This is a genomic window from Burkholderia gladioli, from assembly GCF_000959725.1.
Lineage (GTDB): Bacteria > Pseudomonadota > Gammaproteobacteria > Burkholderiales > Burkholderiaceae > Burkholderia > Burkholderia gladioli.
This window is the reverse complement of the sequence record NZ_CP009323.1, coordinates 1576506-1691848: the sequence shown is the minus strand read 5'-3', so window position 1 is coordinate 1691848 and position 115343 is coordinate 1576506. Positions and strand designations below refer to the sequence as shown.

The 115343-nt window shown below is 68.1% G+C and carries 95 protein-coding genes, 1 tRNA gene, 3 pseudogenes and 2 riboswitches (1 of these 101 only partly in view); of the genes and pseudogenes, 49 read left to right on the top strand and 50 right to left on the bottom strand.

Annotated elements, in window-relative coordinates; genetic code table 11:
* From BM43_RS24485 to BM43_RS24460, 6 genes are all read right to left on the bottom strand, one after another.
* Window positions 1-515: the 5' portion of a pilus assembly protein gene (locus tag BM43_RS24485; protein ID WP_036048627.1), read on the bottom strand. Its footprint begins 37 nt before the window's first position; 515 of the gene's 552 nt are visible here — the first part of the coding sequence; the start codon lies at window positions 513-515; its stop codon lies off the left edge, out of view.
* The gene (locus BM43_RS24480; RefSeq protein ID WP_174490193.1) at window positions 512-1378 is read right to left on the bottom strand and encodes a hypothetical protein; all 867 of its coding nucleotides are present in this window, start codon (window positions 1376-1378) and stop codon (window positions 512-514) included. The genes BM43_RS24485 and BM43_RS24480 overlap by 4 nt, the downstream gene beginning before the upstream one ends.
* Window positions 1371-3080: a GspE/PulE family protein gene (locus BM43_RS24475; protein ID WP_042285428.1), complete on the bottom strand. Its 1710-nt coding sequence runs from the start codon at window positions 3078-3080 to the stop codon at window positions 1371-1373. The genes BM43_RS24480 and BM43_RS24475 overlap by 8 nt, the downstream gene beginning before the upstream one ends.
* Window positions 3080-4267, bottom strand: a complete 1188-nt coding sequence (locus BM43_RS24470; RefSeq protein WP_036048629.1) for a type II secretion system F family protein — start codon at window positions 4265-4267, stop codon at window positions 3080-3082. Before BM43_RS24470 ends, BM43_RS24475 begins: the two co-directional genes overlap by 1 nt.
* Window positions 4268-4402: 135 nt before the next feature.
* A complete protein-coding gene (gene gspG / locus BM43_RS24465; RefSeq protein WP_013696237.1) occupies window positions 4403-4867 on the bottom strand; it encodes a type II secretion system major pseudopilin GspG in 465 nt (154 codons plus the stop codon).
* 90 nt (window positions 4868-4957) lie between these two features.
* Window positions 4958-12118: a discoidin domain-containing protein gene (locus tag BM43_RS24460; protein WP_232484004.1), complete on the bottom strand. Its 7161-nt coding sequence runs from the start codon at window positions 12116-12118 to the stop codon at window positions 4958-4960.
* A gap of 1445 nt (window positions 12119-13563) precedes the next feature.
* Between BM43_RS24460 and BM43_RS24455 the strand changes: the two genes are divergently transcribed.
* From BM43_RS24455 to BM43_RS24350, 22 genes and pseudogenes are all read left to right on the top strand, one after another.
* Window positions 13564-13959 (top strand): hypothetical protein, encoded by a 396-nt coding sequence (locus BM43_RS24455; RefSeq protein WP_036048632.1) that lies wholly within the window; start codon window positions 13564-13566, stop codon window positions 13957-13959.
* 510 nt (window positions 13960-14469) lie between these two features.
* A complete protein-coding gene (locus tag BM43_RS24450; protein ID WP_036035325.1) occupies window positions 14470-14664 on the top strand; it encodes a hypothetical protein in 195 nt (64 codons plus the stop codon).
* Complete coding sequence (locus BM43_RS24445) at window positions 14661-14867, top strand: tail protein X (RefSeq protein WP_013696233.1); 207 nt, start codon at window positions 14661-14663, stop codon at window positions 14865-14867. The genes BM43_RS24450 and BM43_RS24445 overlap by 4 nt, the downstream gene beginning before the upstream one ends.
* Before the next feature lie 15 nt (window positions 14868-14882).
* Entirely contained in the window at window positions 14883-15227 is a 345-nt protein-coding gene (locus BM43_RS24440) for a putative holin (protein ID WP_013696232.1), read from the top strand.
* 1 nt (window position 15228) lies between these two features.
* Window positions 15229-15501: a phage holin family protein gene (locus tag BM43_RS24435; protein WP_013696231.1), complete on the top strand. Its 273-nt coding sequence runs from the start codon at window positions 15229-15231 to the stop codon at window positions 15499-15501.
* Complete coding sequence (locus tag BM43_RS24430) at window positions 15498-16310, top strand: N-acetylmuramidase domain-containing protein (protein WP_013696230.1); 813 nt, start codon at window positions 15498-15500, stop codon at window positions 16308-16310. The genes BM43_RS24435 and BM43_RS24430 overlap by 4 nt, the downstream gene beginning before the upstream one ends.
* The gene (gene lysB, locus BM43_RS24425) at window positions 16307-16756 is read left to right on the top strand and encodes an Rz-like lysis system protein LysB (RefSeq protein WP_036048634.1); all 450 of its coding nucleotides are present in this window, start codon (window positions 16307-16309) and stop codon (window positions 16754-16756) included. The genes BM43_RS24430 and lysB overlap by 4 nt, the downstream gene beginning before the upstream one ends.
* Window positions 16641-16898, top strand: coding sequence for an Rz1-like lysis system protein LysC (lysC, locus tag BM43_RS42350; RefSeq protein WP_230676239.1), 258 nt, complete (start codon window positions 16641-16643; stop codon window positions 16896-16898). Before lysB ends, lysC begins: the two co-directional genes overlap by 116 nt.
* A complete protein-coding gene (locus BM43_RS24415; protein ID WP_036048637.1) occupies window positions 16891-17307 on the top strand; it encodes a phage tail protein in 417 nt (138 codons plus the stop codon). The genes lysC and BM43_RS24415 overlap by 8 nt, the downstream gene beginning before the upstream one ends.
* Window positions 17308-17540: 233 nt before the next feature.
* Window positions 17541-18236, top strand: a complete 696-nt coding sequence (locus BM43_RS24410) for a phage baseplate assembly protein V (protein WP_036052908.1) — start codon at window positions 17541-17543, stop codon at window positions 18234-18236.
* Window positions 18233-18595, top strand: coding sequence for a GPW/gp25 family protein (locus BM43_RS24405; RefSeq protein WP_025097764.1), 363 nt, complete (start codon window positions 18233-18235; stop codon window positions 18593-18595). The genes BM43_RS24410 and BM43_RS24405 overlap by 4 nt, the downstream gene beginning before the upstream one ends.
* Entirely contained in the window at window positions 18592-19497 is a 906-nt protein-coding gene (locus tag BM43_RS24400) for a baseplate J/gp47 family protein (RefSeq protein ID WP_036048639.1), read from the top strand. The genes BM43_RS24405 and BM43_RS24400 overlap by 4 nt, the downstream gene beginning before the upstream one ends.
* Window positions 19475-20032: a phage tail protein I gene (locus BM43_RS24395; protein ID WP_036035313.1), complete on the top strand. Its 558-nt coding sequence runs from the start codon at window positions 19475-19477 to the stop codon at window positions 20030-20032. The genes BM43_RS24400 and BM43_RS24395 overlap by 23 nt, the downstream gene beginning before the upstream one ends.
* 2 nt (window positions 20033-20034) lie before the next feature.
* The gene (locus BM43_RS24390) at window positions 20035-22623 is read left to right on the top strand and encodes a phage tail fiber protein (protein WP_036048640.1); all 2589 of its coding nucleotides are present in this window, start codon (window positions 20035-20037) and stop codon (window positions 22621-22623) included.
* Between the two features lie 18 nt (window positions 22624-22641).
* Window positions 22642-23271: pseudogene (locus BM43_RS24385) on the top strand (tail fiber assembly protein); the annotation flags it as partial.
* Between the two features lie 280 nt (window positions 23272-23551).
* Entirely contained in the window at window positions 23552-24724 is a 1173-nt protein-coding gene (locus BM43_RS24380) for a phage tail sheath protein (RefSeq protein ID WP_025097759.1), read from the top strand.
* A 27-nt stretch (window positions 24725-24751) separates the two neighbouring features.
* Window positions 24752-25261, top strand: a complete 510-nt coding sequence (locus BM43_RS24375) for a phage major tail tube protein (RefSeq protein WP_013696219.1) — start codon at window positions 24752-24754, stop codon at window positions 25259-25261.
* A 69-nt stretch (window positions 25262-25330) separates the two neighbouring features.
* Window positions 25331-25666, top strand: coding sequence for a phage tail assembly protein (locus BM43_RS24370; RefSeq protein WP_036048644.1), 336 nt, complete (start codon window positions 25331-25333; stop codon window positions 25664-25666).
* Between the two features lie 8 nt (window positions 25667-25674).
* Window positions 25675-25794 (top strand): GpE family phage tail protein, encoded by a 120-nt coding sequence (locus tag BM43_RS39385; RefSeq protein ID WP_036048646.1) that lies wholly within the window; start codon window positions 25675-25677, stop codon window positions 25792-25794.
* Window positions 25791-28433, top strand: coding sequence for a phage tail tape measure protein (locus tag BM43_RS41400; RefSeq protein WP_036048648.1), 2643 nt, complete (start codon window positions 25791-25793; stop codon window positions 28431-28433). Before BM43_RS39385 ends, BM43_RS41400 begins: the two co-directional genes overlap by 4 nt.
* A gap of 14 nt (window positions 28434-28447) precedes the next feature.
* The gene (locus tag BM43_RS24355) at window positions 28448-28945 is read left to right on the top strand and encodes a phage tail protein (RefSeq protein ID WP_036048649.1); all 498 of its coding nucleotides are present in this window, start codon (window positions 28448-28450) and stop codon (window positions 28943-28945) included.
* Window positions 28945-30042 carry a phage late control D family protein gene (locus tag BM43_RS24350; protein ID WP_036048652.1) on the top strand — a complete coding sequence of 366 codons (1098 nt, stop codon included), beginning with the start codon at window positions 28945-28947 and terminating at the stop codon, window positions 30040-30042. Before BM43_RS24355 ends, BM43_RS24350 begins: the two co-directional genes overlap by 1 nt.
* Before the next feature lie 195 nt (window positions 30043-30237).
* Here the strand turns inward: BM43_RS24350 and BM43_RS24345 are convergent, their stop codons facing one another.
* Together BM43_RS24345 and BM43_RS24340 are read right to left on the bottom strand one after the other, a co-directional pair.
* Window positions 30238-30525 carry a hypothetical protein gene (locus tag BM43_RS24345; RefSeq protein ID WP_036048653.1) on the bottom strand — a complete coding sequence of 96 codons (288 nt, stop codon included), beginning with the start codon at window positions 30523-30525 and terminating at the stop codon, window positions 30238-30240.
* Between the two features lie 196 nt (window positions 30526-30721).
* A complete protein-coding gene (locus BM43_RS24340; protein WP_036048654.1) occupies window positions 30722-31195 on the bottom strand; it encodes a helix-turn-helix domain-containing protein in 474 nt (157 codons plus the stop codon).
* Window positions 31196-31286: 91 nt separating this feature from the next.
* Here BM43_RS24340 and BM43_RS24335 point away from each other — a divergent pair, with 91 nt between their 5' ends.
* Window positions 31287-31490: a hypothetical protein gene (locus BM43_RS24335; RefSeq protein WP_013696212.1), complete on the top strand. Its 204-nt coding sequence runs from the start codon at window positions 31287-31289 to the stop codon at window positions 31488-31490.
* Between the two features lie 109 nt (window positions 31491-31599).
* Window positions 31600-31848: an Ogr/Delta-like zinc finger protein gene (locus BM43_RS24330; protein WP_025097752.1), complete on the top strand. Its 249-nt coding sequence runs from the start codon at window positions 31600-31602 to the stop codon at window positions 31846-31848.
* On the opposite strand, the gene BM43_RS41395 is transcribed toward BM43_RS24330, so the two are convergent.
* The gene (locus BM43_RS41395; RefSeq protein ID WP_036048656.1) at window positions 31845-32432 is read right to left on the bottom strand and encodes a hypothetical protein; all 588 of its coding nucleotides are present in this window, start codon (window positions 32430-32432) and stop codon (window positions 31845-31847) included. The two genes, BM43_RS24330 and BM43_RS41395, sit on opposite strands and share 4 nt — an antisense overlap.
* A gap of 15 nt (window positions 32433-32447) precedes the next feature.
* Here BM43_RS41395 and BM43_RS24320 point away from each other — a divergent pair, with 15 nt between their 5' ends.
* From BM43_RS24320 to BM43_RS42595, 6 genes and pseudogenes are all read left to right on the top strand, one after another.
* Window positions 32448-32651 (top strand): hypothetical protein, encoded by a 204-nt coding sequence (locus BM43_RS24320; protein WP_017920741.1) that lies wholly within the window; start codon window positions 32448-32450, stop codon window positions 32649-32651.
* A 2-nt stretch (window positions 32652-32653) separates the two neighbouring features.
* A complete protein-coding gene (locus tag BM43_RS24315; protein WP_036048658.1) occupies window positions 32654-35446 on the top strand; it encodes a toprim domain-containing protein in 2793 nt (930 codons plus the stop codon).
* Window positions 35447-35951: 505 nt separating this feature from the next.
* A pseudogene (locus BM43_RS42510) lies at window positions 35952-36173 on the top strand (helix-turn-helix domain-containing protein); the annotation flags it as partial.
* Window positions 36174-36256: 83 nt separating this feature from the next.
* A complete protein-coding gene (locus BM43_RS24310; protein ID WP_042285421.1) occupies window positions 36257-37363 on the top strand; it encodes a tyrosine-type recombinase/integrase in 1107 nt (368 codons plus the stop codon).
* A gap of 370 nt (window positions 37364-37733) precedes the next feature.
* Entirely contained in the window at window positions 37734-38888 is a 1155-nt protein-coding gene (locus BM43_RS39380) for an AAA family ATPase (protein ID WP_036048660.1), read from the top strand.
* Between the two features lie 602 nt (window positions 38889-39490).
* Window positions 39491-39693, top strand: a pseudogene (locus BM43_RS42595) (site-specific integrase); the annotation flags it as partial.
* A 162-nt stretch (window positions 39694-39855) separates the two neighbouring features.
* Here the strand turns inward: BM43_RS42595 and BM43_RS24295 are convergent.
* Window positions 39856-39931, bottom strand: a tRNA-Arg gene (locus tag BM43_RS24295).
* Between the two features lie 244 nt (window positions 39932-40175).
* Here BM43_RS24295 and BM43_RS24290 point away from each other — a divergent pair.
* Window positions 40176-41114 carry a c-type cytochrome gene (locus BM43_RS24290; RefSeq protein ID WP_036048662.1) on the top strand — a complete coding sequence of 313 codons (939 nt, stop codon included), beginning with the start codon at window positions 40176-40178 and terminating at the stop codon, window positions 41112-41114.
* Window positions 41115-41211: 97 nt separating this feature from the next.
* On the opposite strand, the gene BM43_RS24285 is transcribed toward BM43_RS24290, so the two are convergent.
* Window positions 41212-43296 (bottom strand): UvrD-helicase domain-containing protein, encoded by a 2085-nt coding sequence (locus BM43_RS24285; protein WP_036035288.1) that lies wholly within the window; start codon window positions 43294-43296, stop codon window positions 41212-41214.
* Window positions 43297-43777: 481 nt separating this feature from the next.
* Between BM43_RS24285 and BM43_RS24280 the strand changes: the two genes are divergently transcribed.
* From BM43_RS24280 to BM43_RS24240, 9 genes are all read left to right on the top strand, one after another.
* Complete coding sequence (locus tag BM43_RS24280; protein WP_036048664.1) at window positions 43778-44830, top strand: oxidoreductase; 1053 nt, start codon at window positions 43778-43780, stop codon at window positions 44828-44830.
* 203 nt (window positions 44831-45033) lie between these two features.
* Window positions 45034-45438 (top strand): hypothetical protein, encoded by a 405-nt coding sequence (locus BM43_RS24275; RefSeq protein ID WP_013696202.1) that lies wholly within the window; start codon window positions 45034-45036, stop codon window positions 45436-45438.
* A 526-nt stretch (window positions 45439-45964) separates the two neighbouring features.
* Window positions 45965-46066: riboswitch (glycine riboswitch) on the top strand.
* 34 nt (window positions 46067-46100) lie between these two features.
* A riboswitch (glycine riboswitch) is annotated at window positions 46101-46226 on the top strand.
* 95 nt (window positions 46227-46321) lie between these two features.
* A complete protein-coding gene (gene gcvT / locus BM43_RS24270; RefSeq protein ID WP_017920319.1) occupies window positions 46322-47440 on the top strand; it encodes a glycine cleavage system aminomethyltransferase GcvT in 1119 nt (372 codons plus the stop codon).
* Between the two features lie 43 nt (window positions 47441-47483).
* A complete protein-coding gene (gcvH, locus tag BM43_RS24265; RefSeq protein ID WP_036048666.1) occupies window positions 47484-47867 on the top strand; it encodes a glycine cleavage system protein GcvH in 384 nt (127 codons plus the stop codon).
* A 63-nt stretch (window positions 47868-47930) separates the two neighbouring features.
* Window positions 47931-50861, top strand: a complete 2931-nt coding sequence (gcvP, locus tag BM43_RS24260) for an aminomethyl-transferring glycine dehydrogenase (protein ID WP_036048669.1) — start codon at window positions 47931-47933, stop codon at window positions 50859-50861.
* 143 nt (window positions 50862-51004) lie between these two features.
* Complete coding sequence (locus BM43_RS24255; RefSeq protein ID WP_013696198.1) at window positions 51005-52150, top strand: alginate lyase family protein; 1146 nt, start codon at window positions 51005-51007, stop codon at window positions 52148-52150.
* 29 nt (window positions 52151-52179) lie between these two features.
* Window positions 52180-53568, top strand: coding sequence for an L-serine ammonia-lyase (locus tag BM43_RS24250; RefSeq protein WP_013696197.1), 1389 nt, complete (start codon window positions 52180-52182; stop codon window positions 53566-53568).
* Window positions 53569-53773: 205 nt separating this feature from the next.
* Window positions 53774-55495 carry a thiamine pyrophosphate-binding protein gene (locus BM43_RS24245; protein ID WP_013696196.1) on the top strand — a complete coding sequence of 574 codons (1722 nt, stop codon included), beginning with the start codon at window positions 53774-53776 and terminating at the stop codon, window positions 55493-55495.
* A gap of 45 nt (window positions 55496-55540) precedes the next feature.
* Window positions 55541-56626, top strand: coding sequence for a glycosyltransferase family 9 protein (locus BM43_RS24240; protein ID WP_036048671.1), 1086 nt, complete (start codon window positions 55541-55543; stop codon window positions 56624-56626).
* 61 nt (window positions 56627-56687) lie between these two features.
* Here the strand turns inward: BM43_RS24240 and BM43_RS24235 are convergent, their stop codons facing one another.
* Window positions 56688-57830: a helix-turn-helix domain-containing protein gene (locus BM43_RS24235; protein ID WP_036048672.1), complete on the bottom strand. Its 1143-nt coding sequence runs from the start codon at window positions 57828-57830 to the stop codon at window positions 56688-56690.
* A 337-nt stretch (window positions 57831-58167) separates the two neighbouring features.
* On the opposite strand from BM43_RS24235, the gene adh reads away from it, so the two are divergent.
* Window positions 58168-59688, top strand: coding sequence for an aldehyde dehydrogenase (gene adh / locus BM43_RS24230; RefSeq protein WP_036035280.1), 1521 nt, complete (start codon window positions 58168-58170; stop codon window positions 59686-59688).
* 89 nt (window positions 59689-59777) lie between these two features.
* Here adh and eutC read toward each other — a convergent pair whose 3' ends face one another.
* The 3 genes from eutC to eat are packed head-to-tail and all read right to left on the bottom strand — an operon-like array spanning window position 59778 to window position 63413.
* Window positions 59778-60572 carry an ethanolamine ammonia-lyase subunit EutC gene (eutC, locus tag BM43_RS24225; RefSeq protein WP_013696192.1) on the bottom strand — a complete coding sequence of 265 codons (795 nt, stop codon included), beginning with the start codon at window positions 60570-60572 and terminating at the stop codon, window positions 59778-59780.
* Window positions 60569-61966 (bottom strand): ethanolamine ammonia-lyase subunit EutB, encoded by a 1398-nt coding sequence (locus BM43_RS24220; RefSeq protein WP_036048674.1) that lies wholly within the window; start codon window positions 61964-61966, stop codon window positions 60569-60571. The genes eutC and BM43_RS24220 overlap by 4 nt, the downstream gene beginning before the upstream one ends.
* 37 nt (window positions 61967-62003) lie before the next feature.
* On the bottom strand, window positions 62004-63413 hold the full coding sequence (gene eat, locus BM43_RS24215; protein WP_025097733.1) for an ethanolamine permease: 1410 nt from the start codon (window positions 63411-63413) through the stop codon (window positions 62004-62006).
* Between the two features lie 230 nt (window positions 63414-63643).
* Between eat and BM43_RS24210 the strand changes: the two genes are divergently transcribed.
* Window positions 63644-64123: an AraC family transcriptional regulator gene (locus tag BM43_RS24210; RefSeq protein WP_036048676.1), complete on the top strand. Its 480-nt coding sequence runs from the start codon at window positions 63644-63646 to the stop codon at window positions 64121-64123.
* Between the two features lie 91 nt (window positions 64124-64214).
* Here BM43_RS24210 and BM43_RS24205 read toward each other — a convergent pair whose 3' ends face one another.
* Together BM43_RS24205 and BM43_RS24200 are read right to left on the bottom strand one after the other, a co-directional pair.
* Window positions 64215-64403, bottom strand: coding sequence for a hypothetical protein (locus tag BM43_RS24205; RefSeq protein ID WP_036048677.1), 189 nt, complete (start codon window positions 64401-64403; stop codon window positions 64215-64217).
* A gap of 34 nt (window positions 64404-64437) precedes the next feature.
* Entirely contained in the window at window positions 64438-67122 is a 2685-nt protein-coding gene (locus BM43_RS24200) for a heavy metal translocating P-type ATPase (RefSeq protein WP_036048679.1), read from the bottom strand.
* Between the two features lie 88 nt (window positions 67123-67210).
* Between BM43_RS24200 and cadR the strand changes: the two genes are divergently transcribed.
* Together cadR and BM43_RS24190 are read left to right on the top strand one after the other, a co-directional pair.
* Window positions 67211-67642 carry a Cd(II)/Pb(II)-responsive transcriptional regulator gene (cadR, locus tag BM43_RS24195; protein ID WP_017919796.1) on the top strand — a complete coding sequence of 144 codons (432 nt, stop codon included), beginning with the start codon at window positions 67211-67213 and terminating at the stop codon, window positions 67640-67642.
* Window positions 67643-67738: 96 nt separating this feature from the next.
* Complete coding sequence (locus tag BM43_RS24190) at window positions 67739-68350, top strand: PadR family transcriptional regulator (RefSeq protein WP_025097728.1); 612 nt, start codon at window positions 67739-67741, stop codon at window positions 68348-68350.
* A 57-nt stretch (window positions 68351-68407) separates the two neighbouring features.
* Here BM43_RS24190 and BM43_RS24185 read toward each other — a convergent pair whose 3' ends face one another.
* The 6 genes from BM43_RS24185 to hemE all read right to left on the bottom strand — a co-directional run bounded on the left by BM43_RS24185 (window position 68408) and on the right by hemE (window position 80197).
* Window positions 68408-69217: an ABC transporter substrate-binding protein gene (locus BM43_RS24185; protein ID WP_036035265.1), complete on the bottom strand. Its 810-nt coding sequence runs from the start codon at window positions 69215-69217 to the stop codon at window positions 68408-68410.
* 31 nt (window positions 69218-69248) lie between these two features.
* The gene (locus BM43_RS24180) at window positions 69249-70403 is read right to left on the bottom strand and encodes a pyridoxal phosphate-dependent aminotransferase (RefSeq protein WP_036048681.1); all 1155 of its coding nucleotides are present in this window, start codon (window positions 70401-70403) and stop codon (window positions 69249-69251) included.
* A gap of 277 nt (window positions 70404-70680) precedes the next feature.
* A complete protein-coding gene (locus BM43_RS24175) occupies window positions 70681-71820 on the bottom strand; it encodes a branched-chain amino acid ABC transporter substrate-binding protein (protein WP_013696183.1) in 1140 nt (379 codons plus the stop codon).
* A gap of 86 nt (window positions 71821-71906) precedes the next feature.
* Window positions 71907-75830, bottom strand: coding sequence for a trifunctional transcriptional regulator/proline dehydrogenase/L-glutamate gamma-semialdehyde dehydrogenase (gene putA / locus BM43_RS24170; RefSeq protein ID WP_036048683.1), 3924 nt, complete (start codon window positions 75828-75830; stop codon window positions 71907-71909).
* A 491-nt stretch (window positions 75831-76321) separates the two neighbouring features.
* Window positions 76322-78574 carry a primosomal protein N' gene (locus tag BM43_RS24165; protein ID WP_036048685.1) on the bottom strand — a complete coding sequence of 751 codons (2253 nt, stop codon included), beginning with the start codon at window positions 78572-78574 and terminating at the stop codon, window positions 76322-76324.
* 528 nt (window positions 78575-79102) lie between these two features.
* Window positions 79103-80197 carry a uroporphyrinogen decarboxylase gene (hemE, locus tag BM43_RS24160; RefSeq protein WP_036048687.1) on the bottom strand — a complete coding sequence of 365 codons (1095 nt, stop codon included), beginning with the start codon at window positions 80195-80197 and terminating at the stop codon, window positions 79103-79105.
* A gap of 183 nt (window positions 80198-80380) precedes the next feature.
* Between hemE and BM43_RS24155 the strand changes: the two genes are divergently transcribed.
* The gene (locus BM43_RS24155; protein WP_036048688.1) at window positions 80381-81241 is read left to right on the top strand and encodes a transporter substrate-binding domain-containing protein; all 861 of its coding nucleotides are present in this window, start codon (window positions 80381-80383) and stop codon (window positions 81239-81241) included.
* A gap of 674 nt (window positions 81242-81915) precedes the next feature.
* On the opposite strand, the gene BM43_RS24150 is transcribed toward BM43_RS24155, so the two are convergent.
* The 26 genes from BM43_RS24150 to BM43_RS24025 all read right to left on the bottom strand — a co-directional run bounded on the left by BM43_RS24150 (window position 81916) and on the right by BM43_RS24025 (window position 111391).
* A complete protein-coding gene (locus BM43_RS24150) occupies window positions 81916-83682 on the bottom strand; it encodes an AMP-binding protein (RefSeq protein ID WP_042285785.1) in 1767 nt (588 codons plus the stop codon).
* A gap of 184 nt (window positions 83683-83866) precedes the next feature.
* Window positions 83867-84292, bottom strand: coding sequence for a F0F1 ATP synthase subunit epsilon (locus tag BM43_RS24145; RefSeq protein WP_013696176.1), 426 nt, complete (start codon window positions 84290-84292; stop codon window positions 83867-83869).
* A gap of 159 nt (window positions 84293-84451) precedes the next feature.
* Window positions 84452-85846, bottom strand: coding sequence for a F0F1 ATP synthase subunit beta (gene atpD / locus BM43_RS24140; RefSeq protein ID WP_017917924.1), 1395 nt, complete (start codon window positions 85844-85846; stop codon window positions 84452-84454).
* A 72-nt stretch (window positions 85847-85918) separates the two neighbouring features.
* Window positions 85919-86797, bottom strand: coding sequence for a F0F1 ATP synthase subunit gamma (gene atpG, locus BM43_RS24135; protein WP_013696174.1), 879 nt, complete (start codon window positions 86795-86797; stop codon window positions 85919-85921).
* A gap of 72 nt (window positions 86798-86869) precedes the next feature.
* Window positions 86870-88411, bottom strand: a complete 1542-nt coding sequence (gene atpA, locus BM43_RS24130; RefSeq protein WP_036048690.1) for a F0F1 ATP synthase subunit alpha — start codon at window positions 88409-88411, stop codon at window positions 86870-86872.
* 44 nt (window positions 88412-88455) lie between these two features.
* Entirely contained in the window at window positions 88456-88995 is a 540-nt protein-coding gene (locus BM43_RS24125; protein WP_017917925.1) for a F0F1 ATP synthase subunit delta, read from the bottom strand.
* Window positions 88996-88997: 2 nt separating this feature from the next.
* A complete protein-coding gene (locus tag BM43_RS24120; RefSeq protein ID WP_013696171.1) occupies window positions 88998-89468 on the bottom strand; it encodes a F0F1 ATP synthase subunit B in 471 nt (156 codons plus the stop codon).
* Window positions 89469-89594: 126 nt separating this feature from the next.
* Window positions 89595-89864 (bottom strand): F0F1 ATP synthase subunit C, encoded by a 270-nt coding sequence (atpE, locus tag BM43_RS24115; protein ID WP_013696170.1) that lies wholly within the window; start codon window positions 89862-89864, stop codon window positions 89595-89597.
* Window positions 89865-89940: 76 nt separating this feature from the next.
* Window positions 89941-90792 carry a F0F1 ATP synthase subunit A gene (gene atpB / locus BM43_RS24110; RefSeq protein WP_025097717.1) on the bottom strand — a complete coding sequence of 284 codons (852 nt, stop codon included), beginning with the start codon at window positions 90790-90792 and terminating at the stop codon, window positions 89941-89943.
* 161 nt (window positions 90793-90953) lie between these two features.
* A complete protein-coding gene (locus BM43_RS24105; protein WP_013696168.1) occupies window positions 90954-91484 on the bottom strand; it encodes an ATP synthase subunit I in 531 nt (176 codons plus the stop codon).
* Window positions 91485-91748: 264 nt separating this feature from the next.
* On the bottom strand, window positions 91749-92882 hold the full coding sequence (locus tag BM43_RS24100) for an SLC13 family permease (protein WP_036048692.1): 1134 nt from the start codon (window positions 92880-92882) through the stop codon (window positions 91749-91751).
* Window positions 92883-92889: 7 nt separating this feature from the next.
* Window positions 92890-93777, bottom strand: a complete 888-nt coding sequence (locus BM43_RS24095) for a ParB/RepB/Spo0J family partition protein (protein ID WP_013696166.1) — start codon at window positions 93775-93777, stop codon at window positions 92890-92892.
* A 38-nt stretch (window positions 93778-93815) separates the two neighbouring features.
* The gene (locus BM43_RS24090) at window positions 93816-94586 is read right to left on the bottom strand and encodes a ParA family protein (RefSeq protein WP_013696165.1); all 771 of its coding nucleotides are present in this window, start codon (window positions 94584-94586) and stop codon (window positions 93816-93818) included.
* 56 nt (window positions 94587-94642) lie between these two features.
* Entirely contained in the window at window positions 94643-95332 is a 690-nt protein-coding gene (gene rsmG, locus BM43_RS24085; RefSeq protein WP_036048693.1) for a 16S rRNA (guanine(527)-N(7))-methyltransferase RsmG, read from the bottom strand.
* Window positions 95329-97299 (bottom strand): tRNA uridine-5-carboxymethylaminomethyl(34) synthesis enzyme MnmG, encoded by a 1971-nt coding sequence (gene mnmG / locus BM43_RS24080; protein WP_036048694.1) that lies wholly within the window; start codon window positions 97297-97299, stop codon window positions 95329-95331. The genes rsmG and mnmG overlap by 4 nt, the downstream gene beginning before the upstream one ends.
* Window positions 97300-97481: 182 nt before the next feature.
* Window positions 97482-98246 (bottom strand): ABC transporter ATP-binding protein, encoded by a 765-nt coding sequence (locus tag BM43_RS24075; protein WP_232484002.1) that lies wholly within the window; start codon window positions 98244-98246, stop codon window positions 97482-97484.
* Window positions 98247-98257: 11 nt separating this feature from the next.
* The gene (locus tag BM43_RS24070; protein WP_042285790.1) at window positions 98258-100042 is read right to left on the bottom strand and encodes a branched-chain amino acid ABC transporter ATP-binding protein/permease; all 1785 of its coding nucleotides are present in this window, start codon (window positions 100040-100042) and stop codon (window positions 98258-98260) included.
* A gap of 4 nt (window positions 100043-100046) precedes the next feature.
* Window positions 100047-101102, bottom strand: coding sequence for a branched-chain amino acid ABC transporter permease (locus BM43_RS24065; protein ID WP_017917930.1), 1056 nt, complete (start codon window positions 101100-101102; stop codon window positions 100047-100049).
* A 191-nt stretch (window positions 101103-101293) separates the two neighbouring features.
* On the bottom strand, window positions 101294-102451 hold the full coding sequence (locus tag BM43_RS24060) for an ABC transporter substrate-binding protein (RefSeq protein WP_036048696.1): 1158 nt from the start codon (window positions 102449-102451) through the stop codon (window positions 101294-101296).
* A gap of 186 nt (window positions 102452-102637) precedes the next feature.
* Window positions 102638-103810: an ABC transporter substrate-binding protein gene (locus BM43_RS24055; protein ID WP_036048697.1), complete on the bottom strand. Its 1173-nt coding sequence runs from the start codon at window positions 103808-103810 to the stop codon at window positions 102638-102640.
* A 546-nt stretch (window positions 103811-104356) separates the two neighbouring features.
* On the bottom strand, window positions 104357-105331 hold the full coding sequence (locus tag BM43_RS24050; protein ID WP_036048699.1) for a branched-chain amino acid ABC transporter permease: 975 nt from the start codon (window positions 105329-105331) through the stop codon (window positions 104357-104359).
* Complete coding sequence (locus tag BM43_RS24045) at window positions 105331-106215, bottom strand: branched-chain amino acid ABC transporter permease (protein WP_013696156.1); 885 nt, start codon at window positions 106213-106215, stop codon at window positions 105331-105333. Before BM43_RS24045 ends, BM43_RS24050 begins: the two co-directional genes overlap by 1 nt.
* A gap of 90 nt (window positions 106216-106305) precedes the next feature.
* Window positions 106306-107511 (bottom strand): ABC transporter substrate-binding protein, encoded by a 1206-nt coding sequence (locus tag BM43_RS24040; RefSeq protein ID WP_013696155.1) that lies wholly within the window; start codon window positions 107509-107511, stop codon window positions 106306-106308.
* Window positions 107512-107636: 125 nt separating this feature from the next.
* Window positions 107637-108431: an ABC transporter ATP-binding protein gene (locus tag BM43_RS24035; protein ID WP_036048700.1), complete on the bottom strand. Its 795-nt coding sequence runs from the start codon at window positions 108429-108431 to the stop codon at window positions 107637-107639.
* Entirely contained in the window at window positions 108428-109207 is a 780-nt protein-coding gene (locus BM43_RS24030) for an ABC transporter ATP-binding protein (RefSeq protein ID WP_036048701.1), read from the bottom strand. Before BM43_RS24030 ends, BM43_RS24035 begins: the two co-directional genes overlap by 4 nt.
* A gap of 486 nt (window positions 109208-109693) precedes the next feature.
* A complete protein-coding gene (locus BM43_RS24025; protein ID WP_036048703.1) occupies window positions 109694-111391 on the bottom strand; it encodes a GMC family oxidoreductase in 1698 nt (565 codons plus the stop codon).
* A 135-nt stretch (window positions 111392-111526) separates the two neighbouring features.
* Between BM43_RS24025 and BM43_RS24020 the strand changes: the two genes are divergently transcribed.
* Both BM43_RS24020 and BM43_RS24015 read left to right on the top strand, forming a co-directional pair.
* On the top strand, window positions 111527-112423 hold the full coding sequence (locus tag BM43_RS24020) for a LysR family transcriptional regulator (RefSeq protein WP_036048705.1): 897 nt from the start codon (window positions 111527-111529) through the stop codon (window positions 112421-112423).
* Window positions 112424-112646: 223 nt separating this feature from the next.
* Window positions 112647-113177, top strand: a complete 531-nt coding sequence (locus BM43_RS24015) for a class IV adenylate cyclase (RefSeq protein WP_013696150.1) — start codon at window positions 112647-112649, stop codon at window positions 113175-113177.
* Between the two features lie 76 nt (window positions 113178-113253).
* Here BM43_RS24015 and BM43_RS24010 read toward each other — a convergent pair whose 3' ends face one another.
* Window positions 113254-113745, bottom strand: coding sequence for an Lrp/AsnC family transcriptional regulator (locus BM43_RS24010; RefSeq protein WP_013696149.1), 492 nt, complete (start codon window positions 113743-113745; stop codon window positions 113254-113256).
* A gap of 138 nt (window positions 113746-113883) precedes the next feature.
* Here BM43_RS24010 and phhA point away from each other — a divergent pair, with 138 nt between their 5' ends.
* Complete coding sequence (gene phhA / locus BM43_RS24005; RefSeq protein WP_036048707.1) at window positions 113884-114783, top strand: phenylalanine 4-monooxygenase; 900 nt, start codon at window positions 113884-113886, stop codon at window positions 114781-114783.
* Window positions 114784-114887: 104 nt separating this feature from the next.
* The gene (locus tag BM43_RS24000; RefSeq protein WP_255222506.1) at window positions 114888-115199 is read left to right on the top strand and encodes a 4a-hydroxytetrahydrobiopterin dehydratase; all 312 of its coding nucleotides are present in this window, start codon (window positions 114888-114890) and stop codon (window positions 115197-115199) included.
* The last annotated feature ends 144 nt before the right edge of the window (window positions 115200-115343 follow it).

Genomic DNA, 115343 nt, shown 5'->3' with positions numbered 1-115343 from the left:
AACCGCAGCACCGGGTCCATGCCGTCCTTCACGAGCTCGTGCCGGGTCAGCGTCACGCGGCCCAGCAGCGGCTGCCTGCCGAGCGCGGCCAGGTAGTCGAGCAGGTCCTGGCTGCCCGCGCATTCGGCCTCGATGCGGATCAGCGCGCGCGCCGGCTCGGGGGTGATGCTCATCAGCGCGATCTGCGCCGGGGTGGCCGCCTCGATCGAGTCGAGCAGCGCGTCCCAGGGCAGGTTCAGGCGCGCCACCGCCAGGTTGACGGCCGCCGCCTGCTTGATGTCGACCGGCTCGCGGTGCACGCGCTGCGCCGCGCGCAGGATCCGCTCGTTGCGCTCGACGATGCGCGCGGTCTGCGCGTCGAGCGCCTGCAGCCTGACGATCAGCGTCTGCGCGCGCCACGCGGCCACGCCGCACAGCAGCAGGCCGACCAGCGCGAGCACGCGCGCGGACGGACGAATCCGGTGCCACTCGCGCCGCAGGCTGAAGGGCGCGAGATCGATGGGCAGGCTTCTCATTGCGCGGTGCCGCTCCATGCCAGCGGCGCGGCGGGCTCGGCCAGCGGGCCGCCGCCGACGCTCGCGCGCTCGGCCGATTCGGCCCAGCGCACCGTGAGCCCGGGCTCGGTGAAGTCGGTGGCGCCCGGCAGCCAGGGCTCGCAGCGCGGGCCATGCAGCAGCAGCGCGGCCGGCGCGGGCAGGTTGTCGAGCAGGGCCATGCGCGCGACCTGCTGGCGCAGCCAGCCCAGCGAGGGCGCGGGCTCCGGCAGCGCCAGCGTGCGCACCGCCGCCAGCCGCGCGCGCGGCGCGGCGCCGATCAGGCCCAGGGTCAGCGCGCGCTCGCCGCGCGTGGCCAGCCAGGTGCCGGCGTCGAGCTCTCGGCGCGAGCGGTTCCAGGCCGCGACGAACTCCGGCATCGCCGACACCAGGCAACCGCGCGCGGCCGGCACGCCCGCCTGCAGCGCGCCCGCCCAGGCGCGCGACACGGCGCAGGCGAGGAACGGCTCGGCGGCCTGCCAGTCGGCCAGGATCTGCCAGCGGGCCGGATCGTCGCCGTACAGCATCTGCAGGCGCACCTCGGCCGCCGCGCGCAGGTCCTGCAGGCGGCGGCTGTTGTCGGCCGGGGTGACGATGAAATAGCGCGCCAGCTCGTCGGCGAAGCTCGCGTGCACGGGCAGGCCGTGGCCGCCCGATTCCTTCAGCGCGGCGCCGATGGCGGCCGCCAGCACCTCGGGCGTGCCCGCCTCCGGCAGCGGCCGTTCGACGAACAGCGCCGGCACCTTGCGCGAGGCGCCCACGCGCCGCACCGTCATCGTGGTGCGCGACAGCGCGAGCCGGCAGTGTCCACGCGGCGCGAGCCGCTTCATCCAGCGTTCAAGCATTGAGGGTCACCCGCTTCACTTCGGCCAGCGTGGTCTCGCCGCGCTTCACCAGGCCCAGCGCGACCTCGCGCAACTGCCGCGTGCCGTTGCGGCGCGCGGCTTCCTTGATCACGCGGATCGGCTGCTTCTCCACCACCAGGTCGCGAATCTCGTCGTCGAGGATCAGGATCTCGGCGATCGCGCGCCGGCCGCGATAGCCGGTGCCGCGGCAGTCGCCGCAGCCGGTGCCCTGGCGGAAGTCGTAGCCGGCGGTGGCCTCGCGCGACAGGCCGAGCCGCGCCAGCTCGGCGTCGCTCGGCTGGTAGGGCGCGGCGCACCGCGGGCAGTTCACGCGCAGCAGCCGCTGCGCCCAGATCCCGTTGAGCGCCGAGACGAAGGCATAGGGATCGATGCCCATGTGGCCGAAGCGGCCGAACACGTCGAACACGTTGTTGGCGTGCACCGTGGTCAGCACCAGGTGGCCCGTGAGCGCCGACTGCACGGCGATCTCGGCGGTCTCGCGATCGCGGATCTCGCCCACCATGATCTTGTCCGGGTCGTGGCGCAGGATCGAGCGCAGCCCGCGCGCGAAGGTCAGCCCCTTCTTCTCGTTGACGGGAATCTGCAGGATGCCGGGCAACTGGTACTCGACCGGGTCCTCGATGGTGATGATCTTGTCGCGGCCGTTGTGGATCTCGGTGAGCGCGGCGTACAGCGTGGTGGTCTTGCCCGAGCCGGTCGGCCCGGTCACCAGCAGCATGCCGTAGGGCTCCTCGGCCAGCGCGCGCAGCGCCACCAGCGAATCGGCGTCGTAGCCGAGCGCCTCCAGCGTGAGCGAGCCATAGGCCTCGATCATGGCGCGCTTGTCGAGGATCCGGATCACCGCGTCCTCGCCGTGGATGCTCGGCATGATCGACACCCGCAGGTCGATGTCGCGCCCGCCCGCAGCGACGCGAAAGCTGCCGTCCTGCGGCACGCGGCGCTCGGCGATGTCGAGCTCGGCCAGCACCTTCAGGCGCGAGATCACCTGCTCGGCGGTCTCCACGCCGTGCAGGGTGGCGGCCGCGTCGAGCACGCCGTCCACGCGGTACTTCAGCGCCAGGCCGGTGGCGGTGCTCTCCAGGTGGATGTCGGAGGCGCCGGCCTTGAGCGCGTCGTAGAGCGTGGAGTTGACCAGCTTCACCGCCGGGCTGGCCGCCTCGTTGACGCTCTGGAACGACAGCACCTGGGTGGCGCGGCCGTCGGCCCGCAGGCCGTCGCCGGTGCTCACCAGGCTGTCGACCGCGCGCGCCGATTCCTCCAGGCGCGTGTGATAGGCGGCGAGGTCGCCCGGCAGCGCGAGCCGCATCTCGACGGCGGCGCCGGCCTGGGCGCCCAGCCAGGTCTGCAGGTCCAGGTCGAAGGGGCTGGTGACCACCCCCACCAGCGCGCCGCCGGGTTCGCGCAGCAGCGCGCAGCGGCGCTGCATGGCGCGCGACAGCGGCACGCGCTCGAACACCGGCTCGAGCGCCAGCATGCCGGCCGTCTCCAGCACCGGCATCGCCGTCTGGCGCGCCAGCGCGCGCAGCAGCTCGATGGGCTCGGCGCCGGTGAGCACCTGCAGCTCCTCGACCAGGTGGCGCTGGGTGGCGGCCGCGCTCGCGCGGGCGCGTGCCAGCAGTTCGGCGTCGAAGGGCATGGCGTCGAGCGGCAGCGCCTCGCCCGGCGCGGTTTCGAGATGCATCACGACAGGCTCCCCGCGAGATCGAAGATGGGCATGTAGAGCAACACGACGATGGTGCCCACCACCACGCCGATCGCCGACATCAGCAGCGGCTCGAACATGCGCGTGAAGCGGTCGATCCAGCGGCTGATCTCGCCGTCGTAGAAGGCGGCCGATTGCGTGAGCATGGCCCCGAGTTCGCCCGAGCGCTCGCCTACCCGCAGCATGCGCAGCGAGATCGGGGTGGTCAGCTGGCGGGCCTGGAACGCGCCCGACAGGGGCTCGCCCGACTGCACGGCCGAGCGCGCCAGCAGCAGCGCGTCGCGCATCGACGGCGAGACCGTGCCGCAGGCGGTTTCCATCGCCGCCACGATCGGGATGCCGCCCTCGAGCAGCATGCCCAGCGTCAGGTACAGGCGCGAGAGCTGGTAGATGCGCAGGTGCGGCCCGAGCAGCGGCACGCGCGAGAGCAGGCTGACCAGGCCGACGCGCGCGATGGTGGCGCGCACCCCGAGGAAGATCGCGGCCACGCCGGCGAGCGCGGCCAGCGCCAGCGGCAGGCCGTGCGCGCTGGCGAACTTGCCCCAGTCGAGCAGCATCTGCGACATCCACGGCAGGGCGCGGCCGGTGCCTTCGTAGATGGTCGCGAAGCGCGGCACCACGTAGGTGATCAGGAAGGTCGACACGCCGCCGCCCACCACCAGCAGGATCGACGGATAGATCGCCGAGCTGACCAGCTTGTTGCGCACCGTGTCGATGCGCTCCTGGTAATCGACGTAGCGCTGCAGCGCGCGCGGCAGGTCGCTGGTGCCCTCGGCCGCGCGCACGATGCCGACGTAGAGCGGCGGGAACACGTCGGGCTGCTCGCCGAGCAGGCTGGAGAAGCGCTTGCCCTCGCGCAGCCCGGCCAGGATCCGCTCCAGCACGCCGCGCAGCCGCGCGCCGCCCTCGCGCTCGAGCAGGGCCTCGAGGCCCTCGACGATCGACAGGCCGGCCTTGAGCAGGGCCAGCAGTTCCTGGCTGAACAGCACCAGCGAGATCCGCCCGCGCCCGCCCGCCGGGCGGCCCAGCGCGCGCGCCGGCGCCACGCGCGTGACGTGCAGCCCGCGCGCCTCGACGTGGGCGCGCGCGCCGGCCTCGTCCTGGGCGTCGACGACGAGGGCGATGATCCGGTTCTCCGGCGAAAGCGCTCTGACTTCAAATTGCATGGTGCTGGGTTCCCGCTGCTGCTTGTTGCTGCTTGCCGTTGCCGCTCGCTGCATGGCCTTGCGTCCGTCGCCCGCTCGGGGCGCTCACAGGCGCAAGGCGATGCCGGGTCCGCTCGCGCGGACCCGGGCATGGCGTCATTCGCTGCTGATGTCGGCGTCCTCGCCGGCGCCGCCCGGTTGCCCGTCGCGGCCGTAGGAGATCACCGCGTAGTCGCCCTTGGTGCCGGGCACCTGGTAGACGTAGGGATGACCCCAGGGATCGAGCGGCACTTCCTTCTTCAGGTAGGGGCCGTTCCACTTGTCGGCGCTGGCGGGCTTGACCACCAGCGACTGCAGCCCTTCCTCGGCGGTCGGGAAGCGGCCGACGTCGATCCGGTAGTTGTCGATCGCCTTGGTCAGCACGTCGATCTGGGCACGCGCCACCGTCACCTGCGACTTGCCGAGCTGCGCGAAGTAGCGCGGCCCGACGATCGCCGCCAGCATGCCGATGATGACCAGCACCACCAGCAGTTCGAGCAGCGTGAAGCCGCGCGCGCGGCGGCGGATTGCGAGCCGAGGCCGGCCTGCGCCGCTCGCCTGGACCGTGGTCCGGTTCATCATCGATCACCCTTCGAAAAAGTTGAGCGGGCGCCCCTACCGCGGGCGCCCGGATCATGCGGCGAATGCCGCGCCTACATCAGGTCCCGGCCGTCAGAAGCCGATCCCCAGCACCATGTGCTCCGGACCCGGCGGGGGCGCCTGGATCGTCGAGCTCTGGTTGTTCACGTCGTCGAACGGGAAGCCGTAGGCCAGGCCGCTGACGCTGTGGTCGTGCCAGAAACGGGCGTACTCGTTGTACGGCGATGCCTGGTAATAGGCCGACGGCACGTTCCACTTGCTGACGTCGCCCATCACGTGGCGGTTGAGCGCCGCGCAGAGCTGCGCCTCGATCTGCTGCTGGGTGCCGTCGCCGTCCAGGAACACGCCGTTGCAGAGGAACACCTGCTCGCTGCTCGGCTTGTTGACGGCATAGGTGCTGCCGGCGAACTGGCCGTTGTGCTGGTCGACTTCCTGGAACAGCAGCTGCGCGCCCGAGGCGCGGCCGACGAAGGCCCGCGCGCCGACCACCATCGGCAGGTCGTTCGAGGCGTAGTACGTCCACATGTCGTTGACGTAGCCGTCGAAGTAATGGCCGTTGGGCTGGTTGGCCGCGAACGAATCGTGAGCCGGTGCCTCGATCACCCAGTTCGAGGGCTGCGACGGCTGGAACACCGCCGAGACTTCACGCGTGTACGCCTGGAACAGATCGGCGCGACGCTGGGTGATGCCGGTGCGCTGGTGCACCGTGCCGTTCGCCCAGTAGACATCCTGGGTGAGCGGGAAGCCGAACTCGTCCACCTGGGTCGGGTTGATCCACAAACCGTTGCCGCCGAAGGTGTACTCGAACCAATCGAACGGGATGCCGCGGCTCGGGTCCGTGCCGTTGTTCGGATTGGGCGGGGCATAACCGAGGGTGATCGTGCCGTCGTCGTTCTTCGACTGGTTGATCTTGATGTACAGCGGCTTGCCCAGCGACACGAAGATCCGGCCGGAGAAGCTCTGCGGCAACTGCATCGTCTTGCTCTGCGCGAGCGTGAAGAAGTAGTTGCTGTAGTTCTGGCCATCGGGTCCGGTCAGGTGGTTCGGCGCGTCGTTGTCGGCCGCCGAGGCGGCGACCAGCGTGCCGTCCGGCTTGAGCCAGGCGAACTGGCCCGTCGCCGGGTCGCGCGCGATCACCGCCACGTACACCTGGTCGTCGGTATAGGTGCCCTGCGTGTTGTTCTGCAGGTCGATACCGACCAGGCCCGGCGTGACGGTGTACTTCGGTACCGTCGTGTCGACCGTCAGCGTGGCGCTGTTCGACGTCAGGACCGTCCCGTCCGGGCCGGTCACCGCCACGCTGTACTGCTTGCCGCTGTCGGCGGCCACCGCAGCGGCCGTGTCGTAGATGCGGTTGGTCGCGCCGGCGATCGGCTTGCCGCCGAGCTGCCATTGGTACGTGTACGGCCCCGTACCCGACATCATCACCGCGAAGTGGCCGGGCTGGCCGGCCGGCACCGCCTGGTTGGCCGGCTGCTCGACGAACGGGCTGGCCGGTTGCTGGGTGCCGGTGTCGCCACCGTTGCCCGTGCTGCCCGAGCCGGTGCTGCCGGAGCCCGTGCCGGTGCTGCCCGAACCCGTGCCCGTGCCGGCGCCTGCCGCCTTCGACGGGTCGTTGTACACCGCGAACTCGAACAGCGAGTAGCCGTAGCCGGTCGCGCGCTGCTGCCCTTGCAGGCGGATGTAGCGCGCGGTCGTGGTGTTGAACGACAGGTCGTCGATGCCGCCCTTGCCGTTGGCCTGGGTATAGACGGTATTCGACCAGTCGACGTTGTCGTGCGAGGCCTGGATCAGGAACTGCTTGCCGTAGGCGTTCTCCCAGTTGATCACCACCCGGTTGAAGGCGGTTTCCTTGCCGAGGTCGACGGTCAGCCATGCGTCGTCGGCGAAGTTCGACGAGAAACGCGTGTTCAGGTTGCCGTCCACCGCATTGGAAGCCGGATAGCCGTCACCCTCCAGGCCGCTGGCCGTGGCCTTGGTGCCGAGCGCCAGGTTCACCGCCGCTGCCGCCTGGCCGAACGTGACGTTGATGCTGTGCGGGGCCAGCACGTCGTCGAAGGTGTAGTGATCGACGATGCCGATGTCCTTGCCGTCGACCTGCACGCCCGTCACGGCGCCGCCGGCGGCCGGAACAAACTGGTAGGTCTGCACGCCGCCCTGCAGCACCGAGGTGCTGCCCGTCGGCGTGAGCGTGCCCGCGCCGCTGGAGGTGGCCGTGATCGGGAAGGCCGGGGTGTTCGCGGTGTTGTAGACCTCGAACTCGAACAGCGAGTAGCCGAACTGCGTGGCCCGCTTGGTGCCGAGCATGCGCACGTAGCGCGCCTGCACCGGCGCCGGGAAGCGCAGGTCCTCGGTGCCGCCCGTGTCGCCCGTCTTGGTCACCGCGTCGTTCCACTGGTCGTTGTCGGGCGAGGTCTGGATCTTGTAGTCCACCCCGTACGAGTCCTGCCAGCGCAGCACCACGCGGTCGACGGTCTGCACCGTGCCGAGGTCGATGGTGATCGACTGCGGATCGGAGAAGGCCGAGGACCAGCGCGAATTCAGGCTGCCGTCCGTTGCATTGGACGGGCCGTAGCCGTCGTTCTCGTTGCCGGTCGAGACGGCCGGCTTGCCGAGCGCCAGGTTCGCGCTCGGGGTTTGCGGCTGCGTGTTGCCACCGCCGCCGTTGTCTCCACCATTGCCACCGTTGTTGCCGTTACCGCCGTTGCCATCATTGCCGCCGTTGCCGGCGGTGGCGGGCACCACCGTCAGCAGGGCTTGCGCGCTGCTCACCGTGCCGCCGGCGTTGCTGACGTCGACCGTGTAGATCGCGCCGTTGTCGTTCGCCACCGTGAGGGCCGGCGTGGTGTACGACGGGATGGTGGTGATCGCGACCAGCTGGCCATTGCGCTTCCACTGGTAGTCGAGCGGGCCGGTGCCCGTGACGGCCACCGTGAAGCGCGCGCCCTGGCCTTCGCTGGCGGTGGTCGCCACCGGCGGCGTGACGATCACCGGTGCCGGCGAGGTGGTGCCGGACACGCACATCACCCAGCCCGGCGTGTTGTTGATGATGCCCGCCCAGGACTTGCCCGAGGATTCGACGAACCAGGCGTTGTTGTCGATATTCGGCACCGGGGTGGTGGTCCAGGTGCGCCACGGCGACGGGAACGCGCAGGACGCGTAGTTGGCGCGCGCGATCGTCATCGCCTCGTTGAGCGTCGGGATGCGCATGCCGATCGACTTGCAGTACTGGTCGGCGATCTGCTGCGTGAACTGCGCCCCGTCGGCCGCGAAGGTGGTGTACGTCTGCTGCCAGGTCAGGCCGCTGACGTTGTCCTTCACGGTCGGCACGAACGGGCCGGACGGCAGGCCCGGGATGGTCGACTGCCAGGTGCCCGGTTGCGCGGGGATCGGCGTGTAGCGCTCGGTGGCGCTGTTGGCCGAGCACTGCGGCGCGTCCAGCACCTGGAACTCGAACAGCGAGTAGCCATACTGCGTGGCGCGCTTGGTGCCCAGCATGCGCACGTAGCGCGCCGACTGGCTGGCGAAGAACTGCGTCTCGGTACCGCCCGCGCCGGTGACCGGCGCGGTGGTGCCGCCGGCGCCGTCGGGCTGGCCGTTCGGGAACACCGTGTTCCAGGTCTTCTCGTCGTTCGACACCTGGATGTCGTACTGCGAGGCGTAGGCGTTTTCCCAGATCAGCACGACCTTGTTGAAGGTCTTCACCGAGCCGAGGTCGACCTCGAGCCAGGACGGATCGACTTCCGGCGCCGAGGACCAGCGCGAGGTGGTCGAGCCGTCGATCGCGTTGGCGGCCATCAGCCCGCCGTTCTGGTCGCTGCTCGACTTGGCCAGCGCGCCGAGCGCGAGGTTGGAGGCGTCGGTGCCGCTCACGGTCAGCGTCGCGGTGCGGCTGCTGACGTTGCCGGCCGTGTTGGTGACGGTCACCACGTAGCTGCCGGCGTCGCTCGACTGGGCCTGCGAGATCAGCAGGCTCGGTTCGTTGTCGCCGACCGGCTGGCCGTTGTGGGTCCACTGGTAGCTGAGCGGGTTCGAACCCGTGGCGCTCACGCTGAAGGTCGCGCTCTGGCCGAACGGCACGCTCTGGTCGGCGAGGTCGGAGACGATCACCGGCGGCGTCGCCACGTTGACCGTCAGGGCCACCTGGTCCGAGGTGATCGTGCCCGCGCTGTTCTTCACCATCACGCTGTAGAGCGAACCGCTGTCGGTGGTCTGCATCACCGGCGTGTCGTACACCGGCGAGGTCGCGCCATCGATCGGCTGGTTGTTCCTCAGCCATTGGTAGGTCAGCACCGGCGAGCCCGATGCCTGCACCGTGAACTCGGCGCTCTGGCCCGCGGTGATGTTCTTCGCGAGCGGTTGCAACTGGATCGTCGGCGCCTGCGGCTGCACCAGCGAGACCACGGCATTGCGCGAATCGAGCTTGCCGATGCTGTTGCTGACCTCGACGCTGAAGCTGGCGTGGTCGTCGCCCTGTTGCAGTGCCGGCGTGGTGTAGCTGTACGCGTTGGCGCCCGCGATCGGCTGGCCGTTCTTGAACCACTGATAGCCGATCGGCGTCGCGCCGGCGGTCAGCACCGTGAAGGTGCCGCTCTGGCCCAGCGTGACGATCTGGTCGCTCGGCTGGGTCAGGATCTGCGGCGCGGTCTGCTGCTGCGGGCCGACGTTCATGTCGGTGCCGTCGAACGGCTGCGTGTCGGCCAGCGGCACCGGCTGCACCACGAACGAGGCGTTCGCGCTGGCCAGGCCCGGCGACGAGACCGTGACGTTGACGGTGCCCGGCTGGAACTGCGTGCGCACCGCGATCTTCGCCATGCCGCCTTCGGCCAGCAGGTTCGGGTCGCCCGGCGCGTGCCAGCCTTGCGGCTGCGAGTGGTCGACGTAGTGGTCCGTGCCGCCGCGATAGGTACCCGGGCCGGTGACGGCGAAGGTCAGCGTCTGGCCGGCGTCCGGCACCAGGTTGTTCTGGGCGTCCACCACCTTGGCCGTCAGCGTGGCCGCGTCGGTGCCGTTGGCGGTCAGCACGAAGGTGTCGCCGTCCGGCTTGGTGATCTGCGGATCGACCGTCAGCAGCAGGTGGTCGGCGGGACCGGCCGTGACCAGCGTGTCGGTGGCGGCGACCTGCAGGTCGTCGTTCAGGCACTCGGCCACCAGCGTGCCCGGCTGGAACGGGATGTTGTCCCAATGGACCTGGCCCGGCAGCAGCGTGGTGTTCTGCGTGATGTCGGCCGAGGGATCCTGGTTGACCGGGTTCGGCGCCTGGGCCGGACCGACGATCTGGCCGTTCAGGCGCAGTTGCACCGAGTGGCAGTTGCTGAACGCGTTGACGCGCACGTTGCCGGTGGTGTTGCGGTTCCAGGTGTTCGCCAGCTTGACCACCGGCTTGATCTGGTTCGGCGTCCAGAGCGCCTGGTAGATGTAGTACAGCAGGCGCGGGAAGCGGTTCGCGTCCATCATCGACGCGCCGTTCGAACGCACGTTGGTGTTCAGCGTGCCGTCGGTCTGCGTGTTGATTTCACCCGGCGTATCGGCGAGGTACCAGTGCGCCATGCCGAACGACTTGCCGGCCACGCTGTGCACCCAGTCGCGGATGTAGGACGCGGCGAACTGGATCTCGAAGTCGTACTTCCAGCGGCCCAGGCCGTCGCCCCAGTATTCCGAGCCATAGGCCGGCACGCCCGGGTTGCTCTGCTTGACGCCGACGTCGCAGCCCTGGCCCGAGCAGCCGAGGATGTCGCCGTTGGCCGGATCCGGCGTGCGGTCCGCTTGCGCGCGCGTGTTGATGAAGTCCCAGGTACGCGAGATCTGCTTGAGCTGCTTGGCGATGCTGGTGTCCATCTTGCCGTTGTTCGCCTCCCAGGCGAGCACCGAGGGATGGTTGCGATCATGGATGATCATGTCGCGGTGCAGCTCTTCCTTGAGCGTGATGTTGTCGGCCGACACGCAATTGCCCGTGACCGTGCCGCTGCAGATCGCGCTGAAGCCGTTCTCGCCGTCGCCGCTGGGCTGCAGCATCATGATGCCGTAGGCGTCGGCGGCGTCGAGCCACTCGCGGCCCTGGCTCGAGTGGCCGGGGCGATAGGAGCTGCCGCCCGCCTGCGCGAGCAGCGAGAGATCCTGCCATTGCAGGTTCGGCGGCACGGCCGAGCCGAGCGCCGGATAGTCGTAACGGCCCGAGGCACCCCAAAGGAAGTGCGGGTGGCCGTTGATGACGGGGAAGTTCTGGTTCCAGGTGATGGTGCGGATGCCCAGCGGGCTCTCCTTGGTGTCCACCACCACGCCGTTCACGCTGACCGAATGGACCACGTGATACATGTACGGATGACCGTAGATGCTGTTGTTCGGATACCAGAGATGCGGGTTGCTCACCGTCAGGATCTGGTCGAACAGGGCGGGCGCGAGCGGCCCGGTGCTGTTCGCCGGCAGCGTGCGCGTGTCCTGCGCGGTCGCCACCACGGCGCCCGAGGCGTCGACGATCTGGGTGGTCAGCGTGACCGGCTGGTCGGACGAATACTCGTTCAGGACGTTGGTCTGCACCCGGATGGTTGCGGACGCATCGTTTGCCGTGACGGTCGCCACGTAGGTGCCCCAGGTATTGAGCACCGCGTACACGTTCTCGGGAATGTGGATCCGGTCGGTGATGTCCATCCAGACCGGGCGGAAGATGCCCGTGTCGTCCTGGCCGAAGCGGAACGCTCCCGAGAAGCTCGGCGACTCGAAGAACTTGTCGCCGCGCGAGACCTTCACCGCCAGCACGTTGTCGAAGGGCTGGCCGTTGGCGTCCTTGAACTGCACGTAGGGCGTGATGTCGACCACGAACGGGATGAAGCCGATCACGTGCGTGGCTTGCGCGTTCGCCGCGACCTGGCTGTTGCCCGGGATGAAGTGGCCGTTGATGTAGACCTGCACGCCGGTGTGCGCGCCTTCGAACTCGACCAGGATCTTGCGGTTGAGCTTGTCGGGACCGAACGAGGGATCGAGCGTGAAGTGCTTGCGATACCAGTTGGTATTGCCGGTCAACTGGCCCTGGCCGCCGCCCGACTCGATGTTGATGAAGGTGTCGTTGTCGGCGGGCGTCTGCGGCACGCCGATCGACTGCCACTTCGAATCGTCGAAGGTCCGATTCATCGAATTCGGGTCATCGGCGTCCTTGATGTATTTCCACGGCGTCGCACCCAGGTTGATCCGGATGTGATTGCTCGGCGGCAGCGGCACCGCTGCGCGCGCATGCATCGCGGATAGCAGGAATAGCCCCCATAACAGGAGCAGCAAGCCCGCACCCTGCCAGGCTGGATGCCTAACACTCTTGCGCATGTTGAGTTTCCCAGTTTTGCGTTTTAGGTATGTCTTGCACTCAAGGCTGCGCATCCCGCGCACGCCCCCCAATGCCGTGCAGCGTGGCCCCGGGCCCGCCTGCCGGCTGCTCCCGCCCACGCTCCTGATTCATCGCCCCGCCCCGTCGGCCTTGCCCCGTTCTTGACGGAGCGCAAACGTTTTACCCGCCAAATAGGGGATGACCCTTACGTGGCATCAGCAGGGGATAACGGCCTGCCAATTCGAAATTGATTAGGTGTAAACCCTTGGAACTATTAAATTTCAGGAATGAATGCGGAAACCGCAACGATCGTGTGTCGCGTTGATGAAAAATTGCTTTCCAAAGCATTACGAAACACATGCACGCGCGGTTTTCCGGCTTCGCACGGGCACTCGCGCGAAGGAGAGAACACACGCGCTCGCCCCCGGCGCCGATCGGTGCGCGCGATCGCGCAAGCACGACAGGCAGCCGCGATCGGCTGGGCGAAACGGCGACAACATCCTGAATATGAAGCTCGCAAGCGTCCCGCCAGGGATGCGTGATGGCATCCGCGGCAGTGTCGTCTGCGGTATGAATCGAGCCTGCGGCAGTGTCTGGCGTTCTCGTTTGTTTTGCGGCGAGGCCGTGGTGTGCATCGGACCCGATGTGTCGTCCCGATGCTGGCCGTTCGCGTGCACCCCGTGAACGTGATCCCCTGTAGGCGTGGCTTTACATTGCCCGCAGCGTCTCATGAACGAAGGCTTTCAGTCTTTTTACGACGCGAACCCTTCTCTCGCGACGCGAAGCGAAGTAGTTGCATAGGGAACGATTGTTTGCAACAGCCCAGCGCTCGTGCTCCGGGCCATCGCGCGGGCTCGACAATCTCGTTGTACCTGCAACTATTGAGTCGAAACATCGATCCAGAGGTGCCTTACCGGCAAGCCAGCTCGTCAGTCGCCCTGGCGGCCCGCATCGTCGGTTTTTCATAGTTTCATATTCATCGATGAAATCGATATTCATAGTCGCTTATTCATCGATCGAGATGGTTTGAAATTACTTTCCCAGCGAAAAATCAAATTCGACATGACAAAACAATTTCATTGATCCATGGAATCCCTGAGATTTTTATTTTGATATCGCATCGACAATACGGCTTTCCCTAACTGCCAGAATTAACAGGTGGTTTTACGAAAACACTAGACTATATTCAAACCCGCGCGAACATCCATATCGAGCGATCGCGCAAACCGCCCTCCCAGTCCGACCGGTAGATTCCTTCGGCCATGCCGAAGGTTTGCGGTGGTTTTCGCGTTTAAAAATACCTACGGGGCGTCCTTGAATGGGCACGGTGTCGGTGACAACTTTCCATAAATAGGAGATCAGCATGGCAAACATCTATGTCGACGTTCTCGTCAATGTCGCCAAGGCAATCGACGAAAACAACCTGTCGAAATACGTGTTCATGGTGGATTCGACGGGCTACAGCGGGGATGGATCGGAAGGCAGCAACGAGCTGCGCACCAAGTGCGAGAACGGCGACACCATTGTCTGGTCGGCCGTTTCCATCAATCCGGGCGATTCCGTCTCGATTCTCGGTTTCACCGGCGCCGCGATTCCCGGCATGGTCAATCCGCAGCGTTATCCGCAATACGACGGTACGGTGTGGGGCGGTCGCGTCAACAGCGCCGGCAGTAACATCCAGTACTCCATCACCATGCTGCTGGAAAACAATCACCAGATGACGTTCGATCCGTTCATCACGGCGACCAATCCGAGCTGAGCTTAGGCCGGCGCGAATCCGGCGATATGAAAATCCGGTATCGCCGCGATGATCCGCCGCCCCGGAAAATCGACGACTTGATTATCAGGTGCCTTTATTAATATCAAAGGCACCTTTTTTATCGATTTTTCAACAACCGGGTCGCGAGCACGGTTTCGAGAAACACCGGTGCCCGGGATTCTGCCTCGAGACAGCCGGCAACCCCTGCCTTCGGAGTTTCATCGACGCGCCGCGAAGCCTTTCCGGTCAAGCACTTGCGCGCAAGCTGCAGCGCAAAACCAAGGCTGCGCCACCTCAATCAAGCTCGCGCCAGCCCGCCCAAGCTGCAATCCGGCTGCACGGCATCCCCGCCCCACCCGCGCATTACGCCTCGCCCGCCATCGCCCTCGCGACGAAGCACGCTCCGCCCTTCACTGTCCCCGTCCTCCCGACAAACCCCGTCCATTGAGCCGCCCGGCGCGAATGCCGAACATGGAAACCAGCTCAATCACCCCTGGTCCAGCCTCATCGATGGCGAAGCAAGACACCCCGAATCCGTATCGCGACAGCGCGCCGACGCGTCATGTCGAGCGCTTCGTGCGGATCTCCGCGCATTACCTGGGCGCGCCAGGCCTCACGCCGGCCGTGCACGCCCCGCGCTCGACGAGCCCCGGTTCGCGCCATGCGCGCGGCCAGGCCCAACCCAAGCAGGAGGCAAGACGATGAAGGTCACCGCTCTGCAGGACGAATCGCTCGACGCGCTGTGCTGGCGCTACTACGGCAGCACCTCCGGCACGGTCGAGGCGGTGATGGCCGCCAATCCCGGCATCGCCGCGCTCGGCGTGGCTCTGCCGGCCGGCACCGTGGTCGAGATGCCCGCGCCGGTGGCGATCGACCAGGTCCGCCCGCTCCTGCAACTCTTCAACTGAACATGGCGACCACGCATGGCTGAACCGAATATCTCCACCGCCGCCGCGCTGTTCGCCGCGCTCGGCATCGTCGGCATCTCGCCCGGCATCGACGGCGACACGCTGATCGGCGCCTTCGCCGGCGCCGCCCTGGTGGTGGTCACCGCCAAGGATCTCGGCATCGCGCGCCGCGCGGCCTACATGCTGATCTCGCTGGTGATGGGCTACCTGGCCGCGCCCGAGCTGATGAACGTGGTGCCGATCCGCTCGGCCGGCGTCGCCGCGTTCTTCGCCGCGGCGCTGGTGATCACCGTCACGCTCACGCTGATCGAGCGCGTCAAGAGCGCCGACCTGCTGGCCTTCCTGCGCAAGGGGCAATGACATGCACCTGTCCTATGCGCTGGTCGCGTTCGCCGCCCATCTCGCCGTGATCGTGCGCGTGCTGGCCTATCGCCGCAACGGCGCGCGGCACCGCTTCCACGTCGCCTGGGCCGCCTGGGCGATCGTCGCCGTCTCGGGCGGCGCCGGCATCGAACTGCTGCTGCACGCGCGCGCCACCGGCTTCTTCCAGGCCGCGCTCGCCGTGCTGCTGGCCATCCTCGTCCATCTCGCGCGTGGCGACATCGCGCATCTACTGCGGAGCAAGCAAGCGTGAACGTCCTTCATTTCAACGACTGCGGCGCCGAGGTCGGCCTGCTGCAACAACGCCTGGTGCGCGCCGGCTACCCGCTCGCCGTCACCCACATCTACGACGAAGCCACCGAGCGCGCCGTGAAGGCGGTGCAGGCCGCCGCCGGCCTGGTGGTCGACGGCATCGCCGGCCCCAAGACCTACAACGCGCTCGCCACCGGCCAGCGCGACCCGCGCGACCTGACCAACGCCGACCTGCTGGCCGCCGCCAACCGGCTCGGCGTGTCGACCGCCTGCGTGCGCGCGGTCAACGAGGTGGAGTCGAACGGCGCCGGCTTCCTCGGCGACGGCCGGCCCAAGATCCTGTTCGAGCGTCACGTGATGTACCGGCAGCTCGTCGCCAACCTCGGCCAGGACGCGGCCAGCGCCGCGGCCGCCGCCAGCCCCGACATCGTCAACCCGAGCGCCGGCGGCTACCAGGGCGGCGCCGCCGAATACGTGCGGCTCGACGCGGCCGCCCGGATCGACGCGCGCTCGGCCTACGAGGCCGCCAGCTGGGGCGCGTTCCAGATCATGGGCTATCACTGGCAGCGGCTCGGCTACGCCAGCGTCGACGATTTCGTGTCGCGCATGGAAACCGGAGAAAGCGCGCAGCTCGACGCCTTCGTGCGCTTCATCCTGGCCGACAAGACCCTGCTCGCGGCGCTGAAGGGCCGCAAATGGGCTGACTTCGCCGCCGCCTACAACGGCCGCGACTACGCGCGCAATCTCTACGACGTGCGGCTCGAGCGCGCCTACCAGAAGTACGCCGGCGCGGACCAGGCGGCTGCATGAGCCTGCCGAGCCTGTCCGGCCTGCGGCTCGGCATCGCGCTGGCCGTGCTGGCCGCGGGCGGCGCCGGCTACGAGTACACGCGCCTGCTGCAGGCGCGCCTGGCCGGCGCGACGGCCGCCGCCAGCCAGGCGCGCCAGGACGCCGACGCGCGCGACGCGGTGATCGCGCGGCTCACAACCCAGGTACGCGAGCAGGATGCGCAGCGCGCGCAGCTCGAGCGCACACGCGGCCAGGTCGACGCGCGGCTCGCGTCCTATCAACAGCAACTGCGGAAACTGATCGATGAGAACCAAGCGATTCGCGCCTGGGCCGATACTGCCCTGCCTGACGATGTTGTGCGCCTGCACGCCAGTCCCGCCCTCGTCGGCGCCGACGATTACGCTCAACGCCTGCGCGACGGTGACGCGCTGCACGCTGCCGGCGATGCACCCGCGCAGCAACGGTGAGCTCAGCGACGCGCTGAACCAGGCGCGCGCGGCCTGGGCCAATTGCGCCGCCGAGGTGGACATGGTGGCCGCCTGCCAGGCCGGCGTCGGCGCCAGCACCGCCGCGTCCGCCATCGCCCCGGGAGTGAGCGCCCATGAATAAGCCCGCCAGCCTGCGCGCCGCGATCCTCGCCGCGGTGCCCGCGCTCGTCGCCACGCCCGATGCCATGCTGATGTCGATCAGCGCCGGCGCAGTGGTCTCGACCGGCGCGCGCAGCGCCTCGTTCGACTACGAATACGACTGCGAGGTCAACCTGTGGGCCACCGCCGCCGATATCGACAACGTGACGATCGCCCTGCTCGAGTGGATCCGCCTGAACGAGCCCGCGATCGTGGCCAATCCCGATCTCTGGCGCACCGGCTTCACCTTCTACGCGAACCTGCTGGCCGACGATCGCGTCAACCTCGACATCAAGCTGAAGCTGTCGGAGAGCGTGATGGTCAGCGTCGACGCCGACGGCAAGCGTGTCATTCAATACGTGATCGACGCGGATTCGCCATGGCTGCCGTGATCGCCTGAGCGGTCGAACCCCGCCTGTTCTCTGCCTCATCTTCGACGAGCCGCTTCAAGCGGCTCGTTGCGCTTTCTCACCCCAATCTTCCATTCCCCATGTCGTTGCACTCGCAACGACTTATCCGGCATTCGTCTTCGCCTCGTCGAATCCATCCGGACTCCAAACGTACTCGATGCGAACACATATGCCATCACTCGCCCGGCAAGCGTCACGACGGCAACATGATCGACATGGACGCGAACGAAATTCACCGTAAGGCACGCAACGCGGTACGCAAGGGATCGATCCTCGATGTCGATCATGCGAACGGCCTGTGCCGGGTCGCGATCGGCGAGACCGACGACGACGGCCTGCAGACGAACTGGATCCCCTGGATCGCGGGCACCGCCGGCGCGACGCGCGAATGGCTGCCGCCGACGCGCGGCGAACAGGTGGTGCTGCTCGCGCCGATGGGCGATCCGGCGCAGGCGGTCGCGCTGCGCGGCTTCTACTCCGATGCCGCGCCGCAGCCCGACAACTCGCCCGACACGCATACGCGCGTCTATACCGACGGCGCGCGCATCAGCTACGACCACGCCGCGCATGCGCTGCTGGCCGAGCTGCCGGCCGGCGCGACGGTGCGCGTCGTCGCGCCGGTGTCGGTGACGATCGAGACCAGGGAGGCCACCGTGAAGGCCGACACGGTCACGCTCGACGCCCAGACCACCACCTGCACCGGCGCGATGACCGTCAAGGGCCCGTTCGCCTTCGAATCGGGCATGACGGGCAAGGGCGGCACCGACGGCGGCGGCAACGTGATGCGCATCGACGGCTCGGCCGCCTTCACCGGCGACGTGGTCGCCGGCCAGGTCAGCCTGGTCTCGCACACGCACCAGGCACGCGGCGAGAACGCGATCACCAGTCAACCGCTTCCGGGAGGCGCATGAAAGGCATGAACGCGGTCACCGGCCGCTCGATCTCCGGCGCCGACCACCTGGCGCAATCGGTCACGCGAATCCTGATGACGCCGCTGGGCACCTGCCTGCAGCGCCGCAGTTTCGGCTCCGAGCTGCCCGAGCTGGTCGACGCGCCCAACAACGGCGCCACGCGCGTGCGCCTGTACGCGGCGACGGCCACCGCGCTGATGCGCTGGGAACCGCGCCTCACGGTGAGCAGCGTGCAACTGAGCGCCTCGAGCGACGACCCGCTCGACGGCAGCCAGACCCTCGACATCGAGGGCTGGACCGACCAACTCGACGAGGCCGTCACGCTGCGCGTGCCGGTCACGAACGGAGCCCCCGCATGAGAACGACGCCGATCGACCTTTCGCAGCTGCCGGCGCCCGACATCGTCGACACCATCGACTTCGAGACGCTCTACGCCGAGCGCCGCGCGAGCCTGCTCGCGCTCTACCCGGCCGACCAGCAGGCCGAGCTCGCCGCCACGCTGGCGCTCGAATCGGAGCCGCTGGCGCGGCTGCTGCAGGAAAGCGCCTACTGCGAGATGCTGCTGCGCCAACTGGTCAACGACAAGGCGCGCGGCATCCTGCTGGCCTATGCGAGCGGCTCCACGCTCGACCATATCGCCGCGCTGTTCGACGTCGACCGCCTGCAGATCTCGGCGGGCGACCCCGACAACGGCATCGCGCCGACCTACGAGGACGACGACAGCCTGCGCGAGCGCGTGCAGCTCGCGCCGCGCGGCTTCTCGGTGGCCGGCCCCGAGGAGGCCTACGAATTCCATGCGCGCTCGGCCGACGGCCGCGTGCTGTCCGCCTCGGCGAAAAGCCCCGAGCCCTGCGTGATGGTGGTCACCGTGCTGTCGCGAGACGGCGACGGCAGCGCCGACGCGGCCCTCCTCGACGCCGTGCGCGCCGAGCTCGAGGGCAAGCGTCCGCAGGCCGACCAGGTGATCGTGCAGAGCGCCGAGATCGTGCCCTACGCGATCCACGCCACGCTGCGCTTCTTCGCCGGCCCCGATCGCTCGGTGGCGCTGGCCGAGGCGCAGAAACGCGTCACCCAGTTCGCGAACGACATGCACCGGATCGGCATGGAGGTGACGCTCGACGGCCTCTACGCGGCGATGCGCGTGCCGGGCGTGCAGAAGGTGCTGCTCGACTCACCGGCCGCCGGCGTGCCGATCACGGCCGGCCAGGCGCCGTATTGCACCGGCATCGAGCTGGTCGATGGCGGAGTGGCCGATGAATAAGCTGCTGCCGCCGAACGCGACCGTGCTCGAGCAGCGCCTGGCCGAGGCCAATGCGCCGCTCGGCGCGATCCCGGTCACGCTCGACACGCTGATGGACCCGGATCGCATCCCGCTCGCCTTCCTGCCGTGGCTGGCCTGGCACATGGGCGTCGAGACCTGGAAGGACTACTGGCCCGAGCAGGTCAAGCGCGCACGCGTCAAGGCCGCGATCCGCATCGCGCGCATCAAGGGCACGGCGGAGGCGGTGCGCCAGGTATGCGCCTCGTTCGGCGCCAACGTGGCGATGCGCGAGTGGTTCGAGACCGCGCCGCCGGGCCAGCCGGGCACCTTCGAAATCGTGCTGACGGTGGGCGAGCGGGACAACGTGCCCGTCACGGCCGACTACGTGGCCGACATCATCGCCGAGGTCGATCGCGCCAAGCGCGGCAGCGCGCACTACACGCTCACGCAGGGCTTCAGCGCGAGCGGCAGGCAACGCATCGGCGCCGGCGCCCAGGCGGCTCTCTATCGCAGGCTGAACCTCACGGATAACTGAACATGGCAGGAAACCTGATCCAAATCACCGATGCCGGGCGGGCCGCGCTGGTCGCGCAGGGCAATACCGGCACCACGGCGCGCAAGGTCGTCTCGATCGGCCTCGCGACGGCCAGCTTCGCCTTCGATCGCGGCCTGCAGGCGCTACCCAACGAGCGCAAGCGCGTGACCACCTTCGGCGGCGACAACGTCGCGCCCGACACCATCCACGTCGTGATCCAGGACGATACGAGCGATCAGTATTCGCTGTTCGGCTTCGGGCTCTATCTCGACAATGGCGTGCTGTTCGGCGTGTATGTGCAGGACACGGCGATCATGGAGAAGTCGTCCTCGGCGATCCTGCTGCTGGCGGCCGATGCGGTGTTCGCGAGCATCGATGCCTCGCAGCTGCAGTTCGGGCCCACCAGTTTTCTCAACCCGCCGGCAACGACGATCCGCCAGGGCGTGGTCGAGCTGGCCACGCAGGACGAGGTCAAGGCGGGCACGGACGATGTTCGCGCGGTCACGCCGCTGGGCGCGGCCAAGCGCTATATGTCGTATGACGGCGGGGTCTTCAATGGGCCGATTGGGGTGCAAGGCCCGGCAGGGCATGACAGCGCGCAGCTCAATGTCTCACCCGTCGGCGGAGCGCTGAGCATGGAGGGCAAGCTGCGCTTCTCGGCTACGTTCGGTGATGCGAAGCTCGGAGACACCGTACCCCGCCTCGCCGCCTCGATCAAGGCTGGTTTCAATGGTGGCGTGTGGGGGAGCGAGTACCTCGACTTCTATCTCAATTACGTTCCGAACGATGGGCGCGATGATGCCAACATGACACGCGTGATGCGTCTGACCCAAGGTCAGCGCACGCTGTTCGGCACGCTCAATGACGACGGCGTCTCGACCATCCAGTCGGCCGGCGATATCTCGGCGCACGGCGCCCTGACGGCGGGCCGGGGCAAGGCCCGCGCAACCGTCAACACCGACGATTTCACCGCCTACTTCTCCGTGACGGGCGACAACAACACGATGCTCGGCACCAGCGGCAACGGTACTACGTCGCTCATCACGGCGAGCCAGGAGCGTTTGCGCGTGGTGCAATCGGGGCGCGTCCTAGTGGGTACGACCAACGACGACGGCCGCAACCAACTGCAGGTGGCCGGCAGTATCAAGGCGTCAGGCGGCGTCACCTCAGAGCAACTCGACGCGGGCGGTGCAAATTTCCGCGCCACTAGCGGCGACTATGGTGCGATGATCCGTAACGATGGTCGCTCCGCCTATCTGCTGTCGACCAAGCAAGGTGATCCGACCGGGCAATTCAGTGACTTTCGACCGTTCTCGTGGGAGCACGCCAGCGGCCGCGTCATGATCGACGGCAGCGCAAACGGCATTACCACAGGCGGAAACGTCAACATCCTAGGCGAGCTGACGGTAGGACAGGCGGCGACAGAGGCACACATCCGTCTGGGACAGCTCACGGGCTACCTCTATAGCAACAAGGACTCCTTCGGCTGGTGGACACCTGCTAGCGGAGCGTTCCAATACTACGTTTTCGACCGCACCTTCCGTGTCGACGGCCAGCGTGTCTGGCACGAAGGTCTGGTCGATCCGCTCGACAAACGCACCGGCGGCACCATCTCGGGCGACGTCACAATAGGACTGGGCAAGCGCCTGTTACTCGACGACGGCACGGCCAGCGCTCCGTCCCTCGTCTTTGCAACCGACAGCTCGCTAGACACTGGCTTGTTTCACAACGGCGATGGCCGCTTCGGTATCACGTGCGATTCGCAGGCGATCGTCCAGTTCGAGGCCAACGGCACGCGCTTCAACATCAACGTGTCCGGCCCGACGCCTGCCGCGGGCGACCGTTCGCAGCGCCTTGCCACCACTGAATGGGTGCTCTCCACCATCTCGGCCGCCGCTGTCGGCCAGATCGTCTTCGAGCCGCGCGCGACGGTGCGTGCCGGCTACTTGAAAGCCAACGGCTCGCTGGTGAACCGGGCCGACTATCCCGAGCTATGGGCTTATGCCCAGGCCAGCGGCGCGCTGGTCTCCGATGCCGACTGGGCAAATGGACGCTGGGGCTGCTTTTCGACCGGCGACAGCGCGCTCACCTTCCGGCTACCCGAGTTGCGCGGTGAAACGATCCGTGCCTGGGACGATGCACGCGGCATCGACGCCAACCGCGTGATCGGCTCCTGGCAGGACAGTCAGAACAGCTGGCATGCACACGGTGCAACAGCTAATGCGGTGGGCGACCACACCCACACCGCTTGGACCGATACACAGGGCTGGCACAACCATAGCTTCTGGGACCAAGGACACAACCACGCCAACGGCATCTATTCCCGACTGCTGAGACCGCCTTACGGCGGGTCGCTGACCGGTTCCGATACCAATGGCTCGGGCAGCGAACAAGCCGTCGGCGGCGGCGACTCGGCCGACATCGCCTCATCCAGCTCAAACATCCAGTTTGCAGGCGATGGCACGCACGGCCACAACGTCGGTATCGGCGGCGCCGGCGGTCACACCCACGCCATCACCATCAACGCCGACGGCGGCAACGAATCCCGTCCCCGAAACATCGCGCTGCTCGCCATGATCCGCGCCTACTAACCCTACGGACACCCAACCATGCTGATCCATCACTACAGCTCGTCCACCGGCGAGTACCTGAGCAGCGGCCAGCCCGACGCGGACCCGCGCAACGACGGCCGCTGGCTGATCCCCGCCAACGCGACGCTCGACGCGCCGCCGGAGCGCACGCCCACCAGCTGGCCGTTCTATCGCGACGGCGCCTGGTTCCTGCTGCCCGACTATCGCGGCCGGATCTGCTACCGCACCGACACCGGCGAGCCGGTCGAGATCTCGGTGGCCGGCAAGACCCCCGACGAGCTGGGCCTGACCACCGAGCCGCGTCCGTCGCCGCGCCACGCGTGGGTGGATGGCGCCTGGGTGGTGCCCGCCTCGGTGATCGCCGCCGAGCAGCAGGCCGCCGCGCAGCAGACCTTCGACATGCTGATGGCCAAGGCCAAGAAGGCCAACGAAGGCAAGGCCGACGCCTACGCGGCCGGCCAGCTCGACGACGAGGGCATCTATTACTTCAAGGCCTGGGCCGCGTACCAGATGGCCCTGGTTTCCGCCTTCGAGGGTGCGAGCTCGCCCGACGCGATCGTGTGGCCGTCGCAGCCGGCGCCCTATGTGCCGCCGAAGGCCGAGCCGCTGCCGCCGAACACGTCGACGCCGACCGATCCGACCAGCTCGACCAGCTCGACCAACTCGGCCGACACGAACGCGACGACCGGCACGACGACGGACTCGAGCGCCGGCATCACGCAGGCCGCCGCCGCCCCGGACCAGCCCCAGAACCCGACCCAGGATCCGGCCAGCCAGCCGACCACCGATCCGACGTCGACCGCGCAAGCCGCGCCCACCCAGGAATCGACGTCGGAGACGGCCAGCGCGCCGGCGCCGACCTCGACCGCGCAGCCGTAAGCCGCGCGCCGCATCACCCCGAACCCCTCTCACCACTGGAGATTTAGCTATGCCGCAGGATTACCACCACGGTGTACGCGTCATCGAAGTCACGGACGGCGGCCCGCCGATCCGCTCCGTCTCGACGGCCGTGCTCGGCATCGTCTGCACGGGCTCCGACGCCGACGACGCCACCTTCCCCCTCAACACCCCGGTGCTGCTGACCAACGTGGTCTCGGCGCTCGGCAAGGCCGGCACCAAGGGCACGCTGTACCGCACGCTCAACGCGATCGGCCAGCAGACCAAGCCGATCACGGTCGTGGTGCGCGTGCCGGACGGCAAGGACGACGCCGAAACCGCCTCGAACGTGATCGGCACGGTCACCGCCGACGGCAAGTACACGGGCGCCAAGGCGCTGCTGACCGCGCAGGCGAGCCTGGGCGTGAAGCCGCGCATCCTGGTCGCGCCGGGCCTGGACACGCCGGCGGTGGCCAATGCGCTGGCGCCGATCGCGCAGTCGCTGCGCGCCTTCGTCTACGTCTCGGCCTACGGCTGCAAGACCAAGGAAGACGCGGTCACCTACCGCAAGCAGTTCGGCCAGCGCGAGCTGATGGTCGTGTGGCCGGATTTCCTCGGCTGGGACAGCACCACCAGCACCACCGTGACGATCCCCGCACCGGCCATCGCCGCCGGCCTGCGCGCCAAGATCGACAACGACATCGGCTGGCACAAGACGCTCTCGAACGTCGTGGTCAACGGCGTGACGGGCATCTCGGCCGACGTGTCCTGGGACCTGCAGGACCCGGCCACCGACGCGGGCTACCTGAACGAGAACGAAGTGACGACGCTGGTGAACTACAACGGCTTCCGCTTCTGGGGCTCGCGCACCTGCGCGGCCGACACCAAGTTCGTGTTCGAGAACTACACGCGCACCGCGCAGGTGATCGCCGATTCGCTGGCCGAGGCCCAGATGGGCAATGTCGACGGCGCGCTGAACCCGTCGCTGGCCCGCGACATCATCGAGAACATCAACGGCTGGTTCCGCCGCCAGATCTCGAACGGCTACCTGATCGGCGGCAGCTCCTGGTACGACCCGGAGCCGAACACCTCCGACGAGCTCGCCTCGGGCGCGATGTACATCGACTACGACTACACGCCGGTGCCGCCGCTCGAGAACCTGATGCTGCGCCAGCGCTTCACCGACCGCTATCTCGCGACCTTCGCCGATCGCGTGACGGCCTAACCACGGCCCAACCTGGAGTCAGACACGATGGGAATGCCACGCAAACTCAAGAATTTCAACCTGTTCTACAACGGCAACCGTTTCGCCGGTGAGGTGCAGGAACTCGAGCTGCCCAAGCTCAAACGCAAGACCGAATCCTGGCAGGGCGCCGGCATGAGCGGCCCGGTCAAGCTGGACCTCGGCAACGAGGAAATCCAGCTGGTCTGGACCTGCGGCGGTTTCATGGAAGACGTGCTCGGCCAGTGGGGCATCACCACCCACGACGGCGTGCTGCTGCGCTTCGCCGGCGCCTACCAGGCCGAGGACAGCGCGAAGTACGACTCGGTCGAGATCGTGGTGCGCGGCCGCCACGAGGAAATCGACATGGGCAAGGCCAAGGTCAAGGACGACACCAGCTTCAAGGTCACGACCAACGCCAGCTACTACAAGCTGTCGATCAACGGCTTCGTGCTGATCGAACTCGACTTCATCAACATGATCGAGAACGTCAACGGCACGGACCTAGCCTCCGGCCTGCGCAACGCGATCGGCCTGTAACACCCCGGCCGCGCCGACCGGCGCGGCACCGCTTTCCCTCACCTCAACCTAGCCACCATGAGTGACGACATGAACACGGAAAACCAGGATCCGACGAGCACCAGCGACAACGCCACGAACACGCACACGCTCGACACGCCGATCGCGCGCGGCGAGCAGACGATCACCCAGGTGACGCTGGCCAAGCCCGATGCCGGCGCGCTGCGCGGCACCTCGCTGTCGGCGCTCGTCAACCTCGACGTCGACGCGCTGTGCAAGGTGCTGCCGCGCATCACGAGCCCGGCGCTGACGCCCGCCGACGTGCATGCGATGGACCCGGCCGACCTGGTTGCGCTGGGAGGTATCTTCGCCGGTTTTTTGATGCCGAAGGCGCTCAAAGCGAGCATGGAATCCCCGAGCGCGTAGAAGACGCGATGGCGGATATCGCGACGGTGTTCCACTGGACGCCGCGCGAGATGGACGGCTTCTCCCTGGCGGAGCTGATGGACTGGCGCGAACGCGCGCGGATACGTAGCGGATACGAGGAAACATGAACAACGCCGACAACCTGCGCGTGATGCTGGACACCATCACCGCCTGGACGAAGTCGATCCAGGACTCGCTCAATCGCGGCGTGTCGCAACCCGCGGAGCAGGCGAGCGAGGACGTCGCCTCGCTGAAGGCCGAGCTCGAGAAGCTCGGCAAGCAACAGGAATCGATAAAGTCGCTGCGCGCGATGCGCGGCGAACTGGGCGATACCAACCGGGCGCTCGCCGATGCGCGCGAACGGGTCGGTACGCTTTCGCGCTCGCTCCAGAGCTCGGGACAGCCGTCGCAGCGCCTGGTCGCGGCGCTGGCCAATGCCAGCGGCGCGGTCGGCGAGCTCGAGGCGAAGCAGCGCAGCCAGACGCGCGCCGTCGGCGCACTCTCCTCCGAACTCGGCGAGGCCGGCCTCAATACGCGCAACCTGGCCGCCCAGCAGCGCGCGCTGAAGCGCAATATCGAGGCGACCACCAGTTCCCTCGAGCAGGCCACCAGGGAGGAAACCCGCCGCGAACGGCGCAGCAAGCGCGCCGCGGAGATCAAGGACGGCGGCGAGAAACTGCAGGGGGCCGGCAAGGCCATCCTCGACAATGTCCGCGTCGTGATGGGCGAGCAGAAGAGTTTCGACGACGTGCGCCTGCAAATGCAGGTATCGGGGGCGGCGCCACAGACCATCGAGGCCGCCGAGCGCTATGCGCGCACCAAGTCGATGCCGGGGGTCAGTCGCGACGAAAACTTCGCGCTGATCAGCGACGCGCTGCAGAAGACCGACAACTTCGCGCTGGCAACGCAGATCGCCGAGGCCCGCGGCAAGGAGCATTTCGCGAATGCCTCGATGAACGACGAGGCGGAAGCGAAGATCCGCGATGCCAAATTCGCGAGCCTGCTGGACCTCGCCCAGGGACGTGACGGTCTCAAGGACGAAAAGACGGCAACCCCTGAAATCGACGCGATTCATCGACTCATCGCCATGAACAAGGGCGACGTCGATGCCGACCAGTACGCCAAGTTCGCGAAGGCCGGCGGTGCCGCGGTCAAGGGCCTGGGATCGAACGCGCTTTATATTCAATCGAAGTCGGTCATCGACGAGCTCGGCGGCAAGGACGCCGGCAAGGGATTCGCGGCCGTCATCGATAGCCTGGCCGACGGCCACAAGCTGAGCCCGAAAAACATCAGCAACCTGATCGACGAGGGGCTGGTCGATCCCCGGAAAATCAATCGCGACCCCTCCGGCGCGGCGACAAGTTTCCAGCAGGACGCACTGACCGAGGCCAAGACGCTGCGCGCGGCGCCAGCCGACTGGCTGGCGGCACGGGTCAAGCGATGGAACGACATGGGCATCAAGGACGATGCGCAGATCGTCGCCAGGATCGATTCGCTCTTTACCAATCCGGCCGCCGCGACCTACATGAAGTCGCTCTATTCTCACCTGGCCGATATTCAAGCCGACACGACCAGGGCACAAAAGGCAGCCGGCCTCGATACCACGGTCGCGGCGGCCAGCAAGACGACGCGCGGCAACGAGGCGATCCTTCACGCCCAGGTCGGCACCTTCAAGCAGCAAGCCGGGGAAAGCGTCCAGCCGGTCCACGACGCGGGCATCGGTCTGGCTCAGGCGGGCATGCGATCGGTGATCGATACCGTCAACGCGCATCCCGGCGCCGCCAAGGTGGTCGGCTCGACGGTGGCCGTGGTCGGCGGACTGGCGCTCAGCGTCGGCGGCCTGATCACCAAGGGGTATGGGCTCCTGTCGGCGGCACGGGCCATCGCCTCGATGGTGCTTGGCGGCCGCGTTGCTGCTGGTGCCGCTGGTGCCGTCGGCGTGACCGCAGCCCGTGGCGCGGCAGCCGCCACCCCGGCCGCGCGTGCGCTCGCGCAGGCCGCGCCGACAGTCGCGCGAGGCGTGGTTCTGGCCGGTCCGGCGGCGCGCGCCGCCACCGCGGCCGTCTCGACCTTGCCGGCGGCGGCCACGGCCGCGAAAACCGCCGCCCCCCTCGGCGCGCGCCTGCTCGGCATGCTTGGGAGCGTGGCAAGCACCGTGGTCTCGAAGGCGACCGCGGCCCTGGGCGTGGTCCGAACGGCCAGCGCGGCTGGCGGTGTGCTCGGCACCGCCCTGAAGATCGGCGGCTTCGCCGCGAAGCTGTGGCCACCCATCCGGCTCATCAGCACCCTGTACTCGGTGTTCGAGCTGGGGATGGGCGTCTATCGTGCTTTCAACCAGGGCAAGCCCGGGTCCGGCGCCAAGGCGGCCGGCGCAAGCGGGCCGGACGCGCCCACCCTGGTGGACCACACCAGGATCGCGGCCGCGTCGAAGGGCGATCCCTCGAAACTGCCCAGCATGATGGTCGGCGCGCTGACGGCCGGCCAATTGTTCGTCACCTCCAGCCTGGCGAGCGCAGCCCTGCCGTCACCGCTCGCGCCGGTCGCCATGCCGGCCCGGTCGACCACGCCCTTCGACCTGCGCGCGCCCCTCAACGCCTCGCGCCCGGCCACGCCGGCCGTCGTGGCGGTGCCAACCGCGCCGACCGTGATCAACGTCTATGCGCCGCCCGGCGTCGACGCGCAGGCCGTCGCGCAACTCGTCAGGAACGAACTCGACAAACGTGCGCGCGAACAGCAACAGCGCGCCACCGCCGCACTGACCGACTAACCCGGAGCCTCCTCATGCTGATGTCCCTCGACCAGTTCGTGTTCAGTCTCACCTCGGCGCCGTTCCAGCAGCTCGGGCGCGCGCGCGGCTGGAAGCACGCCTCGAAAACGCGGGTCGGCCGGCGCGACGCGCGCCAGTACGTCGGCCCCGGCGACGACACCATCACGCTCGACGGCGTGGTCGCGCCCGAGACGATCGGCTCGATCGCCTCGATCGACGAACTCGCCGCGATGGCCGACCACGGCGACGCCTACGTGCTGGTGGACGGCAGCGGCAACGTCTATGGCGCCTACCTGATCACCGCGCTCAACGAGACGCAGACCTATCACACGCCCGAGGGCGTGGCGCGCCATATCGCCTTCACGCTGACGCTCACGCGCGTCGACGACGCGGAGCTGCGCATGACCGACGACAACCCCGATCCCGCAGGCGGCAACAGCGGCGGCGCCGGCGCCAGCGCCAGCGCCGACTCGACGACCGGCACCCCCACCTCGCAAACCGGGACCGCCTGATGCCGAGCAATTCGAACCAACGCACCCCGGCCGAGCGGCGCCGCATCGCGCGCGTCGAATCGCAGCCCGACTACCGGATCACGCTCGACGGCCGCGATATCTCGATGCTGTTCGCGCCGCGCCTGGAATCGCTGACGATCACCGAGAACCGCGCCGACCAGGCCGACACGGTGGACATCACGCTCGACGACACGCGCGGCGACCTGGCGCTGCCCACGCTCGGCGCCGAGCTGAAGGTGGCGATCGGCTGGAGCGGCGAGCCGCTGGTCGACAAGGGCACCTACATCGTCAACACGGTGAGCTGGTCGGGCACGCCGGACACGCTGTCGGTCAGCGCGCATTCAGCCGCGATGAGCGAGGGCATGCAGCAGCGCCGCGAGCGCAGCTGGCACCAGCAGACCATCGGCGCGATCGTGCAGGCGATCGCCGCGCGCTACGCGCTGCAGCCGGTGGTGGGCGCGACGCTGGCCGCCATCCGGATCGCCCATGTCGACCAGACCCACGAATCCGACATGTCCTTCCTGACGCGCCTGGCAAAGCGCTACGACGCGGTGATGAACGTCAAGGACAAGCGGCTGCTGTTCATGCCGATCGACACCGGCAAGAGCGCGAGCGGCAAGCCGCTGGCGGTGCTCGCGCTGACCCGCGCCGACGGCGACCATCACCAGTACCGCTCGGCCGATCGCGACAAGTACGACGCGGTGCGCGCCAACTACCACTCGAACGGCAAGGGGCGGCGCCTGTCGGTGACGGTGAAGGGCGAGACCAGCAAGAACGTCAAGGTGCTGACCGACGACTATGCCTCGCAGGAGGAGGCGATGGCCGCGGCCCAGGCCGAGTACAAGCGCATGCAGCGCGGCAAGCAGACGCTCGCCTATTCGCTCGCGCGCGGCCGGCCCGAGGTGTTTCCGGAAACGCCGGTCAGCTTCAGCGGGCTCAAGCCCGAGATCGACGCGATCGAATGGCTGATCAAGAGCGCGCGGCACACGCTCGACAACAATGGCCTGCAGACCGAGCTCGAGCTGGAGACGCGCGAGGACGCCCAGGCGGACAAGAAGAACGCCGGCAAGACGGCGACGCCGGGCGCCGCGTCGTGAGCCCGGCGAGCGGCGACGGCGCGTGGTGACGGCACGTGGCTCGAGCGCGGCGCGGGAAACCGGCCGCGAGCGGAGATCAGGTCATCAGGAGAAGTCGGGCCGAAGAACTCGACCCGGGCGGCGGAGGTGCCGATGAAGATGCCGGCGCTGGTGCGGATCCAGCTGCCGGCGACATGCCGGGAACGGCGCGCGGCGCTAGCGCGGTGCCGCGGCCGCGCCGCCCTGCCCTTCCTCGCCGCGAACCAGCATGGCGCGCACCTGGCCGAGCGTCGTCATCGCGGCCAGCGCCGCCTCCAGCACCACGCCCACCGAATCGATCGCGGTATCGATCGCCGCGGCCGCCTCGGCCCGCTCGTCCGCGTCGAGATGCGCGGCGGTGTGCAGGCTCGGCGCGACGAGCAGATGCGCGGCCGGATTGACTGGCCGCTCGGCCAGCGGCGCGACACCGGTCATGCGTTCGAAGGGCTTCGTGTTGCTGTGCATTTGTTCTGGTCTCCCACGGACACGTTCGACAACAGCGCCGCACGGCAGCGGATCGCCTCGGAATGGCAGCGCGTGTCAGCAAGATAATACTGTATATCCATACAGTATCAAGCTGTCGAATCTCTCAGCGGAGCCTGACGATTGCCTCGCGGCGGTCCGCAATGGCACGCCCGGCGCGCCATTCGGTACTCGGTACTCACTTCCGGGTCTTGCCGGCGCGCTCGGCCTTGAGCCGCTCGACCTCGGCCATGGCCCGCTCGACGTTCTCGGCCATGCGCTGGTCGAGCGCGGCGCGGCGGTTTTCGGCGAGCCGTTTGACGCGCGGCGCGCTCGCGCCCTCGCCGCCTGCGGTCATCGAGCCGGTGTTGATGCAGGTGGCGATGAAACCCTGCACGGCGGCCTTGCCGGCCTCGTTGAGCTGGCGGTAGCCGTCGACCAGGTCGCCCTCGTCGGCCGGCAGCACCGCCGGGCTGACCTCGCCGGTCAGCACGTACCAGATGTCGACGCCCACCTCGCGCAGCGCCAGCAGATAACGCGCGTCGGGCGCGCTGACGTCGGCCTCGTAGTTGAGCTGCGTCTTGTGCTTGAGGCCTCCCAGCGCGGCAAATTCTGGCTGACTCAAGCCCAGGCGCATCCGCTCGCCGCGCAGCCGTTTCCCCACACTGTCCATTAAATTTCCATCCAAGTTGTTGACGTCCATAAAAATGGATGACACACTGAGCTTACATTAACGCAAGACTAAGCGAGCCAGTATACCGACCGTGAAGACCGCCAAAGGACCCCGCCGCTCCCCGCGTTTCGCCCTGTCGAGCAAGCCGCTCTATGTGCATCTGTCCGAGCTCGAGCGCGGCGAACTCGAGCGCGCCGCGCAGGCGCAGAACCGCTCGCTGTCGAGCACCGCGCGCAGCCTGCTGATCGGCGCGATGCGCGCCGCGCGCCTGGCCGCGGGCAAGCCCGAGGGATGAGCGCGATGCCCGCCCGCGCCATGCAGCACCCCAACCCCATACCAAGTCGAACCCCGAGCGAACGGCCGGCCGCGGCCCCGCTCACCGCCTCGTCCGGAGGACCTCCATCATGCGCATCCTGAATCGCTGCCCGCATTGCCGGACGCGCGCCACCGCGCGCACCAGCCGCGAAATGTCGCCGACCTTTCGCGAAGTTACCTACCAGTGCAACAACGTCGAATGCGGGCACACCTATGTCGTGAACATGGAGTTCGCGCGCACCCTCTCGCCCTCGGCCATGCCCGATCCGACGCTGCAGCTGCCGGTCTCGCCGCACGTGCGTGAACGCGGCGAGCAGCAGCTCGACCTGCCCGTCTAAACCCGCCCTTCCGCGTTTCGTCGTCCCCTCGCATCGCGCCCGCGTGGCGTGAGGGGATCCGTTTGCCCGAAAAAAGAGAAAAGCATGACGCACCCTGTTCCAGGGTCGATCGCCCCGGCGCTCGACCCGGGCACCCTGCTGCCCGAAATCGGCGCGCGGCGCGGCCTGGCTGCCGCCTGTGGCGCCTGCTGTTCGCTGGTGGCGCCGCTGCCGGCCGACGTTTCGACCGGTGATTCGTCTTGCTGCTCGTCTTGCTGCTCGTCTTGCTGCTCGTCTTGCTGCTCGTCTTGCTGCTCGTCTTGCTGCTCGTTCTGCTGCTCGACCTGCTGCTCGTTCTGCCATTCGGCAAGCGACTCGTCCTGCCGATCGGCCCACGCCTCGTCCTGCCACGCACCGCGCCAGGCCTCGCTGCGCGCGTGCTGGGAACACCTGCGCCTGATCGGCGACTTCGAGGTGGCGATGCGCCATCGCGCGTTGCGCCATGCCGTCGAGGCCGCGGCCCGCCTGATGCGCGAACGCGCCCTGCACCTGCCGCTGACCCTGCCGTGCCACCCGCCCCGCTCCTTGTCCTTGTCCCGCTCCATCCCGGAGACCTGCCGATGAATTCCCACCCGATCGCCCCGCATGACGCGGTGCTACATGCCGCGATCGCCGCCGCGGCCGCCGCCACCCCAGCCGGCACCTCCCGGCAGTTCCTCGCCGCGCTCGCGGCACGGCTCGCGCTCGGCTTCCCCGCCTCGGCCGAGGCGCTGCGCGCGCTCGACTGCGCGAGCGACCCGCAATCCACGGAGCCCCGCCCCTGACCATGGCCTCGATCGACGAACTGAAGCAGCGCATCGACCTGCACGAGCTGGCCGAGCGCCTGGGCCTGAAGCGCGGCCGCGGCGGCGAACGCGCGCTCTATCACTCGCCGCATCACGAGGACCGCAGCCCCTCGCTGTCGATCTACGTGGACCACCCGAAGCACGGCACCGGCTGGCGCGACCACAGCGCCGACGCCGGCGGCTCCTGCGTGGACCTGGTGATGCACGCGCGCGGCGGCAGCCTGGCCGACGCGCTGCGCTACCTGCACGACAGCTACGGGATCGCCGCCACGCGCCCCGCGACGGCCGAGCGGCGCCCCAAGTCGACCCTCGACTACATCGCCGAGCGCTGCCTGGCCGCGCGAGAAGGCGTGCGCGACTACCTGCTCGGCCGCGCCATCACGCCCGAGGCGATCGACGCCGCGTTCGCCGCGCGCACGCTCGGCTTCAACGACTGGAGCAGCGCCCGGATCGCCGCCGGCGAAGTGGGCCACGGCGGGCCGGCGGCCGCCTTCATCGTGCGCGGGCCGCGTGACGGCCAACTGGTGGCGGTCGACATGCGCTATCTGGACCCGGCCCTGAACGGCGCGGTGAAGACCCAGACCCAGGGCGAGAAGGCCGGCCACGGCTGGACCGCCGACGCGCGGCGCCTGGAGCGAGCGCGGCGCGTGGTCCTGGTCGAGAGCGCGATCAACGCGCTGTCGATCGACAGTTGCGCGCTGCCCGGCACGGCGGCCTTCGCGCTGCGCGGGCTGGGCAACGTCGGCCAGCTCGACTTCAGCTTCCTGCGCGGCAAGCAGGTGCTGATCTGCCTGGACAACGACGCGCCCTTCGCCGACGGCCATCCGCGCGCCGGCCATCGTCCCGGCCCGGAAGCGGCCTGGGCGCTCTACGAGACGCTCACCGGCCTGAACATCGGCGCGATGCTGGTCGACCAGGCCGGCTGGTTGCGCGAGACGGCCCAGGGCGGCGGCGCTGGCGAGCCGATCAACGACGTCAACGACTACCTGCGCGAGCGCGGCGCGGCCGAGCTCGCGCGCGCGCTCGAGCAGACCGAGCCCTGGCTGATCGCGGGCCTGCCCGGCGACGCCACGCGGCGCGGCCGCCCGCGCATCTTCCTGCCCTCGCACGACTTCGCGCAGTACTGGCGCTTTCGCGTGCGCGCCGACTTCACCAGCCACATCAGCAAGATGGAGCGCAACGAGGAAAGCGGCGCCGAGACGCCGGTGCTGGCCGACCTCTGCGGCTTCCGGATCGCCGGCATCAGCCGCGTCTCGGTGGCCAGCGCCACCGCCACCATGACCGGCGACGAGGACCAGGCGCCCACCGTCTACTTCGCTGTCTCGGTGCAGGCGCCGCGCCACGGCGCGCAACTGATCCGCCGCGTGATGCTCGACGACCAGCTGCACAACGTCGACCAGTGGAACAAGTTCGGCCCGATCTGGGCGCCCGCGCCGTTCAAGCGCATGGTGAACATCCTCGAGCGCGGCGCCGACCTGGGCGCGCGCCAGGCCGCGAACTTCGTGGGCCTGGCCTGGCGCGACGGCCGGCTGATCGTCAACGAAGGCCCCGACTGCTATTTCACCGAGGCCGACAAGCAGTGCCCGTATCACAACCTCAGCTTCCCCAGCGGCCCGGTGGCCGACGCGCGGCGCGTGATCGCCGCCTACCAGCAGACCTTCCGCCAGAACGCCGCGACCGTCCCGCTGGTGTGGGCGCTCGGCGGCCACCTGAAGGCCCTGCTCGGCTTCTGGCCGCACCTGACGGTGCAGGCCAACAAGGGCGCCGGCAAGTCGACGCTGATCAAGCGGCTCGAGCGCACGCTGGCCTTCACGATGTTCTCGGGCCAGTCGCTGCAGACCGAATTCCGCCTGCTCACCAGCATCAGCCACACCAGCCACCCGATCGGCTGGGAGGAGCTGTCGGCGCGCCGCCAGGACGTGATCGACAAGGCCGTCGGCCTGCTGCAGGAGAACTACCAGTACACCGTCACGCGGCGCGGCAGCGACATGACCGAGTACCTGTTGTGCGCGCCGGTGATGCTGGCCGGCGAGGACGTGCCGGTGCGCAGCCTGCTCGGCAAGCTGGTGCGCACCACCCTGACCGGCAAGCGCGGCCCGCTGCTGCCCGACGAGCTGCCGCGCTTCCCGGTGCGCCAGTGGCTCGAGTTCCTGACCGGGCTGAACCGGCGCGCCGTGCTCGAGCATTACGCGACGCTGCGCGACAAGGCGCTGGCCAACTGCCGCGCCAGCGGCGAGGACGACGGCGCGCGGCGCATGGCCGGCAACTACGCGGCGCTCGCGCTGGCCTGGCGCTATCTGTGCGAGTTCGCCGGCATGGATCCGGCCGAGGGCGAGTTCGCGCGCGACCTGCTCACCGAGATGAACGGCCACGTGGCCGAGACCAGCGCCGATCGCGAGCCCTGGGTCTGGATCATGGAGACGGTGCTATCGGAGATCGACGGCGGCAACTACCAGCATCCCTTCACCTTCGACACCATCGACGGCGAGTTCTGCCTGCTGCTGCGCACCGGCCACGTGATGGACCACCTCGCCCACACCAGCGCGCTGCGCGAGAAGTGGAACGCGCTGCCGGTGAAGTCGGATCGCATCTTCAAGGCGCAGCTCAAGCAGGCGGGCGTGGTGGTGGGCGAGAAGGAGGTCGAGCGGCGCATCTACACGCGGCGCGTGCCCTACCTGACGCCGGTCTCGCTCGAGCGGCTGGCCGGCTTCGGGCTGCACGTGTCGATCCGCGAGGATCTCGCCTCCGACGCGCTGGCCAGGAGCCCGGCATGAAGGCGCCGATCACGATGGCGCTCGGCCGCCGTATCGACTCGCCCCCCGCGCCCCCCGCCGATCGATCCGGCCGGGCGCGAGCGCGGGCCCGGAAGCGAGGGGGCCTGCCCGCCGCGATCGCCTCGATCGCCTCGTCGGGGTACCCGGGTAGCGCGCAGGACTCGTGGCTGGCGCGGACATTGGCGCCCAAGTGCTTGATTCGCAAGACATCGCCCGCCGCGACAGCGCCCCGCCGCGCCATCAGTCCCGCTGTTTTCACCACCAGTCGGCCAAACCCGACGCGGCGCCCCTGCTTGTCTCTCTCTCTTCAAATCATTGAAGGAAAAGGAAAAGAAAGGGGCGGGGAAGGCCAGCACGAAGCCGCGCCGCGCGCCACGAGTCGCGGCTGTTCCGCCATCGGTGACAAACGCCGCCGGGATGACGCGCCATCAGTCGCCACTGCCCGCCAGCCATCGCCGATGGCCACCCATGGCACCCGAAACCCTTGCCGATCAAGGACTTGCCGATGAATTCCACGAATCCCGCGAGTCCATGGCTTGCGCTGCCGGTGCCCGCGCCGCGCGAGGCCGGGATCGAGCCGCCGGCGCCGCTGGCCACCCTCGACCTGGCCGGCGCGGCCGCGCTGCTCGGCGCGCATCCGGAAACCATCCGGCTCAAGGCCCGCGCCGGCCAACTGCCGGGCCGCAAGGTCGGCAAGCGCTGGATCTTCTCGACCCTGGCCCTGCAGCGCTACCTCGCCGGCGAATGGCTGCCGCGCGAAACGCCGGTCGCCCCCGTCAACGTCACCGTTACTTCGGAACCCCTCGCCCCATGTCGCTCTACAAACGAAAAACCAGCCCGAACTGGCAATACAAGCTCTACCCCCCAGGCGGCGGAACGCCGCTACAGGGAAGCACTGGCACCCGCGACAAGGAGCAGGCGCAGGAATTCCACGACCGGCTGAAGGTGCAGCTGTGGAACCAGGCGCGGCTCGGCGTGAAGCCGCGCCACAGCTGGAACGAGGCGGTGATCCGCTACGTCACCGAGCGCGAGGGCCTGCCCAGCCTGGAAACCTCGAAGACGCACCTGCGCTGGCTCGACCGGCATCTCGCGGGCCTGGCGCTGGACCGGATCGACCGCGAGCGCATCGACGCGATCGCGCTGGCCAAGCGCCAGGAACCGCTCACGGTGCGCACCCGCGAGGGCGTGGTGACCACCGGGCGCGGCGCCAGCGCGGCCACCGTGCGGCGCGTGATCGGCGTGCTGAAGGCGGTGCTGAACGCGGCCGTCGAATGGGAATGGCTGGATCGCGCGCCGGTCACGCGGCGCACCCGGCTGCCCGAGAAGCGCATCCGCTGGCTCACCCCGGCCCAGGCCGAGCGGCTGCTGGCCGAGCTGCCCACGCACCTGGCCGAGATGGCGCGCTTCAGCCTCGAGACCGGCCTGCGCCGCTCCAACGTGACCGGCCTGCAGTGGTCGCAGATCGACCTGGAGCGCCGCGTGGCCTGGATCCATCCCGACCAGGCGAAGGCGAGGAAGGCGATCACGGTGCCGCTGTCGGACGTCGCGCTGGCGGTGCTGCAGCGCCAGCAGGGCGCGTCGCGCGCACCGGGCTGCCGCGACAGCGTGTTCGTCTACCGCGGCCGACCGGTCCACCAGACCTCGACGCTGGCCTGGCACAAGGCGCTCGAGCGCGCCGGCATCGCCGACTTCCGCTGGCACGACCTGCGCCATACCTGGGCCAGTTGGCATGTGCAACGCGGCACGCCGCTGCAGGTGCTCAAGGAACTGGGCGGCTGGGAGACACTGGAGATGGTGCAGCGCTACGCGCACCTGTCGGCGGATCACCTGGCGCAATGGGTCAGGCCGCTGACGGCCGATACCACGCCGCTGCCGGTTCATCGCGTGGATGCCAGGGACGAAGAAAACGGGGACTGAATCAGCAAGGCCGCGCGAACGGAAACCGGCGCGGCTGCAATCCAGCTGCACACGATATCCGTCGAAACTTTACCAGCGCGCAGCATATCCTTTTAGATCAACCCCTTACTCAACTCGCCAACTGCAAAACAAAGGCCATACAAGGTCGATCACGGGCAATCCAGCTCATTCAAGCTGTAATTTGGTTGTACTCGCAGCGGCCCACTTGCCCGTCCACCTAGGCGCCGCCCCCTACCCAACACTGCCTCGCGGATCGCCGCCCAGGCAACTTCGCGGTATCCTTGCCGCTTTGGTCGGACCCAATATTCCGGCATCGAATTGCAAATGAACTCCCATCCTGCCGGCGCAACAGCCCTATGAGGCATTAAACATGGTCGTCACGCACCTCGCTCTCAAGAACTGGAGAAATTTTCGCGAAGTCGATGTCCCACTTCGCGAACGCACCTATCTGCTAGGTGCCAACGCCTCCGGAAAATCGAATTTATTAGATGTTTTCCGATTTCTTCGAGACATCAGTAAGCCGCAGGGCGGCGGTTTGCAGAAGGCAATACATGACCGCGGCGGCATTCAGAAATTGCGTTGCTTGCACGCTCGCAAGGATCCGGAGGTGCGCATAGAGGTTGATCTTGCCGAGGTAGCAGACGACGAACCTGTTTGGCGCTACATATTGGGCTTTAAGCATGAGGGAAAGGGGGCACATCGGACGCTGATTTCAATCGAGCAGGTGTGGCACAAAGGTAAGCGGATACTGAATCGTCCGGACGACAACGACAAAAAAGATGCGGTCCGCCTCACGCAAACAGCATTGGAACAGATCCAAGCCAATGCGCCCTTCCGGGAACTTGCAACGTTTTTCGGTGAAGCAACATATCTACATCTAGTTCCCCAATTATTGAAATATGGCGACCAGATTGGTGGACAGCGCCTTGAAGATGATCCGTTCGGTCAGGGCTTCCTCGAACGAATAGCCAAAACTTCGCCCAAGATCCGAGATTCGCGCCTGAAAAAAATCGAAGCGGCTCTTGCGCTGGCAGTTCCGCAATTCAAAGAACTGCGCTTCACTACAGATAAAGTTAATGGTCGCCCGCATTTGGAGGCAATGTACACACATTACCGCCCCAACGCTGGCTGGCAACGTGAAGAGCAATTTTCGGATGGCACACTTCGCTTGCTGGGCCTTTTGTGGGTTTTGCTAGAAGGCGACTCGCTGTTACTACTCGAAGAGCCAGAGCTGTCACTTAACGACGCCATCGTGCGCGAAATCCCTCGCCTATTACAGCGTGTGCAGCGTGACAGGAAGAGGCGCTCCCGGCAGGTTTTGATCAGTACACACAGTGAGGCTTTGCTTAGCAATCAAGGCATCGACGGTCGCGGCGTCCTTCTGCTAGAGCCTGCTCAAGAAGGAACGCAGGTTCGCGTTCTCAACGAGAAAGAAGAGTTGGTTTTGAAGAGCGGACTTTCAGTCGCAGAAGTGGTATTACCCAAGACCCATCCCAAATCGGCAGAGCAGTTGGGGTTGTGGTAATGGTCTGGATCGTACTTGCAACGGAAGATGAATTGAGCGAGCAAGTTGGTCTTTGCCTTGCCGCCGAAGCGGGCTTGGATGTCGGCCAATGCCTTAGGCGAGGCGGTAATGGCTACCTCCGAAGCCGACTCGCAAATTTTTGTCAGATCGCAGAACAACAACCGGTCCTTCTTATCACCGATCTCGATCAATCGAACTGCGCCTCGACGTTGATAGACAGTTGGTTCGGGCAAATGCAACGACCAGCGAAACTCTTATTTCGCGTCGCCGTCCGCGAAATTGAGTCATGGTTACTTGCGGACCATGAAGGAATGCTCGCCCTACTGGGACGTCGAGCACCAAAACTACCGAGTAATCCGGACAGTCTTCCGGATCCAAAGCAGGCGCTCTTACGCTTCGCGGAGCGCGCGCCGCGTGACGTTCGCGAAGAACTTGTGGCAAAGCAAGGAAGTGTCGCCTCGCAGGGATTGGGATATAACCCGTTACTTTGTCGCTGGGTGCGCGAAACTTGGCAACCAGAACGCGCAGCGACTCGCTCCCCGAGTCTACGCAAAACCAGAACTCGGCTCCGAGAACTGGCCGACTAAGGCGGAACCGCAGCGCCGCTATCGGACGCAGCGATCGCAACTCTGCGGCGTCAGCTCGCAACGACGCGAGCGCCAGAATTCGTCGTTGATGTGTTCATATGCCGGGGCAAACCGGTCTACCAGACCGCGACCGCCGCGTGGCGGAAGGCATTGACGCGAGCAGCATCCAAGACTCGCGCTGGCACAACCCGCGCCACACTTGGGCCAGTTGGCACGTGTAACGCGACACGCCGCTGCCGGTTCATCGCGTGGATGCCAGGGACGAAGAAAACGGGGACTGAATCAGCAAGGCCGCGCGAACGGCAACCGGCGCGGCTGCAATCCAGCTGCACACGATATCGACGAAAACGGGAAAAAACCGCTGAGAGCCTTACGGCGATTGGCGCGCCCGGCTGGGATCGAACCAGCAACCCCTGCCTTCGGAGGGCAGTACTCTATCCATTGAGCTACGGGCGCTTCGGGAAACCGTGTCACGACCCTCGAAAACCCGGGCGGGACGGCGGCAAGAGCGAGAGCATACCTTGTTTCCATGACAGCGTCCACCGCCCGCGGCGGCCCCGCCGCCTTGCGGGTAAACGCCCGCCGCGCGGAGCCCTTCCGCTCGAAAAAGAGGCGTCTATAATCATCGGTGCTTCCGCCTACAGACATTCTGCCGCAGCCGAACCCGAGCAAAATTCCTACTCACGGAGACGAGGCCAGCATGAGTGAAGCGCCCCACCACGAAGCGCCCATCAAGACGCCCGGGCAACTGATCGCCGTGATCGTCGCGTCGTTCGCGATCCCGATCGTCATCATCATCCTGTTCGCCACCTACGCCAACCATGTGTTCCGCACCGGCGCCGGCACCGACAGCCTGTCGGACGCGGCGGTGGCCGCGCGCATCGCGCCGCTCGCGCAGGTCGACGTCAAGGATGCCAACGCGCCGCGCAGCTACAAGAGCGGCGAGGAAATCTACAAGGCGGTCTGCGTGACCTGCCACGCCAGCGGCGCGGCCGGCGCACCCAAGTTCGGCAATGCCGGCGACTGGGCGCCGCGCATCGCGCAGGGCTACGACACGCTGCTGCACGTGGCGCTGACCGGCAAGGGCGCGATGCCCGCGCGCGGCGGCACCAGCCCCGACGACGTCAGCGATTTCGAAATCGCGCGCGCCGTCGTCTACATGGCGAACAACAGCGGCGCGAAGTTCGCGGATCCGGTGCAGCCGGCGGCCGGCGCCGCGGCAGGCGCATCCGGCGCGGCGACCGCCGGCGGCGCCTCGGACGCGAGCGCGAATGCCGCGTCCGGCGCCTCGGCGGTGCCCGACGCGGCGGCTGCCGCCAATGCGCAGGCCGCCGCCGCGATGGCCGCCATCGCCGCCCTGCCCAAGGCCGGTGCCGCGCCGGCCGTCGCGCCCGGCGGCGCCGGCGCGGGCAAGGCGCTGTACGACTCGGTGTGCGTGGCCTGCCACGCGGCCGGCGTGCTCGGCGCGCCCAAGTTCGGCAACAAGGCCGACTGGGCGCCGCGCCTGAAGGATTCGATGGACACCGTCTACAACTACGCGCTGCACGGCAAGGGTTCGATGCCGCCCAAGGGCGGCTCGAACGCGCCCGACGACCAGGTCAAGGCCGCCGTCGATTACATGGTGGGCGCGGCAAAGTAAGCCGCGCACCGGGCCGACCACAAAAAAATGGCCCGTGTCCGCTTCAGGCGGCACGGGCCATCTTCATTCATGGATCTTTGAGCCGCGAGCCCGGCGGCTACTTCTGCAGCAGCGCCTTGAGGCTCGCCAGCCGGTCCTTCGGCGTCATCGGCGCCTCCTCGGGAGTGGGCGGCGGCGCCTCGTCCAGGCCCATCTCGACGATGAAGCGCGAAGGCTCGCAGACGATCGTCTCGCGCGCCCGCTTGCGCTTCTTGCACCAGTTCAGGTGCAGGCTGCGCTGCGCGCGCGTGATCGCCACGTACATCAGGCGCCGCTCCTCCTCGATGCGCTCGTCGTCGATCGTGTCGTCCTCGCTGCCGCCGCGATGCGGCATCACGCCTTCCTCCACACCGACCAGGAACACGTGCGGATACTCGAGCCCCTTCGAGGCGTGCACGGTGGACAGGCGCACCGCATCGGGATCCTCCTCCTTGCCCTCCAGCATCGACATCAGCGCGACGGTCTGGATCAGGCCCAGCAGGTTCTTGCCGGTATCGGCCAGGCCGTCGGCGTTGTGGAAGCCCTCGGCCTCGCCGTCGACCGCCTCGGTTTCCGGCTTGGTGCCCTTGCGCTTCAACCACTCGAGGAATTCCAGCACGTTCTGCCACTTGCTCTGCGCCTGGCGCTCGTCGAAGGCGTCGTACAGGTAGGCCTCGTAGTGGATCGCCTCCATCATGTCGTCGAGCACGGTGGTGGCGGGATCCTTGTCGGCGCGCTCGGTCAGGCGCTGGATGAAGTCGCAGAACATGCGCAGCGGCTCGATCTGCCGCGCCGACAGCCGCGCCTCGATGCCGCCCATGTAGACCGCCTCGAACAGCGACACCTTGGCCTGCCCCGCGTAGGAGCCGAGCGCCTCCAGCGTGGTGTTGCCGATCCCGCGGCGCGGCGTGGTGACGGCGCGGATGAAGGCGGGATCGTCGTCGGCGTTGGCGATCAGGCGCAGGTAGGCGCACAGGTCCTTGATCTCGGCCTTGTCGAAGAAGGACTGGCCGCCCGACAGCACGTAGGGGATCCGCTCGCGGCGCAGCACCTGCTCGAAGATGCGTGCCTGGAAATTGCCGCGGTAGAGGATCGCGTAGTCGCGGAACTGGGTGCGCCGCTCGAACTTGTGCGCCGAGAGCCGGAACACCACCGATTCGGCCTCGTGCTCCTCGTCGTTGCAGGGCGTCACGGTGATGGTGTCGCCCATGCCGTGCTCGGACCACAGCTTCTTCTCGAACAGCTTCGGGTTGTTGGCGATCACGTTGTTGGCGGCGGTCAGGATCCGCACCGTCGAGCGGTAGTTCTGCTCGAGCTTGACCAGATGCAGCTTGGGGAAATCCTTGCCGAGCTGGGCCAGGTTCTCCAGCGTCGCGCCGCGCCAGCCGTAGATCGCCTGGTCGTCGTCGCCGACCGCCGTGAAGGCCGCGCGCGGCCCGGCCAGCAGCTTGAGCAGCTCGTACTGGCAGGCGTTGGTGTCCTGGTACTCGTCGATCAGCAGGTAGCGCAGCTTGTTCTGCCAGCGATCGCGCACCTGCTCGTTCGCCGCGAACAGCTCGGTGGGCAGGCGGATCAGGTCGTCGAAGTCGACCGCCTGGTAGGCGTGCAGGGTGGCCACGTAGTTGCGGTAGACCAGCGCGGCCTGCTGCTCGTCCTCGTTGGCGGCGATCGCCAGCGCCTGCTCGGGCGTCACCAGCCCGTTCTTCCAGAGCGAGATGATGTTCTGGATCTTGCGGATCAGCCCCTTGTCGGTGGTGCCCATCTGCTCCTGCACCATGCCGAAGCAGTCGTCCGAATCCATGATCGAGAACTGCGGCTTGAGGCCGACGTGCTCGGCTTCCTGGCGCAGGATCTGCACGCCCAGCGAGTGGAAGGTGCAGACCGTCAGCTGGTTGACCGGCACCTTGCGGCCTTCCTTGCCGGGCGTGGTCAGCGTCTTGCCTTCCAGCAGCTTGCCGACGCGCTCGCGCATCTCGGCGGCGGCCTTGTTGGTGAAGGTGACGGCCGCGATATGGCGCGGCTCGAAACCCTTGTTCTCGATCAGGTGGGCGATCTTCTGCGTGATCACGCGCGTCTTGCCGCTGCCCGCGCCGGCGAGCACGAGACAGGGACCGTCGAGATAGCGCACCGCTTCGCTTTGAGCGGCATTGAGACCTGCGGACATGGTGACTGGCGGACTGGAAATGCGGGTGACGGCGCCGCCGCCGCGCCTTGGGGCGGGCGCGGTGCGCGCGGCCTGAGCGGCTCGCGCGATGCGGAAAACGACGGACGCGGGAGGGCGCATGTTAACACGCCGCGCGCGATGGAACCGTGACGCGCGCGCGGCGACGGCGACGACGCGCGAGGGCGGCCCGGGCGGCGTGCCGGGCAGCGGCCGGAAAGCACCGCGGGGAGCGCGGCAGGGCTGACGCGAGCGCGCGAAGGAAGACCGCTCGCGGCGGCCGCAGCGGCGTGCCGCGAGCAGGCGGCGCTCGCCGGCATGCCTGCCCGGTGCGTTCGCGCCCCGGTTCGCCGTGCCACAATAGCCGGTCGCGGCGGCGGCCGCGCGCGGTGCTCGACTGCCCGCCTCACGGCCCGCTCCCCAGCCTGCTTCACCGCCCGCCGCCCGCCTTCCGTTCGATCTCGCAAGCTGACAGGATTCGCTCATGACGTCTTTGCTGAAAGTTGGTCTGATGGGTTTCGGTTTCGCCGGCGCCACCTTCCACGCGCCGGTGATCGCGCACAGCGGCCGCACGCGGGTGGCCGCGATCGCCACCGGGCAAGCCGACAAGGCGCGCGCCGCGTACCCGGAGGCGGCCGTGGTCGCCGATTTCGACGCGCTGCTCGGGCTCGCCGAGCTCGACTGCGTGGTGATCGCCACGCCCAACGACACCCACTTCGATCTGGCCCGCCGCGCGCTCGAGGCCGGCAAGCACGTGGTGGTCGACAAGCCGGTCACGCTCAGCTCGGCCGAGGCGCGCACGCTGGCGCGCCTGGCGGCCGACCGCGCCCTGGTGTTCGCGCCCTTCCACAACCGCCGCTGGGACGGCGACTTCCTCACCGTGCGTGAGCTGGTGGCGAGCGGCGAGCTGGGGCGCCTGACGCTGTTCGAATCGCACTTCGACCGCTTCCGCCCGCAGATCCGCCAGCGCTGGCGCGAGGACGCCACGCGCGGCGGCGGCCTGCTGTTCGACCTCGGCCCGCACCTGATCGACCAGGCGCTGGTGCTGTTCGGCCGGCCCGAGACGGTCGGCGCCACGGTGCGCGCGCGCCGCGACGGCGCGGCGGCGGCCGACTTCGTGCACCTGGTGCTGGGTTACGCGAACCATGAAGTGATCCTGCACGCGAGCGCGCTGGCCGCGATCGAGGCGCCGCGCTTCACCGTGCTCGGCACGCGCGGCGGCTACCAGAAGTTCGGCCTCGATACCCAGGAGGACCAGCTCAAGGCCGGCCTCACGCCCGACGACGTCGAATTCGGCGGCGGCAATCCGCCCGGCGTGCTGCACCTGCTGGACGGCGAGATCGAGACCGAGCGGCCGGTGCCCACCCTCGACGGCCAGTACGCCGAGTTCTACCGCGCGCTGGCCGCCTCGGTGCAGGATCGCGCGCCGTTCCCGGTGCCGGCCCAGGACGCGGTGGACGTGATGGCCATCATCGAGCTGGCCGAGCGCAGCGAGCGCGAGGGCCGTCGCCTGCCGTTCGCCAGCGAGCCGTTCTGACCCCGCGCGCCGGGCCCGGGCGACATTTCACCGGCCAAGAACAACATTCGGTTACAAAACAGCGGGGAACCGGCTTCCGTTTCGGGCAGGTCTGAAGCATGCTTCCCCCGGCCGGCCCCTCGCGGGCCGGCTTCGCTTTGCAAGACGCCGTCTCGCACGGCCCGGATCTTGCGCCTCACCGATTCGCCATAGGAGAACGATTCATGCAACGGCTGATCCGTGCGGCCCTCGGCGCCGCCCTCGTCGCCTCGCTGGCCGCGTGCGTCGTCACGCCGCCGCCGAAGCGGCCGGCGCCGCGTCCACGCCCCGTTCAACCGATCCCCGTCCAGCCGCCGCCCCCGCCGCCGCAACCCGCTCCGCCGCCGATCGGCGTGGAGCGCATGAACGGCATCCTGGGCCGCATCGACAGCCTCGGCAACCGCATCGATTCGCGGGTGAACGGCGGCGCCTATCCGCCGCCGCAGGGCGAGGCGCTGCATCGACGCCTCGAGGTGATCCGCCAGGAAGCCAACGACATGAGCGCGCAGCATGGCGGCGGGCTGACCGCCGACGAGCAGCGCGTGCTGAACCAGGAACTCGACACGGCCGCGCGCGCGATCGGCGTCTGAGACGGGCGGGGCGGCTCGCTCGGGCCGCCTCGCGACATGGCCCCTCGGCAGGCGGCCCGGCCCGATCGAATCGGCGAGCCGCCGGCTCCGGCCTTCCACGCTTTCCACGCCTCGCTCTTTCCACCCATGCCGGCATCGCGCCGGCCGCCTGCCCGCGCCATGCGGCTCCGGCCGCCACTTGTCCACCGCCGAACGCGACTTGTCCAGCGCTTATCCCGGGCTTGCCCCCAGCTTGTCCACCCACTTTTCCACCGCCTTATCCACGCGCGTTGCCCGGCTTGTCCACGACTTGTCCCCGCTTTATCCCGAGCTTGTCCCCCGATTCGTCCACCGGCTTGTCCACAGCTTCACGCAGCCTTGTCCCCGCTCGATCCACAGGCTGTCCACCGACTTGTCCCCAGGCGGCACGCCGATGCCGACGGCCGCGCAGCAGGGTCCGCGGCCGACATCCGCGCCCTGCCCGCCTGTCGCCAAGCGACGTGAATTTGCGCAAATTGACAAGCCCTTTGGCCTCGCGTACATTCGCCGGCACGCGTCGGGAGAGCGTGCGACAGCCTGGATTCCGGGCCGCCGCGCCGCCGAAGGGGCACACCCACAAACTCTCAGGCAAAAGGACCGACCGCGTCGGAACACATACGCGCAGCCCAGGTTGCGCGTCAGGTTTTTCGTACTCTGGAGAGCGGCAGTAGCCACGTGCGCGAGCATCGGCAGGCTGCCCACCGAAGGGGCGCGCACCGGCCGGTCAACGGCGGTGCAATCTCTCAGGTATCGAGGACAGAGGGGCTGGCAAGGAACCACGGGCGCGTCGCGCGCCGGCGGCTCACCCACTTGCCGAATCGTTTTCGCGTCCGGGCACCCGCCCGCACGGAACCTCGAGGCCCCGATGACCGCACTCAAACACACCCCGCTCCACGCCGCGCATGCCGCGCTCAACGCCCGCATGGTCGATTTCGGCGGCTGGGACATGCCCGTCAACTACGGCTCCCAGCTGGAAGAGCATCGCGCCGTGCGCACCGATGCCGGGATGTTCGACGTGTCCCACATGTGCGTGGTCGATTTCCGCGGCGAGCGCGCCCGCGCCTTCTTCGAGCACGCCATCGCCAACAACGTCGGCAAGCTGCACACGCCGGGCAAGGCGCTCTACTCCTGCCTGCTGAACCCCGAAGGCGGCGTGATCGACGACCTGATCGTCTACTACTTCACCGAAACCTTCTTCCGCACCGTGGTCAACGCGGGCACCGCCGAGAAGGACATCGCCTGGTTCCAGCGCCTGAACGAGGAAGGCGGCTTCGGCCTCGAGATCACGCCGCGCCGCGAGCTGGCGATCATCGCCGTGCAGGGCCCGAACGCCCGCGCCAAGGCCTGGGACACGGTGCCCGCCGCGCGCGCCGCCACCAGCGAACTGAAACCCTTCAACGCCGCCCAGGTGGCCGGCACTCCGTTCGGCGACCTGACCGTGGCGCGCACCGGCTACACCGGCGAGGACGGCTTCGAGATCATCGTGCCGGCCAGCCACGTGCAAGCGCTGTGGGACGCGCTGATCGCCCACGGCGTGCGCCCGGCCGGGCTCGGCGCGCGCGACACGCTGCGCCTGGAGGCCGGCATGAACCTTTACGGCCAGGACATGGACGAGACCGTCTCGCCGCTCGACGCGGGCCTGGCCTGGACCATCGACCTGTCGGCGCCGCGCGAGTTCGTCGGCCGCGCCGCGCTCGAGGCCCATGGCGAGCGCGCCGGCTTCGTGGGCCTGATCCTCGAGAAGGAAAACGGCAAGGCGGGCGGCGTGCTGCGCGCCCACCAGCAGGTCCTCACCGCACACGGCGAGGGCGAGATCACCAGCGGCACCTTCTCGCCCAGCATGCAGGAATCGATCGCGTTCGCGCGCGTGCCGGCCGGCGTTGCCGTCGGCGATACCGTGCAGGTGCGAATCCGCGACAAGAACCTTCCCGCGCGCGTGGTAAAACTCCCGTTCGTGCGCAACGGCAAGGTATTGGCCGCCTGAGCGCACGAACCTCCAACACGCACAACACAATCAGGAGCATCCGATGAGCAACGTCCCGGCAGATCTGAAATACACCGACGAACACGAGTGGATCCGCACCGAAGCCGACGGCACGCTGACGGTCGGCATCACCGATCACGCCCAGAGCACGCTCGGCGACATCGTCTTCCTCGAGCTGCCGGAAGCCGGCAAGCAGGTGAAGGCGGGCGACCCGATCGGCGTGGTCGAGTCGGTCAAGGCCGCTTCCGACATCTACGCGCCGGTTTCCGGCGAAATCATCGCCGCCAACTCGGACGCGACCGACGAGCCCGAGTCGGTCAACGAAGACGCCTACGACGCCTGGCTGTTCAGGATCAAGCTCGCCCCCGGCGCCAACACCAACGATCTGCTCGACGCGGCCGCGTACAGCAAGCTGATCGACGGCTAAGCCCTTTTCGACCCGAGCGGCGCGCGCGACCACGGCACGCGCGCCGCAACCCGCAGGAATGCCATGAAGCTCGACCATCCGGATCACCTGATGAACCGCACGCCCCTCTCGCTCGCCGCGCTCGAAACGCACGACGCGTTCGCCGAACGCCATATCGGCCCCGACGCCGCCAGCCAGCAGGCGATGCTCGACACGCTCGGCTTCGCCTCGCGCGCGGCGCTGATCGAGGCGGTGATCCCCGCCGCGATCCGTCGCGACGAGACGCTGCCGCTGGGGCCGTTCACGCAGCCCAGGAGCGAGGCGGAAGCGCTCGCCGCGCTGCGCGAGCTGGCGAACCAGAACCAGGTGTTCCGGTCCTTCATCGGCCAGGGTTACTACAACGCGCATACGCCGGCCGTGATCCTGCGTAACGTGCTCGAGAACCCGGCCTGGTACACGGCCTACACGCCTTACCAGCCGGAAATCTCGCAGGGCCGCCTGGAGGCGCTGCTGAACTTCCAGCAGATGGTCACCGACCTGACCGGCCTGGCGATCGCCAATGCCTCGCTGCTGGACGAAGCCACCGCCGCCGCCGAGGCGATGACCCTGCTGCAGCGCAACGGCAAGCCGAAGTCGAACCGCTTCTTCGTGGCCGACGACGTGCTGCCGCAGACGCTGGAAGTGATCCGCACCCGCGCCGAGCCGATCGGCATCGAGGTGGTGACGGGCCCGGCGGCGCAGGCCGCCGACGCCGACGCGTTCGGCGTGCTGCTGCAATACCCGGGCGTGAACGGCGACGTGCGCGACTACCGCGCGCTGACCGAGGCCGTGCACGCGGCCGGCGGCCACGTGGTGGTGGCGGCCGACCTGCTGGCCCTGACCGTGCTCGTGCCGCCCGGCGAATGGGGCGCGGACGTGGCGGTCGGCAATACCCAGCGCTTCGGCGTGCCGGTCGGCTTCGGCGGCCCGCACGCGGCCTACCTGGCCGTGCGCGACGAATTCAAGCGCCAGATGCCGGGCCGCCTGGTGGGCGTGACGGTCGACGCGCAGGGCAAGCCGGCCATGCGCCTGGCCCTGCAGACGCGCGAGCAGCACATCCGCCGCGAGAAGGCCACCTCGAACGTCTGCACCGCGCAGGCCCTGCTGGCGATCATGGCCAGCTCCTACGCGGTCTACCACGGCCCGCGCGGCCTGAAGACCATCGCGCTGCGCGTGAACCGGATCGCCGGCCTGCTGGCCGCGGGCGTCGCCCAGCTCGGCTACACGCTGGTCAACGACAGCTTCTTCGACACGCTGACGGTCGAGGCCGGCCAGCACGCCGCCGCGCTGCACGAAGCCGCGCGCGCCAAGCGCATCAACCTGCGCCATGCCGGCGCCAGCCAGGTGGGCATCTCGATCGACGAGACCACCACCCGCGCCGACCTGGCCGACCTGCTGGCCGTGTTCGCCTCGGTGGCGGGCGCCGCCGCGCCGTCGGTGGACGCGCTGGAAGCGGCCCTGCCGGGCGCGCCGGTGCTGCCGGCCCAGCTCGAACGCCAGAGCGCCTACCTGACCCACCCGGTGTTCAACCGCCATCATTCCGAAACCGAGATGCTGCGCTACCTGCGCAGCCTGTCGGACAAGGACCTGGCGCTGGACCGCTCGATGATCCCGCTCGGCTCCTGCACCATGAAGCTGAACGCGACCTCCGAGATGCTGCCGGTCACCTGGCCCGAATTCGGCCAGATCCACCCGTTCGCACCGGAAGAGCAGACCGTCGGCTACCGCACCATGATCAGCCAGCTCGAGCAGATGCTGGTGGCGGCCACCGGCTACGCGGCCGTCTCGCTGCAGCCGAACGCCGGCTCGCAGGGCGAGTACGCGGGCCTGCTGATCATCCACGCCTATCACGCCTCGCGCGGCGAGGGCCATCGCGACGTCTGCCTGATCCCGGCCTCGGCGCACGGCACCAACCCGGCCTCGGCCCACATGGCCGGCATGAAGGTGGTGGTGGTGGCCTGCGACGAGCAGGGCAACGTCGACCTCGCCGATCTCAAGGCCAAGGCCGAGCAGCACGCGGCGAACCTGGCCGCGATCATGATCACCTACCCGTCGACGCACGGCGTGTTCGAGCAGAACGTGCGCGAGATCTGCGAGGTCGTGCACGCGCACGGCGGCCAGGTCTACGTGGACGGCGCGAACATGAACGCGATGGTCGGCCTGACCGCGCCGGGCCAGTTCGGCGGCGACGTGTCCCACCTGAACCTGCACAAGACCTTCTGCATCCCGCACGGCGGCGGCGGCCCCGGCGTCGGCCCGGTCGCGGTCGGCGCGCATCTCGCCAAGTTCCTGCCGAACCAGCGCTCGACCGGCTACACGCGCGGCGCCGACGGCATCGGCGCGGTCTCGGCGGCGCCTTACGGCTCGGCCTCGATCCTGCCGATCTCGTGGATGTACATCGCGATGATGGGCGCGCGCAACCTGACGGCCGCCACCGAAGTGGCGATCCTCAACGCCAACTACATCGCCAAGCGTCTCGCGCCGCATTACCCGGTGCTGTATTCGGGCCCGGGCGGGCTGGTCGCGCACGAGTGCATTCTCGACCTGCGCCCGATCAAGGACAGCAGCGGCATCACCGTCGACGACGTCGCCAAGCGCCTGATGGACTACGGATTCCACGCGCCGACCATGAGCTTCCCGGTGCCGGGCACGCTGATGGTCGAGCCGACCGAATCGGAATCGCAGGAGGAGCTGGACCGCTTCATCGACGCGATGGTGGCGATCCGCGAGGAAATCCGCGCCGTCGAGGAAGGCCGCGCCGATCGCGAGGACAACCCGCTGCGCCATGCGCCGCACACGGCGGCGGTGGTCACCGCCAACGAGTGGACGCACGCCTACACGCGCGAGCAGGCCGCGTTCCCGGTGGCGTCGCTCGCGGCCGGCAACAAGTACTGGCCGCCGGTCGGCCGGGCGGACAACGTCTACGGCGACCGCAACCTGTTCTGCGCGTGCGTGCCGATGTCCGACTACGCCTGACGGAGCGCGCGCCCCTCGCCGAGCCCGTCATGACGCGCGCCATGCCTCCCGCCCCCGCGGCGGGGCGCATGGCGCGCGGTCGCGTTCGCCTCCAAGTCCGGCTAACATCTGACACCGCCATCCAGCCAAACGAGGAGTTCCGCATGGTGCGCAAGGTGTTTCCGGATCGCATGGCCACACGGCATGTACAGCACGTACGGCAGGCCCATTGGCGCGCGCTCGCGCCGGCATTCGCGGCCTGCGTCGCGTTCGCGCTGTCGGCCGCTGCCTCGCCTGCGCGCGCGGCGATGAATTTCTGCGCGGCGCCCGCGCTGCAGAGCAACGAGAGCACCTCGGCCGAGCCCGGCATCCAGGCGCTGGTGCGCAGCGTCGACGCGCACCTGAACGACGCGCCGAAGGCGCTCGTGCACCTGCATACCGAAGGCCTGCTGCCGCACGAAGGCATCCGCGACCAGAGCGAGGAAGCGCTCAAGGACATGGAGCTGATGCGCGACGCGGCGCTGGCCTGGCGCGTCACCAACAACCCGCGTTATCTCGCGCTGCTGAACCGCTTCCTGCTGGCCTGGGTCACCACCTACCAGCCCGACTTCAACCCGATCGACGAGACCCGCTTCGAGGGCCTCATCATCGCCTACGACATGGCCGCCAGCACGCTGCCGGTCAAGACGCGCAACGCGGCCTCGACCTTCATCGCCAAGCTCGGCGCCGGCTACGTGGCGCAGGTCGACGCGCAGCCGCGCCCGCTCACCGGCGTTTGGCGTAACAACTGGCAGAGCCACCGGATCAAGCTGATCGCGCTGTCGGCCTTCACGCTCGGCGACCGCAAGATGATGAACGCCGCCCAGCGCCTGTTCGTCGAGCACCTGGCCGACAACATCAAGCCGGACGGCACCACCTTCGATTTCGAGGAGCGCGACGCGGTCCACTACGCGGTCTACGACCTGCAGCCGCTGGTCACGGCGGCGCTGGCCGCGCGGCGTTTCAACCGCAACTGGCTGCGCGAGCGCGGCAGCAACGGCGCCACCCTGCAGGCCGCGCTCGACTGGCTGGTGCCCTATGCGCGCGGCGAGAAGACCCATGAAGAATTCGTGAACTCCACGGTGCCGTTCGACGCCAAGCGTCGCGAGGCGGGCCTGCCCGGTTATTCGGGCCAATGGCAGCCGGCCAACGCCACCGAGCTGTTCCACCTCGCGGCCCGTCTCGACGGCCGCTACAACAGCGTCGCGCAGCAGCTCGCGCCGCAGCCGCCCGCCTGGCTGGCTGCGTGCCTGCCGCTGCCGGCACGTTAATCACCCCATCCGCATTACAGGAACTCCCCATGGCAGTCAGCGTGTTCGATCTTTTCAAAATCGGGATAGGCCCGTCCAGCTCGCATACGGTCGGACCGATGCGCGCCGCGCTGATGTTCGTCCAGGGGCTCGAGCGTGATGGCCTGCTCGAGCAGGTCGCCGGCGTGAAGGTCGACCTGTATGGCTCGCTCGGCGCCACCGGCAAGGGCCACGGCACCGATCGCGGCGTGATGCTGGGCCTGATGGGCGACGCGCCCGACACGGTGAACCCCGATACCATCGACGCGCGGCTGGCCGCCGTGCGCGACACGAAAACGCTCTCGCTGCTGGGCCGTCATCCGGTGCCCTTCGTGCTGAAGGAGCAGATCGGCTTCTACCGGCAGGCGCTGCCCGAGCACCCGAACGCGATGACGCTGCGCGCGCGCGACGCGGCCGGCGAGGCGCTGCGCGAAACCACCTACCTGTCGGTGGGCGGCGGCTTCGTGGTGACGGCCGGTGCGGCCAATACCAAGGTGCTGAACGCGGCCGAGCAGATGCCCTACCCGTTCCGCTCCGGCACCGAGCTGCTGGAGCTGACCGCCTCCACCGGCAAGTCGATCGCCCAGCTGATGTGGGACAACGAACGCGCCTGGCACGACGAGGACACCACGCGCGCCGGCCTGCTGAAGATCTGGGAGGTGATGCAGTCCTGCGTGTCGCGCGGCTGCGGCATCAACAACCCCGACGCCGAGGGCACCCTGCCCGGCCCGTTCCAGGTCAAGCGCCGCGCGCCGCAGCTGTATCGCACGCTGACCGGCAACCCGGAGCTGGCGCTGCGCGACCCGCTGTCGATGGTCGACTGGATCAACCTCTACGCGATCGCCGTCAACGAGGAAAACGCCGCGGGCGGGCGCGTGGTGACGGCTCCCACCAACGGCGCGGCCGGCATCATCCCGGCGGTGCTGCACTACTACACGCGCTTCGTGCCGGGCGCCAACGAGCAGGGCGTGATCGACTTCCTGATGACGGCCGCCGCGATCGGCATCCTCTACAAGCTCAACGCCTCGATCTCGGGCGCCGAGGTGGGTTGCCAGGGCGAGGTGGGCGTGGCCTGCTCGATGGCGGCCGGCGCGCTGGCCGCCGTGCTGGGCGGCACGCCGCGCCAGGTCGAGAACGCCGCCGAGATCGGCATGGAGCACAACCTCGGCCTGACCTGCGACCCGGTCGGCGGGATGGTGCAGATCCCCTGCATCGAGCGCAACGCGATGGCTTCGGTGAAGGCCGTCAACGCCGCGCGCATGGCCCTGCGCGGCGACGGCAGCCACTACGTGTCGCTCGATTCGGTGATCAAGACCATGCGCGAGACCGGCGCCGACATGAAGACCAAGTACAAGGAAACCTCGCGCGGCGGGCTGGCGGTGAATATCGTCGAGTGCTGAGCGGGATTTGAGGCGACACGCGCCGCGCGCCGGATCGGCTGCGCGGCGCCTTGCGTTTACGCGTTCGCCCTTTTCCGTTTTCTCGTTCCTCGCAACGACGCGCGGCGGCGTTTCGCGGCGAGCACTCACCGTTCGCGACCCGCTCGCCACGTTTCGCCCATCCGGCGTAAGCTATCCCTCCCGCCACCGAGGGAGCCCGCCGTCCATGTCGCACACTCCGGATTCCGCCGTCCCCGCCAGCGTCAACGGCGCCCGACTGCTCGTCGATGCGCTGCTCGCCAACCATGTCGAACGCGTGTTCTGCGTGCCCGGCGAAAGCTTCCTCGCCGTGCTCGACGCGCTCGGCGACGAAACCGGGCGCATCGACACCATCGTCTGCCGCCACGAGGCCGCCGCCGCCAACATGGCCGAGGCGGTCGGCAAGCTGACCGGCCGGCCCGGCGTGGCCCTGGTCACGCGCGGACCGGGCGCGACGCATGCCTCGATCGGCGTGCATACCGCGTTCCAGGATTCGACGCCGATGATCCTGTTCGTCGGCCAATGCGCGCGCGAGCATCTCGACCGCGAGGCCTTCCAGGAGATCGACTATCGCCGCATGTACGGCGAGCTGGCCAAGTGGGTCGCGCAGATCGACGACGCGCGGCGGATTCCCGAGTACCTGAGCCATGCCTTCCATGTCGCGACCTCGGGCCGTCCCGGCCCGGTGGTGCTGGCGCTGCCGGAAGACCTGCTGTCCGACCCGTGCGCGCCGCAGCCGGTGCTGCCGGCCGCCAAGCGGATCGCGGCGGCGCCCTCCGCGGCCCAGATGGCCGAGCTGCGCGAGCGGCTCGCGCGCGCCGAGCGCCCGTTGCTGATCGCCGGCGGCAGCGGCTGGAGCGTCGAGGCCTGCGCCGACCTGCGCCGCTTCGCCGAGGCCTGGCAGTTGCCGGTGGCCTGCGCGTTCCGCTACCAGGACAGCTTCGACAACGAGCATCCGCTGTATGCCGGCGACGTCGGGCTCGGCATCAATCCGGCGCTCGCCAGGCGCATCCGCGAGGCCGACCTGCTGCTCGCGCTGGGCCCGCGCCTGGGCGAGGCGACCACCGGCGGCTACACGCTGCTGGAAATACCGAAGACGCGCCAGTCGCTGATCCACGTCCACCAGGGCGCCGAGGAACTGGGCCGGGTCTACCTGCCCGACCTGCCGATCGTCTCGGGCATGCCCGAGATCGCGGCGCGGCTGGCCGAGCTCGCGCCGCCCGAGCTGCTGCCCTGGGCCGGCAGCGCGAGCGAGGCGCACGCGGCCTACCTGGCCTGGCGCAAGCCGCTGCCGATGCCGGGCGAGGTACAGCTCGGCGAGATCATGCAGCAGTTGCGCGAACGGCTGCCGCACGACGCGATCGTCAGCAACGGCGCCGGCAACTACGCCACCTGGCTGCATCGCCATTACGCCTATCGCGCGTTCCGCTCGCAGCTCGCGCCGACCAATGGCGCGATGGGCTACGGCGTGCCGGCCGCGCTGGCCGCGAAGTCCTTGTATCCGCAACGAATCGCGGTGGCGCTGGCCGGCGACGGCTGCTTCATGATGGCCGGCCACGAGCTGGCCACGGCGATGCAATACGGCCTGAACATCGTGGTGATCGTGGTCAACAACGGCCACTTCGGCACGATCCGCATGCACCAGGAACGCCATTACCCGAACCGCGTGCATGGCACCGGCCTCACCAATCCCGACTTCGCCGCCTATGCGCGCGCGTTCGGCGCGCATGGCGAGACCGTCGCCACCACCGCCGAATTCGCACCGGCGCTCGAACGCGCGCTCGGCAGCGGCCTGCCCGCGCTGATCGAGATCCGGATCCCGCAGGAGGCCAGCACGCCGGCCGCGACGCTGGAGCAGGTGCGCGAGCAGGGGCGGCGCGCCCGCGGCGAAACCGGGCCGGGCGCATGAGACGCCCTGCTCCCGTCGACTCTTGCTTCGAGGATTCCCGGATCGATGGCACATCCCGCGCCGCTCGCCGCTGACACGCCGGCCGACCTGGAGGGGCCGGCCGCGCTGCGGCACCCCGGCACCCTGCTCTCGCGCGAGCGCCGGCTGGTGGCGCCCTACGACCTGGAGATGGCGGGCCAGGTGCCGCCCGGCCATCGCGCCGCCAGCCAGGGCGGCACCGGCATCCTCAACGCGGCCGAGCAGCCGTTCCGGCTCGACTACGCGCGACATGCCCGGGTCCACGTGATCAACGGCATGGGCGTCGCGCTCGGCGATTCGATCATCGGGCTCAGCGCGCTGGCGGCGCTGCGTGATGCGCATCCGGCGCTGCGTATCGTGCTGTATCGGCCGTCGCGTTTGTCCGGCCATGTCGAGCAGCTCTACCGGCTCGCCGACGAGGCGGTCGCCGGCATGCGCGTGCTGCCGGCGGACCTCGATGCGCTGCCGGCCGACGAAGCGAGGATCGACGTCGGCAACCAGCTGTATCGGCCGTCCTTCGCGGCGCTGCCGATGATCGACTACTTCCTCGATGCGCTCGGCATCGATCCGGCCACGGTGCCGGCCGCCGCCAGGCGCAATCGCTGGCTGTCGCGGCTGGCGCTGCCGGAACTGCCCGCGGCCTGGCGCGGGCAGCGCTACGCGCTGTTCTGCGCCGAGGCGAGCACGCCGCTGCGCAGCATCCCGCCCTCGCGGCGCGCCGCCATCGTCGAGCGCATCGCCCGGCGATACGACCTGCCCGTGCTCGGCTTCGGGCCCGTCGAGCATGCCGCCTACACGGACGTGCGCGAGCTGTCGCCCGACACGGCGGCCTACTTCGCCTGGATCCGCGACGCGGCGGTGCTGGTCAGCGCCGACACGTCGGCGATCCACGCCGCCGACGGCTTCGAGGTGCCGACCCTGGCCGGCTTCACCAGCATCGCGCCGGAGCTGCGCGTGCGCGACTATCCGCTGTGCCGGCCCTTCGTGGTGACGGTGCCGCCCGCGCTGCGCGATCGCCATGCCAGCGACGATCCCGCCGAGATCGCGATGGTCGAGGCGGCCTGGGGGCTAGTCGATTGGGATGCGCTGGCTTGGCCAAAGGCGCGCGAGTAGCAGCCGACGCCGGGGATCGGCGATCGGCAAGCAACGGCCGGCGATGCTGCACTCGCCCGCTTCAGCCGAGCGCGACCGCCACCGATTCGCGCAGCGCCTCGGAAGGCCGCATCCCGAACATGCGGCGATAGTCGGTCGCGAACTGGCTCAGGTGCCAGAATCCCCAGGCGGCAGCCACGTCCTGCACCGAGCCGGCGGCGCGCCCGCACAGGTCGCGTCGCGCGCCGTTCAGGCGCAGCGCGCGCAGATAGGTGGCCGGCGCCATCCCGAGCACGTCCTGGAAGCAGTTCTGCAAGGTGCGTCGGCTCACGTGCAGTTGCTCGCAAAGCTCGGGCACGCCCACCGCACGCGCGCGATGCGCGAGCACGTAGTCGCGCGCCTGGGCAACGATGCGGCGGCGCCTCTGCGGCTGCATGCCATCGGCCTCCTCGTCGCCGGCCGGCCCCGTGCAGACGTCGAACAGGGCAGCCAGCACGGCCTCCTGCAGATCACGGCGCTCGCCATCGGAAAGGGCTGCACGCGGCGAGGTCGCCTGGAGCAGCCGTGAATCGGGCGGGAAGTCGGACTGAGAGCCGAATTGCGAAGCAGGCTGTGAGGTAGGCCGTGAAGCAGGCCGCGAATCCGGCCATGGATCGAGCCGCGATGCCAGCAGCGCGCGCAGGCGCGCCAGCCGCGCATCGCCGGCGCGCACCATGGCCTGGCGCGGCACGCTCTCGTCGAAGCCGGCCCGCTCGACCTGCTCGGCATGACGGCGCAGCACCTCGCCGCGCACCACCACGCCATAGATCGAAAAGGCGGCCGGTGTCAGCAGCTCGAATTCGACATTGCCAGGCCGGCAGGCGAAGCCGTCGGCCGCGACCGGCCGCGTATCGATGCGCATCTGCGCGGCCTCGAACTCGGGCGCCAGCACCGGGATACCGAACCAGTAGGCATCGCCGCGCACCTCGCAGGCCTGGCGCAGCGTGTGGCTGGTGGTCTCGCGGAACAGCTTCATGGTGTCGAGCGGCAGCTCGGTGAGGGTGCCGACGAAATGCCCGGCCGCCAGTTGGTCGTAGGTCTGGCGCCAGCCCACCAGGTTGCGCGCCTGCTCGTCGGCGTCGTGCGCGACGCTGACCACGGCGCGGCCAGCCGGCACCTCGTCGCCTGCCGCGCTGCGCCGCGTGTCCTCAGCGGTGGCCTCGCCGCCGCCTCGTGCGCTGTCCATGTTCACCCTCCCGGCCTGTTCCTGCCTCGATCCGGAAAGCGAACGCAAGTCCCGTGCCGAAACCGGCCCGGCGCGGCCCGGTCGCCCGCCGCCGCGCGCTGTGCCGCGACGGCACAGCCTGTGCCGGGCGAACGTTCCATTCCTGCACAGTCGCGGCAGCATCATCGTCGCGGCGGCCCTGCCCGCCGCCGCCGCACCGCCTCGCGCCGGGCGCGCACCGCAAGGCGGCGCGCTGGCACGCTTTTGGCGTATCCGGAACACCGCGCCGCGCGTGGCGAGCGTCCTCTTGCGCGCGCGGCGATGTTTTCCCCAAAACCGACATGCGAGGAGCGACACGATGAACCACGCCGAGATGCAGCACCTGAACATCGAATTCCCGTACCGCAAGCAATACGGGAACTTCATCGGCGGCGAATGGGTGCCCCCTGTCGACGGCCAGTACTTCGACAATCTCTCGCCCGTCACCGGCCAGGCCTTCACCGCGATCCCGCGCTCGCAGGAAGCCGACATCAACCTCGCGCTGGACGCCGCGCACAAGGCCAAGGCGAGCTGGGGCGCGACCCCGGTGGCCGAGCGCGCCGCCGTGCTGCTGCGCATCGCCGATCGCATGGAGCAGAACCTGGCGCGCCTGGCGGTGGCCGAGACCATCGACAACGGCAAGCCGTTGCGCGAGACCACCGCGGCCGACATCCCGCTCGCGATCGACCATTTCCGCTACTTCGCGGGCTGCGTGCGCGCCCAGGAAGGCTCGATCGCCGACATCGGCGGCGACCTGGTGGCCTATCACTTCCACGAGCCGCTCGGCGTGGTCGGCCAGATCATCCCCTGGAACTTCCCGATCCTGATGGCGGCCTGGAAGATCGCGCCGGCGCTGGCGGCCGGCAACTGCGTGGTGCTCAAGCCAGCCGAGCAGACGCCGGCCTCGATCCTGGTGTGGGCCGAGCTGGTCCAGGACCTGCTGCCGCCGGGCGTGCTCAACATCGTCAACGGCTTCGGGCTGGAAGCCGGCAAGCCGCTGGCCTCCAGCAAGCGGATCTCGAAGATCGCCTTCACCGGCGAGACTACCACCGGCCGCCTGATCATGCAGTACGCCAGCGCGAACCTGATCCCGGTCACGCTCGAGCTGGGCGGCAAGAGCCCGAACATCTTCTTCGCCGACGTGATGGACCGCGACGACAGCTACTTCGACAAGGCCCTGGAAGGCTTCGCGATGTTCGCGCTGAACCAGGGGGAGGTGTGCACCTGCCCGTCGCGCGCGCTGGTCGAGGAAAGCATCTACGACCGCTTCATCGAGCGCGCCGTGAAGCGCGTCGAGAAGATCCGCCAGGGCCACCCGCTCGACGCGCAGACCATGATCGGCGCGCAGGCCTCGGCCGAGCAGCTCGAGAAGATCCTGTCCTACATCGACATCGGCCGCCAGGAAGGCGCCGAGTGCCTGACGGGCGGTGAGCGCAACACGCTGACGGGCGAGCTCGCCAGCGGCTACTACGTGAAGCCGACCGTGTTCCGCGGCCACAACAAGATGCGCATCTTCCAGGAGGAGATCTTCGGGCCGGTGCTGTCGGTGACCACCTTCAAGAACGAGGAGGAGGCGCTTGAAATCGCCAACGACACGCTCTACGGGCTCGGCGCCGGCGTGTGGACCCGCGACGGCGGCCGCGCCTATCGCTTCGGCCGCGCGATCCAGGCCGGCCGCGTGTGGACCAACTGCTATCACGCCTATCCGGCGCATGCCGCGTTCGGCGGCTACAAGCAGTCGGGGATCGGCCGCGAGACGCACAAGATGATGCTCGACCATTACCAGCAGACCAAGAACCTTCTGGTCAGCTACGACGACAAGCCGCTCGGCTTCTTCTGAGCGCGGCGGCCTCGCCGAACTCGCCGCAACGAAAAAGCGCCGGTGGATATTCCACCGGCGCTTTTTCGTGCGGGCAACGGCAGGCTCGGCTACCCTTCGCCGATTCGTTCGTTATCCGATCGATCGGCCAGCAGCGCGTCGCTGTCGTCCTTGAGGCCGACGCCGGTCAGTTGCAGGCGGCGCGCGTGGGTGAGCAGGTAATGCAGCTTGTGCGCGGCCGCCTCGTAAGGCAGGCCCTCGGGGCGCACGTTCGAGATGCAGTTGCGCTGGGCGTCGTGGCAGCCCACCTTGGGCGCGTAGGTCAGGTAGACGCCAAGGCTGTCGGGCGAGCTGAGGCCCGGCCGCTCACCGATCAGGATCGCCACCAGTTGCGCGCGCAACAGCTCGCCGATCTCGTCGCCGAGCGCGACGCGCGCCTGCCGCGCCACCACCACCGGCCCGAGCGACCAGCCATCGGCATCGAGCCGCCCGCGTATCGCGTTCAGCAGCGGCAGCGCCTGCTTCGCGGCCGCGAAGGCCGACAGGCCGTCGCCGATCACGAACACCAGGTCCGGCGCCTTGGCCGGCTTGGCGCCCTCGGCGGCCAGCGCCTCGCGGCTCGCCTCGGACAGCTTGCGCCCAAGGTCGGGGCGGCGCAGGTAGTGCTGGCGATCGGGCGCCGCGCTGTCCGCGCCGAGCGTGGCGAAGCCGGCCGCCTCCAGCTCGCCGCGCAGCTTGTCGGCATCGAGCGGCTGGTGCACCGCGTCGCGTGCCTGCGCGTGCGAGAGATTGAAGGCCAGCAGGGGCTCGGTGGGCAGGCTGCTGCCGGCGCGGCCCAATGCGATCCGCGCGTTGGTGAAGGTCTTCAGGCCGCCCCAGGGGTTCTTCTCGACCGCATCGCTCATGCGTCGATCCCCATCCATTCCTTCGCCCCGGCCAGCAGCGGCGCGCGCGCATGCACCGGTATCAGCGCGCCCTTCGCGTCGGCGATCTCCATCGTCTCCAGCCATTCCTCGAACTCGGGCGCGCGCCGCAGCCCCAGCACCTCGCGCACGTAGAGCGCGTCGTGGAAGGAGGTGCTCTGGTAGTTCAGCATCACGTCGTCGGCGCCGGGGATGCCCATGATGAAGTTGATGCCGGCCGCGCCGAGCAGGGTCAGCAGCGTGTCCATGTCGTCCTGGTCGGCCTCGGCGTGGTTGGTGTAGCAGATATCGCAACCCATCGGCACGCCCAGCAGCTTGCCGCAGAAGTGATCCTCGAGCCCGGCGCGGATGATCTGCTTGCCGTCGTACAGGTACTCGGGGCCGATGAAGCCGACCACGGTATTGACCAGGAAGGGCCGGAACCGGCGCGCCACCGCGTAGGCGCGCACCTCGCAGGTCTGCTGGTCGACGCCGTGATGCGCGTTGGCCGACAGCGCGCTGCCCTGGCCGGTCTCGAAGTACATGAGGTTGTCGCCGACCGTGCCGCGCTTGAGCGAGAGCGCCGCCTCGTGCGCCTCGCCGAGCAGGGCCAGCGAGATGCCGAAGCTGGCATTGGCCTGCTCGGTGCCGGCGATCGACTGGAACACCAGGTCGACCGGCGCGCCCTTCTCGATCGCGGCGATGGTGTTGGTGACGTGGGTCAGCACGCAGGACTGCGTCGGCACGCGATAGCGCTCGCGGAACGCGTCGATCATGTTCAGCAGGCGCGTGATGGCGGCCAGGCTGTCGGTGGCGGGATTGATGCCGATCATCGCGTCGCCGGAGCCGTACATCAGGCCGTCGAGCATCGAGGCGGCGATACCCCTGGCGTCGTCGGTCGGGTGATTCGGTTGCAGGCGCACCGACATGCGCCCCGGCAGGCCGACCGTGTTGCGAAAGCGCGTGACCACGCGGCGCTTCCGGGCCGCCGCGATCAGGTCCTGGTTGCGCATCAGCTTCGAGACCGCCGCCACCATCTCGGGCGTGAGGCCCGGCGCCACGCGTTCGAGCGCGGCACCGTCGGCGGCGGGCGAGAGCAGCCAGTTGCGGAAATCGCCCACCGTCAGGTGCGAGATCTCGGCGAAGGCGGCCGCGTCGTGCTCGTCGATCACCAGCCGCGTGACCTCGTCGCGCTCGTAGGGAATCAGCGCCTCGTTGAGGAAGGCCTTGAGCGGCACGGCGGCCAGGGCGATCTTCGCCGCCACGCGCTCCTCCTCGCTGGCCGCCGCCACGCCGGCGAGCTGGTCGCCCGAGCGCAGGGGGCTGGCCTTCGCCATCAAGGTCTTCAGGTCCGCGAACCGGTAGGTGCGCGAGCCGATCGTCTCCGTGTACGACATCTGCGAATCTCCTGCGCGCCGCCCGGCGCGCGTGCTGTCATTCCTCGAGCAGCGCCTCGGCCGGCGCGGCCGCCCGCTGCGCGCGCGTGGCCAGGAAGTAGCCGTAGCCGAGCGCGACGATCGCCACGAAGATCAGCGCGACCAGCGCGTTGAAATAGACCATCGTGCCGAGGCAGACCAGCGCCGCCACCAGCGCGAAGGCGGGGAACAGCGGGTAGAGCGGCGCGCGGAACGGGCGCGCCATCGCCGGCTGGCTGCGGCGCAGCTTGAACAGCGCCGCCATGCTGACGATGTACATCACGATAGCGCCGAATACCGACATCGTCACGATGTTCGCGGTGAGCGTCTGGCCGCCGAACTGGATCAGCTCGTCGCTGTAGATCGCCGCGATGCCGACCACGCCGCCCGCCAGGATCGCGCGATACGGCGTGCGAAAGCGCGGGTGCACCTTGGCCAGCCATTCCGGCAGGTAGCCCTCGCGCGCCAGCGCGAAGATCTGGCGCGAATAGCCGAGGATGATCCCGTGGAACGAGGCCACCAGCCCGAACAGGCCCAGCCAGACCAGCATGTGCATCCAGCCGCTGTGCTCGCCGACGATGTACTTCATGGCCTGCGGCAGCGGATCGTTGATGTTGGACAGCTTGGTCCAGTCGCCGGCGCCGCCCGCGAACACCATCACGCCGATCGCCAGCACCACCAGGGTCAGGATCCCGGCGACATAGGCGATCGGAATCGAGCGCTTCGGGTTCTTCGCCTCCTCGGCGGCCATCGCCACGCCCTCGATCGCGAGGAAGAACCAGATCGCGAACGGAATCGCCGCGAACATGCCGTGGAAGGCGCCCGGCGAGAAGTGGTCGGCGCCGCTCCAGCCGCCGCGGGTGAAGTTGTCCCAGGAGAAGCCCGGCGAGACCACGCCCATGAACACCAGCAGCTCGAAGATCGCCAGCAGGGTGACGATCAGCTCGAAGGTGGCGGCGATCTGCACGCCGACGATATTGAGCGCCATGAACACCAGGTAGGCGCCCATCGCCGCGTGCTTCGGTTCCAGCGAGGGGAACTGCACGTGCAGGTAGGCGCCGATCGCCAGCGCGATGGCCGGCGGCGCGAACACGAACTCGACCAGGGTGGCGATGCCGGCCAGGTAGCCGCCGGCCGGGCCGAAGGCGCGCCGCGCATAGGCGAACGGGCCGCCGGCGTGCGGGATCGAGGTGGTCAGCTCGGTGAAGCTGAAGATGAAGGTGGTGTACATCGCCGCGATGAACAGCGCGGTGACCACGAAGCCGAGCGTGCCGGCGCTGGCCCAGCCGTAGCTCCAGCCGAAGTACTCGCCCGAGATCACCAGGCCCACCGCGATGCCCCACAGCTGCCAGGTGCCGAGGGTCTGTTTCAGTGCCGGCCCCGGCGCGGCGCCGCCCGCTGCGGGGCGGCCGTTCGACTCTGCTTGCATCGCTCTCTCCTCATGTGCGGCTGCCGGCGCGGCGCGCCGGATCGGGTGACCGATCACCGATGCTAGAGAGTCATTAATCGAGGCGTTATCGAAAATCGGCAAAGGTGGGCGGGGCGGCGGATGCTGCCGATTGCGCGGGTCGTAAGGCTTCCGTAGGATGAGCGGCGGCATGGCGCCGGTGGCCGCGCGTGCCGGCCGATCCATCACGACTGATTCCGGAACCCTCCAGCATGACGAATCCGCAGCTCGACATCCGCCAGCTCGCGCCGCTCGAGGTAGTCGCGGCCGCCCATATCGGCCCTTATGCCGAGATGCATGCCGCATTCTCACGCCTGGCCGCCTGGCTCGACGAACAGGGCCAGTTCGGACCCGATACGCAATGCGTGGGCATCTTCCACGACGATCCCGAGACGGTACCGGCCACGCAGTTGCGCTCGCATGCCTGCTTCGCGCTCGGCGAGGGGACCGCGGCGCTGGCCTTGCCCGGGCAGTTCGAACACCTGACCATCTCGGGCGGCCCGTATGCGGTACTGATCCATCGCGGGCCCTATGCGCGGCTCGGCGAATCGTATCGATGGCTGTTCCAGGAATGGCTGCCCGCATCGGGACGCGCGCTGGCCGAGGCGCCTTCGTTCGAGCGCTATCTCAACGATCCGCGCGACACGCCGGCCGAGCAGTTGCTGACCGAGATCTGCCTGCCGCTGCGCTGAGCGGCACGCACAGCGAGCTGGACCCTTTATCCACGGCTCGCTGTGGATAAGCCGGCATTCAGCATGCGAATCGCGGATTCCGCTTCCCGGCTCAATGCACGCGCGTACCGCATCGCGTGCACATGCGCGAGGTCGCTTCCAGCGGCGCGCGACAGCGGCGGCAAACCGCCGGCCGGCGCGCATCGCCGGAACGCAGTTGGGTGAAGCGCTGCCCCGGTCGCGCGGCATGGCCGGCCAACACGCCGCGCAGTGTGTCGAACCAGCGGGAGAAACGGTTCATCGCGAGCGCCTCCTTCCGATGCTGCGGCCGCGCCTCAGCGCGAGGCGCGCAGCAGCCGCAAGCCATTGCCGACCACGATCAGGCTCGCGCCCGCGTCGGCGAACACGGCCATCCACATGGTGCCCAGCCCGGCCACGGTGAGGCCGAGGAACACCGCCTTCACCACCAGCGCGAAGCCGATGTTCTGCACCAGCACGCGGTGCGTGGCGCGTGACAGGCGCACGAAGGCGGGGATCTTGCGCAGGTCGTCGTCCATCAGCGCGACGTCGGCCGTCTCGATCGCCGTGTCGGTGCCCATCGCGCCCATCGCGAAGCCGATGTCGGCGCGCGCCAGCGCCGGCGCGTCGTTGATGCCGTCGCCCACCATCCCGACCGCGCGGCCCTGGCCCGACAACTCCACCACGGCGGCGAGCTTGTCTTCCGGCAACTGGTTGCCGCGCGCATCGTCGATGCCGACCTCGCGCGCGATCGCCGCGGCCGTGTGCGCATTGTCGCCGGTCAGCATCGCGGTGCGGATGCCGAGCGCGTGCAGCTGCTCGATCGCCTCGCGGCTGCTCTGCTTGACCGTGTCGGCGACCGCGAACAGGCCGAGCACGCGCGTCGCGTCGATCAGCATCACCACCGTGCGGCCTTTCGATTCGAGCGCGGCCACGCGTTCGTCGAGCGCCGCCGAGGCGCGGCCGAGCTCGACCGCCAGGCGCCGGTTGCCGAGCCAGTAGGCGGCACCGTCGATGCTGCCGCGCACGCCGCGGCCCGGCAGCGCCTCGAAGCCCTCGACCTCGGCGAACGGCGCGCCGGCGCTGCCGCGCTCGGCCAGCGCCGCGGTCGCGATCGCCTGCGAGACCGGGTGATCGGAGCGGCTCGCGAGGCTCGCGGCCATGAAGGCGATCCGCTGCGGCTCGAGATCGTCGGCCAGCGCCTCGACGTCGGTGCGCACCGGCTTGCCGTGGGTGAGCGTGCCGGTCTTGTCGAGCGCGAGCCAGCCGAGCTTGCGGCCTTCCTCGAGATAGACGCCGCCCTTCACCAGGATCCCGCGCCGCGCCGCGGCCGCCAGCCCCGAGACCATGGTGACCGGCGTCGAGATCACCAGCGCGCAAGGGCAGGCGATCACCAGCAGCACCAGCGCGCGATAGACCCAGTCGTGCCAGGACCCGCCCAGCAGCAGCGGCGGCACCACCGCGACCAGCAGCGCGATCGCGAACACGATCGGCGTGTAGACGCGCGCGAAGCGGTCGACGAAGCGCTGGGTCGGCGCCTTGGCGCCCTGCGCCTCCTCGACGGCGTGGATGATGCGCGCCAGCGTGGTGTTCGAGGCCACCGCGGTGACGCGATAGTCGAACGAGCCCGATTCGTTGATGGTGCCGGCGAACACGGCGTCGCCAGGCGCCTTCTCGATCGGCAGGCTCTCGCCGGTGATCGGCGCCTGGTTCACGCTGGAGCGGCCCTCGACCAGCTCGCCGTCCAGGCCGATGCGCTCGCCGGGGCGCACGCGCACGATCGCGCCGAGCACGACCTCGGCCGCCGCCACCGACGCCCAGCTGCCGTCGGGCTGGCGCACCGTGGCGGTGTCGGGCGCGAGCCGCATCAGGCCCTGGATCGCGTTGCGGGCGCGGTCGAGCGATTTCGCCTCGATCAGCTCGGCGATGGTGAACAGCACCATCACCATCGCCGCCTCGGGCCACTGGCCGATCAGCATCGCGCCGGTCACGGCGATGCTCATCAGCGCGTTGATGTTGAGGTTGCCGTTGCGGATCGCGATCCAGCCCTTGCGATAGGTGGTGAGCCCGCAGACCGCCACCGAGGCCAGCGCCAGCAGCGCGGCGGCCCAGGTCGGCAGGCCGGCCCAGGTGACGGCCTCGGAAGCCAGCGCGGCGACGCCGGCCGCGACCAGCGGCCAGACCGGCTTGGCGGGCTCGGCGATGGAGCCGCCCGCCTTGGCGTCGGCGGCGCCGGCCAGCTCGGGCGTCATGCCGAGCGTGCGGATCGCCGCGGCGACCGAATCGGCCGCGCCCGGCGTGTGGACCACGGTCAGCATGCGCTGCATCAGGTTGAATTCGAGCGTCGCCACCGAGGCCATGCCGCCCAGCTTCTTGCGGATCAGCGTTTCCTCGGTCGGGCAGTCCATCTGCATGATGCGGAAGGCGGAGCGCTCCTGGCCGTCGGCCAGTCGCTCGGTGCCGGGCAGCGGCGCGAGCGTCAGCGCGGCGGGGGCGCAGCAGTCGGCGCCGTGGTCGTGGCTGTTGGCGGCGTGGTCGTGGTCGTGGTCGTGGTCGTGGTCGGCGTGATTGTGCGCGGCGTGACCGTGGCCCGCATGGTCATGGTTCGAATGGTCATGGCCGGCGTGATCGTCGACGGCATGCCCATGGCTGCCGTGCACGGCGTGGTCGTGCCCCGCATCGTCGTGGCCGGCATGCGCGTGATCATGCTCATGCGAGTGCGCCTCGCCCGAACAACATGCATCGGCACGTTCCGGCGCGGCGGCGAGCGCGAGCTCGGCCTGCCTGGCCGGATCGCGGCGCGTCCATTGGATCGCCTGGCCCGGCGCGGCGGCGGCGCGGGCATCGGCCGGCGCACGGGCATGGTCGTGGTCGTGCCCGCAGCAAGCCGCGCCGGCGCCATGCGCATGCGCCTCATGGCCAGCATGGTCGCCGGCCGCCACCGCCTGCGCCTCGCGCGCCTCGACGCCGATCGCGTCCTTGCTCCGATTGCTTTCGCTCATCACCTTCTCCGATGCCTGATTGCTTGACGGTGTAGAGTTAACACCCTGAAGCCACTTCAGGGTCAACCGCTACCGCCAGGAGAATCTGATGAAGATCGGCGAACTCGCGAAAGCCGCCCGCTGCACGCCGGAAACGATCCGCTTCTACGAGAAGGAGGGTCTGATGCCGGATGCCGAGCGCACCGACGCCAATTACCGGCGCTACACCGAAGTCCACGTCGAGCGCCTGCGGTTCATCCGCAACTGCCGCGCGCTCGACATGACGCACGACGAAATCCGCGCGCTGCTGCGCCTGACCGACGACCCCGCCGATCGCTGCGATTCGATCAACACGCTGCTCGACGAACACATCGGCCACGTCAATGCGCGGCTGGTCGAACTGCAGCACCTGAAGGCCCAGCTCAGCGAATTGCGCGAGCAGTGCCAGGGCGATCACACGGTCGAGGATTGCGGCATCGTGCATGGCCTCGCGACCATGGAAACGCTGGAGGCGCCGGCCAAGCGCACGCACGTCGGCTAGGCGCGCTTGCAGCCGGCACTCGCGGTCTCCATTGCGTCAATTCATGACCAGTCATAAAATCACTAGTCACAAATTGATGATGGATTCGACTGGCTCATGCCGAAATTTTCCCCTCTCGCGCTGGCCGTGCTGGCGATGCTGACCGAAGCGCCGATGCACGCCTACCGGATCCAGCAGTTGATCAAACTGCGCGGCAAGGACGAGGTGATCAACGTCCGCCAGCGCAACAGCCTCTACCAGACACTCGAGCGCCTGCTGCGCGACCACCTGGTGGTGGTCCACGATACCGAACGCGACGGCATGTTCCCCGAGCGCACTATCTACGCCGTCACCGAATCGGGTCGCAACACCGCGCGCCAGTGGCTGCGCGAGCAGCTCGCGCAACCGGCCCGCGAATTCCCGGCGTTTCCGGTCGCGCTGTCGATCCTGCCCTTGCTATCGGTCGAGGATGCGCGGCGCCAGCTCGAGGCGCGCATCCTCGCGCTCGAGGAAGAGCTCGAACGGCTCGAGGCGGCCCGCAACGCGGCACTCGCGATGCAGATCCCGCGGCTGTTCCTGCTGGAGAGCGAGTTGCTGCAGGCCACCGTCGAGACCGAACTCGACTGGGTGCGCAGCGTGGTGGGGCACCTGAAGGTGGGGGCGCTGACCTGGAGCGAGGCCTGGCTGCGCGACGTGGCGGCACGCCTGGCCGAGGCCGATCCCGATTGAGGCGGATGGAGCGGAGCGGGGCGGCACGAGATCCTTGCGCGCCCCATCACACGCTCGCTACTTCGTCGAGATGTCGATATCGCCGAAATACTTGCGGCCCAGCGCCTGCACGGTGCCGTCGGCCTTGAGCTGCTCGATGGCCGCGTCGAGGCGTGCCTTCAGCGCCGCATCCCCCTTGCGCAAGCCGAAGCCGATGCCGTCGCCGAGGATCCGGTCGTCGCGCACCGGCGCGCCGACGAAGGCGAAACCCTTGCCGTCGGGCCGCGACAGGAATCCGCGCTGGCCGGCCGGCGCGAGCACCAGGGTGCCGTCCAGGCGCCCCGAAACCAGGTCGGCATATACCTGGTTCTGGTCCTGGTAGGGAACGATCGACACATCCGCGTTGGCCCAGTGCGCGTTTGCGTAGGTTTCCTGAATGGAGCCCTGCAGCACGCCGATGCGCTTGCCCTTCAGCGATTCCGGCGTCGGCTGCAGACCGCTGCTCGCTCGCGCGATCAGCTGGGTCGGCACGCGATAGATGATGGTGGTGAAGGCGATCGCCTGGCGACGCTGCGGCGTCGCGTTCATGGCCGAGTTGATCGCGTCGAACTTGCGCCCCTGCAGGGCCGGGATCAACCCGTCGAACGAGGTCTCCACCCACTTGCAGTCGAGCTTCGCGATGCGGCACACGGCATTGCCGACGTCGATGTCGAAGCCCTGCAGCGAGCCGTCGGCCGCCTTCGATTCGAACGGCGCGTATTGCGCCTCGACGCCGAAGCGCAGGTTCTGCGCATCGGCCGCCCGGGCGGCGCCCGTGAGGCTCATGGCAGCCGACGCGCCGAGCGCGCAGGCGAACGCGCTGACGCGCCGCCGGTTCCATCCAGTCATGCTGATCTCCTTGCAGTCTGCGGGATTCTGATCAGAGCGCGCGCAGCCGACGCGCGCCCTCGACGAGCGTCGCGTCGTCCTTGGCGAAGCTCAGGCGTATCACGCCGGTCTCGGTGCCGTCCGCGTAGAACGCGGACAGCGGGATGGTGGCGACGCGCGCCTCGCGAATCAGGCGCAGCACGAAATCGCTGTCGCGCTCGTCGCAGACATGGCGAAAGCGCGCCAGCATGAAGAAGCTGCCCTCGCTGGGCAGCAGCTCGAAGCGCGAATCGGCCAGCTCGCGCGCCAGCAGGTCGCGCTTGGCCTGGTAGAAGGCCGACAGCCCCAGGTAGCTGGCCGGATCGGCCAGCGCCTCGGCGAAGGCGATCTGCATCGGCGTATCGGCCGAGAACACCATGAACTGGTGGACCTTGCGGATCTCGTCCATCAGCGCGGCCGGCGCCAGGCAATAGCCGACGCGCCAGCCCGTCACGTGGAAGGACTTGCCGAACGAGGAGACGATCACGCTGCGCTCGGCCAGCGCCGGGCGGCTCGCCATGCCGAGGTGGCGCGCGCCGTCGAACACCACGTGCTCGTAGACCTCGTCGGACAGGATCACGATGCCGGTGTCGCGCGTGAGCCGCTCGAGCCGCGCGAGATCGTCGGCGCCGAAAATGGTGGCGGTGGGGTTGTGCGGGGTGTTGACGATGATCATCCGCGTGCGCGGCGTGAGCGCGGCCGCCACCTCGTCCCAGTCGATCCGGAAGGTTTCCGCCGAGAGCTTGATGGCCACCGGCACCGCGCCCTGCATGCGCACGATCGGCGCGTAGCTGTCGAACGAGGGCTCGAAATAGATCACCTCGTCGCCGGGATGCACCAGCGCGCTGATCGCGGCGTACAGGCCCTCGCTGGCGCTGGCCAGCACGGTGATCTCGCTGCCGGGGTCGTAGCGCGCGCCGCCCAGGCTCTCGGTCTTCAGCGCCAGCGCCTCGCGCAGCGCCAGCACGCCCGGCATCGGCGCGTACTGGTTGTGGCCGTCGCGCATCGCGCGCGCCACGCCCTCGACCAGCGCCGGATCGGGCGCGAAGTTGGGCGCGCCCTGCGAGAGATTGAGGGCATCGTGTTCGGCGGCCAGCTTGCCGATCACGCTGAAGATCGTGGTGCCCACGTCGGGCAGCTTGGAGCGGGGCGCGAGAGCGCTCTGCATGGGACATCTCCTGCGGCGGAACCGGGCCGCGCCGACACGGCGGCGGCCATACCGAGCGATTTAGCCGGAGACAAATTCCCCCCGCAATCGAATCCTCTGCATGGCCGCCATGAGGAAATTGCATGGCTGACCTGCGCGACGCAATCCCGCGCCGCGATGCTCCGCGGCACGGCGGCCATGAAAAAACCGGCCGGCCGGCACGTCGTGACAACGTGCCGACCGGCCGGTCCGGTCCCGCGAGCCAGCCCGGGCGGTCAAGCCGCCGGGGCCGCGAGGCTTACTTGCCGCCGATGCTCTTGAGCGGCTTCCACTCGCCCTTCTCGACCTTGTACATCGTGATGCCGCCGTTCTTCAGGTCGCCGCGCGAATCGTAGGCGATATGCGTCGAGGTCACGCCGGCCATGTCGGTCTGCGCCAGCACCGGCAGGTACTTGGCCGGATCGGTCGAGTTCGCCTTCTTCATCGCGTTGAACATCGCCATCGCGCCGTCGTAGGCGTACGGCGAGTAGGTCTGCACGTCCTCGCCGAAGCGCTTCTTGTACTTGTCGGCGTAGGTCTTGCCGCCCGGCATGTCGTTCAGCGGCAGGCCGGCCAGCGAGGCGATGGTGCCTTCCGAGGCGTCGCCGGCGATCTTCAGGAAGGTCGGCGTGTGGACCATTTCACCGCCCATCAGCGGCGCCGTGAGGCCCAGCGACTTCATCTGCTTGACCATCGGCGCGGCTTGCGAATCGGCGCCGCCGTAGTAGACCAGGTCCGGCTTGGCGGCCTTCAGCTTGGTCAGGATCGCCTTGAAGTCGACGGCCTTGTCGTTGGTGAACTCGCGATCGACGATGGTCGCGCCGGCTGCCTTGGCGGCCTTCTCGAACTGGTCGGCCAAGCCCTGGCCGTAGGCGGTGCGATCGTCGACGATGGCGATCTTCTTCATGCCGAGATCCTTCACCGCGAAGGCGCCCGCGACCGAGCCCTGCTGCGTGTCGGAGGTCATCATCCGGAAGGTCGTCTTGTAGCCCTGCGTGGTGTACTCCGGCGCCGTCGCCATGGCGATTTCCGGGATGCCGGCGTTCGCGTAGATGCGCGAGGCCGGGATCGTGGTGCCCGAGTTGAAGTGGCCGAGCATGCCCTTGATGCCGTCGTCGACGAGCTTCTGCGCGACCGTGGTACCCGTGCGCGGGTCGGCCTGGTCGTCCTGCGTATCGAGCACGAAGGTCACCGGCTTGCCGCCGATCACGGGCTTCGTCGCGTTGAAGTCCTCGATCGCCAGCACGATGCCGTTCTGCATGTCCTTGCCGTAATGCGCCTGCGCTCCCGTCATCGGTGCCGCGAAGCCGATCTTCACGTCATCCGCGTACGCGGTCCCCGCCAGCGACATGACCGCAACGAACGTCGCGCCTGCCACTTTTTTCATCGTGTGTTGCATTAGCTTCTCCTAATACCAGGGTAAATGGAGCGGCTTCGGGTTTGCCGTGCCGCTTCCGTTTCGTCATGCCAACCAGCCGGGATCGCTCAGCCGATCGTCATCAGGTTCGCGTTACCGCCCGCCGCCGCGGTGTTCACGCTGACCGAGCGCTCGGTCAGCAGGCGTTCCAGCGCGTAATCCTCGTCGCCGTTCTCGAAGGCGCCGGCCGCCACGCCCTGCACCGAGAGGATCGGGCCGGGACGTTGCGAGACCTCCTTCACCAGCGCCAGCAATTCGTCGCTGTCGCCCTCGAACAGCACCGCATCGAAGCTCGCGTCGGCCTGCTTGCGCACCGTCGCGTGGCCCTTCAGCGAGGCCGGCAGCGCGGCGGCCAGCGCCTCGCCGGCGGCGCCCGCGAACAGCGCGCGGTTGCCGGTGGCCAGCACCGAGGCGAACTGCGCACGCGCGCCGCGCGCGGTGGCCGCGATGCAGAGCACCGTGCCGCGCGGGCCGAGCGTATAGGTATTGCGCTCGCCGGTCGGGCCGGGCAGCACCGCGGTCGCGCCGGCCAGCACGCGCGACAGGTAGCCTTCGCAGCGCGCGGCCAGCGCGGCCTCGCGCTGTTCGATCAACCAGTCGCGCAGCGCGGCCAGGGCCGACGCCGGATTATCACCCGACTCGCCCTCCACCGGCGCATCCACCACCAGCGAGGCCTCCAGCGACTTCGGCAGGCCCGCCGGGCGCGTGGCCAGCAGGCGCTGCAGGTAGAGCGCGCCGCCGGCCTTGGGACCGGTACCGGACAGCCCCTCGCCGCCGAACGGCTGCACGCCCACCACGGCGCCCACCACGTTGCGGTTCACGTAGATGTTGCCGACATGGGCGCGGCCGATCACGTGGGCGATGGTCTCGTCGATGCGCGTATGGATGCCGAGCGTGAGGCCGTAGCCGGTCGCGCGCACCTGCTCGAGCAGCTTGTCGAGCGCGCTGCGGCGGTAGCGCACCACGTGCAGCACGGGGCCGAACACCTCGCGCTTGAGCTCGTCGATGCTGCCGATCTCGATCAGCGTGGGCGGCACGAAGGTGCCCTGCGCGCAGCCGTCCGGCATCGGCAGCTGGGTGACCTGGTGGCCCTTTTCCTTCATCGCGGCCACATGGGCATCGATGCCGCGCTTGGCGTCGGCGTCGATTACCGGGCCGACGTCGGTCGAGAGGCGATCGGGATTGCCGAGCGCGAGCTCGTGCATGGCGCCCTTGAGCATGGTCAGCGTGCGGTCGGCCACGTCGTCCTGCAGGCAGAGCACGCGCAGCGCCGAGCAGCGCTGGCCGGCCGAGTCGAAGGCCGAGTTCAGCACGTCGGCCACCACCTGCTCGGCCAGCGCGGACGAATCCACGATCATCGCGTTCTGGCCGCCGGTCTCGGCGATCAGCGGGATCGGCTTGCCGTCCGGGTCCAGGCGCGCGGCCAGCACCTTGTTGATCAGGCGCGCGACCTCGGTCGAGCCGGTGAACATCACCGCGCGCGTGCGCGGATCGCCCACCAGCGCGGCACCGACCGTCTCGCCGTCGCCCGGCAGCAGTTGCACCGCGCCGGCCGGCACGCCGGCTTCGCGCAGGATGCGCACGGCCTGCGCGGCGATCAGCGGAGTCTGCTCCGCTGGCTTGGCCAGCACCGTGTTGCCGGCGGCCAGCGCGGCCGCCACCTGGCCCATGAAGATCGCCAGCGGGAAGTTCCAGGGGCTGATGCAGACCACCGGGCCGAGCGGGCGATGCGTGTCGTTGGAGAACTCGTCGCGGATCTGCGCCGAGTAGTAGCGCAGGAAGTCGATCGCCTCGCGAATCTCGGCCACCGCGTTCGGCAGCGACTTGCCGGCCTCGCGGATCACCAGGCCCATCAGCGTGTGCATCTGCGCCTCGAGCAGGTCGGCGGCGCGCGCCAGGCAGTCGGCGCGATCCTCAACCGGCGTGGCCTGCCAGATCGGCGCGGCCGACACGGCATGCGCGAGTGCGGCGCTGACCTGCTCGGGCGTCGCCTCGCTGACGGTGCCGACCACGTCGCGCAGGTCGGCCGGGTTGCGGACCTCGCGCGCCGGCGCGTCGGACAAGGCCTCGTCGGCCAGCAGCGGCGCGGCGCGCCACGGATGATGCGCGCTCGTCAGCAGTGCCGAGGACAGCGAGGCGAGACGATGCTCGTTCGACAGGTCGAGGCCCATCGAGTTGGCGCGCGAATCGCCGTAGAGCTGGCGCGGCAGCGGGATCTTCGCGTGCGGCGCGCCGAGCGGGACGATCCTGGCGGCTTCCTCGACCGGGTCGGCCACCAGGTCCTTCACGGCCACCGCCTTGTCGGCGATGCGGTTCACGAAGGAGGTGTTGGCGCCGTTCTCGAGCAGGCGGCGAACCAGGTAGGCGAGCAGGGTTTCGTGGGTGCCGACCGGCGCGTAGACGCGGCACGGGCGGTTCAGCTTGTCGCGGCCCGTCACTTCCTCGTACAGCGGCTCGCCCATGCCGTGCAGGCACTGGAACTCGTACTGGCCCGGGTAGTAGTTCTGGCCGGCCAGGTGGTAGATCGCCGAGAGCGTGTGCGCGTTGTGCGTGGCGAACTGCGGATAGACCGCGTCGGGCGCGCCGAGCAGCTTCTTGGCGCAGGCCAGGTAGGACACGTCGGTGTAGATCTTGCGCGTGTAGACCGGGTAGCCCTCCAGGCCGTCGACCTGGGCGCGCTTGATTTCGGAGTCCCAATAAGCGCCCTTCACCAGGCGGATCATCAGGCGGTGACGGCTGCGGCGCGCCAGGTCGATCAGGTAGTCGATCACGAACGGGCAGCGCTTCTGGTAAGCCTGCACCACGAAGCCGATGCCGTTCCAGCCGGCCAGGTCCGGATCGAAGCAGAGCGCCTCGAGCAGGTCGAGCGAGAGCTCGAGGCGGTCCGCTTCCTCGGCGTCGATATTGAGGCCGATGTCGTAGCGGCGTGCCAGCAGGGCCAGCGCGCGCACGCGCGGCAGCAGCTCGCTGATGGTGCGATCCTGCTGCGCGCGCGAATAGCGCGGATGCAGCGCGGACAGCTTGATCGAGATGCCCGGGCCTTCGTAGATGCCGCGGCTGCCGGCGGCCTTGCCGATCGCGTGGATCGCCTGCTCGTAGGAGGCGTAGTAGCGCTGCGCATCCTCCTCGGTGGTGGCGGCCTCGCCGAGCATGTCGTAGGAATAGCGGAAGCCGCGCGCCTCGTACTTGCGGCTGTTGGCCAGCGCCTCCGAGATCGTCTCGCCGGTCACGAACTGCTCGCCCATCAGGCGCATCGCCATGTCGACGCCCTTGCGGATCAGCGGTTCGCCGCCGCGGCCGATCAGGCGCGTGAGCGCGGAGGACAGCCCGGCCTCGCTGTTGGTGGTGACCAGCTTGCCGGTGATCATCAGCCCCCAGGTGGCCGCGTTGACGAACAGCGAGGGCGCGTGGCCGACGTGCGAGCGCCAGTCGCCCTTGCTGATCTTGTCGCGGATCAGCGCGTCGCGCGTGGCGCGATCGGGGATGCGCAGCAGCGCCTCGGCCAGGCACATCAGCGCCACGCCTTCCTGGCTCGACAGCGAGAATTCGTGGATCAGCCCTTCGACGCCGCCGCCGGAGCTCTTGCTGCGCAGCGTCTCGACCAGCTTGGCGGCCAGGTTCTGCGCGTCGGTCGACAGGTTCGCACTCAGGCGGGCCTGGCCGATCAGGAAGGGCACGCACTCGGGCTCGGGGCGACGATAGGCGGCCGTGATCGCGGCGCGCAGCACCGATTGCGGCTGCACGCTCTGCGCGAATTCGAGGAACGGGTGGGGCGCGCCGTCGTCGTTGTCGGTATGGCTGTCGGCGAGTTCGGCAAAACCGCTGCGCCCCGACAGCTCGGCCGGAAGCTGGCCGTGCTCGATCTTCTCGAGGTACGCGAAGATCGCTTGCTTGATCAGCCAGTGGGGGGTGCGCTCCAGGCGCGCGGCGGCGTCCTTCAGACGCGAACGGAGCAGATCGTCGACTTTGACGCCTAGGGTGGTGCTTGCCATGATTCCTTGTGTGCCGGTACTTGGCCGGCGGTCGCGTGGATAAGACTCGCGGAATCCTATGCCACACAATAAAAAGGTGCAACCGAATCGCGAGTTCGGTTGCACCTTTGCAAAATACTTTGGAATCAATGCATTAGAGCATCGCAACCGACCCACGCCAAGCACTAGGGTGATCGGTATTTTCCCTTAGGACGGGTGAGCGCCCGGCGCGGGTTTTTCGGCGCACCGGAATGGGGAATCGGCGTTTCGGGGAGTACCGCGCACGGCGGCGAGGCGAGTGCTCGCTACGCGGTGATCGATCTCGCGCCTTGCCTGTCGTGGGTTCCTGTTTGATTCCGGCGTATCGCGAAGCAGGCGAAATGTGGGCCCATGGCAGCATCGAAGGCACCCGGCGCGACCCGGAAACGTCCGAAAAGCCCGCTGGTTGCACCACTTCGATGCATGCGCTCCTGTCGCGCGAACTGGCTCGGGAAGCCGTAGCGGCGCGCCGCTCAGATGTCGAGCGGGTCCACCTCGACGCTCCAGCGCAACACGCCCTTCAGTTCGCGCAGCCGCGGTTGCCACGCCGCCAGCACGTGTTGCAACACCGCGCGCGAGGCGCTTTCCACCAGCAGTTGCGCGCGGTGCACATGGAGCACCTTCACGATCGTCATCGGCACGGCGTCGTAGACGGTCACGCGCTCGGCGCCGGGCAGCGCCGCCAGCTCGGCCGCGCCCGCCTGCAGGAAGGCCAGCGCGGCTTCCAGGGTGCGCCCCTCGGCGCGCAGCAGGGCCTGGTAGACGAAGGGCGGCAGATGCGCGTCGCGGCGCTCGGCCAGCGTCGAGCCGGCAAAGCCGACGTAATCGTGCCGCGCCAGCGCGTGATAGAGCGCGTGGCGCGGATAACGCGTCTGGATCAGCACGTCGCCGGGCAGCCCGGCGCGGCCCGCGCGGCCGCTGACCTGCATCAGCTGCGCGAACAGGCGCTCGGTGGCGCGGAAGTCGTGCGAGAACAGGGCGGTGTCGGCATTGAGCACGCCGACCAGCGAGACGCGCCGGAAGTCGTGCCCCTTGGCGATCATCTGGGTGCCCACCAGGATATCGACCTCGCCGGCATGGACGTCGGAGAACAGCGCCTCGGCGCTGCCCTTGCGGCGCGTGCTGTCGGCGTCGATGCGCAGGATCCGCGCGCCCGGCACCGCCTCGGCGAGCGTCTCCTCGACGCGCTGCGTGCCGCGCCCGAGCGGCGCGATATCGACATTGCCGCACTCGGGGCAGTTGTGCGGGATCCGCGATTCCCAGCCGCAATGGTGGCAGCGCAGCGCGCGCTCGGGCTTGTGCAGCACCACGTAGGCGCTGCAGCGCGGGCAGCCGGCCACCCAGCCGCAGGCGTCGCAGGCCAGCGCCGGCGCGTAGCCGCGCCGATTCAGGAAGATCAGGCTCTGCTCGCCGCGTTCGAGCCGGCCCTTGAGCGCGGCCACCAGCGGCCCCGACAAGCCGCCGATCGAGGCCCGGCCGCGCCGCCGCTCCTCCTCCAGGTCGACCAGCCCGACGGTGGGCAGCACCGCGTCGGCCACCGCGCGGCGCGACAGCGTGAGCCGCGTGTAGCGGCCCTGCTCGGCCTGCCACCAGCTTTCCAGCGAGGGCGTGGCCGAGCCCAGCACCACCGGGATCTCGAGCCGCTTGGCGCGCCATACCGCGAGGTCGCGCGCCGAGTAGCGCAGGCCTTCCTGCTGCTTGTAGGCGGGCTCGTGCTCCTCGTCGACCACGATCATCGCCAGCGACGGCAGCGAGGCCAGCACCGCCAGGCGCGTGCCGAGCACGATGCGCGCGCGGCCGGTATGCGCGGCGAGCCAGTGTCGCGCGCGCTCGCCCTCGGCAAGCCCGCTGTGCAGCGTGACGATCGCGCCGGGCGGCAGCACCGCGGCGAAGCGCGCGCGGAACGCGGCCTCGAACTGCGGCGTCAGGTTGATCTCGGGCACCAGCACCAGCGCCTGCGCCTCGGGTCGCGTGGACAGCAGCGCCGCCAGCGCGCGCAGGTAGACCTCGGTCTTGCCGCTGCCCGTCACGCCGTGCAGCAGGAAGGGCGCGAAGCCGCGCGCGGCCTCGATCGCCTCCAGCGCGTCGGCCTGCTCGGCGGTGAGAGCCGGCGGCACAGGCGCGACGATCGAGTTATCCACCGCTTGTCCACCGACGTCGGCCGCGGCGATCTCGATGCAGGCGGCCCAGCCCGCCTCGCACCAGGCGTCGAGCGTCGCTTGCGCCTTGGGATGCAGCGCGCGCAGTTCGGGCAGGGGGAGGGAGGGGTTGTCGAGCAGCGCCTGCGCGAGCCGGCGCAGTGCCGCGGCGCGCGCGGGCAGCGCATCGGGCAGGGCCTCGCGGCCGGCGGGCGAGAGCTGGTAGCGGATCTCGGGCGCCAGCAGGCGGCCCCAGCGCTCGGCGTCGCGCAGCGCCTGCGGCAGTGCCGGCAGGGCAACCTCGCCGCGGCCGCGCTGGTAGTAATCGGCCGCGAAATCGACCAGGTCGAGCCAGTCGCCGGCCAGCGGCGGCAGCTCGGCGCAGATCGCGGCGACCTCGCGCAGGCGATTCTCAGGCACCTCGGTGTGAGTGGCGACTTCGCAGATAAGCCCCACCACCAGCCGCTTGCCGAACGGCACCTGCACCAGCATGCCGACGCGCGGCGGCAGCGCGCCGCGATAGCGGTAATCGAATAGCGTCGCTAAAGGATGATCGAGCGCGACGCGCACGTAGAGGGCTTCGCTCATCGGCCGCCCGGCGCGCCGGCAGGCGCGATCGACGGCCGGCGCACGGCCGGCGACGCGAAGTTAAAGTAAAACATCACTTTCGGCGCTAAGTTTCGGATTCTCATTAAGAATCAGTGGAAGCCGATCCTTCCTGTGGATAACTTTGTTGAGAACTCGTGCTTGACTGTCCCAGAATGGCTTCCCCGCGTGCCGATCACTGCTTTTTGATACATCGGAGTCCTTGTCGCCGAGCCTTATCCAGCAAGGCTGCTATCCGATTTCCGGCGCAATAGCGTGGACGTTTTGTCGACGCGGCGCTCTACCGCGCCGCAACGTGCAAAATGTGTATAAGTCAAGTCTTGACAAGCCGGGAAGTGCCGATCGACGGGCGCTTGCGCCCCGATTCGCCCGGCCGGCGCAAACCGGAATCGCTGCGACGCAGCATCCCGGCTTCGATTCGACGCGCCGATCAGGCCTTGTCCTGCCCGCGCCAGGTAGCCCGCGCGAGCCGATGGAAAGCCGCGCCAACGCGCCGCCCGCGCGACTTCCTCAGCCCAGCGAACCCGCGCGCAGCGTGCGGCTATGGCGATGCACCTCGTCGACCAGCTCGGCGACACTTTCCGGCGGCGTGAACTGCGAGATGCCGTGGCCGAGATTGAACACGTGGCCGGGATGGTTGCCGTAGCTGTCGAGCACCGCGCGCGCTTCCATGCGGATCGTCGCCGGCGGCGCGAACAGGATGTTCGGGTCGAGGTTGCCTTGCAGGGCCACCGCGCCGTTCACGCGCTCGCGCGCGCGGCCGAGGTTGACGGTCCAGTCCAGGCCCACCGCGTCGACGCCGCTGGCGGCGATCTCCTCGAGCCACAGCCCGCCGCCCTTGGTGAAGGTGATCACCGGCACCTGCTCACCGTCGTGCTGGCGCTTGAGCTTGGCCACCACGCGACGGATCGGGTCCAGCGAGAGGCGCTGGTAGGCGCCGTCGGCCAGCGTGCCGCCCCAGGTGTCGAAGATCATCACGGCCTGCGCGCCGGCTTCGATCTGCGCGTTCAGGTAGGCCGCCACCGCATCCACGTTGACGTCGAGGACGCGCTGCATCAGGTCCGGCCGCGCATACGCCATCGACTTCACGGTGCGGAAATCGTCCGAGCCGCCGCCCTCGACCATGTAGCAGGCGAGCGTCCAGGGGCTGCCCGAGAAGCCGATCAGCGGCACCCGCTGGCGCCCCTGCGCGTCGGTCAGCGCGCGGCGGATCTCGCGCACCGCGTCGGTCACGTAGCCCAGCGTCGCGCCGATGTCGGGCACGGCCAGCCGCGCCACGTCGGCCTCGGTGCGCACCGGGCTGGAGAACTTCGGACCCTCGCCGGCCTGGAACTCGAGGCCCAGGCCCATCGCGTCGGGAATCGTCAGGATGTCGGAGAACAGGATCGCGGCATCGAGCGGGTAGCGCTCGAGCGGCTGCAGCGTCACCTCGGTCGCGTAGTCGGGATTCTTGGCCAGGCCCAGGAAACTGCCGGCGCGCGCACGCGTGGCGTTGTACTCGGGCAGGTAACGGCCTGCCTGGCGCATCAGCCAGATCGGCGTGTAGTCGGTCGGCTCGCGACGCAGCGCGCGCAGGAAGGTGTCGTTGAGCAGGTTATGAGCCACGGTATGAGCGACGAAGCGGGTGCAAACGCGCATTCTACCGGAGCCGCCCGCCGCCGGCCGCGCGACGGCTTCGCGGGACCGGCGCGCGCCGCTATCATCGGGGACCGATGCGCGCCGCCCGTGCCCCGAAGCCGGCGCCGCATTCCAGCACTCGCCACCAGAAAACCCCGTTTGGAGACATCGATGATCCCGGCCCTCATTCCGGCGCGCTCCCGTGCACGCGCAGTCGCGTCCTGCCTTGGCTTTGGCATCGCCTGCGCGGGCGCGACGGCCTTCGCGGCCAGCCCCGCCGCGCCCGGCGCCGAGCCGATCGCCAACGCGGCCGGCGCGGCGCCCGCCGCCGCCTCGCGGCTCGACGAAGTGCTCGCGCGCGGCGTGCTGCGCGTGTGCACCACCGGCGACTACCGCCCTTATTCGTATTACCGGCCCGACGGGCGCTTCGAGGGCATCGACATCGACCTGGCCGAATCGCTGGCGCGTTCGCTGAAGGTGCGCACCGAGTACGTGAAGACCAGTTGGCGCGCGCTCACCGACGATTTCGTGGCGCGCTGCGATATCGCCGTCGGCGGCATCTCCACCACGCTCGATCGCCAACAGCGCGCCTTTTTCACGCGCCCGACCATGCGGGACGGCAAGACGCCGATCGTGCGCTGCGCCGACGTGGGGCGCTACCAGAGCGTCGCCCAGATCGACCAGCCGGCCACGCGCGTGATCGTCAACCCGGGCGGCACCAACGAGCGTTTCGCCAGGCAGTACCTGGGCCACGCGCAACTGAGCGTGCATCCCGACAACGTGACGATCTTCCGGGAGATCCTCGACGGCCGCGCCGACGTGATGGTCACCGATGCCTCGGAAACGCTCTGGCAGCAGAAGCTCAATCCCGGGCTCTGCTCGGTCCACCCCGAGCAGCCGTTCCAGTTCGGCGAGAAGGCCTACATGGTTCCGCGCGGCGACGTGGTGTTCCAGCAATACGTCGACCAGTGGCTGCACCTGGCCCGCGAGACCGGCGAATTCCAGGCCGTGACGGACAAATGGCTCAAATAGGGGCGCGGCCGGCGTTTCGGTGTCTTACGACGCGGCGCGCCGGTTACACCCGGGGGCGGCAAGGCTTACCGGGCCGGGTAGTCCACCCGGCCATCGGTGCCGCTGCCGGGCCCGGCGGGGCAGCGAACAGGCCCGCAAGACGGCAGGAAGTCGGCTGTAGCCGGATTGATGCACCATCGCGAGGATATTCGTCCGGGAAATCGGGGATTATCCGAATGCAGGAAATACCAGTTTTGCCGGCTTGTCGACCTTATTCTGGCGTTTGGCGAAAACACAAAAAAACACACAAAATGATGACCGGAAAATACGGTAAAAAGACCCCGCCTTAAACTCCGACAGAAAGTAAAAAATCCCGGAGAGCCTTATCTGGCGGGCGTTACAACCTGATACACTTTGTTACCGCCAGCCCCGATCAATTCGCCCACAATGGCTCTCACGGTTTCAACACGGATGCGGTCTTTCTTGTGCCTTGTGTGAGCGGATACGAAGCACGCTGAATAGTCCGTCGGTCTCGTACCGAATCCCTTCCCAGGGGCATCCTTGTTGGAATCGTGATCGGCCTAAGCCGATTGCTTCCACCTTTGGTCTCCTCGCGCTAACCCCGTAGCGTGTGGTTTTTAGCGGGCTAATAAGCCCGCTTTTTTTCGTCCATAGAAAACGCAAACGCTCCCGCGTCAGGCCGTTTTCTGCTCCGTCAGCCGCAGTTCGTCGATCATCGCGTCGCGCATCACGAACTTCTGCACCTTGCCGGTCACCGTCATCGGCAACGCCTCCACGAATCGCACGTAGCGCGGCACCTTATAGTGGGCGATCTGCCCGCGGCAAAAGTCGCGCAACTCCTCCTCGTCCATCGCCTCGCCGGCGCGCAGCACGATCCACGCGCACACTTCCTCGCCGTACTTCGGATCGGGCACGCCGAACACCTGAGCGCTCTGGATCTTCGGGTGACGAAACAGGAATTCCTCGATCTCGCGCGGATAGATGTTCTCGCCGCCGCGGATCAGCATGTCCTTGAGGCGTCCAACGATGTTGCAGAAGCCTTCCTCGTCGAAGGTGGCCAGGTCGCCCGTGTGCATCCAGCCGTCGACGATCGCGCGCCGCGTGAGCGCCTCGTCGCCCCAGTAGCCCGCCATCACCGCGTAGCCGCGCGTGCAGAGTTCGCCGGTGGCGCCGACCGGCACGATCGCGCCCTCGGCGTCGACGATCTTCGCCTCCAGGTGCGGCTGGATCCGGCCGACCGTGGTGGTGCGCTTCTCCAGCGTGTCGTCGGTGGTGCTCTGGAACGAGACGGGGCTGGTTTCGGTCATGCCGTAGGCGATGGTGACCTCGGCCATGTGCATCTCGGCCACCACGCGCTTCATGGTCTCGATCGGGCAGGGCGAGCCGGCCATGATGCCGGTGCGCAGCGTGCCGAGGTCGAAGCGCTTGAATTCGGGGTGGTCGAGCTCGGCGATGAACATGGTCGGCACACCCTGCAGCGCCGTGCAGCGTTCGGCCTCGACGGCGGCCAGGGTGGCGAGCGGATCGAAGGCGGCGCCGGGAAACACCATCTTCGCGCCGACCGACACGCTGGCCAGCACCGACAGCACCATGCCGAAGCAGTGATAGAGCGGCACTGGAATGCACAGCGCGTCCTGTTCGGTGAGCCGCATCACCCGCGCGATCGCGCGTGCGTTGTTGACCACGTTGCGATGCGTGAGAGTCGCGCCCTTCGGGCTGCCGGTGGTGCCGCTGGTGAACTGGATATTGATGGGATCGGTGTCGGCCAGGCCCGCGCCGAGCACGTCGAGGCCCGCGTGCTCGCGCAGCGTGCGCCCGTGCGCGAGCACGTCGTCGAAGCGCAGCATGCCGGCCGGCGGCGCCTCGCTCATCGACACCACCGCGCGCAGCGCGGGCAGGCGCGCCGCATGCAGGGCGCCCGGCGCGCAATCGTGGAGCTCGGGCGCGAGCGTGCGCAGCATCTGGGTGTACTGCGAGCTCTTGAACGAATCGGCCGCCACCAGCATCTTGCAGCCGACCAGGTTCAGCGCGTATTCGAGCTCGGCGAGCCGGTAGGCGGGGTTGATGTTGACCAGGATCGCGCCGATCCGCGCGGTCGCGAACTGCGTGAGCAGCCACTCGACGCGATTCGGCGCCCAGATGCCGACGCGCTCGCCCGGCGCGATGCCGAGCTCGATCAACGCCGCGGCCAGCGCATCGACCTCGTCGCCGAACTCGCGCCAGCTCCAGCGTACGTCCTGCTCGCGGAATACCACGGCCGGCCGATCGGGGAAACGCGCGATGGCGGCGGCCAGGAAATGGCCGATGGTGTCGTGGCTGAGCGGCACGTCGGTCGTGCCTCGCACGTAGGAAAGGCAGTCGTGCGGCGCGATTCCCGCGGGGCGGCCGCCCCGGCCAGCCTGGTCGCCCGGATTCGAAGCCTGGTTTGCCGTCGTCGTCATTGCCATCTCCGAGTAGGTGCGGTGAGCCGGCTCATTCTGCACCGGCTGACAATCGGCTGACATCGGGGTTAGCGCGGCCCGCGTCTCGCGGCAGCGGCAGCAGCAACGGCGGGGCGAAAACCCGGACGAAAAAAAAGCAGCCCGGAGGCTGCTTCTTCCTGCCGGTGCACGAGGCACCGACGCTTCAGTTCTTGCTGCGGATCTTGGCAAGACGCTGGATCGCCTCGAGCTGCGCCATCGCCGTGGCGAGTTCCGACTGCGCCTTCGCGAGGTCGATATCCGACTTCGCGTTCTGCAGCGTTTCCTCGGCACGACGCTTCGCTTCCTCGGCCTTCGCGGCGTCGAGATCCCGGCCGCGAATCGCGGTGTCGGCGAGCACGGTCACGGCGCCCGGTTGCACTTCGAGAATGCCGCCGGCGACGAACACGAATTCGTCCTGACCGCCTTCCGATTCGATGCGCACCGCGCCCGGACGAATCCGGGTGATGAGCGGCGTGTGGCCGGGCAGAATGCCCAGCTCACCCGATTCGCCCGGCAGCGCGACGAACTTCGCCTGGCCCGAGAAGATTTCCTCTTCCGCGCTGACGACGTCTACTTTGATGGTTGCCATATGGACTCCTGTCGACGGACCCCGGCGCTGGCGCGCCGCTGCCCGTCCCATGCACGGCAGGTCGAGCGTGTTGCAGGCAGCGCGCCTCGCGCAAGCGCTCCAGCCGAAATCGACCGAAGCGCCGGCGCAGGCGGCACGCGCCTGCCACTCACCCTGACCTTACTGGATCTTCTTGGCCTTCTCGAAGGCTTCGTCGATCGTGCCGACCATGTAGAACGCCTGTTCCGGCAGGTGGTCGCACTCGCCTTCGACGATCATCTTGAAGCCACGGATCGTTTCCTTCAGCGGCACGTACTTGCCCGGCGCGCCCGTGAACACTTCCGCGACGTGGAACGGCTGCGACAGGAAGCGCTGGATCTTCCGTGCGCGGGCGACCGTCTGCTTGTCTTCCGGCGACAGTTCGTCCATGCCCAGGATCGCGATGATGTCGCGCAGTTCCTTGTAGCGCTGCAGCGTCTGCTGCACGCCGCGCGTGATCGTGTAGTGCTCTTCGCCGATCACGTTCGGGTCGATCTGGCGCGAGGTCGAGTCGAGCGGATCGACGGCCGGGTAGATACCCAGCGAGGCGATGTCACGCGACAGCACGACGGTGGCGTCCAGGTGGCCGAAGGTGGTGGCCGGCGACGGATCGGTCAAGTCATCCGCCGGAACGTACACGGCCTGCACGGACGTGATCGAGCCGGTCTTGGTCGACGTGATGCGTTCCTGCAGCTTGCCCATTTCCTCGGCCAGCGTCGGCTGGTAACCCACCGCCGACGGCATCCGGCCCAGCAGTGCCGACACTTCGGTACCGGCCAGCGTGAAACGGTAGATGTTGTCGACGAAGAACAGCACGTCGAGGCCTTCGTCACGGAAGTGCTCGGCCATCGTCAGGCCGGTCAGCGCCACGCGCAGACGGTTGCCCGGCGGCTCGTTCATCTGGCCGTAGACCAGCGCGACCTTGTCCAGCACGTTGGAGTCCTTCATCTCGTGGTAGAAGTCGTTCCCTTCACGGGTACGCTCGCCCACGCCCGCGAACACGGAGTAACCGCCGTGTTCCTTCGCGATGTTGTTGATGAGCTCCATCATGTTGACGGTCTTGCCCACGCCGGCGCCGCCGAACAGGCCGACCTTGCCGCCCTTGGCGAACGGGCAGACCAGGTCGATCACCTTGATGCCGGTTTCGAGCAGTTCGGTCGACGGCGACAGTTCGTCGAACGCCGGTGCCTTCTGGTGGATCGAGCGCTGATGCTCGCTCTCGATCGGGCCGGCCTCGTCGATCGGACGACCCAGCACGTCCATGATGCGGCCGAGGGTCGGCTTGCCGACCGGCACCGAGATCGGCTTGCCGGTGTTCTTCACCGCCACGCCGCGGCGCAGGCCGTCGGAGGCACCCAGACAGATGGTGCGGACGATGCCGTCACCCAGCTGCTGCTGGACTTCGAGCGTCAGTTCCGAGCCATCCAGAGTGAGCGCGTCGTAGATCTTCGGCATGCTGTCGCGCGGGAATTCCACGTCGATAACGGCGCCGATGCACTGTACGATCTTGCCTTCTACCAAAGCAGTAGTACTCATCGCTTTTCCTTTCAATACCTGATTCTTTACTCGCGCAAGGGCGCAGTTTCGAGGCAACGGTCGCTGAGCCGCTTACACCGCGGCGGCACCGCCGACGATCTCCGACAGCTCCTTCGTGATCGCGGCCTGCCGGCTCTTGTTGTACGACAGCTGAAGCTCGCTGATCACGGTCTTCGCATTGTCGGACGCAGCCTTCATCGCGACCATTCGCGCCGATTGCTCGGACGCCATGTTTTCCGCCACTGCCTGGTAAACCAGCGCCTCGACGTAGCGCACCAGCAGCTCGTCGACCACCGCCTGCGCATCCGGTTCGTAGATGTAGTCCCACGAGGTCTTGGGCGTACCGTCCGCGCCGTTCTCGAAGTGCTCGGCCGACAGCGGCAGCAGCTGCTCGATCACCGCTTCCTGCTTCATCGTGTTGATGAAGCGCGTGTAGGCGATATAGACGGCCGACAGCTTGCCTTCCGAGTACGCGTCGAGCTGCACCTTCACGGCGCCGATCAGCTTGTCCAGGTGCGGCGTATCGCCGAGCTGGACGACCTGCGAGACCACCTTGCCGCCGACGCGGTTCAGGAAGCCGAGGCCCTTGTTGCCGATCGCGGTGGCCTCGAACTTCTGGCCCTGCTTCTCGAGCTCCTTCAGCTTGCTCACCGTCGTGCGCAGCACGTTGGTGTTCAGGCCGCCGCACAGACCCTTGTCGGTCGTGACGAGGATCAGGCCAGCCGTCTTCGATTCCTCGTTCGCCACCATGAACGGGTGGCGGTATTCCGGGTTCGCGCGGCTCATATGCGCGGCGATCGCGCGGACCTTGTCGGCATAGGGACGGGCAGCGCGCATGCGTTCCTGCGCGCGGCGCATCTTCGATGCCGCGACCATTTCCATCGCCTTGGTGATCTTGCGCGTGTTCTGCACGCTCTTGATCTTGCCGCGGATTTCCTTCATTCCAGCCATTGCTTGCTCCTTGACCGAAGCGATGCCTCAGCGCTCACGCGCCTGGCATCGCCTCGAGGTATCCCTCGCGGATCAATAGGCGCCCGACTTCTTGAAGGACTTCAGCGCTTCGTGCAGCGCGCCGTCGTCTTCCTTCGACAAAGCCTTGGTGTCTTCGATACGCTTGATCAGGTCGGCGTGGCTGGTCTTCAGGTACTCGCGCAGGCCCTTCTCGAAGGCGAGCACGTCCTTCACCTCGACGTCGTCGAGGTAGCCGTTGTTCGCCGAGAACAGCGCGACGGCCAGTTCCCAGACCTGCAGCGGCTGGTACTGCGGCTGCTTGAGCAGTTCCGTGACGCGGCGGCCGCGCTCGAGCTGCTTGCGCGTGGCGGCATCCAGGTCCGAGGCGAACTGCGCGAAGGCAGCCAGCTCGCGGTACTGCGCCAGGTCGGTACGGATACCGCCCGAGAGCTTCTTCACGACGTTGGTCTGCGCGGCGCCACCGACTCGCGACACCGACACGCCGGCGTTGATTGCCGGACGGATGCCCGCGTTGAACAGGTCGGTTTCCAGGAAGATCTGGCCGTCCGTGATCGAGATCACGTTGGTCGGCACGAAGGCCGTGACGTCGCCTGCCTGCGTTTCGATGATCGGCAGGGCCGTCAGCGAACCGGTCTTGCCCTTCACTTCGCCGTTCGTGAACTTCTCGACGTACTCTTCCGAGACGCGCGCGGCGCGCTCGAGCAGACGCGAGTGGAGATAGAACACGTCGCCGGGATAGGCTTCGCGGCCCGGCGGGCGGCGCAGCAGCAGCGAGATCTGGCGATAAGCCCAGGCTTGCTTGGTCAGATCGTCATAGATGATCAGGGCGTCTTGACCGCGATCGCGGAAGTATTCGCCCATCGTGCAGCCGGCGTACGGCGCGAGGTACTGCATCGCGGCCGAATCCGAAGCCGAGGCCGACACCACGATGGTGTATTCCATCGCGCCGGTTTCCTCGAGCTTGCGCACCACGTTCATGATCGACGAAGCCTTCTGGCCGATCGCGACGTAGATACAGACGAGGTCCTTGCCCTTCTGGTTGATGATCGTGTCGAGCGCCACGGCGGTCTTGCCAGTCTGGCGGTCGCCGATGATCAGCTCGCGCTGGCCGCGGCCGATCGGCACCATCGCGTCGATCGACTTCACGCCGGTCTGCACCGGCTGCGACACGCCATGACGCCAGATCACGCCCGGAGCGATCTTCTCGATCGCGTCGGTGGCCTTGGCGTTGACGGGGCCCTTGCCGTCGATCGGGTTGCCGAGCGCATCGACCACGCGGCCGATCAGTTCGGGACCGACCGGCACTTCCAGAATGCGACCCGTCGTCTTGACGATGTTGCCTTCGGAGATGTGGCCGTAGTCGCCCAGGATCACCGCGCCGACCGAGTCGCGCTCGAGGTTCAGCGCGAGGCCGAAGGTGTTGCCCGGGAATTCGAGCATTTCGCCCTGCATCACGTCCGACAGGCCGTGGATGCGCACGATGCCGTCCGTCACGGAGATCACGGTGCCCTGGTTGCGAACGTCCGCGCTCGCTTCAAGGCCCTGGATCCGGCTCTTGATCAGCTCGCTGATCTCAGAGGGATTGAGTTGCATATTCGCTCCTGATGTTCAATTCTGTTGCGTGCCGGCTGCGGCGCTCAGGCGGTCAGTGCGCTTTGCATGCTGACCAGCCGCGCGCGCACCGAGGTGTCGAGCACTTCGTCGCCGACCGTCACGCGCACGCCGCCGATCAACGACGGGTCGACCTCGACCGTCGGCTTCAGCTTGCGTGCGAATTTCCGTTCGAGGCTCGCGAGCAGCTCGGCGAGAGGCGCGCCTTCGAGCGGAAACGCGCTGACGATCTGCACGTCGGCGGCGCCTTCGCGCGCATTCTTCAGCGCCTCGAATTGCACGGCGATCTCCGGCAGCAGCACGGTGCGGTGATTGTCGACCAGCATCCGCACGAAGTTCTTCGCTTCCGTGCCGCTCGCCAGCGGCGACTTCACCGCGGCGATCAGCAGTTCGACGACCTGTTCGCGCCCGACCTTCGGGTTGGACGCGACGGACTGGACTTCGGGCAGTTGCGCAACCTGGGCCAGCTCCTTGACGAGGGTGGACCAGGCGGCGACGTCACCAGCCTCGGCCACGCGAAACAGCGCTTCTGCGTAAGGGCGGGCGATGGTTGCAAATTCGGCCATGATCAGAGCTCGGCTTTCAGTTGATTCAGCAGTTCGGCGTGGGCCGCCTGGTCGACTTCGCGCTTCAGGATCTGTTCGGCGCCCTTGACGGCCAGCGTCGCGACATCCGCGCGCAGCAGTTCACGGGCCTTCACGATTTGCTGTTCGGCGTCGGCCTTCGCCTGGGCGACGATGCGGGCCGCTTCGGCCTGCGCGTTCGCCTTGATTTCGTCCGCGACGGCGATCGCGCGCTTTTCGGCGTCGGCGATGCGTTGCTGTCCGTCGGTACGGGCTTGCGCGAGCTCCTGGTCAGCGGCCTTGTGCGCCGCTGCGAGTTCCGCCTTGCCCTTTTCCGCTGCGGCGAGACCGTCGGCAATCTTCTTCGCGCGTTCGTCGAGTGCGTTGATCAGCGGCGGCCACACGAACTTCATCGTGAACCACGCGAGGATCAGGAACACGACCATTTGCGCAAACAGGGTTGCGTTGAGATTCACGGTGTTTCCTTAGTCTGCTATCCGGGAAAAAGAAACGGTAAGGCGCTCATCGAGTTGCATCCGATCAGCGCCCGGTCTCCGTTCCGCCCTGCGCCCGCCATGCGGGCGCAATATTTCCGGGGAACCTTAGCCTGCGAGCTTCGACAGGAGCGGGTTCGCGAACGCGAACAGCATCGCCACGCCAACACCGATCAGGAATGCCGCGTCGATCAGGCCAGCCAGCAGGAACATCTTGGTTTGCAGCGGGTTGATCAGCTCGGGCTGACGTGCGCAGGCTTCGATGTACTTGCCACCCATCAGGCCGATACCGATACAGGCGCCGACGGCACCCAGGCCGATGATGATGCCGATACCGATAGCGGTCAGACCCTGGATGTTGGCGATGAAAGCTTGCATGATCACTCCTATGTGAAAAGACTTGGAACTAGAGATTTAAAAACGAAAAACGAAGACTCTTCTACCGGACGCCCGCTCAGTGCGATTCGTGCGCCTGGCCGAGATACACCAGCGTCAGCATCATGAAGATGAATGCCTGCAACAGAACAATCAGGATGTGGAAGATTGCCCAGACGCTGCCCGCGATCACGTGACCGACGAAGCCGAGAACCGTCGCGTCGCCGCCGAAGCTCCACATGCTGCCCAGCAGAGCGATCAGCAGGAACACCAGCTCACCCGCGTACATGTTGCCGAACAGCCGCATGCCGAGCGAAACGGTCTTGGCGACGTATTCGACGATGTTCAACGCAAGGTTCGGGATCCACAGCAGCGGGTGCGCGCCGAACGGTGCCGAGACCAGCTCGTGCGCGAAGCCGCCGACGCCCTTGATCTTGATGCTGTAGTAGAGCATCAGGATGAACACGCCGAGCGCGATGCCGAGCGTGCCGTTCAAGTCGGCGGTGGGGACGATGCGGTGATTGGGGATCACGCCGGCCAGGCCCAGCGCGCCGATCACGCGGCCCGGGAGGTCGACGGGGAGGAAGTCGAGGGAGTTCATCAGCAGCACCCAGACGAACACCGTCAGGGCCAGCGGCGCGATGAAGGTGCGGTTGCCGTGCACCACCGCCTTCGATTGATCCTCGACCATCTCGACGATCATCTCGATCAGGCACTGGAAGCGGCCCGGCACGCCCGGCGTGGCCTTGCGAGCAGCAAGGCGCAGCACCAGGATGGTCACGAGACCACAGACGATCGACCAGAACAGCGTATCGAGATTCCACACATGGAAGTCGACGATCGACGTCTGATGCGAGGAGGTGAAGTTCTGCAAGTGGTGCGCAATGTACTCGGACGGATCCAGAGCGTGCGTGCCTTCGCTAGCTGCCATAGTCGTTAATGCCACCCAATTGTCGAAAATCGTTGTTTTACGTATTACCGCAAGAAATTATTGCGGGAACACGAGAGCGCAACCTCGAGTCGAACTGCGATACTTGCACACGCTGCGCCGCGTATGCGTCGAAATCCGACATCGATTTGCCGCAAGATGCTTTACCGCCAGGCGAGTGCGAGCCAGTAGGTCTTCAGTGCGACGAGATAGGTGACGAGCAGCGGCACCCAGTGCACGTCCGGGAACCGGAGCGCCACCGCGGTGAACATCGCAATCGTCACGCCCAGCTTCAGCGCCTCGCCGAACATCCAGCCCATCACGGTGTTCGCACCGCCGAACCTCAGTCTCGCTGCAAACACCGCACTCGGTACCCAGCCGATCGCTCCGCCCAGCATTGCCGATTGCGCAGCGGCACCCGGCGACTTTGAAAACAGCCACCACGCCAGCGTTGCAACCAGGGACAAGACCACCTGCGCGATCACTACCCGAAACGGGGTGACGCGAGATGGCCGGCTCACGTCCGGACCGAACAGCGCTTCAGCCTCGGCCCGCGTGAGCGGAACGATATTGTTATCCTGCTGCCCGGCTTCCCAATCGTCTTCCGCGTGTGGAACACCGTGCCGCTGCACGCCAGCGACCTGCTGCGCGTGGCGATGATCGTCGTGCCTGTCTTCCGGCGCTTGACCCGCCATCTTCGTCTTCCGCTAAATCGCCGTAAGCCTTCAGCTTTCAAAAAGCCTTCGGGCTGGCCGTGCTAACAAATCCGAGCGATTGTAAGCGATACCCGCAAGCGATTCAAGGTTTTGCAGGCGACAAAAACACCACGAAATCGCGGCGAGTTGCGTGGAAAATCGCGTCAATTTCCGACGTCAGACAACAGTTGTAAGGTGCTCGGCACGCGCACCTTACAGCTTGTTTTCGTTCCGCTTCGGCAGACGAAACACCGAACGCGACAGCTAGGCGAAATGCAACCAGAGCCCGCCGATCGCGAAGGCGATCAGGCCGAAGGGTATGCACACCAGATGGAACGGCCCCCAGAGGCCCGGCGTCTTCGCCAGGCGCACCGCGATCAGGTTCGCCAGCGAGCCGACCGCGAAACCGAAACCGCCCACGCTGACGCCGAAGGCGAGCGCGCGCCAATCACCGCCGAACTCGGAAAGCAGGATCGCCGCCGGCACGTTGCTGATGCCCTGCGACAGCACCGCGCCCGCCGTATAAAGGCGCAGCGGCGCGTCCAGGCCGAGCCCGGCCACCGTGTCGTGCACCACCGGCAAGGCCGCCGCGCTGCGCAGCACGATGAACATCAGCACGAAAATCAGCAGCAGCAGCCAGTCGATGCGCAGCACCGCGTCGCGCCGGATCGCCAGCAGCAGCACCGCCACCGCGATCACGCCCGGCACCGCGTAGTGCGCGTCGGCGGCCAGCACGAAGCCCGCGAACAGCACCGCCGCGGTGATCGCGAGCGGCCGGCGCACCGCGTGCGCCTCGGTGTCGCCCGAAAAATCGAGCGGTTTTGAACGGAACATGCAAGCTGCCAGCAAGAGCAGCATCAGCATCGTGATCAGCGCGAGCGGTCCCAGTTCGAGCACGAAGCGACCAAATGACGCACCACTGCGCTGCCAGAGAAACAGGTTCTGGGGATTGCCGAGCGGCGTGGCGATCGAGCCGGCGTTGACGGCGATCGCCAGGCAGATCACCAGCCGCTTGAATGGCAGGGGCGTGAGTCGTTGCAGGGACACCACCAGCGGCACCGCCACGAACAGGGCAACGTCGTTGGTGAGCCAGGTGGCGAGCACGGCCGCGAACACGATCAGCAGCATCGCCAGCGAGCGCTCGCTGCGCACGTGATGCACGATGCGATGCGCGAGCCACATCAGGAAGCCCGACAACTCAAGCGCCTTGGTCACCATCAGCAGGCCGGCCAGCGTGGCGACGGTCTGCCAGTCGACCAGCCGCGCGAGCGCGAGTGCCGGTTGCGGCCGCGCGACCTGCAGCACCACCAGGGCAAGGACGAGGATCGACAGCACCGGCTCGTTCGCGACGAAGGCGAACCAGCGGCGCGGGGCAAGCCACCCGCGAACTTCGCTCATCGGCGCCTCAGGCTGCGATATTGCCGCGCAGGCGCAGGAGGATGCCCTCGAGCGCATCGAGATCGCCGAAGTCGATCGTCAATTGCCCGCGGCCGCGGCGGCCGAGCTTGATCTTCACGTTCGAGGCCAGCATGTCGGACAGCTCCTCCTCGAGGCGCCGCGTGTCGCGCCCGCCGTCGTCCTTGGCCTTGGCCTTCAGGGCGGGCGCTTCCTTGGTGGTCTGCGCGACCAGCTTCTCGGTCTCGCGCACCGACAGGCGGCGATTCACCACCTGGTGAGCCAGCGTGATCTGGGTGGCCGCATCGACGGCCAGCAGCGCGCGCGCGTGGCCCATGTCGAGATCGCCGGCCAGCAGCATGGTCTGCACCGGCGCGGCCAGGTTCAGCAGGCGCAGCAGGTTCGACACGGCGCTGCGCGAGCGCCCCACCGCCTCGGCGGCCTGCTCGTGCGTGAAGCTGAATTCGTCGAGCAGGCGCTGGATGCCATGCGCCTCCTCGAGCGGGTTGAGATCCTCGCGCTGGATGTTCTCGATCAGCGCCATCGCGGCGGCGGCCTGGTCGGTCACCTCCTTGATCAGCACCGGCACCTCGGCGAGCCCGGCCAGGCGGGCGGCCCGGAAGCGGCGTTCGCCGGCGATGATCTCGAAGCGTTCGGCGCCGATCGGGCGCACCAGGATCGGCTGCATCACACCCTGCGCACGAATGCTGGCCGCGAGCTCCTGCAGCGCGCCCTCGTCCATGCGCGTGCGCGGCTGGTACTTGCCGGCCTGCAGCTTGTCGAGCGACAGCGTGTTCAGCGCGCCCTCGATCTTCACCGATTCGGTGATGTCGGCGCTGCCGCCGAGCAGGGCTTCGAGCCCGCGTCCCAGACCTTTCTTCTTCGCTACCGCATTCATCGCATTTCCCTCGTTTGCTGGTCCGTTGGCACGACGCGTCAAAGCGCCCTCACCCGCTCGATCATTTCCGCGCCGAACTGCAGGTACGCCTGCGCGCCGCGCGAGGCGCGGTCGAACACCACGCCCGGCAGCCCGTAGCTGGGCGCCTCGGCAAGCCGCACATTGCGCGGAATCACGACATCGAACACCTTGTCGCCGAAGTGCGCCTTCAACTGGTCGGACACCTGCTGCTGCAGCGTGATGCGCGGATCGAACATCACGCGCAGCAAGCCGATCACCTTCAGGTCGCGATTCAGGTTCGCGTGGATCTGCTTGATGGTGTTGACCAGGTCGGACAGCCCTTCCAGCGCGAAGTACTCGCACTGCATCGGGATCACCACGCCGTGCGCCGAGCACAGCCCGTTCAGCGTCAGCAGCGACAGCGCAGGCGGGCAGTCGATCAGCACGAAGTCGTATTGATCGGCGACCTTCTCGAGCGCGGCCTTCAGCTGGCGCTCGCGATTCTCGACGCCGACCAGCTCGATCTCCGCGCCCGCCAGTTCGCGATTCGCCGGCAGCACGTCGTAGTCGAGCGACTCGGGGCGCACGCGCGCCTGCTCGATGCTCACGCCATCGACCAGCACCTCGTAGACGGTCGACTCGCAGGCCGCCTTGTCGATGCCGCTGCCCATGGTGGCATTGCCCTGCGGGTCCAGATCGATCAGCAATACGCGCTGCTGCTGGGCAGCGAGACTCGCGGCGAGATTGACTGTCGTCGTCGTCTTGCCGACGCCCCCCTTCTGGTTGGCCACGCAGAAGATTTTTGCCATCGTTGGTTCGTCCCTCTTTTCTAAGACATCGGGCGCGGATTCACCGCGCCCCAATTTCATTGTGCTTCGTCAACGCCGACTTCGATCAGGTGCCGTTCCGCGTCGAGCGCGGGCACCGCGAGCCGAATCGTCCGGCGCACTTGCGAGCCTGCCGGCAGGCGCGAGATTTCGTCTTCGGGCAACACGCCCTTCATCGCCCAGATCGCCCCGCCCGGCGCCACCAGATGCCGCGCGAGCACCACGAAGTCCGACAGATCCGCGAAGGCGCGCGAGACGATCGCGTCGAACTGACCCGGTACTTCGTGACCAGGGCGCAGCGATTCCACGCGGCCGGTGACGACCGACAGATTGGCCAGCTTCAGTTCGGCCTTCGCCTGGGTCTGGAATGCGGACTTCTTGTGGACGATATCGTTGAGCGTGACCTGCCAATGCGGGAACACAATCGCCAGCACGATGCCGGGCAGGCCGCCGCCCGAACCGACATCGAGCGCCGTCTTCACATCGAGCTCGCGCAGATGCGGGACGATCGACAGCGAATCGAGGATGTGCTGGATCAGCATCTGCCGCGGGTCCCGAATCGCAGTCAGGTTGTAGACCGCATTCCACTTGCCAAGCAGCGCCACGTAGTCGAGCAGCGTGTCGACCTGCGCCTGTTCGAGTTCGATGCCGAGCGAATCGAGTCCCTGGCTCAGCAGATCATGCAGCGCCTCGCGGGACGAGCCCGCCACCGGTTGCAGCGCCGTCATTGCTGGGTCGGGACGTTGCTGCCCCCTGCTTCGCCCGCGCCGCTCGCGCTCGACGCGCCGCGACGGCCCAGGCCGCGCTTCAGGTGCACCATCAGCAGCGAGATCGCCGCCGGCGTGATGCCCGAGATCCGTGACGCCTGGCCGATCGTTTCGGGACGATGCTGGTTCAGCTTTTGACGTGCCTCGAAGGACAGGCCACGCACTTCGGCGTAGTCGATGCCTTCCGGCAGACGGGTATTTTCATGCGCGCCGTTGCGCTCGATCTCGCCGGCCTGGCGCTCGATGTACCCCTGGTACTTGATGCCGATCTCGATCTGTTCCTCGATCTGCGCCAACAGCACCGGATCCTCGGCGAGCGGCTCTGCCGGCCCGCACTCTCCCCCGCGCAGACCGCAGACACCGGCATAACTCACGCCGGGGCGACGCAGCAGCTCGGCCAGGCTGTATTCGTGATCGATCGCCTTGCCGAGCAGCGCCGCCGCTTCCTCGGCCGGCAGCGTCTTCGGCGTCACCCAGGTTGAACGCAGACGTTCGGTTTCACGTGAAACAGCATCGCGCTTGCGCGAGAACGCATCCCAGCGTGCGTCGTCGACCACGCCCAGTTCACGACCGATTTCGGTCAGGCGCATATCGGCATTGTCTTCACGCAGGCTCAGGCGATACTCGGCGCGGCTGGTGAACATCCGATAAGGCTCGGACACACCACGCGTAACCAGGTCGTCGACCAGCACGCCCAGATAGGCCTCGTCGCGACGCGGGCACCAGGCATCCTTCTCCTGGGCATAACGGCCGGCATTGATCCCGGCCAGCAGCCCTTGCGCGGCTGCCTCTTCATAACCCGTCGTGCCATTGATCTGGCCCGCGAAGAACAGGCCTTCGATTGCCTTGGTTTCCAGCGAAGCCTTCAGGCCGCGCGGATCGAAGTAATCGTATTCGATCGCATAACCGGGACGCAGGATGTGCGCATGTTCGAGGCCGCGCATCGAATGCACCAGATCGAGCTGCACGTCGAACGGCAGGCTGGTCGAGATCCCATTCGGGTAGAACTCGTTGGTGGTCAGCCCTTCCGGTTCGAGGAAGATCTGGTGCGAGTCCTTCGAGGCAAAGCGGTGGATCTTGTCCTCGATCGACGGGCAATAACGCGGGCCGACGCCCTCGATCACGCCGGTGTACATCGGCGAGCGATCGAGGCCGCTGCGGATGATGTCATGCGTGCGCTCATTGGTATGCGTGACCCAGCACGGCATCTGGCGCGGGTGCATCTCGACGCGGCCCAGGAACGAGAACACCGGCACCGGATCGAGGTCGCCCGGCTGCTCTTCGAGCTTCGAGAAGTCGATCGAGCGGCCATCGATACGCGGCGGCGTACCGGTCTTGAGCCGGCCTTGCGGCAGCTTCAGTTCCTTGAGGCGCGAGGAAAGCGAGACGGCGGCAGGATCCCCTGCCCGACCGCCCGTGTGATTATTGAGACCGACGTGGATCTTGCCGTCGAGGAAGGTGCCGGCGGTCAGCACCACGGCGCGCGCCCGGAAGCGAATGCCGATCTGCGTCACCGCGCCAACCACGCGCTCACCTTCGACGATCAGGTCGTCGACGGCTTGCTGGAACAACCAGAGATTCGGCTGATTCTCGAGACGGCTGCGGATCGCCTGCTTGTAGAGCAGACGGTCGGCCTGGGCTCGCGTGGCGCGCACGGCCGGGCCCTTGGACGAATTCAGGATCCGGAACTGGATGCCGGCTTCGTCGGTGGCAATCGCCATGGCGCCGCCGAGCGCATCGACTTCCTTGACCAAGTGGCCCTTGCCGATCCCGCCAATCGACGGGTTGCAGCTCATCTGGCCGAGCGTTTCGATATTGTGGGTCAGCAGCAGCGTTTTCACGCCCATGCGTGCGGCAGCCAAAGCGGCTTCCGTACCGGCGTGACCGCCGCCGACGACGATCACGTCAAATTCAGTGGGATAAAGCATTGCGGATTTCGCGTCAGAACGTACGCGAACCTGAGAGAGAAGTATGGGGCGAATTATAGCGGGTTCGCTTTTGGCCCGAATATCGACCGAACAGCCGATCAACAAAAACGGCGTGTTTCACGTGAAACACGCCGCATTTTCCCAACACCTCCGGCGCTTCCAAGCGCCCTGCTCGCTCGATTTCAGCCTGACTTCCGAGCCAGCCCAAGATAGCTGTCGATCACGCGAGGGTTCTGCGCCAGCTCCGCTGCCGGTCCATCGAGCACGAATTCACCAGTTTCGAGGACATAGGCGTAATCGGAGATCTGCAAGGCCGCGCGTGCATTCTGCTCGATCAATAGCGTGGCCACGCCGGTTCCCCGCAGCGCGCTGATGATATGGAAGATCTCCTTGACGATCAGGGGCGCGAGCCCAAGGCTGGGCTCATCGAGCATCAGCAGGTCGGGTTTGCCCATCAGCGCGCGACCGACCGCGAGCATCTGGCGCTCCCCGCCAGACAGCGTGCCGGCCGCCTGCTTGCGGCGCTCCTTCAACCGCGGGAACAGCGTGAACACCGGGTCGAGCTGGTCGAGATAGCGCGCCTCGCCAGCCTGCTTGCGACGATAGGCGCCCAGCACCAGGTTGTCCTCGACCGACATCGTCCCGAACAGCTCACGCTTCTCCGGCACCAGGCACATGCCGCGCGCCACGCGCAACTCGACCGGCAAGGCGCCGACCGCCTCACCCCGATAACGCACCATCCCGCTCGCCCGCCCCGCTACCGGCAGCGCACCCATGATCGCGTTCAGCAGCGTGGACTTGCCGGCGCCATTCGGCCCGATCACGCTGACGATCTGCCCCGGCGCAACGCGGATCGCCGCGCCGTGCAGCGCCTCGACCTTGCCGTAACGCACCGACAAGCCATCGACTTCGAGAATCGGCGCCGCGGCCGGCACTTTCGCTTGCATCGCTTCCATCATCACTCCACCCCGCCGAGATAGGCTTCGAGCACCGCCGGATCCTGCCTCACCTCCTCGGGCAAGCCCTCGGCGATGCGCGTGCCGAACTCCATCACCACCAGCCGATCGGTCAGGTTCATCACGAAGTCCATGTCGTGTTCGACCAGCAGCACGCTGATCCCCTCGTCGCGCAGCTTGCGCAGCAATCCGGCCAGTTGCTGCTTCTCCAGGTAGCGCAGCCCGGCCGCCGGCTCGTCCAGCAACAGCAGCGTCGGATCGCAGCACAAGGCCCGCGCGATCTCGACGATCCGTTGCTGGCCCAGCGCCAGGCTGCCCGCTTCCTCATGCATTTGCGCCTCCAGCCCGACCCGGCGAATCTGTGCCGCCGCCTCGGCCAGCAGTCGCCCTTCCTCTCGCGCATTGAGCCGCGCGACACTGCGCCAGATGCCGGTCGAGCCGCGCAGATGCGCGCCCAGCGCGACGTTCTCGAGCACCGTCATGCCCGGCAGCAGCTTCACATGCTGGAAAGTCCGGCCGATCCCGCGCCGCACGATTTCACGTGAAACAAACCCGTCGATGCGCTCGCCGCGGAAGCGGATCGAGCCGCCATTCGCGCGCAGCACGCCTGTCACCAGGTTGAAGGTGGTCGACTTGCCGGCGCCGTTCGGGCCGATCAGGCCAACGATCTGGCCCGCTTTGACCTCGAAGCTGACGTCGTTGACGGCCACCAGCCCACCGAAAGTCTTGCGGACCTGCTCCACCACCAGCAGCGCTTCGCCAGCCGCGGGTCGCTCGCGCCGCGGCAGCGGGTCGGCGTGATCCGGCACCGCCAGCCGCGGGCCGCGCGGAAAACGCCTGGCGAGGAACGGCCAGACGCCATCGCGCGCGGTCTGCAGCAGCACCACCATCACCACGCCGAACACGATGATTTCGAAGTTGCCGTCCTGCCCGAGCAGACGCGGCAGCAGCGATTGCAGCCAGTCCTGCAGCACGGTGAGGATCGCGGCGCCGAGCACGGCCCCCCAGACATGCGCCACGCCGCCTACCACGGCCATGAACAGGAACTCGATGCCGTGATTGAGCCCGAACGGCGTGGGATTCACGGCGCGCTGCAGGTGCGCGTAGAGGAATCCTGAAACGGAAGCCAGCACGGCCGCGTAGACGAAGATCAGCACGCGCATCCAGGCCGTATTGACGCCCATCGCCTCGGCCATCACGCCGCCGCCGCGCAGCGCGCGGATCGCGCGGCCGGGCCGGCTGTTCAGCAGATTGCGCACCGAGACGATGGCCGCGATCACCACCAGCCAGATCAGGTAATAGAGACTGCGGCCGGTATCGAGCGTGATGCCGAACACGCGCAGCGCCGGGATGCCGTTGATGCCGTCGTACTTGCCGAGCAGATCGAGATTGCCGAACAGGTAGAACAGCGCGAGCCCCCAGGCGATCGTGCCGAGCGGCAGGAAGTGGCCCGACAGGCGCATGGTCACGGCGCCGAGCACCAGCGCCACCACGGCCGTGACGATCACGCCGGCGATCAGGCCGAGCCAGGGCGACAGGCCGTAGCCGGTGCTCAGCAGCGCGGTGGCGTAGGCGCCGATGCCGACGAAGGCGGCCTGGCCGAAGCTCGTCATGCCGCCCACGCCGGTGAGCAGCACCAACCCGATCGCGACGATCGAATACAGGCCGATGTAGTTCAGCAGCGTCACCCAGTACTCGGGGATGCGCAGCACGCCGGGCAGCACCGGCAGCGCGAACAGCACGATCGCGAAGGCCCAGAACAGGCGGTTGTGGAACAGGGCTCTCATCGCCTCAAGCCTCCTCTTCGTCGTGCCGTGGGCTGGCCAGGCTGCGCCAGAGCAGCACCGGGATGATCAGCGTGAAGACGATCACCTCCTTGTAGGCGCTGGCCCAGAACGAGGAATACGATTCGAGCAGGCCGACCAGCAGGGCGCCGGCCGCCGCCAGCGGATAGCTCACCAGCCCGCCCAGGATCGCGCCGACGAAACCCTTCAGGCCGATCAGGAAACCCGAGTCGTAGTAGATCGTCGTCAGCGGCCCCACCAGCACGCCCGACAGCACGCCGAGCGCGGCCGACAAGGTGAAGGCCAGGCGCCCCGCCTGGCTGGTGCCGATGCCCACCAACTGCGCGCCGAGCCGGTTCACCGAGGTTGCGCGCAGCGCCTTGCCGGCGATCGTGCGGCCGAAATACAGCGCGAGCGCCGCGATCATCACCAGCGCCGTGATCACCACCACCACGCTCTGCACCGACACCGACTGCGCGCCGATCGCGAGCTGCGCGTCGGAAAACGGCGTGGTGCGCGAGCCCTCCGCACCGAACATCACCAGGCCGAGCCCGACCATCGCGAAGTGCACGGCCACCGAGACGATCAGCAGCACCAGGGTGCTGGCCTCGGCGATCGGCTGGTAGGCCAGGCGGTAGATGAAGCGCCCCATCGGCACCACGATCGCCAGCGTCAGGGCGATCTGCGCGAGCATCGGCAGGGCCAGCGCGGCGACGGCATGCGCCAGCGCGAACAGCGCCAGCGGCAGCAGCACGCAGCGCCCCGCCAGCGTGGAGAGCGTGCGGCCGAGCTGGTGGCGCCGCTCGCGATGCCGGATCAGCACGGCGACCTCGAGCACGAAGCAGGCGATGCCGAGCACCACCAGCAGCCAGCAGGTGGCCGGAAACTTCTGCGTCTGCAGGGCCGCGAGCGTGAGCGCGCCATAGGCGACGAACTCGCCTTGCGGGATGAAGATCACGCGCGTGACGGAGAACACCAGCACCAGGGCCAGCGCGAGCAGCGCGTAGATCGCGCCGGTCGTGATGCCGTCCTGCGCGAGGATCAGCGCAATCGAAAGGTCCATACGGTCGGTTTCAGGTTGGATCGGAAATCGGGAACGAGATGGGCGGCATGGCCAAGGCCGCCGCCGTTATCGAGTCGGGAACAGGAGCAAGGACGGGGCCACGGGCCGCCCCGCCCCTCACGTGTTTCCACGTGAAACTCAACGGCGCGGCCCCCTCGCTTATTCCATCGGCGCGGCACACGGATGCGGCCTCAATCGGCCTGCAGCTTCCACTTGCCGTCGACGATCTGCACCATCACGCGGGCGCGCGAATCGAAGCCGTTGTGATCGGCGGGCGTGGTGTTGAACACGCCATGCGAGGCCGGCACGTTGCGCAGGTTCTCGAGCGCCGTGCGCAGGGCTTCGCGGAAGGCCGGCGTGCCCGGCCTGGCCGTCTTCAGCGCCTCGGGAATCGCCCGCTGCAGCATCTGCCCGGCGTCCCACATATGGCCGCCGAAGGTCGATAGCGAGCCGGCGCCGTAAGCGCCCTCGTAGGTCGCCTTGTAGGCCAGCGCCGGGATCTTGACCGGGTTCGAATCGGGCAACTGCTCGGCCACCAGCATCGGGCCGGCCGGCAGCAGTTCGCCGTCGCAGTCCTTGCCGCAGACACGCAGGAAGTCGTTGTTGGCGACGCCGTGCGTCTGGTAGACCTTGCCCGCGTAACCGCGCTCCTTGAGCGTCTTCGCCGGCAGCGCGGCCGGCGTGCCGGCGCCGGCGATCAGCACCGCGTCGGGCCGGGTGGCCAGCAGCTTGAGCACCTGCCCCGTCACCGAGGTGTCGTTGCGCGCGTAGCGCTCGCTGGCCACCAGCTTCAGGCCGTTCGCGGCCGCCGCCGCCGTGAACACGTTCGACCAGCCGTCGCCGTAAGCATCGGCGAAGCCGATGAAGCCCACCGTCTTCACCCCGTGCGCGGCCATGTAGCCGGCGATCGCGTCGGCCATCAGCCGATCGTTCTGCGGCGTCTTGAACACCCAGGCGCGCTTCGCGTCCATCGGCGCGATGATCTGCGCGCTGGCCGCCAGCGAGATCATCGGCGTGCGGCCTTGCGCGGCCACGTCGATCATCGCCAGCGAGTTCGGCGTGATGGTCGAGCCGACGATCGCATCGACATGCTCCTCGTCGATCAGCTTGCGCGCGTTCTGCACCGCGCGGCTGCTGTCCGAGGCGTCGTCGAGCACCAGGTAGCTGACCGCTTGCCCGCCGATCGTCTTCGGCAGCAGCGCCACCGTGTTCTTCTCCGGAATCCCGAGCGAGGCGCCCGGCCCGGTGGCCGATACCGTCACCCCGATCCTCACCTGCGCGAACGCGGCCGTCACGCCGCAAACCAGCCCCAGCGCGAGCGCCGCCCGCGTCCATGTCCCGATCTTCATGTCCTGCCTCCACGCTACCCGCTTCACCTTGTTGTCTTCGTCGCCGACAGCGTGCCGGGCCAGTCTCCACCCTGCCCCGCCGGCGCCCCTCCATCCGCGCTCGCCAACTGGTTGCGCGGACAACAAAAAAGGGCGCGTCCCGAAGCACGCGCCCTGTTTCGATGATTTGCCCTTGCCTCGCTCCGGCTAGTTCCGCACGAGCTTCCAGCGCCCGCCGACGATCTCGACCATCACGCGTGCCCGCGCATCGAGCCCGTTGTGATCGGTCGCCGTCAGGTTGAACACGCCATGCGCGCCGGGCAGCTTTTGTACCTGTTCGAGCGCGCCGCGCAAGGCCGTGCGGAAAGCCGGCGTGCCGGGCTGGCCGGCCTTCAGCGCGAGCGGAATCGCCTCGCGCAGCAGCAGGCCCGCATCCCAGGCATGGCCGCCGAAGGTCGACACCGAGCCGGCGCCATAGGCGCGCTCGTAGGCGCTCTGGTAGGCCAGCGCGGAGGCCTTCACGGGGTTCGTATCGGGCAGCTGCGCGGCCACCAGGATCGGCCCGGCAGGCAGGTAGGTACCCTCGCAATCGGCCCCGCACACGCGCAGGAAATCGTTGTTGGCGACGCCGTGCGTCTGGTAGATCGCGCCGCGATAACCGCGCGACTTCAGCGTGCTCTGCGGCAGCGCGGCCGGCGTGCCGGCGCCCGCGATCAGCACCGCGTCGGGCCGGGCGGCCATCACCTTGAGCACCTGCCCCGTCACCGAGGTATCGCTGCGCGCGTAGCGCTCGCTGGCCACCACCTGCAGCTTGCGCGCGGCGGCGGCCTGGCCGAAGGTCTTGAACCAGCTCTCGCCATAGGCGTCGGCGAAACCGATCAAGCCCACCGTCCTGAGCCCGCGCCGCGCCATGTGCTCGGCGATCGCGTCGGCCATCAACTGGTCGTTCTGCGGCGTCTTGAACACCCAGGCACGCTTGGCGTCCATCGGCTCGACGATCGAGGCCGCCGCGGCCAGCGAGATCATCGGCGTGCCGGTCTGCGCGGCGATATCGATCATCGCCAGCGAGTTCGGCACCACGCTCGAGCCGATCACGGCATCGACCTTGTCCTCGCTCGCCAGCTTGCGGAAGTTCTTCACGGCCTGGGTCGGATCGGTGGCGTCGTCGAGCACGATGTAGTCGATCTTCTGGCCGCCGGCTTCCCTGGGCAGCAGCGCGATGCTGTTCTTCTCGGGAATGCCGAGCGAGGCCGCCGGGCCCGTGGCCGATACCGTCACGCCGATCCGCACGTCGGCCCGCGCATCCCGCTGCGCCAGCGTCCCGACAAGGATAAGGGCAAGGGCCGTGCCGATCGCGACCCGCCGCCTGACTCCATTCATGCCGTGATTCTCCAAGAGAACAAGATCGGGGCCGGCTTCGCTCGGGCCGCTTTTCCCGACCGATTGGTCGGGGAAAGCCGAGTGTAGCGAGGGCGCACGCACGCCACAAACCGGGTTAGCCCGTAGGCCAAGTGCAAGCTGGGACAGGACGCGAGGCATGGCTCGCGGCGCGAGTGGACCCGCTCGAGACGACAGACGGCAAGCCGGGGCGAAGCGCAAATGGAAGGGATGATCGGGCGAACCCGCCGCACGAAGGTGCAATGAAAAAGCGCTGTTGGATTCCGTCCAACAGCGCTTTGGGGCCGGGCACTTTGTGCCTCGATTGTCTCCTCGTTCTCCACCTGCAAATTCGTTTCGCGGTGCATCAGAACTGGAACGAAGATTAAACAAGCCCCGAATATGGAGCAACCTAGCATTTACCCCTATGGTGCATCGCCGCACGGAAATTGGGCACGATTCCCGGTGAGGAGGCAGCGATTTGAGCGGCGTTGGCGCGCTTTTCGCGCAGCTTGCCGCCCGCGCCATGTCGCGTTTTGCCGCTGCGCATCACGAGGCCCGCAAGGGTTTCACGCGCGCCACGATCTCGCCGACGATGCCGCGTCGGAACGCCAGCACGCAGGCGATGAAGATGATGCCGGTGACGATCGAGGTCGACTCGCCGAGCGAGCGGAACCACTCGACGCCGGTCAGCGAGGCCAGCGCGCTGCCGATGTCGCCGAGCCGCTCCTCCAGCGCCACGATCAGCGCCGCGCCGAGCAGCGGGCCGAACAGCGTGCCCATGCCGCCCACCAGGGTCATCAGGATCACCAGGCCCGACATGGTCCAGTAGGCGTCACCCAGCGTTTCGAAGCCGAGCACCACCACCTTCAGCGAGCCGGCCAGGCCCGCCAGCGCCGCCGACAGCACGAAGGCCAGCAGCTTGAAGCGGTCGGTGTCGTAGCCCAGCGAGATCGCGCGCGGCTCGTTCTCCTTGATCGCGACCAGCACCTGCCCGAAGGGCGAATGGACGATGCGCACGATCAGCATCGCGGCCAGCGCCACCACCACCAGGATCACGTAGTAGAGCGCGAGGTCCGAGGACAGGTCGAGCAGGCCGAACAGCCGGCCGCGCGGCACGCCCTGCAAGCCGTCCTCGCCGTGCGTGAAGGGCGCCTGCAGGTAGACGAAGTACAGCATCTGCGCGAAGGCCAGCGTGATCATCGCGAAGTAGATGCCCTGCCGGCGGATCGCGAACAGGCCCACCACCAGCCCCACCACGGTGGCCGCCGCGGTGCCGGCCAGCACGCCCAGCTCGGGCGTGGCGCCGAGCGTCTGGATCGTGTAGCCGCTCAGGTAGCCGGCGGTGGCGAGGAACATCGCATGGCCGAAGGACAGCAGGCCCGTGTAGCCGATCAGCAGGTTGAAGGCCGCCGCGAACAGCGCGAAGCACATCACCTTCATCACGAACAGCGGATAGGCGCCGGCCAGCGGCGCCAGCGCGAGGCCGGCCAGCAGCAGGGCGTAGAGCACTTTTCTGGGCATCATCTTTCCTTGCCGAACAGGCCGGCCGGGCGCACCAGCAGCACCAGGGCCATGATCACGAACACCACGGTGGCCGAGGCCTCGGGATAGAACACGCGCGTGAAGCCCTCGATCACGCCGAGCAGCAGGCCGGTGAGGATCGAGCCGAGGATCGAGCCCATCCCGCCGATCACCACCACCGCGAACACGGTGATGATCATCGGCTGCCCCATCAGCGGCGAGACCTGGATCACCGGCGCGGCCAGCACGCCGGCAAAGGCCGCCAGCGCCACGCCGAAGCCGTAGGTGAGCGTGATCATGAGCGGCACGTTCACGCCGAAGGCCTCGACCAGCTTCGGGTTCTCGGTGCCGGCGCGCAGGTAGGCGCCCAGCCGCGTCTTCTCGATCACGAACCAGGTGGCCAGGCACACCGTCAGCGAGGCCACCACCACCCAGGCGCGATAGTTCGGCAGGTACATGAAGCCGAGGTCGGTGGCGCCGGACAGCAGCGCGGGCACGTCGTAGGGCTGGCCCGAGGCGCCGTAGATCGAGCGGAACACGCCCTCGATCACCAGCGTGATGCCGAAGGTCAGCAGCAGCCCGTAGAGATGGTCGAGCCGGTAGAGCCAGCGCAGCATGCTGCGCTCGATCAGGATCCCGAACAGACCGGTGACGAGCGGCGCGAGCACCAGCATCGCCCAATACGGCAGCGAGAAGTAGTTCAGGCCCATCCACGCCAGCATCGCGCCGAGCATGAACAGCGCGCCGTGCGCGAAGTTGATCACGTTGAGCAGCCCGAAGATCACCGCGAGCCCGAGGCTCAGGATCGCGTAGAACGAGCCGTTGACGAGGCCGAGCAGCAACTGGCTCAGCATCGCCGACAACGGAATGCCAAAGATGTTCATCGAAACTGCCGTCCGTAAGAGAGGCAGGCAGGGCGCGGCGCCCGGCTCGTTCGCCAACCCGGCGCCGCGCCCTGCCCTGACACGAAGTCCTTACTTCCAGAGCGCGCAGCGCGACTCCTGCTTGGTCCCGAAGGCCTGCTCGCCGGGAATGGTCGCGAGGATCTTGTAGTAATCCCAAGGTTCCTTCGATTCCGACGGCTTCTTCACCTCCATCAGGTACATGTCGTGGATCATGCTGCCGTCCGCGCGCACGTAGCCCTTGGCGTAGAAGTCGTCGATCTTCTGCTTCTTCAACTGCGCCATTACCTTGTCGGCATCGGTCGAGCCGACCGCCTGCACCGCCTTCAGGTAGGTGGTCACCGAGGAATAATCGGCCGCCTGCAGGCTGGAAGGCATCTTCTTGGTCTTGGCGAAGTAGCGCTGCGCCCACTGACGCGAGGCCGCGTCGCGGTTCCAGTACCAGCTGTCGGTCAGCACCAGCCCCTGGGTGGTTTCCAGGCCCAGGCTGTGGATGTCGTCGATGAACACCAGCAACGCGGCCAGCTTCATGCTCTTGGTGATGCCGAATTCCTTGGCCGCCTTGATCGAGTTGACGGTGTCGCCGCCGGCGTTCGCCAGGCCCAGGATCTGCGCCTTGGAAGCCTGCGCCTGCAGCAGGAAGGAGGAGAAGTCCGAGGCCGACAGCGGATGGCGCACCGCGCCCAGCACCTGCCCGCCGTTGGCCTTCACCACGTCCGAGGTGTTCTTCTCGAGCGCCTTGCCGAAGGCGTAGTCGGCGGTCAGGAAGAACCAGGTCTTGCCGCCCTGCTTGGTGACCGCCGAGCCGGTGCCCTTGGCCAGCGCCATGGTGTCGTAGGCGTAGTGGACCGTGTAGGGCGTGCACTGCTCGTTGGTGAGCGTGTCGGCGCCGGCGCCGATGTTGATGTAGACGCGCTTCTTCTCGCCCGCCACCTGGTTCATCGCCAGCGCGGTGGCCGAGTTGGTGCCGCCCACCAGCAGGTCGAGCCCCTCGCGGTCCATCCACTCGCGCGCCTTCGAGGCGGCGATGTCGGCCTTGTTCTGGTGGTCCGCGTAGACGAGCTCGATCGGCTTGCCGTTCACCTTGCCGCCGAAGTCGGCGATCGCCATGCGGATCGCCTCCAGCCCGCCCTGCCCGTCGATGTCGGCATACAGGCCCGACAGGTCGGTGATGAAGCCGATCTTCACCGAATCGGCCGCGGCATGGGCGGTGCCGGCGGTGGCAGCCACCGCCAGCGTGGCAGACAGGCACGCGCGCGCGAGGGTCTTCAGTTTCATTGACGTCTCCTGGTGATGCGTTGTGGTTGTAGGTCGGGCAATCGCGGCCACCGCGAGCGCGGCTCGAGGCCGGGCGCCGGCCCGTGCGGCGCATACGACAGGCAGACGGCGCGAGCTGCTCGGCCTCAGACGCCGAGCAGCTCGTGCAGCACGCTCATCTTGCCCTGCAGCTGCGCCGCGTCGAAGTGCTCGACGATGCGCCCATGCTCCATCACGTAGAAACGGTCGGCCAGCGGCGCGGCGAAACGGAAGTTCTGCTCGACCATCACGATCGTGTAGCCGCGCGCCTTCAGCGCCAGGATCATGCGCGCCAGCGTCTGCACGATCACCGGCGCGAGGCCCTCGGAAATCTCGTCGAGCAGCAGCAGGTTGGCGCCGGTGCGCAAGATCCGCGCCACCGCCAGCATCTGCTGCTCGCCGCCCGACAGGCGCGTGCCCTGGCTGTGCCGGCGCGTGGCGAGGTTCGGAAACAGCGCGTAGATCTCGTCCAGGGGCATGGCGTGCTCGCGCGGGCCCACCGCGGGCGGCAGCAGCAGGTTCTCCTCGCAGGACAGGCTGGCGAAGATGCCGCGTTCCTCGGGGCAGTAGCCCACGCCGCGATGCGCGATGCGATGCGTGGCCAGCTCGATGGTCTCGGCACCGGCGACGCGGATCGAGCCGCGCCGCCGCCCGGTCAGGCCCATGATCGCGCGCAGCGTGGTGGTGCGGCCCGCGCCGTTGCGCCCGAGCAGGGTGACCACCTCGCCGCGCGCCACGCTCAGGTCCACGCCGTGCAGGATGTGCGATTCGCCGTACCAGGCCTCGAGATCGCGGATCTCCAGCGCGGGCACCTCGGCATGCGCCGCCGCATCGAGCGCGGCCGCCGTCGCGCCCTGCAGCACGCGACCCAGTTCCGGTTCCATGCGCGGGCCCTGGCTCATCCGTGCGCTCCCGTCAGGCTCGTGTCCGCGCTGCCCATGTAGGCCTCGATCACCAGCGTGTTCTTCGATACTTCGGCATACGTACCTTCGGCCAGCACCTCGCCGCGCTGCAGGACGGTGATGGTGTCGGAGATGCCGGCGATCACGTTCATGTTGTGCTCGACCATCAGGATGGTGCGGCCGCTGGAGACCTTCTTGATCAGCGCCGTGACGCGGTCGACGTCCTCGTGGCCCATGCCCTGGGTCGGCTCGTCGAGCAGCATCAGCTCGGGCTCCATCGCCAGGGTGGTGGCGATCTCCAGCGCGCGCTTGCGGCCATAGGCGAGCTCGACGGTCGGCACATGGGCGAAGTCGGTCAGGCCGACCTCGGTGAGCAGGTCCATGGCGCGATCGTCGAGGCGGCGCAGGCTGCGTTCGCTGCGCCAGAAATGGAACTCGGTGCCGAGCTGCCGCTGCAGGCCCACGCGCACGTTCTGCAGCGCGGTGAGATGCGGGAACACCGCCGAGATCTGGAACGAGCGGATGATGCCGCGCCGCGCCACCTGCGAGGGGCGCTCGCGCGTGATGTCGATGCCGTTGTAGACGATCTGCCCGGCGCTGGGCTTGAGGAACTTGGTGAGCAGGTTGAAGCAGGTGGTCTTGCCGGCGCCGTTCGGGCCGATCAGCGCATGGATCGAGCCGCGCCGCACGCGCAGGTTCACGCCGCCGACGGCGGTGAAGCCGCGGAATTCCTTCGTGAGCCCGCGCGTCTCGAGTATGGTGTCGCCGAGAATCATGTCCGCTTCCGTCCGATATGACGCGAAACACCGCAACATCTCGCGCGAGCGGCCGCTGCGTCCTCGTGCTGCGAGGCCAGCCCCCGGGCTCGATGCGGGCATGCCGCCACGCCGAGGACCGAGGTCGAACGCGTGGCGGTGCTGCATGCCTGCTGCGCGCCATTGTCGCCTTGTTGGTGCGGTGCATTCATCGGGATTTGCACTGAGGCGCCGCCTCGCGCAAGCGCCGGTCCCGCGCGATGGCGCGTCGCGGCAACGCGCGCGGCGACGCGCCGGCGAAAACGCGCAATGAAGCGCGTGTGGCAATCGCGTGACTGCAGGGAAACCTCGATTGCCGCGCGGATTGTGGCGGGCTACCAGCCGCGCGGCGCGAGGGCATGCATGACACGTCGCGATAAGCCACGACAAGCCGCAACGGCTTGCCAGCCGGCTACCGGTTCGGCTTGCTTCGCCAGGCCCCGGGCGGCCCGGCTTCGGCACCTCGATTCAAGCCGCCGCGGTATCGGCCCTCGACTTCACCGCATTCGCCACCGCGCCGCCTTCGCGCGCGCCACGACGATCGGCGCGGATCATCTCGCTGGCGCGCTCGGCGATCATCAGCGTCGGCGAGTTAGTATTGCCCGAGGTGATGGTCGGCATCACCGAGGCATCCACCACGCGCAGCCCCTCGATGCCGCGCACGCGCAGGCGGCTGTCGACCACCGCGGCCGGATCGTCGGCGCGTCCCATGCGGCAGGTGCCGACCGGATGGAAGATGGTGGTGCCCACCGCGCCGGCCGCCTCCACCAGCTCGGCCTCGCTCTGGTAGCGCGTGCCCGGCAGCACCTCCTCGGGGCGATAGCGCGCCAGCGCCGGCGCCGCCGCGATGCGGCGCGTCAGGCGCAGCGCGTTCACGGCCACGCGCCGATCCGCTTCGGTCGACAGGTAGTTCGGCGCGATGCGCGGCGCCGCGAACGGATCGGGCGAGTCGACATGGATGCTGCCGCGCGAGCTCGGACGCAGGTTGCAGACCGAGGCGGTGAAGGCATCGTGGCGATGCAGCGGCTCGCCGAAGCGATCGAGCGAGAGCGGCTGCACGTGATACTCGAGATCGGGCCGCGTGATCGCGGCGTCGGCGGGATCGGAGCGGGTGAACACGCCGAGCTGCGAGGGCGCCATCGCCATCGGCCCGCTCTGCCGCAGCAGGTATTCGGCGCCGATCGCCAGCTTGCCCCACCAATGCGCCGACAAGGTGTTGAGCGTGCGCACGCCGGCCACGCGATAGGCCATGCGCAATTGCAGATGGTCCTGCAGGTTCTCGCCCACGCCGGGCAGGTCGCGCCGCACCGCGATGCCGAGCGCGCCCAGCCGCCGGCCGTCGCCGATGCCCGAGCGTTCGAGCAGGGCCGGCGAATTGACGGCGCCCGAGGCCAGGATCACCTCGCCGCGCGCGCGGGCCACGAAGTCCTGGCCGCCGCCGCGATACTCGACGCCGCTGCAGCGCGCGCCCTCGAACACCAGCCGCTCGGCCTGCGCGCCGGTGATGATGCTCAGGTTCGGGCGCAACATGGCCGGGCGCAGGAAGGCCTTCGAGGCGTTCCAGCGCACGCCGCGCTTCTGGTTCACGTCGAAATAGCCGACCCCGTCGTTGTCGCCGCGATTGAAATCGTCGGTGGCGGGAATGCCGGTCTGCTGCGCGGCCTGCGAGAAGGCCTCCAGGATTTCCCAATGCAGCCTCTGCTTCTCGACCCGCCACGGGCCGCCCGCGCCATGCGCCTCGTCGGCGCCGCCATGGTGATCCTCGCTGCGCCTGAACACCGGCAGCACCGCGTCCCAGGCCCAGCCCGAGTCGCCGGTCAGTTGCGCCCAGCCGTCGTAATCCTCGCGCTGGCCGCGCATGTAGATCATGCCGTTGATCGACGAGCAGCCGCCCAGCACGCGCCCGCGCGGATAGGACAGCGCGCGGCCGTTCAGCGCCGCCTCGGGCTCGGTCTTGTAGAGCCAGTCGGTGCGCGGGTTGCCGATGCAGTAGAGATAACCGACGGGGATGTGGATCCAGTGGTAGTCGTCCTTGCCGCCGGCCTCCAGCAGCAGGACCGAGACATCCGGATCCTCGCTGAGGCGATTGGCGAGCACGCAACCGGCCGTGCCGGCACCGACGATCACATAGTCGAATTCACCCTCGAGCGTGCGCTGGGAAGTCACGATGCGTCTCCTTGGTTTGTTCTGGCGGCGGCTGGCTTCGGGCGCGCCGCGATGGATCGAAGCGTACTCGCGCGGCGCCCCCGGCATCCAATGAGTTATGCTGAACAGCTTCATAAGCCGCGCTAATATCGCTCGATGGACCTGATCCTGCTCCGCGCGTTCGCGACGGTGGCCCGCGAAGGCAACCTGACGCGCGCCGCCGCCCGCCTGTGCCTGACGCAGCCGGCCGTCAGCCTGCAGATCAAGCATCTGCAGCAGACGCTCGGCGTGGTGCTGTTCTCGCGCACCTCGCGCGGGCTGGTGCTCACGCGCGACGGTCAGGCCCTGCTGCCGCATGCCGAGCGCGCCTTGGCGGCCGCCGCCGAGGTGCAGCGCGCGGCCAGCGCCTTGCGCCAGGAAGTGCGCGGGCGCCTGCGCATCGGCACCGTGCTCGATCCCGAATTCCTGCGGCTCGGCGGCTTCCTGCGCCAACTGGTCGAAACCCATCCGCAGATCGAGACCGAGCTGCGTCACGGCATGTCGGGCTGGGTCCGCGACGCGGTCCAGGCGCGCGAGCTCGACGTCGGTTATTCGATCGGCCGGCCCGACGACGATGCCGGCGACGCCGCCCTGTTCCACACCCTCACGCTGAGGCGCTACCACTACCGCGTGCTGGCGCCGGCCGGCTGGAAAGAGCGCGTGCGGCGCGCTCGCGACTGGCGCGCGCTGGCCGCCCTGCCGTGGATCTGGACGCCGCCCTCCTCGGCCCATCATCGGCTGCTCTCGCGCCTGTTCGGCGAGGCCGGCGTGCAGCCGGTGAAGGTGGCCGAGGTCGACCAGGAGCCTTCGATGCTGGATCTGGTGAAGTCCGGCGTCGGCCTCACCCTGGTGCGCGACTCGATCGCCCTGCGCGAGGCGCATGCGCATGCGCTGGTGATCGTCGAGGCGGTGACGGTGCCCGCCGAGCTGACCTTCCTCACGCTGGCCGAGCGCCGCGAAGAGCCCGCCATCGCGGCGGCCTTGCGGCTGGTCGAGCAGCAATGGGCGAGCTGAGGCGCAGCCCTCTTCACCTCGCATCGCCTATCCACGTTGGCCGCACTTATCCACGGTTTTGCGTTCGCGCCAGGGTGAGTCGGGCGTTTCGTTACCGCTCACCTTGCGCCGAAATCGACAGTGAGCGGCACGCGCCTCATTACGTCACGCCACGGTCGCGGACTTTTTGCTAGATTGATCCCCCACCCAAGGCGATTCGATCGCCCAGACCGAGGAGAACTGCATGGCACGCAACATCGAGATCAAGGCTCGCGCCCGCGACTTTGACAGCCTGCGCGAAAAGGCAGCATCGCTCGCGACCGACGAACCGCTGTTCTACCGTCAGCAGGACTTCTTCTACGACGTGCCGCGCGGCCGGCTCAAGCTGCGCCGCTTCGACGACAACACGCCGGCCGAGCTGATCTTCTACCAGCGCGACGATCGCGACGGCCCGAAGGCCTCGTACTACACGCGCAGCCCCGTCACCAATCCCGAGGCGATGCACTCGCTGCTGGCCACCGCGCTGACCACGCGCGGCATCGTCACCAAGGAACGCCACGTCTACCTGGCGGGCCGCACGCGCATCCACCTGGACCGCGTCGATGGCCTGGGCGACTTCGTCGAGCTGGAAGTGGTGCTGGCCGAAGACGACGACGAGAGCGGCGGCGAGACCGAGGCGCATGAAGTGTTCGCCAAGCTCGGCGTGTCGAGCGACGACCTGGTGGCGGTCGCCTACGTCGACTTGCTCGCCGCGCAGGAACCGAGCGCCGCCTGACGGCGCCGCGCGCGGGGCCTGGCCGTCCCGCGCGAAACGAAGCGGCGACGCCGCGTAATGAAGCGGCGACGCCGCCTCAGGCCGGCGCCGCGCCCGGCTCCAGGTGCGACAGCGGCAGCGGCCCGTTGCGCTTGAAGGTGGTCAGCACGATATTCGAGCGCACGCTGTCCACGCCGGGCACCCGCATCAGCTTCTTCATCACGAAGGTCGACAGCGCGTTGAGGTCCGGCGCCACGATGCGCAGCAGGTAGTCGGCATCGCCCACCACCGCATGGCATTCGAGCACCTCGGCCAGCACGTCGATCTGCTGCTGGAACTGCTCGATGATCGAATCGCCATGGTGCTTGAGCTTCAGGCTCGTGAAGGCAGTCACGCCCAGCCCGAGCCGCTCGGGCCGCAGCACCACGCGATAGCCGTCGATCACGCCGGCCGATTCGAGCCGCTGCAGGCGCCGGCCGATCTGCGAGGGCGAGAGCGGCACCTGCTCGCCGAGTTGCTGATGCGTGGCGCGTCCGAAGCGCTGCAGCACGTCGAGCAGGGCCAGGTCGAAATGATCGAGTTCCAGCATGAAGATTCTCCGCGTCAAATATCTATTTGGTGCGCGATTATCGCATCATCGATCGGTTTCACGTCGAGATTGCGCCCTTCCCGCGCGCCGGCCGCTCTACACTGGCATCTCGTTCCACCACTCGCCAGCGAGCCAGTCATGTCCACCGTCGTCACCGCGAAACTGCAGGAGCAGTTCGACGCGGGCCTCGAAACCCGCGCCGATTTCACCATCGACCAGCCGCTCGAGCGTTACGGCCGGGTCGATCACGCGGTGTGGGCGCAGCTCTATGCGCGGCAGACGGCGCTGCTGGAAGGGCGCGCCGCCGATGCCTTCGTGGCAGGCATGAAGCGGCTCACGCTGCCGGCCGATCGCGTGCCCTCGTTCGAGGAGGTGAACCGGCAGCTCGAGCCCGCCACCGGCTGGAAGATCGTCGCGGTGCCGGGCCTGGTGCCCGGCGACGTGTTCTTCGCCCACCTGGCCGAACGGCGCTTCCCGGTGACCTGGTGGATGCGCCGCCCGGACCAGCTCGACTACCTGCAGGAACCCGACTGCTTCCACGACCTGTTCGGCCACGTGCCGCTGCTGATCGACCCGGTGTTCGCCGACTACATGCACGCCTACGGCCGGGCCGCGCTGGCGGTTGCCGACGATCCCTTCGCGCTCTCGCTGCTGGGTCGGCTCTACTGGTACACGGTCGAGTTCGGGCTGATCCGCAGCCGGCACGATCGCGACACGCTGCAGATCTACGGCGCGGGCATCGTGTCGAGCCGCGGCGAGTCGGTCTACAGCCTGGAGAGCGAGGCGCCCAACCGGATCGGCTTCGAGCTCGACCGGGTGATGCGCACCGCCTATCGCATCGACACCTTCCAGAAGACCTATTTCGTGATCGACGACTTCGAGCAATTGTTTGCCCTGCTGAAGGTCGACGCGAGGGCGCTGGCCAGGCGCCTGGCCGGCATGAGCGAGTATCCGGCCGGCGCGGTGCTCGACGGGGATCGGGTGATCCATCGCGGCACCGGCGAGGGCTGGGCGCAGGACCAGGACGCCACGCACTGAGCAGCGATCGTGCCCCGATCAAGCGGCGGTACGTACAAGTATGAAAGAATGTCCGGATCGGCGCGCCTCCACGAGACCGGCGCGCCTTATTCGGAGACGAGGCCATCAAGATGATCCACAAGCTCACATCGGAAGAACGCAAGACGCAGCTCGAGACGCTGCCACACTGGTCGGCCGTGCCCGGCCGCGATGCGATCGAGCGCAGCCTGCGTTTCGCCGACTTCAACGCCGCGTTCGGCTTCATGACGCGCGTCGCCATCAAGGCGCAGGAAATGAACCACCATCCCGAGTGGTTCAATGTCTACAACCGTGTCGACATCACCCTCTCGACGCATGACGCGAACGGCCTGACCGAACGCGACATCGCGCTGGCGCGCTTCATCGACGAAGCGGGCCGCGAGGCCCAGCTCGGCTGATCCTCCCCGGGCGCCGCGCATCACCTTCCCGCGCGGTGCCCTTCCCCACCTGCTTCCCGAACCGCCGCTGCGATCGCAGCACATCTCTCGCCCTTCCCTATTTCGAACCATTACCGAAGCGCGGATGGGGTCGATACGGCGAAA

Excerpts from the sequence above, each read along its gene's own strand:
- BM43_RS24375 (WP_013696219.1), top strand. The coding sequence starts at position 24,752 with ATGGGAATGCCACGCAAACTCAAGAATTTCAACCTGTTCTACAACGGC.
- lysB (WP_036048634.1), top strand. The coding sequence starts at position 16,307 with ATGAGCCTGCCGAGCCTGTCCGGCCTGCGGCTCGGCATCGCGCTGGCC.
- BM43_RS24210 (WP_036048676.1), top strand. The coding sequence starts at position 63,644 with ATGACGAATCCGCAGCTCGACATCCGCCAGCTCGCGCCGCTCGAGGTA.
- BM43_RS24150 (WP_042285785.1), bottom strand. The coding sequence starts at position 83,682 with ATGACGACGACGGCAAACCAGGCTTCGAATCCGGGCGACCAGGCTGGC.
- BM43_RS24075 (WP_232484002.1), bottom strand. The coding sequence starts at position 98,246 with ATGCAAGCGAAAGTGCCGGCCGCGGCGCCGATTCTCGAAGTCGATGGC.
- BM43_RS24015 (WP_013696150.1), top strand. The coding sequence starts at position 112,647 with ATGGCACGCAACATCGAGATCAAGGCTCGCGCCCGCGACTTTGACAGC.
- BM43_RS24370 (WP_036048644.1), top strand. The coding sequence starts at position 25,331 with ATGAACACGGAAAACCAGGATCCGACGAGCACCAGCGACAACGCCACG.
- BM43_RS39380 (WP_036048660.1), top strand. The coding sequence starts at position 37,734 with ATGGTCGTCACGCACCTCGCTCTCAAGAACTGGAGAAATTTTCGCGAA.
- BM43_RS24405 (WP_025097764.1), top strand. The coding sequence starts at position 18,233 with ATGAAAGGCATGAACGCGGTCACCGGCCGCTCGATCTCCGGCGCCGAC.
- gcvP (WP_036048669.1), top strand. The coding sequence starts at position 47,931 with ATGAAGCTCGACCATCCGGATCACCTGATGAACCGCACGCCCCTCTCG.
- BM43_RS24445 (WP_013696233.1), top strand. The coding sequence starts at position 14,661 with ATGAAGGTCACCGCTCTGCAGGACGAATCGCTCGACGCGCTGTGCTGG.
- BM43_RS24285 (WP_036035288.1), bottom strand. The coding sequence starts at position 43,296 with ATGTCCGCAGGTCTCAATGCCGCTCAAAGCGAAGCGGTGCGCTATCTC.
- BM43_RS24035 (WP_036048700.1), bottom strand. The coding sequence starts at position 108,431 with ATGAGCCAGGGCCCGCGCATGGAACCGGAACTGGGTCGCGTGCTGCAG.
- BM43_RS24390 (WP_036048640.1), top strand. The coding sequence starts at position 20,035 with ATGGCAGGAAACCTGATCCAAATCACCGATGCCGGGCGGGCCGCGCTG.
- BM43_RS24245 (WP_013696196.1), top strand. The coding sequence starts at position 53,774 with ATGTCGCACACTCCGGATTCCGCCGTCCCCGCCAGCGTCAACGGCGCC.
- BM43_RS24165 (WP_036048685.1), bottom strand. The coding sequence starts at position 78,574 with ATGAGCGAAGCCCTCTACGTGCGCGTCGCGCTCGATCATCCTTTAGCG.
- BM43_RS24235 (WP_036048672.1), bottom strand. The coding sequence starts at position 57,830 with ATGGACAGCGCACGAGGCGGCGGCGAGGCCACCGCTGAGGACACGCGG.
- cadR (WP_017919796.1), top strand. The coding sequence starts at position 67,211 with ATGAAGATCGGCGAACTCGCGAAAGCCGCCCGCTGCACGCCGGAAACG.
- phhA (WP_036048707.1), top strand. The coding sequence starts at position 113,884 with ATGTCCACCGTCGTCACCGCGAAACTGCAGGAGCAGTTCGACGCGGGC.
- BM43_RS24095 (WP_013696166.1), bottom strand. The coding sequence starts at position 93,777 with ATGAATGCGGTAGCGAAGAAGAAAGGTCTGGGACGCGGGCTCGAAGCC.
- BM43_RS24155 (WP_036048688.1), top strand. The coding sequence starts at position 80,381 with ATGATCCCGGCCCTCATTCCGGCGCGCTCCCGTGCACGCGCAGTCGCG.
- BM43_RS24435 (WP_013696231.1), top strand. The coding sequence starts at position 15,229 with ATGCACCTGTCCTATGCGCTGGTCGCGTTCGCCGCCCATCTCGCCGTG.
- BM43_RS24070 (WP_042285790.1), bottom strand. The coding sequence starts at position 100,042 with ATGAGAGCCCTGTTCCACAACCGCCTGTTCTGGGCCTTCGCGATCGTG.
- BM43_RS24380 (WP_025097759.1), top strand. The coding sequence starts at position 23,552 with ATGCCGCAGGATTACCACCACGGTGTACGCGTCATCGAAGTCACGGAC.
- BM43_RS24395 (WP_036035313.1), top strand. The coding sequence starts at position 19,475 with ATGGCGGAGTGGCCGATGAATAAGCTGCTGCCGCCGAACGCGACCGTG.
- BM43_RS24310 (WP_042285421.1), top strand. The coding sequence starts at position 36,257 with ATGTCGCTCTACAAACGAAAAACCAGCCCGAACTGGCAATACAAGCTC.
- BM43_RS24020 (WP_036048705.1), top strand. The coding sequence starts at position 111,527 with ATGGACCTGATCCTGCTCCGCGCGTTCGCGACGGTGGCCCGCGAAGGC.
- adh (WP_036035280.1), top strand. The coding sequence starts at position 58,168 with ATGAACCACGCCGAGATGCAGCACCTGAACATCGAATTCCCGTACCGC.
- BM43_RS24040 (WP_013696155.1), bottom strand. The coding sequence starts at position 107,511 with ATGAAACTGAAGACCCTCGCGCGCGCGTGCCTGTCTGCCACGCTGGCG.
- BM43_RS24240 (WP_036048671.1), top strand. The coding sequence starts at position 55,541 with ATGGCACATCCCGCGCCGCTCGCCGCTGACACGCCGGCCGACCTGGAG.
- BM43_RS24460 (WP_232484004.1), bottom strand. The coding sequence starts at position 12,118 with ATGCATGCGCGCGCAGCGGTGCCGCTGCCGCCGAGCAATCACATCCGG.
- putA (WP_036048683.1), bottom strand. The coding sequence starts at position 75,830 with ATGGCAAGCACCACCCTAGGCGTCAAAGTCGACGATCTGCTCCGTTCG.
- BM43_RS24345 (WP_036048653.1), bottom strand. The coding sequence starts at position 30,525 with ATGCACAGCAACACGAAGCCCTTCGAACGCATGACCGGTGTCGCGCCG.
- BM43_RS39385 (WP_036048646.1), top strand. The coding sequence starts at position 25,675 with ATGGCGGATATCGCGACGGTGTTCCACTGGACGCCGCGCGAGATGGAC.
- BM43_RS24100 (WP_036048692.1), bottom strand. The coding sequence starts at position 92,882 with ATGAGCGAAGTTCGCGGGTGGCTTGCCCCGCGCCGCTGGTTCGCCTTC.
- BM43_RS24340 (WP_036048654.1), bottom strand. The coding sequence starts at position 31,195 with ATGGACAGTGTGGGGAAACGGCTGCGCGGCGAGCGGATGCGCCTGGGC.
- atpD (WP_017917924.1), bottom strand. The coding sequence starts at position 85,846 with ATGAGTACTACTGCTTTGGTAGAAGGCAAGATCGTACAGTGCATCGGC.
- BM43_RS24400 (WP_036048639.1), top strand. The coding sequence starts at position 18,592 with ATGAGAACGACGCCGATCGACCTTTCGCAGCTGCCGGCGCCCGACATC.
- atpG (WP_013696174.1), bottom strand. The coding sequence starts at position 86,797 with ATGGCTGGAATGAAGGAAATCCGCGGCAAGATCAAGAGCGTGCAGAAC.
- BM43_RS24180 (WP_036048681.1), bottom strand. The coding sequence starts at position 70,403 with ATGCAGAGCGCTCTCGCGCCCCGCTCCAAGCTGCCCGACGTGGGCACC.
- BM43_RS24090 (WP_013696165.1), bottom strand. The coding sequence starts at position 94,586 with ATGGCAAAAATCTTCTGCGTGGCCAACCAGAAGGGGGGCGTCGGCAAG.
- BM43_RS41395 (WP_036048656.1), bottom strand. The coding sequence starts at position 32,432 with ATGGAGCGGGACAAGGACAAGGAGCGGGGCGGGTGGCACGGCAGGGTC.
- BM43_RS24350 (WP_036048652.1), top strand. The coding sequence starts at position 28,945 with ATGCCGAGCAATTCGAACCAACGCACCCCGGCCGAGCGGCGCCGCATC.
- BM43_RS24045 (WP_013696156.1), bottom strand. The coding sequence starts at position 106,215 with ATGAACATCTTTGGCATTCCGTTGTCGGCGATGCTGAGCCAGTTGCTG.
- BM43_RS24280 (WP_036048664.1), top strand. The coding sequence starts at position 43,778 with ATGACGTCTTTGCTGAAAGTTGGTCTGATGGGTTTCGGTTTCGCCGGC.
- eutC (WP_013696192.1), bottom strand. The coding sequence starts at position 60,572 with ATGAGCGATGCGGTCGAGAAGAACCCCTGGGGCGGCCTGAAGACCTTC.
- BM43_RS41400 (WP_036048648.1), top strand. The coding sequence starts at position 25,791 with ATGAACAACGCCGACAACCTGCGCGTGATGCTGGACACCATCACCGCC.
- BM43_RS24410 (WP_036052908.1), top strand. The coding sequence starts at position 17,541 with ATGGACGCGAACGAAATTCACCGTAAGGCACGCAACGCGGTACGCAAG.
- BM43_RS24030 (WP_036048701.1), bottom strand. The coding sequence starts at position 109,207 with ATGATTCTCGGCGACACCATACTCGAGACGCGCGGGCTCACGAAGGAA.
- BM43_RS24455 (WP_036048632.1), top strand. The coding sequence starts at position 13,564 with ATGGCAAACATCTATGTCGACGTTCTCGTCAATGTCGCCAAGGCAATC.
- BM43_RS24200 (WP_036048679.1), bottom strand. The coding sequence starts at position 67,122 with ATGAGCGAAAGCAATCGGAGCAAGGACGCGATCGGCGTCGAGGCGCGC.
- BM43_RS24205 (WP_036048677.1), bottom strand. The coding sequence starts at position 64,403 with ATGAACCGTTTCTCCCGCTGGTTCGACACACTGCGCGGCGTGTTGGCC.
- BM43_RS24055 (WP_036048697.1), bottom strand. The coding sequence starts at position 103,810 with ATGAATGGAGTCAGGCGGCGGGTCGCGATCGGCACGGCCCTTGCCCTT.
- BM43_RS24010 (WP_013696149.1), bottom strand. The coding sequence starts at position 113,745 with ATGCTGGAACTCGATCATTTCGACCTGGCCCTGCTCGACGTGCTGCAG.
- BM43_RS24315 (WP_036048658.1), top strand. The coding sequence starts at position 32,654 with ATGGCCTCGATCGACGAACTGAAGCAGCGCATCGACCTGCACGAGCTG.
- BM43_RS24440 (WP_013696232.1), top strand. The coding sequence starts at position 14,883 with ATGGCTGAACCGAATATCTCCACCGCCGCCGCGCTGTTCGCCGCGCTC.
- mnmG (WP_036048694.1), bottom strand. The coding sequence starts at position 97,299 with ATGCTTTATCCCACTGAATTTGACGTGATCGTCGTCGGCGGCGGTCAC.
- BM43_RS24480 (WP_174490193.1), bottom strand. The coding sequence starts at position 1,378 with ATGCTTGAACGCTGGATGAAGCGGCTCGCGCCGCGTGGACACTGCCGG.
- lysC (WP_230676239.1), top strand. The coding sequence starts at position 16,641 with ATGTTGTGCGCCTGCACGCCAGTCCCGCCCTCGTCGGCGCCGACGATT.
- BM43_RS24450 (WP_036035325.1), top strand. The coding sequence starts at position 14,470 with ATGGCGAAGCAAGACACCCCGAATCCGTATCGCGACAGCGCGCCGACG.
- BM43_RS24415 (WP_036048637.1), top strand. The coding sequence starts at position 16,891 with ATGAATAAGCCCGCCAGCCTGCGCGCCGCGATCCTCGCCGCGGTGCCC.
- BM43_RS24105 (WP_013696168.1), bottom strand. The coding sequence starts at position 91,484 with ATGGCGGGTCAAGCGCCGGAAGACAGGCACGACGATCATCGCCACGCG.
- atpB (WP_025097717.1), bottom strand. The coding sequence starts at position 90,792 with ATGGCAGCTAGCGAAGGCACGCACGCTCTGGATCCGTCCGAGTACATT.
- BM43_RS24175 (WP_013696183.1), bottom strand. The coding sequence starts at position 71,820 with ATGCAACACACGATGAAAAAAGTGGCAGGCGCGACGTTCGTTGCGGTC.
- BM43_RS24145 (WP_013696176.1), bottom strand. The coding sequence starts at position 84,292 with ATGGCAACCATCAAAGTAGACGTCGTCAGCGCGGAAGAGGAAATCTTC.
- gcvT (WP_017920319.1), top strand. The coding sequence starts at position 46,322 with ATGACCGCACTCAAACACACCCCGCTCCACGCCGCGCATGCCGCGCTC.
- BM43_RS24290 (WP_036048662.1), top strand. The coding sequence starts at position 40,176 with ATGAGTGAAGCGCCCCACCACGAAGCGCCCATCAAGACGCCCGGGCAA.
- BM43_RS24185 (WP_036035265.1), bottom strand. The coding sequence starts at position 69,217 with ATGACTGGATGGAACCGGCGGCGCGTCAGCGCGTTCGCCTGCGCGCTC.
- BM43_RS24275 (WP_013696202.1), top strand. The coding sequence starts at position 45,034 with ATGCAACGGCTGATCCGTGCGGCCCTCGGCGCCGCCCTCGTCGCCTCG.
- BM43_RS24470 (WP_036048629.1), bottom strand. The coding sequence starts at position 4,267 with ATGCAATTTGAAGTCAGAGCGCTTTCGCCGGAGAACCGGATCATCGCC.
- BM43_RS24220 (WP_036048674.1), bottom strand. The coding sequence starts at position 61,966 with ATGTCGTACACGGAGACGATCGGCTCGCGCACCTACCGGTTCGCGGAC.
- atpE (WP_013696170.1), bottom strand. The coding sequence starts at position 89,864 with ATGCAAGCTTTCATCGCCAACATCCAGGGTCTGACCGCTATCGGTATC.
- gcvH (WP_036048666.1), top strand. The coding sequence starts at position 47,484 with ATGAGCAACGTCCCGGCAGATCTGAAATACACCGACGAACACGAGTGG.
- eat (WP_025097733.1), bottom strand. The coding sequence starts at position 63,413 with ATGCAAGCAGAGTCGAACGGCCGCCCCGCAGCGGGCGGCGCCGCGCCG.
- atpA (WP_036048690.1), bottom strand. The coding sequence starts at position 88,411 with ATGCAACTCAATCCCTCTGAGATCAGCGAGCTGATCAAGAGCCGGATC.
- BM43_RS24060 (WP_036048696.1), bottom strand. The coding sequence starts at position 102,451 with ATGAAGATCGGGACATGGACGCGGGCGGCGCTCGCGCTGGGGCTGGTT.
- BM43_RS24250 (WP_013696197.1), top strand. The coding sequence starts at position 52,180 with ATGGCAGTCAGCGTGTTCGATCTTTTCAAAATCGGGATAGGCCCGTCC.
- gspG (WP_013696237.1), bottom strand. The coding sequence starts at position 4,867 with ATGATGAACCGGACCACGGTCCAGGCGAGCGGCGCAGGCCGGCCTCGG.
- BM43_RS24065 (WP_017917930.1), bottom strand. The coding sequence starts at position 101,102 with ATGGACCTTTCGATTGCGCTGATCCTCGCGCAGGACGGCATCACGACC.
- BM43_RS24125 (WP_017917925.1), bottom strand. The coding sequence starts at position 88,995 with ATGGCCGAATTTGCAACCATCGCCCGCCCTTACGCAGAAGCGCTGTTT.
- BM43_RS24475 (WP_042285428.1), bottom strand. The coding sequence starts at position 3,080 with ATGCATCTCGAAACCGCGCCGGGCGAGGCGCTGCCGCTCGACGCCATG.
- BM43_RS24320 (WP_017920741.1), top strand. The coding sequence starts at position 32,448 with ATGAATTCCCACCCGATCGCCCCGCATGACGCGGTGCTACATGCCGCG.
- BM43_RS24190 (WP_025097728.1), top strand. The coding sequence starts at position 67,739 with ATGCCGAAATTTTCCCCTCTCGCGCTGGCCGTGCTGGCGATGCTGACC.
- BM43_RS24355 (WP_036048649.1), top strand. The coding sequence starts at position 28,448 with ATGCTGATGTCCCTCGACCAGTTCGTGTTCAGTCTCACCTCGGCGCCG.
- BM43_RS24050 (WP_036048699.1), bottom strand. The coding sequence starts at position 105,331 with ATGCCCAGAAAAGTGCTCTACGCCCTGCTGCTGGCCGGCCTCGCGCTG.
- rsmG (WP_036048693.1), bottom strand. The coding sequence starts at position 95,332 with ATGACGGCGCTGCAACCGGTGGCGGGCTCGTCCCGCGAGGCGCTGCAT.
- BM43_RS24255 (WP_013696198.1), top strand. The coding sequence starts at position 51,005 with ATGGTGCGCAAGGTGTTTCCGGATCGCATGGCCACACGGCATGTACAG.
- BM43_RS24330 (WP_025097752.1), top strand. The coding sequence starts at position 31,600 with ATGCGCATCCTGAATCGCTGCCCGCATTGCCGGACGCGCGCCACCGCG.